Here is a 113,341-nt window from a genome sequence, read left to right as displayed (position 1 = left end):
TTTCGAATCTCTCCCTGCGTGTCTCTCGCGCAGGGTGCCCGCTAGAGGACTGGCATGACTGCAACTCCCGACCTTTCCGGCCGCATCGCTCTCGTGACCGGCGCCTCGCGCGGCATCGGCTACCAGATCGCCAAGCAGATGGCGGCCGCGGGCGCGCATGTGATTGCCGTGGCGCGCACGGTGGGCGGGCTTGAAGACCTCGACGATGAGATCAAGGCAGCCGGTGGCCAAGCCACGCTGGTCCCGCTCGACCTCACCGACATGGAAGGCATCGACCGTCTCGGCGGCGCTATCAACGACCGCTGGGGCAAGCTCGACATTCTGGTGGCCAATGCCGGCGTGCTGGGCGTCATCTCGCCGATCGGCCATGTCGAGGCCAAGGTGTTCGAGAAGGTCATGGCGATCAACGTCACCAGCACCTGGCGCCTGATCCGCTCGGTCGATCCGCTGCTGCGCAAGTCGGATGCGGGCCGCGCGATCCTGCTGTCCTCGGGCGCGGCGCATTCGGCCCGCGCATTCTGGGGTCCCTATGCCGCCTCCAAGGCCGCCGTCGAGGCGCTGGGTCGCTCCTGGGCCGACGAGACCCACAATATGCCGCTGCGCGTCAACAGCGTCGATCCCGGCGCCACGCGCACGGCTATGCGCGCGCAGGCCGTGCCCGGCGAAAACCCCGACACCCTGCCCACGCCGGCCGAGATCGCGGCCAAAATCGTGCCTCTCGCCAGCCCTACGCTGCGCGAGACCGGCATGATCTTCCAGGCGCGGCAGGAACGTTTTGTTGCCTACCGCAACCCGGAATAGGACTTTAGCTAGACCTTCGGCGCGGAGTGGCTCTCCGTCACCGATAGTTCCGGTCGCGCATTGAGCGTCTGGAATACCACGCAATAGCGTTCAGTCAGCTTCAGGAGCGTATCGATGCGCTCCTGCGGCTCGTCCGTATCGAGGTCAAACTTCAGCCTGATCGCGCGGAAGCCGACCGGCGCGTCCTTGGCCACGCCCAGTGTGCCACGGAAGTCGAGGTCCCCCTCGGCCTCCAGTCTCGCGTCAGTGAGACGAAATTCAAGCGCGGTCGCCACGGCTTTCAGCGTCACGCCTGCGCATGCGACGAGTGCCTCCAGCAACATGTCGCCGGAGCACAGTTCCAGCCCGCTGCCGCCTGTCGCAGGGTGCAGACCGGCAATAGCCAGCGCCCTCCCCGTCTCCACCTTGCAGGCGATCGACTGATCGTCGATCGAGCCCCTGGCCCGCAAGGTCACCAGCGCCTGTGAGGCGTCCTCCCGGTAACTGTCCTTAAGGGGCGTCTGCAAGCTCTTCAATTCCGTGGCGTCCATGCCGATCTCCCAGTGCGATCTTTTGCGTCAACCTATCATGCAGGCGGCGCCGCGTCCTGCCACAACCGGCTGAGCCAGCAAAACAGGTTGGTCCTAATGCTCCTGGCCGTCTGGCTTAGCCCGACTGCACGTCATGGTCGTATAGCTGTCCAGCGCCGCTGCGTGGGGCAGGCGCCGATTCCTCAGGACTGCCACATGGCCAATGCCGTCATTGTCGATACGCGCGAACGCATCTACGCGGGCATGTTCTTCACCGGTATCGCCTATTTTCTGTTTTCGGGACAGGACGCCTCGATCAAGCTGCTGGTCACCGGCATCAGCGTCTGGCAGATCCTGTTCTTCCGCAGCGCAACGATTCTTGCAGGCGCGCTCGCCGTCGGCGGCCGCAAGCTGATGGTCGAATCTTTTCGCTCGCCGGTCTTCGTGCCGATGCTGCTTCGCAGCTTCCTGATCCTCGTCGCCTGGCTCTGCTACTACAACGCGGCGAAATATCTGCAGCTGGCCGAGCTGACCACGATCTATTTCGGGGCCCCCGTCATCGTCACGCTGCTGTCGATCTTCGTGCTGGGCGAAAAAGTGCCGCTGGTGCGCTGGGTGGCGGTGCTCATCGGCTTCGTCGGCGTCTATGTCGCCTGCGATCCGGCAACGCTCGGCATCACCGCGCCGGTTGCCATGGTGCTGGCCGCCGCCAGCCTCTGGGCGCTCGCTATCGTGCTGATCCGCAAGATCGCACTGCATGAGAGCACGATGGTGCAGATCGTTCTCAACAACGCCTTCTTCCTCGTCATTGCCGGCGTGCCGCTGTTCTTCGTGTGGCAGACGCCAGTCCCCTATGAATGGTTCCTGCTGATCGGCATCGGCGCTGTCGGCGGCCTTGCCCAGTTTGCGCTGTTCGAAGGCATGAAGCGCGCGCCCGTCTCGGTCATCGCGCCGTTCGAATACACCTCGCTGATCTGGGCCTTCTTCTTCGGGTATGCGATCTGGGGCGATGTTCCGCGCCATGAGGTGTTCATGGGCGCAACGCTCATCTTCCTTGCCGGCGTGGTCATCATCCTTGGCGAGCGCTTCCGCAAGCAGGACTGATCATCCTGACAGCACCCTGTCATGTGCCCTTTCCTAGACTGGGAATAGTCGCATGCAACCGCCGGAAAAAACGATGGCAGCACAGATCGACCATTCGGCCGAACGCCTGCTCGGCATCGTGCTCGTCACGGCATCGGCAGCAGTGTTCGGGCTCGCCGGCATTCTCACCAAGTCGATCCGTGCCGAGCCGATGGTCATCGCCTGCTGGCGCGGGCTGGTCGGCGCGCTTCTGATCACGGCCTATGTATTCTGGCGCCGCGGCCGGGCAGGCTCGGCGCACTCCATGCGGCTCGGCTGGCGGGGCTGGCTGATGGCGGTCGTGGGAGCCGGCGCCAGTCTCGCCTTCGTGTCCGCCTTCAAGCACACCTATGTCGCCAACGTCGCGATCATCTACGCCACCGCGCCTTTCGTGGCGGCGCTGTTCGCCTGGCTGTTGATGCGCGAACGCGTGCGCGGCCAGACCATGCTGGCAGCCGTGCTTTCGCTCGCCGGCGTCGGCCTGATGGTGTTTGCCGGCGCGGGGACCGGCCGCCCCTTCGGCGACGGGCTGGCGCTGATCATGACAGCTACCAGCGCCCTCTACATGGTGTTGATCCGCGCATTCCGCGAAACGCCGGCAGTCTGGGCGGGTGCCGTCGCGGCATTTCTCGTGTTCGCGCTTGCCTGGTTCGTCGCCGATCCGCTGGCCGTATCCGCACACGACGCAGCGCTCCTCGGCGCCTTCGGCTTATCGTACGCGCTCGCCTCGATACTGTGGACCGAAGGCGCGCGGCTGATCCCCTCGGCCGAGGCCGGCCTGCTGGGTTCGGCCGAAGTGCCTTTCGCCATTGTATTCGGCTGGCTCGTTCTGGCCGAGATTCCTCCCACCACCAGCTTTGTCGGAGGCGCGGTGGTGCTGACGGCAGTGCTCGCTCATGCCGGGCGCGACTGGCTGCAGGCGCGTGCGCTGCGCGCGGCCTGAACACGGAGGAATTCAAGGCGATGGAACCATCGCCGTCGTGAAGCGTTGCCGAGATGGACGGGCTTCGTCCCCATGCCCAACCCCTCTGCCCGTCCCCCTTACTCAGCCGGCCAGCAGGCCGGCTTTTTCTTTGCCCGGCTGTCCGCAGTCAACAGCGGCCGCAGGGCGGATCTGCGGCGTTCCTTTCGACTCCGCAATTCAGCCGCGAAAACGAAGGCAACAAGCGCATTGACGTAGACACAGCATCGTCTACCTTTCTGATCGAAGCGGTCGGCAAGAACCGCGACAAGGACACGCTGGGAGGTGCGGCATGATCCTGACTGGAACAATTGCCCTATGCGTGCTCGCGGTCTACCTGGCCGGCGCGTTCTGGCAGACGGTGCGCCTTGGCATCACGGTCCATCAGGCGCTGCTTTACCTGCCGCTCAAGCTTGCCTACCGCATCGCCGACGGGAACATGCGTGCCGCGCGCAAGGTCAAGGCGCCGGTAGTCTATGTTGTCACCCACCAGTCGCGCCTCGATCCCGCGCTGATGCTGGCGCTTCTGCCGGAGGATACGCTGCACATCCTCGACGAAGCCTCTGCGCGCTCTGCCTGGCTGGAGCCGTGGCGGGAGCTGGCCCGCACCATCGCCTTCAATGCCGAGCACATCTTCGTCAGCCGTCGCCTTGTGCGGGTGCTGAGGGGCAAGGGCCGCCTGGCGGTCTACCTGCCCGATAATATCGAACCCGACGTGAAGTCGTTCCGGCTCTACCGGGCCGTGGCGCGGATCGCGCTGCGGGCCGACGCCAGGGTGGTACCGATCTTTGTGGGCGGAGCACGGCACCTGCCATTTTCGCTCGCACCGGCAGCGAAGGCGCCGCGAAAATGGTTTCCACGCCTGACCGTCAGCGCGTTAGAGCCGATGACCATCTCCGAGCTGATCGCGCGCAGCCCCAAGCAACCGGCGCCGGCATCAAACGCGCTGTTCGACCGCATTGCGGAAGCCCGCTTCGCCGCCACCGATCCCGGGCGCTCCCTGTTTCTGGTCGTTCGCGATGCCGCGTCACGCATCGGTGGCAGTCACACGATCATCGAAGATGCGACCAGCGGGGCTTTGACCTACCAGCGCCTGCTCATGGGTGCGCGCGTGCTCGGCCTGCGTTTCGCCTCGATCTCCGCTCCGGGTGAAGCGGTCGGCGTCATGTTGCCAAACACCAACGCCGTCGTGCTCTCGCTGCTTGGCCTGGCCTCGAGCGGGCGGGTGGCGGCGATGATCAACTTTTCGGCGGGTCCGGCAAACGTGACCGCGGCCGTGCGCACCGCCATTGTCCGCACCATCGTCTCGTCGCGGACCTTCGTGCAGAAGGCCGATCTTGCCCATATCGTCGAAGCTGCCGAAATGGGTGGCGCAAGGTTCATCTGGCTCGAGGATTTGCGCGATGGCGTTTCGACGGCCGACCGCATCGCGGCCGCGTGCTTCTGGCGACTTCCGATCCACGCCCAGGATTCCCAAAGCCCGGCGGTCATCCTGTTCACTTCCGGTTCCGAGGGAAGCCCGAAGGCCGTAGTGCTGTCTAGCCGCAACCTCATTGCCAACGCCATGCAGGCGGAGGCGCGCATCGCCTTCGGCCCTGACGACAAGCTTCTCAATGTGCTGCCGGCGTTCCATGCCTTCGGATTGACCGGCGGCATCGTCCTCCCGCTGATTACCGGCGTGAGGCTTTACCTCTACCCCTCGCCGGTGCAGTTCAAGCGGATTCCGGAGGTGGCGGCGAAGGTGCGCCCGACCGTGATGTTCGGCACCGACAGCTTCCTCGCCGCCTATGCCGCTGCCGCGGGAGATGGCGATTTCTCGAGCCTGCGGTTCGTTGTCGCCGGCGCGGAGGCGCTGAAGCCCGAGACGCGCAATGTATGGCGCCAGCGCTTCGGTGTGGAGATCATCGAGGGGTACGGCCTGACCGAAGCCTCGCCGGTGGTTTCGGTCAATACGGCGACGCATGGGCGCGATGGAACCGTCGGCCGACTGCTGCCCGCCATGCGGATGCGGCTCGAACCCGTGGAAGGTCTGGCCGATGGCGGTCGGCTCCAGATTCAAGGCCCGAACCTGATGCTCGGCTACATGACTGCCGAGAACCCCGGCGTGCTGCAACCGCGCGACGACGCCTGGCAGGACACGGGCGATATCGTGTCGGTCGACCGCGAAGGCTTCATCACCATTCGCGGCCGCGCCAAGCGCTTCGCCAAGATCTCTGGCGAGATGGTTTCGCTGGGAGCGGTGGAAATTCTGGTGCAGGATCTATGGCCGGAAGCACATCACGCCGTGGTGGCTGTGCCCGGCAAGCGCAGGAGCGAGCGGATCGTTCTCGTCACGACCGCCGCAGACGCCGATCCGGCGCAGCTACGCCAATTCGGCATGCTATCCGGTGCCAGCGGCATGATGATACCCGACGAAATCGTCAAGGTCGCCGACCTGCCGATCCTTGCCTCGGGCAAGATCGACTATGTCGCCGTTCGCCGGCTGGCGATCGAGCGGCGTGGCCGCGAAGCCGCAGCTTGAAGGAACGTTCAGTCAGCCGGCGGCTGCATGGCAGCAGCCGCAGCCTTTTGTTCCTCCAGCCTGGCGCGGCGGGAATAGGCCCGCGCGCTGAGCGGCAGGAAAATCAGGTAGCCGATGACGGAAAGCGACAGCGTCTGCCACGGATAGGTCACGAGCAGCATCACGAAAAGTGCAACGCCAAGGATCAGCGGCAACACCTTGTCGCCGGGGATCTTGATCGTCTTGCCGGTATAGACCGGCAGGCGGCTGACCAGCAGGAAGGCGACGAGGAGGGTGAACCCCGAACACACAAAGCCGAACACGCGGTCCGGCACGACCGCGCCGATGAACACCAGGTAGATCGGCAGCATGACCACCACCGCACCGGCAGGCGCCGGGACGCCGACGAAATATTCCGCCTGCCAGGCCGGACGGTCCTGGTCCTCGTCGAGCACGTTGAAACGCGCCAATCGTAGACCGCAGGCGATCGCGAACAGAAGTGCGGCAATCCATCCGGGCGAGCCGGCACGATCCAGCAGGAAGGCGTAGATGACGAGCGCGGGCGCGACACCGAAATTGACTATATCGGCCAGCGAATCCATCTGTGCGCCGAATTTCGACGTGGCCTTGAGCGCGCGGGCGATGCGGCCGTCGATGCCGTCGAGGAAGGCGGCGATCAGCACCATGACCACGGCGGTCTCGAAGCGCATCTCGAAGGCCAGCCTTATGCCCGACAACCCGGCGCAGATCGCCAGCACCGTGATCAGATTTGGCAGGATCATGCGCAAGGGGATTTCGCGGATGCGCGGGCCGCCGCGGCCGTGCGGTTCGAAGGGCTGGAAGGGCGTCGGCACGGGCTACGAAATCCGCACTAAGGGGGTCACTGCGCCGCCGCCGAACTCGGCAAGCACGGTCTCGCCCGCAACAGCCGTTTGCCCCACCGCGACGCGCGGCGTGGCGTCGAGCGGCAGAAACACGTCGACGCGCGATCCGAAGCGGATCAGGCCGAAACGCTCGCCGACGGCCGTATTGCTCTCGGTCTCGGCCCAGCAGACGATGCGTCGAGCCACAAGCCCGGCGATCTGGACGACTGCGATTGTACCGTTCGGGCTCTCGATGACCAAGCCGTTACGTTCGTTCTCGTTGCTGGCCTTGTCGAGCTCGGCATTGAGGAACTTTCCGGGGCGGTGCTCGATGCGCGTGATACGCCCGCGCACCGGCGAGCGGTTCACGTGGCAGGAAAAGACATTCATGAAAACCGAGATGCGCGTCATCTCGGTGGCGCCGAGCCCCAGTTCGCGGGGCGGCACGGCGGGGCCGACCGCCGAGACCACACCGTCGGCCGGGCTTATGACCAAACGGTCGTCGACCGGTGTGACGCGCTGCGGGTCACGGAAGAAGTAAGCGCACCAAGCCGTTAGGATCAGGCCGACCCAGAACAGGTTGATCGAGAAGAATCCCAGGATGAGCGTCGCGGCTGCGAACGCACCGATGAAGGGATAGCCTTCGCGGTGCACGGGTACGAAGACGTTCTTGATGGTTTCGACCAGACTCATCGGAAGGTGGCGTCTCCAGTGGAAATGCCGGCCTGCTTACCGGAAAGCTCAGCCCACCGCAACGCAACATTGCGAAAACAGCCGCGGCGGATCAGACTTCCTCGGTCTTGCGGCGTACAACGACGCCAAGTTCGTCTGCTTCCCGGGCGATCCGCAACCGCTCCTCCGCTTCAGTTGCCTCCCGCTGGCGGGCCCACATGGAAGCATACAGCCCCTGCTTGCGCAACAGGGAGGCGTGCGTGCCGCGCTCGGCGATCTGGCCGTCCTTGAGCACGATGATCTCATCGGCCGAGATCACGGTCGAAAGCCGGTGGGCGATCACGATGGTCGTGCGGCCGCGGCTGACCAGGTCGAGGGCAGCCTGGATCTCCTGCTCGGTGTGAGTGTCCAGCGCCGAGGTAGCCTCATCCAGCATCAGGATTGGCGGGGCCTTGAGGATGGTGCGGGCAATCGCCACGCGCTGCTTTTCGCCGCCCGAAAGCTTCAGCCCGCGCTCGCCAACCATGGCCTTGTAACCACCAGGCAGATGCTCGATGAAGCCACCGATCTGCGCCAGTTCCGCCGCCCGCTTCACCTCCTCGTCGGTGGCGTCGGGGCGGCCGTAGCGAATGTTGTAGGCGATGGTATCGTTGAACAGCACCGTATCCTGCGGCACCATGCCGATCACCGCACGCAAGCTTTCCTGGCTGACATCGCGAACATCCTGGCCGTCGATCAGGATGGAGCCACTCTGCACGTCATAGAAGCGGAACAGCAGTCGGGAGATGGTCGACTTGCCGGCGCCGGAAGGGCCGACGATGGCGACGGTGCGGCCGGCCGGAACCTCGAAGCTGATGCCCTTGAGGATGGGCCGGCTCGGATCATAGGCAAACTGGACGTCGCGAAATTCGACCTTGCCGTCAGTGACCACCAGCTTGTTCGCATCGGGCTTGTCGACGACCTCCTGCTTCACGTCGAGAAGGTCGAACATCTGCTCGATGTCGGTCAGGCCCTGGCGGATTTCGCGGTAGATGAAGCCGATGAAGTTGAGCGGCACCGAAAGCTGCATCAGCATCGCGTTGATGAAGACGAAGTCGCCGATGGTCTGCGTGCCGGCCATGACCTCGCGTGCCGACATCCACATGGCGATGGCCATGCCGACGCCGAAGATCGCGCCCTGGCCGAAGTTCAGCCAGCCGAGCGAGGTCCAGATGCGGGTCGCGGCGATCTCGTATCGCGCCATCGAGCGGTCGAAGCGCTCGGCTTCCATGCGCTCGTTGTTGAAATACTTGACGGTCTCGAAGTTCAGCAGCGAGTCGATCGCCTTGGTGTTGGCGTCCGTGTCCGAATTGTTCATGTCGCGGCGGATGCCGATGCGCCAGTCGCTCGCCCACACCGTGAACCAAGTGTAGATCGCCACCGTCACGGCCACCACCGCCACGTAGAGCCAGCCGTAGGCAATCGCGAAGATCGCCGCCGTCAAAGCAAATTCAAGCAGCGTCGGAACGGTGTTGAGAATGGTGAAGCGGACAATGGTCTCGATGCCCTTTGTGCCGCGCTCGATGACGCGAGACAGGCCGCCGGTGCGTCGCTCCAGATGGAAGCGCAGCGACAGATTGTGCATATGCACGAAGGTCTTGTAGGCCAACTGGCGCACCGCGTGCTGGCCGACGCGCGCGAACAGCGCATCGCGCAACTGGTTGAAACCGACCTGAACCAGCCGCACCACGTTGTAGGCAAGCACGAGCATGACAGGCGTCAGCAGAAAGTCCGGCAGCGGCGGCGTCGGTGCATGGTCGCCGGAAAGTGCGTTGGTCGCCCATTTGAAGAAATAAGGCACCAAAATGAGAACGAACTTTGCGACGAACAAATAGACCGTCGCCCAGACCACCCTCGCCTTCAGGTCGGCACGGTCCGCCGGCCACATGTAGGGCCAGAGGTTGAGCAGCGTCTTCAGTGTGGAGCCGGACTCGGCGGAAACTGTCTTGTCGGCCAAAATGTCATGCCTTTTGTTGTTCTTCGCTGCTTGAACAGCAGGTTTCGACCAGATCGGCGACCTGGCCTGAGAAAGTGGTCAAAGCCTCACGATCGATCTCGTAGCGTGAGCGCTGCTTCTCCGGCGAAAAGCGCACCAGCCCGGCCTCGACCAGGATCTTCAGGTGCTGCGAGACGGTCGATTGCGCGAGGTCGAGCCTTTCGACGACATCCTTGCAGCAGCAGGACTTGCTGCCGGCCAGATATCGCAGGATCTCGATGCGTGCCGGATGCGACAACGCAGCAAACCTTGCCGCCGCCTGTTTGGTGGCTGCGTTGCTGCAATTGGCCCAAGCGGAGTCAGCGTTAGCATTCATCGTACATCGTCGATAAACGATGAATGCCTTTTCGGCAACCTATCTATGAGGCCGAAAAGGCAGAAACAGGGCGTCTTGCGCCCTGTTTCGAAATTTTCATGCCAAGCTGTCGGTGAGAGAGCTTACTGCGGGACCGTGGTCGCCTGCTCTCCAACCGCCTTCATATTGGCGGCTTCGCCGTGCTGGGTCTTTTCCGGCACCTTGAAGACCTGCCCCGGCCAGATCCGGTTCGGATCGCGAATCTGATCCTGGTTGGCGAGATAGATCGTCGAGTAGCGCACGCCCAAGCCATAGACTCGGCGCGAGATGCGCCAGAGGGAATCGCCGCGCCGGATGATCACAGCGCCGTCGACGTTCTGAAGCTTCGGCGCGAGCACTTCCGGAGCCGCGGCTGCAACTTCGCCAGAGTTGGATTCTGGCTGGGCTGCCTGCGACGGAGAAGCCTCGCCCTCGGCCGGCTTTGCCTCGGCCACCGTTGGAGCAGTCTGGGCTGGTGCCGTTTCCGCCTCGGCAGCCGCAGGAGAAGACTGACCTGCCTCGGGTGCGACTGCAGACTGCGCCTCGCCCGCCTCGCGTTCGAACGGCACGGCTGCGCGGGCCACGACCTTTACGCCATCGGGCTCGAGCGCGTCGACGCGGATGATGTAGTCGCCCACCGGAAGGTCCCGCTCCGTCTCGATCAGGAAACGGCCGCCAGGAGAGGTAACGACCTCACCCAGCAGGATGTCGTTGGCATAGGCGCGCACCTTGCGGCCGGGATCGGCCACACCGGCGACGAACACCTTGCGCCCCTCGATCTCGACCGCCTCGACCTTGACGGTCGGCGTGTCGACCACCGTCGGGTTCTGGGCAGATGCGGAAGACGGGGTCGATTCCTGCGTTGCGGCAGCCTGCTGCTTGGGCTGCTGAGCGGCAGGTGCTGCCTCGGACGGCGCAACAGCGGCCGCATCGGTTGCGCTCGGCTCCGCCTCGCCAGCAGCCGTTGCCGACTGCTCGGACGTCGCCGACGCGGGCTCGGGTTCAGGCACGGAAATCAGCTTGCTCGGCGCGCCGGGCTGCTCGACCAGGGCAAGCACCTGGCCGTTCCGGTTCTCCGGAATGGAGACGATCGCGGTTTCCGGTGAAGTGGACACCACATTGTCGGGATTGGTCGAACGAAGCACGATCTGGTGGTCGCCCGGCTTCAACGGCTCGTCGATGACCACCGCAAAGTCGCCCTCCGCTCCGGCGGTGGCGTTGCCGATCACCTTAGCACCGACAACGATTTCGACCTTGGCCTGCGGCGCCGCCTTACCGGCGATGACGAGAGAGCCGTCAGCTTCGGCGCGCACCAGATCGAAGGACGGTGCAAGCACCTCGGCCGCGACCTCCGGCGTTTTCACGGGAGCGGCCGGAGCCTCGGCCGTCTCGGAAGCCTCCGGCTTCGCTTCTGCCGCTTGCTCGACCGGCTCAGCCGCTTGCCCGGCCGGCTCGGCAGCCGTTGCCGGCGCTTCCGGAGCGGGCAGCCGGTCCTCCTTCACGTCGGCCTGCTGCCCGGCCGCATCCGGCGACGATGTCACTGCGGGGGGCTGCGTGCCGAGATAGGGATCGAGCGCGCCGGCCATGTATGCCGTCACAGCCGCTGCGGCGACACCGCCGGCCAAAAACACCAACGCCCTGTTTATCGTGCTTGCCATGAACCCCTGCCCCTTAGCCGTCTAGCCCGTCTACCCTGTTTTCATGATGCCGACAAGAAAAAGCCCAGCAATGGTCTTGACCAGAGTTAAGCAGGCTATCACCAATCAACGACATGAATACGATTCGATCAATCTGCGTCTACTGCGGCTCTTCGCCGGGCCGTAGCGACGTCTACGTCAAGGCCGGCCACACGCTCGGACGGTCGCTTGCAGAAGCCGGCCTGCGCCTCATCTATGGCGGCGGCACCAAAGGCATCATGGGTGCCGTGGCCGAAAGCACGATGCGGGCAGGCGGCAAGGTCACCGGCATCATCCCGCGCTTCCTGATCAGCAAGGAAGCCACCGAGAATGCCCTCGGTCGGCTGGACGAACTGTTCGTCACCGAGAACATGCATGAGCGCAAGCACATGATGTTCGAGAAGTCGGACGCCTTCGTGGCGCTTCCCGGCGGCATCGGCACGGTCGAAGAGATCGTCGAGATCATGACCTGGGCGCAACTCGGCCATCATCGCAAGCCGATCGTCTTCGCCAATGTCGGCGGCTTCTGGGACCCCATGCTGGCCCTGCTCGACCACATGAAGGCGGAAGGCTTCGTCCACACCTCGCATCTGGTCAATCCGCTGGTGGTCGACCGTGTCGAGTCGGTGGTCGCGGCGATCCTGGCCGAAGGCGCCGTCGTGGACGCGCCCACAACCGGTGTGCAGACGCTGATCGACAAGCTCTGACCGGCAACTCACCAGCGTCCCTCGTCCTGCGCGGGACGCTGCAGCACAGCCGTGGCTATCAGGCAGGCTGTTCGACGCGCCGGAAGAACATCGACCAGGTGTAGATCGCCAGCGCCGTCCAGATGATGGCAAAGGCAATGAGACGCATCTGGCTGAACGGCTCGTCGAAGACGAACACCGCGATCACGAAGATGATCGACGGCGCGATGTACTGCATGATGCCGATGGTCGAATAACGCAGCAGCTTGGCACCGAACGCATAGAGCATCAGCGGCACGGCGGTGACCGGTCCGCAGCCCAGAAGCAATGCGACATCGTAGGGATCGGTGGCGATGAAGTGCCCCTCCCCGCGCATCTGCAGCCACACGATATAGGCAAGCGCCGGCACGCACAGGATCATCACTTCGAGGAAGAAGCCCTGGCTCGGGCCTATCGGCAGCGTCTTGCGCAGGAAACCGTAGATCGCAAAGGTCATGGCCAGGGCGAGCGACACCCACGGCACGCCGCCGGCATCGAAGGCAAGCACGATCACGGCCACAGCCGCAAGCGCTATGGCGGCAACCTGGAAACGGTTGAGCTTCTCGCCTAGAAGCGCCGCGCCCATCACCACGCTGACCAGCGGATTGATGTAATAGCCGAGCGCCGTTTCCACCGCCCTGTCAGCGGAGATCGCCCAGACATAGATACCCCAGTTGCAGGAGATGAAAGCGGCGGTAATGGCGGCCATCAGCAAGGTGCGCGGCGACCGCACGGCCGCCTTGACGTCGGCCGTGCGGCCGAGAAAGAGCAGCGTGGCGCCCGCGATGGGCACCGACCACAGAATGCGGTGCGCGACGACTTCCGCCGCCGGTATGTGCGCCACCGCCTTCATGAACAGCGGCAGCAGCCCCCAGAGGAGATAGGCGGAAAGCGCAAACAGGAAGCCACGGCTGGCCGCGTTGTCGGAAGCTTGGGTCTCGATCGTCATGCCACACCTATGCGCTCGCCCTACTGCGAGCACCATTTCAAACTTCTGATGGATGCTTGCGTTTCGCTGATGCCTGTCCGGCCGAACTATTCAGCCGCGACCTGGCCCGCCATTTCGCGGTTTTTCATCAGTTTGTAAACGATTGAATCCATCAGCGCCTGAAACGAGGCGTCGATGATATTGTCGGAAACCCCGACGGTCGACCAACGTGCGCCGGTGGAATCGAGAGACTCGATCAGCACCCGCGTGATCGCCTCGGTGCCGCCATTGAGGATACGCACCTTGTAGTCCGCAAGCTCCAGATCACTGATTTCGTTCTGGAATTTTCCGAGATCCTTGCGCAGGGCAATGTCGAGGGCGTTGACCGGGCCGTGCCCTTCGGCCACCGACATCTTCTCCTCCCCGTCAATGCTGACCTTCACGATCGCTTCCGACACGGTTTTCAGCGCGCCATTGGCGTCGTAGCGGCGCTCGACGATGCAGCGGAAGCTGATGACGCGGAAGAAATCCGGCACGGTATGCAGGAAGCGGCGAGCGAGCAGCTCGAAGCTGGCGTCGGCACCCTCATAGGCATAGCCTTGCGCCTCGCGCTCCTTGACCGCCGAGATCAGCGCGTCGAGACGGTTATCGTCCTTGGGCACGTCGATGCCACGCCGCTTGAGCTCGGCAATGAAGTTGGCCTTGCCGCCCTGGTCCGAAACCATGACCTTGCGGCGGTTGCCGACCGTTTCCGGCGGCACGTGCTCATACGTCTGCGGCTCCTTGATGAGCGCCGAAGCATGGATGCCGGCCTTGGTGGCAAAAGCCGAGGCGCCGACATAGGGCGCCTGGGCCTGCGGTGCGCGGTTCAGCAATTCGTCGAAGCTGCGCGACAGCCTCGAGATGCCCTCCAGCGCCTCCGGCGAAATGCCTGTCTCGAAACGCTCGGCAAAGGCCGGCTTCAGCACCAGCGTCGGGATGAGCGTGACAAGATTGGCGTTGCCGCAGCGCTCACCGATGCCGTTCAGCGTGCCCTGGATCTGGCGCACGCCTGCCTCCACGGCGGCAAGCGAGTTTGCCACCGCCTGCCCGGTGTCGTCATGAGCGTGGATGCCGAGGTTATCGCCGGGAATTCCCGCGGCGACGACCTTGCCGACGATGTCGCGCACTTCCGACGGCAGCGTGCCGCCATTGGTGTCGCACAGCACCACCCAGCGCGCACCGGCCTCGAGCGCCGTGCGCGCACAGGCCAGCGCGAAATCGGGATTGGCCTTGAAGCCGTCGAAGAAATGCTCGCAATCGACCATGGCTTCCCGGCCGGCAGCGCGTGCCGCCTCGACCGATGCGGTGATGGCGGCGAGGTTTTCCTCGTTGGTGCAGCCCAGCGCCACGCGCACATGATAGTCCCAGCTCTTGGCGACGAAGCAGACCGTGTCCGCCTTCGCCTGCAGAAGCGCCGCCAGCCCCGGGTCATTGGAGGCAGAGACGCCCGCCCGCTTGGTCATGCCGAATGCGGAGAATTTCGCGTGCGAGGTGCGTTTCTCCGTGAAGAAGGCGGTGTCGGTGGGATTGGCGCCCGGATAGCCGCCTTCGACATAGTCGAGGCCGAAAGCATCGAGCATGCCGGCAATCGCGATCTTGTCCTCGACGTTGAAGTCGATGCCCGGCGTCTGCTGGCCGTCGCGCAAGGTCGTGTCGTAGAGGTAGATGCGTTGTCTGGTCATGGGGAGTTCTATGCTTTCGTGTTCCGCCGAGGCGGAGGGGATAAAAAATCTCGGGTTCAGCGCTTTCCCGCGTAGGCGTCGGTCGCCCGGATCAGGCGGTCGAGGATGCCCGGTTCCGAATAGGCGTGGCCTGCACCCTCGATGAGATGATACTCCGCCTCCGGCCAGGCCTCGTGCAGTTCCCAGGCCGTCACCGGCGGGCAGGCCATGTCGTAGCGGCCCTGCACGATAACGCCCGGAATGCCTTTCAGCTTGCCAGCATCGCGGATGAGTTGGCCATCGTCCATCCAGCCGCCGTGGACGAAGTAGTGGTTCTCGATCCGGGCGAAGGCTAACGCGAATTCGTCCTCGCCGAACTTGTCGCTGGTCTCAGGCTCCGGCAGCAGGGTGATGGTCTCGCCCTCCCACACGCTCCATGCCTTGGCGGCGGCGATGCGGGTTGCCTTGTCGTCACTGGTCAGGCGGGCGCGGTAGGCGTGCACGAAATTGTCCCGCTCCTGCTCGGGAATCTGCGCAACGAAGCGCTCCCACTTTTCCGGGAACATCAGCGAGGCGCCGTGCTGGTAGTACCAATCGACCTCGCTGCGGCGCAGCGTGAAGATGCCGCGCAACACCAGTTCGCTGACGCGCTCGGGATGGGTCTCGGCATAGGCGAGCGCCAGCGTCGAGCCCCAGGAGCCGCCGAATACCAGCCATTTGTCGAAGCCGGCCATCTCACGCAGGCGCTCGATGTCGGCCACCAGATGCCAGGTGGTATTGGCTTCCAGCTCTGCATGCGGCGTGGAGCGGCCGCAGCCGCGCTGATCGAACAGGATGACGTCGTACAGCTTCGGATCGAACAACCGCCGGTGCTTTGGCGAAATGCCGCCCCCCGGCCCGCCGTGCAGGAACACCGCCGGCTTGGCGCCCTTGGTGCCCGAGCGCTCCCAATAAATCCGGTGACCGTCGCCGACATCAAGCATGCCGCTGTCGAACGGCTCGAGTTCGGGATAGAGCGTGCGGAGGTCGTCGGTCATTCCATTTGCCCTTTTTTCAGTGGCCAGGTTTCGGTGTCGTGGTCGGGGTGCTGGTAGGAGACCAGCGTCGAAAGAAATTCGGCTGCGCCCTCATCGGCCATGGTTTCCTCGCCGGGCAGATTAGGCACATTGTCGACATAAGGCAGCTTCGCCTCGATGCCCCACTGGATGACCGGTGCGATATCCTCCGGGTCATCGAAGGTTCCGATCATCAGGGCAACGCCGTCCGGCGCCTCGTAGGTGAGCGGCGTGCCGCAATTGCTACAAAAGCCGCGGGTGACAAAATTTGACGAGCGGAAGCGGCTCGGCTCGCCACGCGTCCATTCGAGTTTGGCGCTTCGTACAGAGATAAGCGGAGCGTAAAAACCGCCGCTCGCCTTCTGGCACATGCGGCAGTGGCAAACCGAGGCATCGCCCAACGCGCCCTCGACCCTGAACCTCACCGCGCCACACTGGCAGCCGCCTGTGTAGATGGGTTTGTTGTCGAGGCTCATCGCGTTCCTCCGGAGCCCTATTCGGGCGTATGGCAGACGGCTTCGACATTGTTGCCGTCAGGATCGAAGACGAAGGCGCCGTAGTAGTTCGGGTGGTAGTGCGGGCGCAGGCCCGGCGCACCATTATCCTTGCCGCCGGCTGCTATCGCCGCCTGGTAGAAAGCATCTACCTCGGCGCGCGAACGGGCGGTGAAGGCGATGTGGTGGTGATGGCCCGGCTTTTCGCCTTCACGCAGCCAGAAGGTCGGGCGGTCGCGGCCGTAGCCGCCAACCTTGACGCCGCCGGTATATTCGGTCGGCACCAACATCAGCAGCGAGGCGCCGAGCGGGGCCATCGCCTTGTCGTAAAATGCCTTCGACGCGTCGAAATTGCTTACGGTAATGCCAAGATGGTCAATCATCGCTTCACCTCCCATGTGGTCACACGTTCGCCGGTGGCGGGGTCCTTGCCGTCCTTCAGTTGCACACCTTGCTCCAAGAGCTCGGCGCGGATGCGATCGGCTGAAGCCCAGTCCTTCGCGGCGATCAGCGCTAGGCGTTCCGCTATGGCCTTGGCGATCGCCTCTTTGTCGACTTCCGCAACCTGAAGCTCAAAACCGAGGAATACCATAGCCGACTTGAGCGCCGCCGCTGCTTTCTCATCCTCGTCGCCGGCTGCCTGGCCGGCAAGATGCGACATGAGCTGGAAGGCCGCGCTGGTCGCCAGATCGTCGCACAGCGCCTCGACGATGCCCGCTGGAACCGGCTCCGCATCGACCGGGGCCATGTCGGCCGCGCGCTTCCACTTGCGCAGCGTGTTTTCGGCTTCTTCCAGCTTGCGCACGGAAAAATCGATCGGCTCGCGGTAATGCGTCATCAGCATGGCGAGCCTCAGAACGTCGCCCGGCCATTTGCGGCCGCCGAATTTTTCCGTCTCCAGCAGTTCGTTGATGGTGACGAAATTGCCCTCGCTCTTCGACATCTTGCGGCCTTCGACCTGCAGGAAGCCGTTGTGCATCCAGTAGTTGGCCATTACATCGGTGCCGTGGGCGCAGCGCGACTGGGCGATCTCGTTCTCGTGGTGCGGGAAGATGAGGTCGAGCCCGCCGCCATGGATGTCGAACACCTCGCCGAGATAGGCCGCGCTCATGGCCGAGCACTCGATGTGCCAGCCGGGGCGGCCCCTGCCCCACGGGCTGTCCCAGCCCGGCTCTTCGGGAGAAGAAAGCTTCCACAGAACGAAGTCGCCGGGGTTCTTCTTGTGCGCGTCCACTGCGATGCGCGCGCCGGCCTGCTGCTCGTCGAGATTGCGCTTGGAAAGCTGGCCGTAGTCGGGCATCGAGCCGGTGTCGAACAGGACTTCGCCTGCGGCTTCATAGGCATGGCCGCGTTCGATCAGGCGCTGAATCAGGCTGATCATGTCGGCCTTGCCGTCGGTGCGCGGCTGCACGAATTCGGTGGCGTGGGGCTCGAAAGTCGGCGGCAGGGTGCCGAGTTCCGCGACGTCCTTGTGGTACTGGTCGGCGGTCTTCTTGGTCACCTTGCCGATTGCCTCGTTGAGAGGCAGCTCGGGGAAGTCGCGCAGGGCGCGCGCGTTGATCTTGTCGTCAACGTCGGTGATGTTCCGCACATAGGTGACGTGGTCGGCCCCATAGAGCTGACGCAGCAACCGATAGAGCACGTCGAAGACGATCGCGGGCCGCGCATTGCCGATATGCGCGAAATCGTAAACGGTCGGTCCGCAGACATACATGCGCACATTGTCGGGATCGATCGGCACGAAGTCTTCCTTCGTGCGCGTCAGCGTGTTGTGGAGCCGCAAGTCCTTAGATCCGTTCGACATTCAAAATCCCAGTCCGTTCGGCAATCCGCCGCAAACCGGCAGACGCGATGAAGCTCCAGCCTGCTGGCCGGGGCGTTTGACCTGTCGAGAGAAAAGGCGAAAACGTCCAGACCAGCGCGTGCGCTAGCCAATAATGCAAATGCCACAAATGGCGAAAGACGTTTTCATAGGCTGCTTTATCGCCTTCGGCGCTATTGCCGTCAAGTCGCAACTTCGCAGCAAACATGTCGCCTTCCGGCCGTCAAATAGATCCGTAAGGTTTTATTAAACATAGAGTTACCGGAATTGCCAAGCAGGCTGAGCACCGGGTGGACGTCACGATTTCGTCCCAAAGCAAGAGCACCGTGGTTTTGGAAAGGCAATTGGGGAGCAGGACGAATGTCAGCTATGAAGAGCGAAGCAGAACGCATCCGAGCTCAATATGCGGCGCTGACCAGCCACTATCGCGCCATCGGACCGGCCGCGATCCTGGCTGCCGTGCTCGCAGCCAAGAAGCGCAAAGGAGCCTCAGCCGGCAACAAGCCGCGTTGACAGGCTGATTCCAATAGCGGTCATGACCAGGCCGATAAGGACGTCCAGCACGCGCCATGCCGAGGACTTGGCGAAGATCGGCTGAAGCAGACGCGCGCCATAGCCAAGCCCGAAGAACCATACGAACGACGCCAGCGCGGCGCCCAGGCCGTAGGCTACGCGATCCGGCCCGTCGAAGCGTCCGGACAGCGAGCCCAGCAGCACCACCGTGTCGAGATAGACATGCGGGTTGAGGAAGGTGAAGGCCAGGCAGGCTGCCACCGCCGCCTTCAGGCTGCCCTCGCCCGTGTTGGCTACCTGCAACACGCCGGGCTTGGCCGCGCGCCGAAAGGCGACGACCGCATACCACAGCAGGAACATCGCCCCGCCGACGGTGACGACGTTGATCAACATCGGCGATTGCGAGATCAGCGTGCCGAGGCCAGCAACGCCGGCCGCGATCAGCACCGCATCCGACAGCGCGCAGATCAGGCACAGCACGAAGACATGCTGCCTGAGCAGGCCCTGCCGCAGGATGAAGGCATTTTGCGCCCCAATCGCGATGATGAGCGAGGCACCGAGAAGGAAACCGGAAAGCGCGGCCGGAAGAAGGGCTGAAATCATGAAGGGCTTGGCCTGAAAGGGAGGGGCTAGAAAAGCGTCATCTGGGCGTGCGAAGCCGGCGCGGAGTTCTTGCGCTCCGGTTTCGGCGGCTCGGATTGGGGTTCGACCCGAGCCTGTATTTCCGGCCCCGTATTGGCGACCTTGTTCACGAGGTCGGAAACCGGGACAGGCTCGAAGAAGCCGGGCTCGGCCGGCCGCAGCAAATCGGCCACGTGGCGTGGCTCCTGGAAACGGCAGTCCAGCCAGCGCGAAAAATCCTGCTGCTGGATCACTACCGGCATGCGATCGTGGAGATGGACGATGTCGCTGCTGGCGCTGGTGGTCAGGATCGCGCCGGTGTCCATCTCGGAACCGCCCGGCTCGGCATAGGTTTCCATAAGACCGGCGAAGGCAATCACCCCGCCATGCCTGGGGCGAATCCAGTAGGCCTGCACCCGCTTGCCGCCGATCTGGCGCCACTCGTAGAAGCCGGAGGCAGGAATCAGCGCGCGGCGATGCCGCATGGCAGCGCGAAAGGAGCTCTTCTCGGCTGCTGTTTCCGAGCGCGCATTCAACAGCAAGGGAAAGTCGCGGGTATCCTTCACCCAGGCCGGAATCAGCCCCCAGCGGACGAGAAGCGAGATCCGATCCGGCAGGTTCGATCCCGGCGCGCGCGGCTCACCTGCCGTAACCATCAGGATCGGCTGCGTCGGCGCGATGTTGTAGCGGGGCGGGAACGCCTCCAGATCGGGCAGCGAAAATGTCGCGTCGACCTCTTTGGGGCTGGCAGTCAGCGCAAAACGTCCGCACATTCCTTGACGATACTCATTGATCTTGCGGCCAATGTGGCGGTGGAAATCCTGCGCAGCAACCTGTATCGGTTGAGCCATCCGGCCAATCCCCAGCCAAATCGGGCCGGCTCGAAAGTGGAGACCATGTCCTCACGACAGACGATCCCGGCAGTTTCGGTGGCCCTGATGCGCGGCGACCGCATCCTCTTGGTCAAGCGCGGGCAGCAGCCCTCGCGCGGACACTATGCCTTCCCCGGCGGCCGGGTGGAGCCTGGCGAAACCGAGGAAGAAGCGGCCCGCCGCGAACTCTTCGAGGAAACCGGGCTCGAGGCGGCGGAGATCACCCCGTTGGGCGCCTATCTGATCGATGCCGAACGCGACGGCCGCGAGATCACCTATCGACTGCAGGTTTTCTTGGGACAGCATTGTGGCGGCGAAGCGCGGGCCGACAGCGACGCCGACGAGGCCGGTTTCTTCACGCTGGCGGAAATGGACACTCTGCCCGTCACGCCCTCCGTGCTGGAGGTGTCGCGCAGCCTTTTGCAGCCTCATGCGCCGGACGATCCGGGTCGCAGCGGGGCCTAAAGAAGGCGTTCAATCCCTTCCCCGCAAATTGGCACGGTTTTCGCGACCCGGCAGCATGCTGGCAAAGCAAATAGCCGGGCATAGCGCTTCAGTCGCCTTGCGGCTGACAAATTGTTCCGCCACAAGGCGGCATGCGCCGAACAACGCCGGTCTTCATCGCGTTTCTTGTCGCTGCCTCGGCGGCGTCACCGTCCCGGGCGGAGGAAGCACCGTTCGAAGGAAGCCTGATGCGTCTGTCGGAGATTCTCGGCTCATTGCATTTCCTGCGCAATCTTTGCGGCGAAGACGGCAACAAATGGCGGGACGAGATGGAAAAGCTGCTCGACGCGGAAAAGCCGGACGCGGCGCGACGCGCCAAGTTCGTCGCGAGTTTCAACCGGGGATACCGATCTTTCGAGGGAACCTACGCCAAATGCACCGCTTCCGCGATCGAGGCGATAAACCGCTACATGAAAGAAGGCGAGACGCTGACCCGCGACGTGACGGGGCGCTATGGGAATTAAGTACGAGTCAACATTCTGGCGAACGGGGGCGCGCGGCATCGCCCCATGTGTTAGCTTGTTAATGGGACCTTAAGGGCAAAGCTCAAGTTGATCCGAATCTCGGGGGTCGCGACTTGAAAGGGTGGAAGATGGGTATCGAACACAGCACCGGCGATCTCGACGCGCTGGTCAGAGAAGAAAAACGCCTGACGGCCGTCGAGTGTCACAACGAAGCCTGGGCTGAAGGATTTTCCGCCGGCATCGAGACCGAGATTCTTGCTGAGGCCGCGCTGGCCACCGCTTTCGGCGAGATCCTGCGCACGCATGGCGAGGCCGCCGCTCTGGCCTTGCTCGACAATATGCGCGAGAAGGTTATCGCCGGTGAATTTGAACCCGTCCGCCTGCGACATTGACACGTCCCCAAGATCGCATTTTCACTGTAGAAAGTTGATCATCGGGCTCGATTCCGTTGCGACGCCCCGGAGAGGATGGGACATGCAGACACCGACGCGGAGCAGATCGCACCCCCGCAGGACCCAAGGCCTGGCCGTTGCCCTGTGGCTTGCCGCAGCCGGCATTGCCTTGCCAATGTTTTTCGCAGGCACACTGCCCGCGGCCGCGCTGAGCGAGATCAAACACGAGGAACTGCCCGCGCCGCCCGCGCAAACCCCAGCCGACAACAAAAGCAGTCCCCAGGACAAGGCGGCTCCGCAGTCCGAGGATGACCAGGGCAAGCCGTCGGAGGCGCCGGACCCTGACGAAGCCGAGCCCGACAATTCGCAGGCCCCCAACAGTTCTGCCCATTTCCCGGAAGACCCGAACGCGCCGCTGCCCGAGATCGTCTATGACATCGACAAGCTGCCCGAGCCGGTGAAGCGCCTGCGTCAGCAGATACTGGACGTCGCAACCAGCGGCGATATCGAGAAGCTGCGTCCTCTGCTTGGCAAGGGTGACGATGAAACTCAGCTGTCCGTCACGGGCATGGACCAGGACCCCATCGAGTTCCTCAAGGAACTGTCTGGCGACAAGGACGGCGAGGAGATCCTGGCCATCATCGAGAACATCCTCAACGCCAGCTACGTCCATCTCGATGCCGGAACCCCGGAGGAAATCTATGCGTGGCCCTATTTCTTCGCCATGCCTCTGGACAAACTAAACCCGCGCCAGCGCGTCGAGCTGTTCAAGATCGTGACGGCCGGCGATTATGAGGACATGAAGAGCTACGGCGCCTACAATTTCTATCGCCTCGGCATCACGCCGGAAGGCAAGTGGGCATTCTTCGTCGCCGGCGATTGAGCCGGCCACCAACCGCATCAAGCTGAATCAAAATCTCCCGCCAAGCATCTGTTTTGGCGGGCGATTTCATTTTCAGAAAGACTTCGCGAAGGCGATAGCGCCGTTGTTCGACGCCCGGCCTCGCCGATCCAGATCAGAGCGGCAATGCCTCGGAGAATTCAACCGGCTGGCCCTGCCCGGCCGAAACGATCTCGCCTTCCCACATCACGCGATTGCCGCGGATGACGGTGCCGACCGGCCAGCCCTTGACCTCCCGGCCGTTGTACGGCGTCCAGCCGGCCTTCGAGCCGGCCTGGGCGTTGGCGATGGTTTCGCGGCGCTTCATGTCCACAATCGTGAAATCGGCCTCATAGCCGGCCGCTATGCGCCCCTTGCGTGCCATGCCGAACAGGCGCTGCGGGCCGTGGCTCGTCAGGTCCACCAGACGTTCCAGCGTCAGCCGACCGGCATTGACGTGGTCGAGCATGATCGGAACGAGCGTCTGCACGCCGGGCATGCCCGACGGCGAAGCCGGGTAAGGCTTGGCCTTCTCCGAAAGCGTGTGGGGCGCATGATCCGAGCCCAGCACGTCAACGATGCCCTGGCTGACACCGCGCCAGACACCATCGCGATGACGTGCGTCGCGCACCGGCGGGTTCATCTGGATCAGCGTGCCGAGCGTCGCATAATCCTCCGACGACAAGGTTAGGTGATGCGGCGTAGCCTCGCAGCTCGCGACGTCCTTGTGCATCTCCAGGAAGTCGATCTCTTCCGCCGTCGAGATGTGCAGCACATGGATGCGCGCCCGTGCAGCCAGCGCGATGCGCACAAGACGCTCGGTGCAGCGCATCGCCGCGATCTCGTCGCGCCAGACGGGATGCGAGGACGGATCGCCCTCGACGCGCTCGCCAAGGCGTTCGCGCAGGCGGAATTCATCCTCCGAATGGAAGGCCGCGCGGCGACGCGTGTTCTTCAGGATCGCCAGCACGCCCTCATCGTCCTCGACCAGCAGGTCGCCGGTGGACGAACCCATGAACACCTTGATGCCGGCCGCGCCCGGCAGGCGCTCCAGTTCGCCCACGTCCTTGGCGTTCTCGCGCGTGCCGCCGACCCAGAAGGCGAAATCGCAATGCATGCGGTTCGTGGCCCGCGAAACCTTGTCGGCCAGCGCCTCGGCGCTGGTGGTCAGCGGATTGGTGTTGGGCATCTCGAACACTGCGGTGACGCCACCGAGCACGGCGGCACGCGAGCCCGTTTCCAGGTCTTCCTTGTATTCGAAGCCCGGCTCGCGGAAATGCACCTGGCTGTCGACCACGCCGGGCAGGATGTGCAGCCCCCGGCACTCGATGGTCTCGCCGGCGGAAGCATGGCGCAGGTCGCCGATCGCGGCGATGCGTCCGGCGCGCACGCCGATGTCGCGCAAGCCGCTGCCATCGTGATTGACGACCGTGCCGCCCTTGAAAATGAGGTCGAACGTCGCTGTCATTTGCCACCTTGCTCCTGCGATGCCTGCGGCTTACGTAATGGCCAACCGATTTGCAAGATCAGGTTCCGTCATGCCTTCAGCCCTGCTTTCCGACCGCACCCTCATTTCCGTCTCTGGCGCGGACGCGGAGCACTTTCTGCAGAACATCCTCACCACCGATCTCGACTCGCTCGCCGAAGGTGAAGCAAAGCCCGGTGCGCTGCTCACGCCGCAGGGCAAGATCCTGTTCGATTTCCTGGTCTCGCGAGACCGTGCCGGCGGCTTCCTGCTCGACTGCCGTGCCGAGACGGCTGATGATTTCATTCGCCGCCTGACGCTCTACAAACTCCGCGCGAAGGTTGAAATTTCAAAACAAGACCAAATACTTGTGGCTGCAGCTTGGGTTTCCGATTCACCTGCTTCGGCATCCGAGTCAACTTCGTCGCCCAATGCTTCGACGCGGCTGCGCGACACGCGGTTCCGGGAGCCGGCGGCTGCGTATCGTATCTATGGCGAGCCAGTCGCGGGTCCAGCCGATGCAAGCGGTTGGCATGCCTATCGCATCGCCCATGGCGTGGCCGAAAGCGGCAGCGACTATGCGCTTGGCGATGCTTTCCCGCACGACGTGCTGCTGGATGAGACGGGCGGTGTCGGCTTCGGCAAGGGCTGCTATGTCGGCCAGGAGGTCGTCTCGCGCATGCATCATCGCGGCACCGCCCGGCGTCGCGTGCTCCTGGTTTCCTCCGAAGCCCCCCTGCCCGAGCCCGGTACGGACATCGTCGTCAACGGCCGCAGCATTGGAGCGCTCGGCTCCGTCGCCGGCAACCGGGGCCTGGCGATTGTCCGCATCGATCGGGTGAAGGATGCACTGGACGGCGGCATGGCGGTCACCGCCGGCGATGTGCCGCTTTCACTTTCCATCCCGGCCTGGGCCAAGTTCACCTTTCCGCAGGTATCCGCCGGAGCGGAGGAGGCGTGATGGCCGATAAGGTCGGAGCGCCACCACGCGCCTGGCAGCGCATGCTCTCGGGCCGTCGGCTCGACCTGCTCGACCCCTCCCCGCTCGACGTCGAGATCTCCGACATCGCCCACGGTCTGGCGCGCGTGGCGCGCTGGAACGGACAGACCGGCGGCGACCATGCCTTTTCGGTGGCGCAGCATTCGCTGCTGGTGGAAGCGATCTTTTCTAGGCAGGCCAAAAACCCCTCACCCGACGACCAACTAGCGGCGCTGCTGCATGACGCGCCCGAATATGTGATCGGCGACATGATCTCGCCGTTCAAGTCTGTGGTGGGCGGCGGCTACAAGCAGGTCGAGCAGCGGCTGCAGCACGCCATACATGTCCGCTTCTCTCTCGCCCCTGAGATAGACGAAAAGCTGAAGAAGCAGATCAAGCGGGCCGACCATATCGCCGCTTATTTCGAAGCGACCACGCTCGCCGGCTTTTCGGTTCAGGAGGCGGCCAAGTTCTTCGGCAGGCCGCGCGGCATTACCACGGACGGCTTCGATCTCACCTGCCGCCCGGCAAAAGCCGTGCAAGGCGCCTTCCTGAAGCGCTTCGAGGCGATCGAGCGCCTGCGGGGCGTGAAGACCTGACGCTGCATCGATAGCTTGCAACTTTTCGGGATCATGCTCTAGCGCCCCGGCCGATCCAGCTTGTCCAGGAACCACTGGGTCAGGCGGGTCCAGACCTCGTCCTTCTCGCCTGAGTCCTCCAGCCCGTGATCAAGGTTGGGATTGTCGTTGACCTCGATGACGAAGACGCCGTCGCGCGTTTCCTTCAGGTCGACGCCGTAGAGCCCGTCGCCGATGCAGCGCGCGGCGCGCACCGCCGTTTCGATGACGTGCGCCGGAGCATGCTTCAGCGTGAAGGTCTTGATGCCCCCTTGGTCTGGCTTGCCGGCGCGGTTGTGATTGACGATCTGCCAGTGCTTCTTGGCCATCAGATAGTGCACCGCAAACAGCGGCTGGCCGCCGAGGACACCAACGCGCCAATCATATTCCGTCGGGATGAACTTCTGGGCGATCAGCAGATCGGAATCCTCCAGCCATTGCGTCGCCAGTTGCTTCAACTCGTCGAAGCTGGAGGCCTTCTTCACGCCGCGCGAAAACGAACTGTCGGGAATTTTCAGCACCAGCGGGAAACCGAGCGTCTGCGCCGCAAGTTCGAAGTCGGAGGGGCCTGCGATCATCACCGTCGGCGGCACCGGCACGCCGTTATGAGTCATCAATTCGTTGAGATAGACCTTGTTCGTGCAGCGGATCATCGACAGCGGATCGTCGATCACCGGCATGCCTTCCTGCTGCGCGCGCCGCGCGAAGCGATAGGTATGGTTGGAGATCGAGGTCGTCTCGCGGATGAACAGCGCGTCGTAATTGGCGAGCCTGGCAAGGTCCTTGCGCGTGATAGGCTCAACCTCCACTCCCATCTTCTCGGCGATTTTCGCCCAGTAGCGCAGCGAGGCGATCATGGACGGCGGCAATTCCTCGTGCGGATTGACGAGTGTGGCGAAGGTGTAGCGGGCCGGCGTGCGCGCCTTGCCGTCGCGCCACTCGCGGTTGGTGTAGGCAGCAAGGCACGCCAGGAAGCGAGGCTTTTCCTCCGCGCTCATGCGCCCCAACGGATGAAAGCCGATCTTGTGGATCGACGCCCATTCGTGCCCGTCCTTGATCGAAACCTCCAGTGCAGGCGCCCGGAACCAATCGAACAGCAGCTTCGCGAAACGGTCCCAACCCTTCGACGGCCCGATGCCGAAGAAGAAGGTCGCCTTGGCCGGAAAACTGCCTCCAAGGTCCTTTCGGCACTTGTTGAGTGCCAGCTCGAGCTCAGGCAGGGCGTTTTCGTAAAGCTTGTGCTCCGAAAGGTCGATCATGGTCTCGACCGTCGGGATGACCTTGTGCCCGCGCGAGCTGGCCAGCAGCGAGGCATAGTAGCCCCGGCTCTGGTAGCCGTAGTTGTTCGAGAGGTTGATGACCTTGGGACGCTGGCCATTGAACAGGGCGGGATGGGCGAGATAGTCGCGGTTGGTGATGATCTTATGCGGCGTCGCCACCTGATCGAGGTCGCTCTGCCTGCCTGTAAGGATGACCCAGCTCATTTTCGCTCGCGTTTCGGGATTTGATTTTCGGCGCTGCGCAGCGCCTTAGGATCGCGCCGGCCTGGGAAAATCTATTCGCGACGCGGAGGTTCCCAACGCAATTCATCATCCCTCTTCGCAGTCGGCAGCGATGCATCGAGCGTCTTTTCGTAGCGGAGAGCATTCATGCCGTCGGCGTAGTAGCCGAGCCACGTTCCGATCGGCCGATAGCCGTTACGTTCGTAGAGCGCGATGGCGCGCGGATTGTCCTGGCGCACCTCCAGCCGCACCGCCCGGCAGCCCCTGGCGCGGGCCGCGTCCTCGCAGACCGAAAGCAAGACGCGGCCCAGCCCTCCGCCGCTGGCAGGCGAGACTGCCAGCGAATAGAGCCGCGCCCTGGCGCTGCCTGCCCGGTAGAGCACGGCGCAGTAGCCGGCGACGCTGCCATGCGCGCCAGCGACGAGCAGCGAGGCGGTGGGGCTGGAAAGCAGGCGCCGGAAAGAGGCGCGGGAAAGGCGATCGGTCTTGAAGGCAATCTTTTCCAGCGCCGCAAGAGCATCGATATCGGAGGTTTGGGCGGGGCGAATCTCGGCGGACATGCGAACCGGTGAACCTCAATCGAAAAAGATCAACTCGAGGATAGGCGGAACGTCTCTGCCGCACTGTCTCGCACGGGCATCATCAGCGCTTTCGCACCTCCAATTGGGCCGAATTGTGACCGGTCCGGCGCGCCCCGGCCGCATGAAAAATCCGCCCCGAAACCCGCGTTTTCGATACGACTTCAGGGCGGTGAAACAAGGCTGCGGCCAGCCCTTCATCGCCTCGGAGAGGCTGCAAGCCGAATCAGCGTTGCTTATGGCGGCAATGCCAATTCCGGCCCGTCGCGAAATCAGGCGGCGCTGTCGCCGGGCACGCCGGACTTACCCGCATTATGCTTGCGGAGCGCGTTGAGGAAGCCAGTACGCGCGTCGGGAGGGTTGAGGCCACGCGGCTCGTAAACATGCCGCGTGAAAAAGAACTCGGTCAGGCGGAAAGCCTGCTCGATGGTCGCCATGTCGGCGCGCAACCCGGTCCCGCCGATCAGGAAGGCCGGCAGCGGCAGCATCTTGTCGTGCCAGGGCAGCCCGGCTTCCCGCGAAACGGCGCGGCCGGACTTCGGCGAGACATAGATTAGTTCTTCGCGCCGGCCAGTGGCGGCGCATTCGCTCAGGTCGAGCCCGAAGCCCAGCTCTTCCAGCACCATCAGCTCGAAACGCACGACGAGTTCGCCTGCGGCAGCAGCGTCGTCCAGATTGGAGATCAGTAGCCCCAGCATCTCATACAGGCCGAGATGTGGATCGCGCTCGGGCAGAAGGCGCAGATGTGCGGCCAGCGTCTGCAGCCCGTAGACCGCGCAGGCGCTTTCGAACAGCCGGGCAGCGTTGAGCTCCAGCGCCTCGACCTGGAACAGGCCCATATGCTCGTCCAGTCGCGCACGCCAGATCAAGTCGACGCGATTGCCCACCTGCAGCACCGGCTGCGCCTTGCGCGAACGGCCACCGCGCACCATGCCGAGATGACGCCCGTGCGCGCGCGTCATCACCTCAAGTATGACGCTGGTTTCGCCATGCTTGCGGGCGCCAAGGATAATGCCCTCGTCGTGCCATTCCATTTCTGGAGATTCGGCCGCTCAGTGCGGGAATTCAAGACCCATTTCGCGATAGCGCTCGGGATCGTCGCTCCAGTTCTCGCGCACCTTCACGAATAGGAACAGGTGCACCTTCTGCTCGAGAATTTCGCCGATGTCCTTGCGCGCCGCCTGGCCTATGGAACGGATCGTCTCGCCCTTGTGGCCGAGAACGATCTTCTTCTGGCTGTCGCGCTCGACATAGATGACCTGCTCGATGCGCACGGAACCGTCTGCCTTCTCTTCCCACCTTTCAGTTTCTACGTGGGACGAATAGGGCAGCTCCTGGTGCAGGCGCAGATAAAGCTTTTCGCGGGTGATCTCGGCGGCGAGCTGGCGCATCGGCAGGTCCGAAATCTGGTCCTCCGGATAGTACCAGGGGCCGGCGGGCAAAGCCTTGGCGAGATAGTCGAGGATAGCGCCGCAACCCGCGCCGGTCAGCGCCGAGACCATGAAGGTGCTGTCGAAGGCGACGCGCTTGTTGGCCTCTTCCGCCAATGTGAGCAGGGTTTCCGGCTTGACCCGGTCGATCTTGTTCAGCACCAGGATCTTTGGCTGCCGGACCTCGGCAAGATTGGTCAGGATCGTGTCCGCATCGCCCCTGATGCCGCGCTCGGCATCGATCAGCACCATGATCATGTCGGCATCCTTGGCACCGCCCCAGGCGGTGGACACCATGGCCTGATCAAGCCGCCGGCGAGGCTTGAAGATGCCGGGCGTGTCGACGAACACGATCTGTGCGTCATTGTGCGTGGCGATGCCGCGAACGATGGCGCGGGTGGTCTGCACCTTGTGGGTGACGATCGACACCTTCGCGCCGACGAGCTGGTTGACCAGCGTCGACTTCCCGGCGTTCGGCGCGCCGATCAGGGCGACAAAGCCCGAATGAGTGACGGGTTCGGCTTCGCTCACTACTCTTTTCCTTCCTGGCTCCAGACGCCCTCGCGCTGAAGCATGTTTGCGGCAGCGGTCTGCTCTGCCTCGCGCTTGGAACGTCCGGTCCCGAAGGCCGGCTCGAATGAACCGACACGCACGCTGACCGTGAATACCGGATCATGATCGGGGCCCTCGCGGCTTTCGATCTGATAGGCCGGCGTTGCCGCGGCGGCCTGGTGCGCCCATTCCTGAAGCGCGGTCTTGGCATCGCGGCGCGCTGCCCCGGTGACCTTCGAGCGCGGCTCCCAATAGCGCAGGATGAAGCGGCGGGCCACATCGAGGCCACCATCGAGATAGAGCGCGGCGATCAGGGATTCCAGCGCATCCGCGCGGATATTCACCCGCTTGCGCCCGGCCAGCGTCTTGACCTCGTTGCCGGCGCGGATCAACGCGGGGAGCCCGATCTCGTCGGCGATCTCGGCCAGCGTCTCGGCGTTGACGAGCGCGTTCAGGCGGACCGAAAGCTCGCCTTCGGCCGCGGCCGGGAAGGCGTTGAACAGCATATCGGCCACCACCAGCCCCAACACACGGTCGCCCAGGAATTCGAACCGCTCGTAGTCCGTTCCTGCCTTGACACCACGCGCACTGGCATGGGTGAGCGCGCGCTGAAGACGCTCCAAATCAGTGAATGCATGTCCGGTGCGCTCGCGCAAAGCATCCGCGAGCGCCTGCCCGGTTGGTCGTTTGAACGCCATTGTCCTAGTGGACAAACGTGAAGAGGCGCGAGGCGCGCAGCTCCGACGGCCACTTCCAGATTTCGAGCGGGCTAGCGCCTCCCGCAATCGAGAAGAAGACGATGTTGGCACGGCCGACGAGGTTCTCCGCCGGAACATAGCCGACCGAGAAGCGGCTGTCGGTGGAGTTGTCGCGGTTGTCGCCCATCATGAAGTAGTGGCCTTCCGGCACCAAGAACTCGCGCGTGTTGTCGCCAATCGAATTCGGCGTGAGGTCGAGCGTATCGTAGGAGACGCCATTCGGCAGCGTCTCGCGGTAGACGTCGACCGGGCGGTTGACTTCGGTGATATCCGGGTTGTCGATCTGGCCTACCTTCACGCGTGGAACGCCGACGTCGTTGATGAAGAGCTGGCCGTCGCGCATCTGGATGCGGTCGCCCGGCAGGCCGACCACGCGCTTGATGTAGTCCAGCGACGGGTTGGGCGGGAACTTGAAGACCACGACGTCACCGCGCTGCGGCTCGCTACCCCAGATGCGTCCCGAGAATAGGTCTGGCGAGAACGGCAGCGAATAGCGCGAATAGCCGTAAGCCCACTTGGTGACGAAGAGATAGTCACCCTCGAGAAGCGTCGGACGCATCGAGCCCGACGGGATCGAAAAGGGCTGGAACAGGAAAGTGCGGATAACCAGTGCGAGCAGCAACGCCTGGATGATGACGCTGACCGTTTCTCCAAGCCCGCCGGATTTCTTGTTAGGTTTCTCAGCCACGCTCATCTCTTCCTCGGTTTCTGCGTCGGGTATAAGGGCTCGGCGCGTTTGGAGCAATGTCTACCAATCGTCACGAGCGCCACGAAAATGGCCGTTATTCGACTTGTAACGCTTCAATGATCACAAAGGCTTGCGCCAGAGGAAAATCATCTGTGATGGTGAGGTGAATGACCGCGCGATGGCCGGCTGGCAGCATCCGCCCCAGCCGTTCGGCCGCCCCCCCGGTAAGCTCCATCGTCGGCTTGCCGCCTGGCAGGTTGACCACGCCCATGTCCCGCCAGAAAACGCCATGGGACATACCGGTTCCGAGCGCCTTGGCACACGCCTCCTTGGCGGCGAAGCGCTTGGCATAAGAGGCCGCACGCTCCTTGCGCCGCTCCGACTTCGCCTGCTCGATCTCGGTAAAGATCCGGGTCTTGAAGCGCTCGCCATAGCGCTCAAGCGACTTCTCTATGCGCCTGATGTCGATGAGATCGCTGCCGATACCGATGATCATCCGGCGCTGGTCCTCAGATGTTCCGACTGCCGGGCTTGACCGGCGGGATGGCCGCCAATTCCGGCGGAAGCTGGTCGGCCGGATAGGCCGGCACTTCATATTCGGCGAGCGCGATCAGCGGCACGCCGACATCGCTCTTGCCCGCGGAGCGGTCGATGATGCAGGCTGCAGCGACCACTTCGGCGCCCAGATCGCGCAGGCAGTCGATGGTCTCACGGATCGACAGCCCGGTGGTGACGATGTCCTCGACGATGACGACGCGCGCACCCTTCTCGATCTCGAAACGGCGTAGGCGGAAGACGCCGCCTTCGCGCTCGACCCAGATCGCCGGTACGGCAAGGTGGCGTGACGTTTCATAGGCCGGGATCAGTCCGCCTATGGCAGGGCCGACGACATAGTCGATCTGGCCCGGGACTTCGGCACGGATCTTCTCGGCCAAGGCGCGGCAAAGCTTCTCGGTCTTGTCGGCATGCATGAAGACCCGCGCCTTCTGGAGGAAGACCGGGCTGCGCAAGCCGGATGTCAGGATGAAGTGCCCTTCGAGGACTGCTCCGGCCTCGCGAAAAATGTCCAGCACCTGATCGGTATTCATGCCGCTCCCGCCATTCAGATGGTCAACCGTTGACGCGCTTGGCGTCGCTGACGCTCGAGTTTTCCTTGAGCTGCGAGAGCAGCCGGTTCAGATGCTTCAGATCCCAGACCTCAAGATCTATCAGCATTTCCGTGAAGTCCGGCGCGGTACGCACCATCGACAGCGTGTGGATATTGGCGTCGTTCTCAGCGATTACCTGGGCGATCTCGGCCAACGATCCGGGCGCGTTGATCGCCACCACGGAAATACGAGCCGGGAAACGTTCCTTGGTCTCCTCGTCGATGTCCCAGCGAACGTCGATCCAGCGTTCCGGCTGGTCGTCGAAGGCGGTGAGCGACGGCGACTGGATCGGATAGATGGTAATGCCGGCGCCTGGCTGCATGATGCCGATGATGCGGTCTCCTGGCACTGCACCCTCCGGCGCGAATCGCACCGGCAGATCGCCGCGCACGCCCCGGATGGGCACCGCTCCCCTTCCCTTGGCCGTGCTTTTGCCCTTGCGCGAAGAGCCGCGCCCCGGGATCTGGAACAGCATGCCAGCCGCATTGCGGATCTTGGACCAGCCTTCCTCGCGTTGCTTGGGCGCCTGCGTGACCCGCTCGTCCTTGAAGTCGGGGAAAACCGCCTTCATGACATCGGTCGACGACAATTCGCCCCGCCCCACCGAGGCCACGACATCCTCCACGTCCTTGCGGGCGAGCCGGTGCAGCACCGGCTTGAGGCTGTCCTTGGAGAAGGTTTTCCCGGCACGCTCGAAGGCCCGCTCCAGGATGCGCACGCCAAGGCCTGAATACTGCTTTCGGATCGCCGCCTTGGTGGCGCGGCGGATGGCCGAACGGGCCTTGCCGGTCACCACCACGGATTCCCAAGCGGCCGGCGGCACCTGCGCCTTGGAGCGGATGATCTCGACCTCGTCGCCATTCTTCAGCTCGGTCATCAGCGGCATGATGCGGCCGTTGATCTTGGCACCCACGCAAGTGTCGCCAACGTCGGTGTGGACCGCGTAGGCGAAGTCGATAGGCGTGGCCTTGCGCGGCAAAGCGATCAACATGCCCTTCGGCGTGAAGCAGAACACCTGATCCTGGAACAGCTCCAGCTTGGTGTTCTCCAAAAACTCTTCAGGGTTATCACCCTCGGACAGCTGCTCGATGGTGCGCCGCAGCCAGGCATAGGCGTTGGTTTCCTTGGAGATCGCATGGCTGGCATTTACCTTGCCGCCGGCGTCCTTGTAGAGCGCATGAGCCGCCACGCCGTATTCGGCGACCTTGTTCATCTCGCGCGTGCGGATCTGCAGCTCGATGCGCTGGCGCGACGGGCCGACGATCGTGGTGTGGATCGAGCGATAATCGTTCTGCTTCGGGGTCGAGATGTAATCCTTGAACCGACCCGGCACCATCGACCAAGTGGTATGAATCGCGCCAAGCGCAAGATAGCAATCTTCCACGCTGTCGACGACGACGCGGAAGCCGAAGATGTCGGACAGCTGCTCGAAGGACAGCGCCTTGGTCTCCATCTTGCGGAAAACCGACCAAGGCTTCTTCTGCCGGCTGGTGACGCTGGCCTTAAGCGAATACTTCTCGAACAGTGCGGAAAGCGAGTTTTCGATCTCTGCGATGACGCCCCGGTTACGCGCCGACACATCGGCCAGCCGTTCCGTCACGGTGCGGTAAGCTTCCGGATTGATGTAGCGGAAGGCGAGGTCTTCCAGCTCCTCGCGCATGCCCTGCATACCCATGCGCCCGGCCAGCGGTGCATAGATATCCATGGTCTCCTCGGCGATGCGCAGCCGCTTGTTCTCCGGCATATGGTCAAGCGTGCGCATGTTGTGGAGACGGTCGGCGAGCTTGACGAGCAGCACGCGCACGTCTTCCGAGATCGCCAGCAGCAGCTTGCGCAGGTTCTCCGCCTGCTCGGCCTTCTTCGAGACGAGGTCCAGCTTCTTGAGCTTGGTCAGCCCCTCGACCAGCTTGCCGAGGTCGGACCCGAACAGCTCGTCGATCTCCTGGCGGGTCGCGGAAGTGTCCTCGATCGTGTCATGCAGCAGTGCCACCGCGATGGTGGCCTCGTCCATATGCATGTCGGTGAGGATCGCCGCGACTTCGAGCGGATGGGAAAAAAAGGGATCGCCCGAAGCACGCCTCTGATGGCCGTGCTTCTGCATGGCGTAGACATAGGCTTTATTGAGAAGCGCCTCATTCACGTCGGGCTTGTAGCGCTGCACGCGCTCGACAAGCTCATACTGACGCATCATGGGCCAAATCTCACAGTCAAATACGAATCATGCGCCGGATCGCGCGACCCGACGCATGCCATAAATAAACACGATCCGGCCGGCAAGGAAGTGCCGGCGCGGTTACAATCGATCAGAAATCGTCGCTTTTCTCGGGTGCAACGAGGCCTTCGATGCCGGCGAGCAGATCTTCCTCGCTCATGCGGTCGAAGGCAATGTTCTCTTCCTCGCGGTCTTCCTCGGCGGAAACCACCGTTGCGTCGGTCTGATCGGCCAGTGCATGACCTTCGATCTCCGGCTCATCCACCTCGACATGCTTCTGCAGCGAGTGGATCAGATCTTCCTTGAGATCGCCCGGCGACAGCGTCTCGTCGGCGATTTCGCGCAGTGCCACGACCGGGTTCTTGTCGTTGTCGCGAGGCACGGTAATGGCCGCACCCTGGGAGATCTGCCGGGCACGATGGCCGGCCAGAAGCACCAGCTCAAAGCGGTTGTCGACCTTGTCGATGCAGTCTTCAACAGTTACGCGGGCCATGGATTGCCCCTTTCATACGCGGATGTAATGGAAAACAGGCGCGGTCCTTAACCCGAACGGCCAAAAAAAACAAGCACGAAAGCTCGCGAGCCACGCCACGGTAGACCCCACAGACGCACTCGCCGAGCGTCTGCTGCCTTAGCCGCATCACATTTTCTTGCATAATGTCACGAGACCCTTGGAATGCAGGCGCCCGGGCGATACTTCTTGGATCAGAATAATTTTACGCAACTGATTTTTGACATGCAACTCGGCAGCCGGGGTGCGCGTATTTAATGGAATTGCCTATTTCCCCAAAGGATACTTCACATGTTTGATCCTCGCGAAAAGATTGCACTTTTCATAGACGGCGCCAACCTCTACGCCACATCGCGATCGCTTGGCTTCGACATCGACTACCGCAAGTTGCTGTCGAGCTTCCAGAAACGCGGCTATCTGCTGCGCGCCTATTATTACACGGCGCTGGTGGAGGACCAGGAGTACTCCTCGATCCGTCCGCTCATCGACTGGCTGGATTACAATGGTTTCAAGGTGATAACGAAACCGGCCAAGGAGTTCACTGATTCCTCGGGGCGCCGCAAGATCAAGGGGAACATGGACATCGAGCTGACCGTCGACGCGCTGGAACTTTCCGATGTGATCGATCACTACGTGATCTTCTCGGGCGACGGCGATTTCCGCACGCTGGTTGAGGCGCTGCAGCGTCGCGGCAAGAAGGTGAGCGTGGTTTCAACGATGGCGTCCCAACCGCCGATGATTTCCGACGACCTGCGCCGCCAGGCGGATCATTTCATCGACCTGATGACGCTGAAGAGCGAAATCGGCCGCGATCCGTCCGAACGGCCGATGCGCAAGGCCGAACCTGCCGACAGCGACGACATCGACGATCTATGATGCAAGCAACAGTTGAACCTTCGCGCGACTGCGCTCTCTGCCCGCGCCTGCATGATTTTATCGCCAGTTGGCGCCAGCGTGAACCTCAGTGGTTCAACGCTCCGGTGCCCACATTCCTGCCGCCCGAGGGCGAAGACAGTGTCCGCCTGCTGATCGTTGGACTGGCGCCCGGCTTGCGCGGCGCCAATCGCACGGGCCGGCCCTTTACCGGCGACTATGCGGGCGATCTGCTTTACGACACGCTCATCCGCTTTGGCCTTGCCCGTGGCAGGTTCGAGGCACGGCCGGACGACAGCCTGGAACTGATCTCCACCGCAATCACCAATGCGGTGAAATGCGTACCGCCCGAAAACAAGCCGATCGGCTCCGAGATCAACACCTGCAGGACCTTCCTGACCGCGAATCTGGCTCGCTTCAGGAATCTCGAGGCGATTCTGACGCTTGGAACGATCGCCCACCAATCCACGGTGCGCGCGCTGGGGGGCCGCGTGGCCGCGCATCCGTTCAGCCACGGCGGGCATCAGAAAATCGGCAGACTGACCGTCTTTTCCAGCTATCACTGCTCGCGCTACAACACCAATACCGGCCGCCTGACCGAAGAGATGTTCGTAAGCGTTTTCCGTGAGATAGCGGAATTCCTGAACAAGTAGAACCGCCCGGCGGAGGAGTTCGTGGCCGAACCTCCCTCCGCCGGGATGGCGGCAGATCGGGTCAGCCGCGCTCCTTGAGCAGACGCCCCTTCTCGCGGTTCCAGTCGCGCTGCTTCTCGCTCTCGCGCTTGTCGTGCAGTTTCTTGCCGCGGGCGACGGCCAGGAGCAGCTTGGCGCGACCCTTGTCGTTGAAGTAGATCTTCAACGGCACCATGGTCATGCCTTCGCGCTCCACGGCCTGCTGCAGGCGCGCCATCTCCCGCTTGCTGAGCAGAAGCTTGCGGCGACGGCGCGGCTCGTGGTTGAAGCGGTTGCCTTGCAGATATTCCGGCACGTAGGAATTGATCAGCCAGATCTCGCCGCCTTCGGCGGAGGCGTAGGACTCCTGAATATTTGCCTGGCCCTGGCGCAGCGACTTGACCTCGGTGCCGGTCAGAACCAGACCGGCCTCGATCGTGTCGATCACCTCATAGGAAAACCGCGCCTTGCGGTTCTCGGCGGCAACCTTGTTGTTGGGGTCGGCTTTCTTATGGCTCATGGCTACGCAGCGCGACAAACCCGCGTCAATTGATCAGCCCGGCGTGCTTCATCGCCGCATCGATGCGCTCGGCTGTCGACGCCTCGACAGTCATCAGCGGCGAGCGCAGCACGTTTTCAACCTTGCCCAGGCGCGAGAGCGCGTATTTTGCGCCGGAAACACCCGGCTCGAGGAAGATCGCCTTGTGCAGCGGCATCAGGCGGTCCTGCAGCTCGAGCGCACGCTCCTTGCCGCCGTTAAGGGTCGCCTCCTGGAACTCGGCACAAAGCCGGGGCGCAACATTCGACGTCACCGAAATGCAGCCGACGCCGCCATGGGCGTTGAAGCCGAGCGCCGAGGCATCCTCGCCCGAAAGCTGGACAAAATCCTTGCCGCAGGTGAGCCGCTGTTCGGACACGCGCTCGACCTTGCCGGTGGCGTCCTTCACGCCCACGATGTTGGGGAAATCGTGCGCCAGACGGCCCATCGTCTCCGGCGTCATGTCGATCACCGAACGCGGCGGGATGTTGTAGATGATGATCGGCAGCTTCGTCGACCTGGCCACTGTGGCAAAATGCTCGTAGAGGCCACGCTGGGTCGGCTTGTTGTAGTAAGGCGTCACAACCAGCACCGCATCGGCGCCGACGCTCTCGGCGTGCTCGACCAAGCCGATGGCTTCGGCCGTGTTGTTGGAGCCGGCGCCGGCGATGACCGGGACACGTCCCTTGGCCACTTCGACACAAGCCTTCACGACCTGGCGATGCTCCTCATGCGAGAGCGTGGGCGATTCGCCCGTTGTTCCGACCGGAACCAGCCCCTGGGTGCCTTCTGCTATCTGCCATTCGACAAAGGCTCGAAAGGCTTTCTCGTCGAACCCACCATCCTTCTGGAATGGCGTTACGAGCGCAGTCATCGAGCCTCTGAGCATGTGGTCCAACTCTCTCTGCGACCTGTGGTTCGCAGTCCCTTTTTGATGTCGCGGCTTTCTATCCGAAAACGCGGCCGCGCACCATAGTCTTCGCATGGTGGCGCCGCAAAGATCGACTGTCCCAGATTGCGAACGCAACCAATCATGATAACCTTTCGTTAATCCGCTTTTCACCGGCGGCGACTAGGCTTTCGAGAACCCGCTTCCACTTGTACCGTGCAAGGGCAGGATTTGAGGAAAGCATGCGAGGTCAAGGGCAACACCTCATCGCGCTGCTCGGCGCTATCATCGCACTGACGCCTGTCGCCGCCTTCGGCGCAAGTGCCGACGTTCAAACGACTGCCGCAATCCCGGCAATGCCGGGTGGTTTCATCAATGCCGGGGCGACGGCCGTGGGCGATATCGCAGCCTTGAAGGCAGGACTCGATGCGCTGTCTGAAAGGGATATCCCGCGCGCACGCGCGGCTCGTGACAGCCTTCCGCAGAACTCGCTCGACCGCCACATCCTCGCCTGGGCCATAGCGCTACGCGGCGGCGACACCGTCCCGAGCGCCGAAATCGCCGCAACGGCGCTGGCATTGCCCGGCTGGCCAGGAATAGAAACCCTGCGGCGCAACTACGAGAGAGCCCTCTTCCGCGAAAACCCCGGGCCGGCCGCAGTGGTGAAGGCCTTCGGCGACACCGCACCGCAAACCGTCGAAGGCGTCACCCTCCTTGCCCGCTCTCAGGTCGCACTTGGCAATGGAGATGCCGCAAGGGCGACGCTGTCGCCATTTTGGCGGACACGGAAGCTGGAGCCCAGAGACGAGGCCGCGATCATCAAGGAATTCGGTGCGCTGATTCCTGCCGCCGACCACCGCATTCGCATGGAGCGGATGCTTTATGCCGATCGCGTGAATTCGGCTCAACGCGTTGCCAAGCTGGCCGGCGCCGAGGCCCTGGGCGACGCATGGAGTGCGGTGATCAAGGGCGACCGCAATGCCAAAAAGCTGCTCGACGCAGTGCCGGCGGCCCAGCGCTCCGCCGGCTATCTTTTTGCACAGGCGAAATTCCTTCGGCGCAGCAAGGACATCGAGCAGGCAGCGGCCGTGATGTTGCAGGCTCCGAAGGACGGCGCGTCGCTCGTCGACCCGGATACATGGTGGATCGAGCGCCGCGTGCTGTCGCGCGAGCTGATGGATCGCGGCGACATGAAGACAGCCTATCAAGTGGCGGCTGCCCACGCCGCCGAAAGCCCCACCAATGCCGCCGACGCCGAATTCCATGCAGGGTGGTACGCACTGCGCGGGCTGCAGGACGCCAAGACGAGCGCAGCGCATTTCGCCCGTATCGCGGAGCTTGCCGACGGCTCGATCTCGAAGTCGCGTGCCTACTATTGGCTCGGGCGTGCGGCAGAAGCCGGCGGTCCTGGTGACGCCAAAACCTATTTCGAACGTGCTGCCAGCTTCGGCACGACCTTCTACGGCCAGCTTGCGGCCGAACGCATCGGCCGCAGAGCAATCAAGATGGCCTACCCTGCACCGACGGACGCCGACCGGCGCAATTTCGACAGCCGGGAGGCCGTGCACGCCATAAAGCGACTGGAGGACGCCGATAATGCAAGCCTCGCCGACACGCTTTACCGGGACCTCGCCGCGCAGCTGGCCAGTCCCGGCGAACTGGCGTTGCTGGCAGTCATGGCCGAAAAACGCGGCAATCACTTCCTGGCCTTGAAGGTGGGCAAGATCGCCGCCGCGCGGGGCATCGAGATCGGCGCCCTCTCGCATCCGATCGGGGTTATTCCTGTCTCCGCCAATATTTCCAGCGCCGGCAAGGCGCTTGCCTATGCGATTGCGAGGCAGGAAAGCGAATTCAATGTCTCGGCCGTATCCGGCGCGGGGGCCCGCGGCCTGCTACAGCTGCTGCCGGGAACGGCCAAGGAAGTGGCCAGGAAGGCCGGCCTGCCCTTCGATCGGACCCGGCTTACCACCGACGCCGGTTACAACGCCGCACTCGGCGCGACCTTTCTCGGCGAGCAACTGAGCCGCTTCAACGGGTCCTACGTGCTGACCTTTGCCGGCTACAACGCCGGCCCGCGCCGTGCGAAGGAGTGGGTCAGCCGCTATGGCGACCCGCGCGGCAAGGACGTCGACACGGTGGTGGATTGGATCGAGCGCATTCCTTTTGCCGAGACGCGCAGCTACATCCAGCGAGTCATGGAGAATTACCAGGTCTACAAGATGCGCCTTTCGGGCAAGTTCGACATCATCGGCGACCTCGTGAACGGTCGCTGAGCTTCCTTTCCGGCGGTCGCAAAGTGCTTCGGGCGGTTTTCGAGTTCGGACACCCCAAGGCATCATCGAGTTTTGTCGAAAGCTGCCGCAGCCAGCCGGACAGTGCCAAGAGGAGCCTGAATGACCGTCAAAGCCCGATTTTCTGACTTCTTCTATACCGCGACGGACGGACTTCGCCTGCACGCCCGCGTCTACGGCGAGAATTCCACCGCAACCCCGGTCGTTTGCCTTCCCGGCCTGACCCGCAACGCCCGCGATTTTCACGGGTTCGCACTGTACCTGTCGCGCAGAAGGCGCAGGCGGCGCAAGGTCATTGCCTTCGACTATCGTGGGCGCGGGCAATCGGCCTACGACAGCCATTGGCAGAACTACAACCTGGCCGTCGAGGCAGACGATATTCTCGCTGGCCTCAGCGCACTGGAGATCGAGCACGCGGCCTTCATCGGAACATCACGTGGCGGGCTGATCATCCATCTGCTGGCCGCAATGCGACCGGCGCTGTTGAAGGCGGTTGTACTCAACGACATCGGCCCGGTGCTGGAGGGCGAAGGATTGGCGCATATCCGCGCCTATCTCGACGCCGCGCCCAGACCCAAGAACCTCGAGGAGGTTGTCGCCCTCCAGCGCGCGGTACATGGCCACGCCTTTTCAGCACTCACGGACGAGGACTGGCGGCGGTTCGTCAATGCGATCTATCGGGAGGACGGCGGGAGACCGGTCGCCGATTACGATCCGGCGCTCCTGAAAACCATGTCCGACCTGGATCTGGACAAACCGCTTCCGGATCTGTGGCCGCAATTCGAAGGGCTTTTCCGCGTGCCTCTTTTGGCCATTCGGGGCGAAAATTCGAAGCTGCTTTCCGCCGAAACGCTGCAGGAGATGGCCCGGCGCCACCCCGGGGCCAAGACGCTGACGGTTTCCGGTCAGGGGCACGCCCCCCTGCTGGAAACCGCCGGGCTGCCGAAAAGGATCGCAGCCTTCCTGGACAGCGCCGACGGCAGCGCTGCCTGACCGCCTTGCCGGACCGTTGGTGCCGGCCCACTTGCCTACCACGCAAAACAAAAAAACCCGGCGGTTGCCCGCCGGGTTTCTCCAGTCGACTGGTTAAGTCGATTAGAACGAGCGCTGGAAGCGCAGGAAGCCGCCCCAGAAGTGCCTGCGCTTGTGGTCGATGTCGTGATCCTCGTCCACACGACCCTCCGAGACACGCTCGGAGAAGTAGGTGACTTCCGGCGTGATCGCCAGGCCCGGAACAAGTTCGTACGACACGTCGGCAGCCAGACCGAAGTTCTTGGTCGAGTTAAACTTCTCTTCGTCACGGTGCTTGTTGCCCTCAGCATAGGACAGCTGCAGGTACGCCGTGAGCTTCGGGTTGAACTTGTAGGCGCCGCCACCCCAGACAGCCCACTTGCCGTTCCACGGCTTGTAGAAGCTGTTTATGATCGTGTCGTCGCGCTCCTCGTCGTGGTGCCTCTGGCTGCCCCAGCCGCCCATCACGAAGAGCGAGAGGGCGTCGGTGGCGTTCACGTCGAGGCGAAGCTTGCCGGCCCACTCCTTGAAGACATCGTCGTAACCGACAACGCCCGAGACGCCGCCCCAGCCCTGGGTCCAGGAAGCGCCGGCCACCACGTGCGGAGCATAGGAGTCGAGCGTGTAGATGCCGTTGCCTTCTTCAAGAGCGACGGCTGCCGAGAAGCCGTTGCCGCCCGTGTAGGTGTAGGCGATCTGGTGGGTGTCGAACGGACCGTACGGAATCAGGTCGTCGGCGATCACGCCACCGGCATAGCCCGTCAGCGTCGTGAACAGCGAGTCGGTCTTGCCGATACGGAAGCCGCCGAGTTCCATGTAGGCGTGGTTGATGCCGAAGCTGGCAGCGGTGTCGGTGAAGCCACCAATAATTACCGGCTCACCATCGGTGAAGGTGCCTTCCGGGTGACCAACGGTAATGGTATCCCAGTTGTAGTTGATGTGCATGTAGCCGCGCAGGGTGCCGAGTTCGGTTTCCGAACGGGCATCGAGCTGCAGGGCAGCGCGGGCACGCTTGAAGTAGGTATCGCGACGCCTGAAGTCGTCACGAAGGCGCTCGGTCTCCTTGCCCCTGTCGATGAGGACGTCGTCCCTGTCCTCGAAGAACTTCTTCTTGTCGATGACGTCAACCAGACCGCCGTAGGCGCCCTTGCCAACACCGATGTCGTAACGGATGTAGCCGCCGACGCGCAGGCAGGTCTCGGTGCCCGGGATGTAGTAGAAGCCGGCGCCGTAGACGTCGCAAATGCGAACGTATTCCATCGGTTCGGGCTCAGCGACGACAACCGCGTCGGCCGCACGAGCGCCGGAGACTGCGGCGAGAGCCGCAGCTGAGCCGAGTAGAAGGCTCTTGATATTCATTTCTGACCTCCAGTCAAAGTTGAAAAGCGGGTATGGGTACTTTTGCTGAAGGACAGCGTTTCCCTGCCCCATCCCCAATTTCGAAGAAGACTCGACTTCTCTCCTCTTCTTCTTGTTCGACATTACTTACGTCGCAGCAGTCTTCAACTAGGATTGCACGCCGACTATCGTCCCTGAGACGCTATCGGAGGCTGCTGTGGCGGAAATGCCACGATTTGGCATAACCCGGAAACGACTCTTTAACCTCTGAGGCCTCACTAGGACGCCCGCTCGACAAACGGAGAGTACAAGCATCGGGCGCAAGCCGGGTGTTTCAATTCCGGAATCCCGCGCTGCGCCAAGCGGCAAGGCCGGCGGAAATCGGCCGGCAGCCAGGGGCTGAAAGCCATTTTGCATTTTCACGCGCTTTTTTCGACAATTGTCGTCCGAGCTTATTGCTTGTGCGCGTCCTTTTCTTTATCCAGCGAAGCGCCGGAGAGGTGGCCGAGTGGTCGAAGGCGCTCCCCTGCTAAGGGAGTAGAGGTCAAAAGCTTCTCGTGGGTTCGAATCCCATCCTCTCCGCCAGCGCCCTTTCGCAACAGCCGAGCCCAGTTGCGATTTCCGGCGGGACGCTAAACACTCCCACATTGCTGGAGTGCTTGCGCGGGAATCGTCGCGCGGCCGCGTGGCCGGCGTGTATGGCTAGCTAAATGTCATAATAGAGTACGAACTCGTAGGGATGCGGTCGGATGCGTATCTCTTCGATCTCGTGCGAGCGCTTATAGCCTACATAAGTCTCCATGACGTCAGGTGTGAACACGTCGTCGGCGAGCAGGAACTTGCCGCCTGCCTGCAACGCGTCGAGCGCCTCATCGAGCGAACCAGGTGTCGACGGGATCTGGGCCCGTTCCATCGGCGGCAGATCGTAGAGATTCTTGTCGATCGGCTCTCCCGGATCGAGACGGCTGCGAACGCCGTCGAGGCCTGCCATCAGCATAGCCGCGAAAGCCAGATAGGGATTGCAAGACGGGTCCGGGCACCGGAACTCCACTCGCCTGGCCTTCGGATTCGGCGAATACATCGGAATCCGGCACGCGGCCGAACGGTTGCGCCGCGAATAGCCCAGATTGACCGGCGCCTCGAAGCCGGGCACGAGCCGCCGGTAGGAATTGACCGTCGGCGCGCAGATGCCGAGCAGGGCCGGCGCGTGCTTGAGCAGGCCGCCGATGTAGTAGCGCATCACTTCGCTGGAGCCGGCATAGCCGTCACCGGCAAAGATCGGGCGATCGTTCTGCCAGATGCTCTGGTGGACATGCATGCCCGAGCCGTTGTCGCCAAACAGAGGCTTCGGCATGAAGGTGGCGGTCATGCCTCGGCGACGCGCGACGTTCTTCACGACATACTTATAGATCATCACATTGTCGGCCATGCGGGTCAGCGTCGCAAAGCGCATGTCGATCTCGCCCTGGCCGCCGGTCGCGACCTCGTGGTGGTGCGCCTCGACGGGAATGCCGATCTGCTCGAGCAGCCTCACCATTTCGGTGCGGGCGTCCTGAAGCGTGTCGGCCGGCGGCACGGGGAAGTAGCCCTCCTTGGGGCGCAGCTTGTGCCCGAGGCCCAGCCCCGCGCGCCCGCTCCAGTTCGCCTCGACCGCATCGATGTCGTAATAGCCGTAATTGGTGCCCTGGTCGTAGTGGACTTCGTTGAAGACGAAGAACTCGAGCTCGGGACCGAAATAGGAGGTGTCGCCGATGCCTGTGGCCCTGAGATGGGTCTCGGCCTTCTGGGCGATGTAGCGGGCATCGCGGCTGTAGGGTTGGGCGTTGGTCGGATCCAGTATGTTGCAGATCAGGACCAGCGTCCTCGCCTCCGCGAACGGGTCCAGGAACGCCGTGGTCGGGTCCGGCACGACGAGCATGTCGCTTTCCTGAATTTCCTGGAAGCCGCGGATGGAAGAACCGTCGAAGCCGACGCCGTCGGTGAAACTCTCCGGCCCGATGGCTTGCGGCGGCACGGAAAAATGCTGCCACAGGCCGGGAAGGTCGACGAAACGCAGATCGACCATCTCGATCCCTTCGTCTTTTATGATTTTGAGAACGTCGTCCGGATTGGCGCAGTTGTAGGACATCGGTGTTTCCTTTCCCTATGTCGATCACTCGGACCGAGGTCGAGTTTCTTCCGCCAAATGCAGTGCTTCGTTCGCCCTTACCCTTGCTCCGCCTCGTTCTCGCAAATGCATATTTGCGCCGCATGATACGTCGAGGCCGTCCGCCTTACTATTGTTCTACTGTTCAATGACGAACGCCGCATGATCACGCGAAATCCATCGAGACCCGACGAAATCTGTTCTCATTTGAATCAAATGCCGCTGTGGATATTCAAATTCGGGTAAACGACTCGGTCCCCAATGCACTCATGAGCACAACAGACCGATACGACGTCATCCTGGACCCGACGGACACTTGGACCGTTTGGGACCTCATCAACAACGAACCGGCAGTCTTCGGCGACCATCTCCTCGCCGGACTGAGCGAAGTCGAGGCAAATGCGGCGCGGGACGTGATGAACGACGCCTGGCGCCGGCTGCGGGAAAGCGCCAAGCTGCAGATCGACGCGGCATAGCGGCAGGCCTTCTTCAGCCTGTCCGGTTTTCGCGACTGCGAACGAACAGGCTGCGTCGGCACCCTGCCGGACGTTTCAGCGCTTCACGCAGCGCTGCTAAGCGGCGCCGTTCCTGCAGTTACGCTTTGGCAGCAATGGTCGCCGCCAGCGAGGCCATGACCGCGTCCCGCTCGGCAGGGATCAGGACATCGACGTCGAAAAGTCTCAGGCTGCGCATGCCCTCGAGCGCGAGGTAGATGATGAGCGCATTGCTTTCGCTCTCGGAATTGGCCTTCATGCGGTCAAGCAGAGCGCGGTTGAAGCGCTTTACGGGAGCGAGAAAGTTCGGGTTCTCGGCCATTGCCGCCAAAACGCCCGAAGGCGGGGGCTGGCACTGCTCGAGCTCTGTGGAGAACAGTTCGAGGTAGGCGGCAAGCAGGCTGTTGGGCTGGTCTTGCCGCTCGCGCTCCTTGAGGCTCAACGCCGTGTCGAACTCGTGCACATGCTGTTCGACCAGGGCTTCCAGTAATTTCGCCTTATTCGGGAAGTGATAAAGCAGCCCGCCCTTGGAGACGCCCGCCCGATGGGCCACCGCATCCAGCGAAAGATGCGCCGGCCCCACGTCGCGCGCCACTTCAGAGGCCGAGGCAAGGATTTTTTGTCGGGCCGTGACCCTGCCGCTCGTCATAGGGTTCTCCGGATGACATTGACAATACCGTCCAGACGGTACAGTAAAAGCCCCTCAGTTTTCAACCGTCACGTTTTTCGTCAGCGAGGCGGGAACCAAATCGAACGTCTAGAGACCTCAAGCATTCTCAAAATTCGGTACCGCTCATGATCAAGCGCTTCGTAATCGCACTCATTCTCCTTGTCCTGGTGTGTGGCGGCATCATCGGCTTCAACAAGTTCCGCGACAACGCCATCAAGCAGTTCTTCGCCAACATGCCGGTGGCGACCCTCACCGTGTCTTCGCAGACGGTCGATCCGGTCACCTGGACTCCCAGCATCCAGGCGCTCGGCACCGTCAGCGCCTCGCAGGGCGTTGACCTGACCGTCGAAACCGCCGGCGTGGTCAAGGAAATCCGGTTCGAAGCCAACGACCAGGTGAAGGCGGGCGCCGTACTCATCCAGCTCGACGATGCAGTCCAGCAGGCGGATCTGGCCGCGGCAAAGACACAGGCGGCCCTCGATCAGACGGCGCTGGATCGCGCCTCCCAGCTGCAGAAGCGCGGCGTGGGCTCGGACGTCTCGGTCGATTCCGCGCGCGGGGCAGCCGACGCCTCGACCTCGCAGGTCGCCAAGCTCCAGGCCTTGCTCGATCAGAAGCAGCTCAGGGCGCCCTTCTCCGGCACCATCGGCATCCGCAAGGTGGACATCGGCCAGTACCTGGCGCCGGGCACGATTGTTGCCACGCTGCAGGACCTGGAGACCATGTATGTGGACTTTTCGGTCCCCGAGCAGCAGCTCCAGTTGCTGAAGATCGGCGGCCCGGTCCGCTTTGGGCAGACCGGCGACGGCATGCCGTTCAAGGGCAGCATCATCGGCATCGAGCCGAAGGTCGATCCGGTCTCGCGCCTGGTCAAGGTCCGCGCCGAGGTCAACAATGCCGACGGCAAGCTCAGCCCGGGCCAGTTTGTGCAGGCGCAGGTTCTTCTCCCGGAAGAGACGAACGTCGTCGCGCTCTCGCAGACGTCGGTCGTGACCAGCCTCTACGGCGACTACGTCTTCGTCATCCAGCCGGCCGACAAGCCGGAGGCTCCGGCCAATTCGGAAAAGCCGGCCGATCAAGGCAAGGCTCAGGTCGAGGCGGTGTCCGCCAAGGCCGAGCCGGAGAAGGAACAGCCGCTCGTCGCGCGCCAGGTCTTCGTCAAGACCGGCCGCCGCTCAAACGGCATCGTGGAGATCCTCAGCGGCGTCACGCCCGGTGACCGCGTGGTGACGGCCGGCCAGAACCGGCTCACCAACGGCTCGCCGGTCTCCATCGACAACACCATCAATCCTGCCGATCCGGCTCAACCGGAGGCTGCCGCGAAATGAGTTTCTCGGACATCTTCATCCGCCGCCCCGTCCTGTCGACGGTCGTGGCGCTCATGATCCTGCTGCTGGGCTTCCAGGGCATCTTCAAGCTTGCGGTACGCCAGTATCCGAAGGTTGAGGAAACGGTGATCACCATCACCACCGCCTATCCCGGCGCCAGCCCCGACCTGATCCAGGGTTTCATCACGGCTCCGATCGCCTCGGCCGTCTCCACAACCGAGAACGTCGACTACGTGACCTCGCAGAGCCGGCCTTCCGCCAGCGTCGTTACCGTGCAGATGAAGCTTGGCTCCAACCCGGACGTGGCGCTGACCGAAGTCATGTCGAAGGTCCAGCAGGTCAAGAGCAAGCTGCCGAGCGACGCCAAGGACCCGACCATCGTGAAGGGCACCGGCCAGCAATTCGCGATCATGTATCTGGCGATGCAGAATCCGAACATGACTTCGGAGGAGCTGACCGAATACATTGAGCGCGTCATCCGTCCGCGCGTCTCGACCATCCAGGGCGTGGCCGAAGTCCAGGTGCTGGGCGCGGCCAACTACTCGATGCGCGTCTGGATCGACCCGATCAAGCTGGCCGCGCGCGGCCTGACTGCGTCGGAGGTGCTGGCCGCGATCAATTCGTCGAACTTCCTGTCCGCACCGGGCAAGACCAAGAACGAATATGTCGCCTATTCGATCACGATGAAGTCGACCCTGCAGACGCCGGAAGCCTTCGGCGCCCTGCCCCTGCGCTCCGACAAGGGCGACGTGGTGCGGCTGCGTGACGTGGCAAAGGTCGAACTGGCCGCCGAGAGCACCGACACGGTTGTCAATTTTAACGGCAAGCCCGGCACCTTCATCGGCATCTTCCCGACGCCATCCGCAAATCCGCTCGACACGGCCTCGTCCGTGATCAAGGAACTGCCGGCGATCCAGTCCAGCCTGCCGGACGGCATGACGATCACGCTCGTCTACGATTCGACGGAGACGATCAGCGCCTCCATCCATGAGGTGTTCAAGACGATCGGCGAAGCCCTCGCCATCGTCATCGTCGTCATTTTGCTCTTCCTGGGCTCGTTCCGCTCGGTGCTGATGCCGGTGGTCACCATTCCGCTGTCGCTGATCGGTGTGTGCGCCATCCTTCTGGGGATGGGCTATTCCATCAATCTTCTGTCGCTGCTGGCCATGGTGCTGGCAATCGGCCTCGTCGTCGACGACGCCATCGTGGTGGTGGAGAACATCCATCGGCACATGGAAGAAGGCATGACGCCGATGCAGGCGGCTTTCAAGGGCATGCGGGAAATCTTCGCGCCAGTCGTGGCCATGACGATCACGCTGGCCGCCGTTTTCGCCCCCCTCGCCTTCACCGGCGGCTTGACCGGCTCGCTGTTCCGCGAGTTCGCCGTCACGCTGGCGGGTGCCGTGATCATCTCCGGCTTCGTCGCGGTGACGATCACCCCGACCATGGCGGCCCGCCTGCTGAAGCCCGGACACGGCCGTTTCCAGGGCTTTGTGGACCGGACATTCGACCGCATCGCGAATGCATATGAGCGACTCGTCTCGGGATCGCTGAAATATCGCCCCGTGACGCTGCTCGTCGTCGTGGCGCTGGTCAGCGTGACCGGGTTCATGTTCTTCAAGACGTCGAGCGAACTGGCGCCGGAAGAGGATTCAGGCGCGCTGTTCTCGCTCATCACCGCACCGCGCTATGCGACTTCGGAATATACCAGCCTCTATGCCCGCCAGATCCGCGACCTGACCAAGGACCTGCCGGAACTGCGTGCCAACTTCTCGATCGTCGGGATGGGCGGGCAGACCAACAGCGGCTTCTCGGTCTGGGCATTCAAGGACTGGGCCGACCGCTCGCGTTCTCAAAAGCAGATCCAGCAGGACATCCAGAACCGACTGAAGAACGTGGCGGGCGCGCAGGCGCTGGTCTTCGCGCCGCCTTCGCTGCCGGGCGCCGGCGGCGGGCTGCCGATATCCATGGTGATCCAGTCGACCGGCGACCCGAGCCAGGTGTTCGAGGTGGCCGAGGCGATCAAGCAGAAGGCACAAGCCTCCGGCCGCTTCATCATCGTGCAGAACTCGCTGTCCTTCGACGCCCCGCAGGTGACGGTGACGATCGACCGCGACCGGGCCGCCGCGCTCAACATATCCGTGCGCGACATCGGGACGACCCTCGGCCTCCTGGTCGGCGGCGGATCGGTGTCTCAGTTCGACCGCGATTCCAACAGCTATGACATCATCACCCAGGTGCCTGACCAGTTCCGCAACAATCCGGAAAAGCTCGGGCAGTTCTTCGTGCGCAGCGTGAACGGCGAGATGGTGCCGCTCTCGGCAGTGGTCGATATCAAGACCGATGCTTCGCCCGCCTCGATCGAGCAGTTCAACCAGCTGAACTCGGCGACGATCTCGGCGCTGCCGGTGCCCGGTGTTACCACCGGCGACGGCCTGGCCACCATCGAGGACATCGCCAAGCCGCTGCTGCCGTCGGGCTTCTTCGTCGACTATTCGGGCCAATCGCGGCTTGAGAAGGAGCAAGGCAACACCATCCTGATCGCGTTCGGGCTTGCCGTGGTCGTGATCTATCTGGTGCTGGCCGCGCAGTTCGAGAGCTTCCGCGATCCGCTCATCATCATGATGTCGGTACCGCTGTCGATCTTCGGCGCGATCATACCGCTCAACCTGGGACTGGGTACGCTCAACATTTACACCCAGGTCGGCCTGATCACGCTCATCGGCCTCATCACCAAGCACGGCATCTTGCTGGTCGAGTTCGCCAATCAGCAGCGCGAGGAACATGGCCTGTCGCGCGTCGAGGCAATCGTGGCTTCGGCCAAAGTGCGCCTGCGTCCGATCCTGATGACCACGGCCGCCATGGCGCTGGGCGTCGTTCCGCTGATCAAGGCGGCCGGCGCAGGCGCTGCGGCACGCTACTCGATGGGCCTCGTCATCTTCTCGGGCATCTTGGTCGGAACCATCTTCACCCTCTTCGTGGTGCCGATGTTCTACACGCTGATCTCCCGCAAGGAGCTTGTGCGCAAGGACGCCTTAGAAGCCGCTCCGGCGGCGGAAGAAGCCCCCGCGCATTGATGCACCTCCGACGCGCCCGGCCGACAAGTCCGGGCGCGTCGACCTTCGCGGCACTCTCTACCGCCCGCCAGCAGGCCCCTCACCCTTGGCACCCAAGAATTCTGCGGCCTGCCTCGCCGAATTTTGCTATTTGCTGGCCGATGCGACGACTCGCGAAAGCGTCGTCCCCTGAAATTCGAGAGCAATGAATGCCATGTCCAAGCGACCGCCCCTGACCCCGCTCATCGCAGCCCTGCCGGCAACGGTACCTTTCGTCGGCCCGGAAGCGCAGCAGCGCGTGAGTGGTCGCGCATTCCGAGCCCGCATGGGCGCGAACGAGAGCAGCTTCGGCCCCTCGCCCCGCGTGATTGCGACGATGCAGGACATCGCGAAGGACATGTGGATGTATTGCGATCCCGACAACCACGATCTGCGGGCCGCGCTCGCCGCCCATCTCGGGATCGGCTACGACAACGTCGTCGTCGGCGAGGGCATCGACGGCGTGCTGAGCCTCGCCGTGCGGATGCTGGTTTCTCCCGGTGATGCGGTCATCACCTCGCTCGGCGCCTATCCGACCTTCAACTTCCATGTTGCAGGCGTCGGCGGCAGGCTGGTCACCGTGCCTTACGAAAACGACCGTGAGAGCCTGGACGGGCTGCTCGCGGCGGTGAAGCGCGAGAATGCGCCGCTTGTGTATCTCTCCAACCCCGACAACCCGATGGGCACCTGGTGGGAGACGGACGAGCTCATCCGCTTCATGGACGCGCTGCCGGAAACCACCATGCTGATCCTGGACGAGGCCTATGGCGAGACGGGACCGGCATCGGCCCTGCCCCCGGTCGAGGTGGACCGGCTCAACGTGGTGCGCATGCGCACCTTCTCCAAGGCCTATGGCCTGGCCGGCATCCGCTGCGGCTATGCCTTCGGTGACGCCCAGCTGATTGCCGACTTCGAGAAGATCCGCAATCACTACGGCGTCAGCCGCATGGCGCAGATCGCCGGCCTGGAAGCGCTCGCGGACCAGGACTATCTCGCGACCGTCGTGGCCAAGGTAGCCGCCGGGCGCGACCGCATTTCGGCAATCGCGCGCGAGAACGGCCTCGCCCCGATACCGTCGGCGACGAACTTCGTGACCATCGACTGCGGTGCCGACGCCGACTTTGCGATGAAGGTGATGCAGAACCTGCTCGCCCGCGACGTGTTCATCCGCAAGCCGATGGCACCGGTGCTCAACCGCTGCATCCGCGTCAGCGTCGGGCTCGACCACGAGATCAACATCTTTGGCGAGGAACTGCCGCGCGCGCTGGCCGACGCTCGCGGCTGAATTTTCGGTCTGGGCGGACCGGGAACTCCGGTCCGCTCGCCGACTGCCAGGCAGGCCGAAGGGGGGCACTTGGCAGGCCTGCCTTTTTCGTAGCCTATGGCGCACGAAAGTCGCTCGGGCGGCGCTACTCGCCGCCTCCTGGCTCTCCCGCCCGATGACCGCCTCCTTTTTCCGGGAAGTTCAGCCCTTCCCTTTCTTCATCCGACACGACAGCTCAACCGAAGCGGTCCCCTGCAGCCTCTCTGGCAGTCCGGGCAACAGCCGCGCACCTGCCTTCGGCTCGATGACAGCCTGCCTTGAATTAATTGAACGTTCGTTTTATTCTTTTCCACAAGAGGAGAATTCATGGCACGCACCACGGGTTCCGACGGCGGCAGGACGGAAGCGGCAATCCGCGAGGCGGCGATCAATCTGATCGCGCGCTATGGCTATGAAGCTGTCTCCATGCGCCAGCTCGCCGCCGAAGTGGGCGTGCAGGCCGCTGCGCTCTATCGCTATTTTCCGACTAAGGAAGACCTGCTGTTCACGCTGATGCGCGAACACATGGAAGGCCTGCAGGCCGCATGGGAGATGGCCCGCCCAACTGCGGCCGATCCGCGTGGTCAGCTTGCCGCCTTCGTGCGCAACCACATTCGCTTCCACGTTGAGCGGCGGCACTCGACCCATGTTTCCAACATGGAGTTGCGCAGCCTTTCGCGCGATAATCTGACCCAGATTCTGCGGCTGCGCACAGCCTATGAAAAGGAGCTGCGGCAGATTCTGCGCGACGGCGCGGAGGCCGGAGTGTTCGTGAGCGACGATATCGGGCTGACGGCCATTGCCATCATCCAGATGATTACCGGCGTGATCGTCTGGTTTCGCCCAGACGAGCGGCTGTCCGTCGAGGAAGTGGCCGAAACCTATCTTGCAATGACGATGCGCCTCACCGGCGCCGAGATGCCCAGGGAGGCGCAGCATGTACACGCACACGCTTGATTTCGGGCATGGCGAAGACATCGATGCGCTACGCGACATGGTACGCCGTTTCGTGCAGGAGAAGATCGCGCCGCTTGCCGCAGAGATCGACCGCTCCAACCAGTTTCCGGCGCAGCTTTGGGCCGAAATGGGCGCACTCGGCCTGCTCGGCATCACCGCCGACCCGGATTTCGGCGGCAGCGGCATGGGCTATCTGGCGCATGTAGTGGCAATGGAGGAGATTTCGCGCGCCTCGGCCTCTGTCGGCCTCTCCTATGGCGCGCATTCCAATCTCTGCGTCAACCAGCTCAACCGCTGGGGCACGCCGGCGCAGAAGGAAAAATATCTTCCGGCGCTCTGCTCGGGCGAAAAGGTCGGGGCGCTCGCCATGTCGGAGCCGGGTTCTGGTTCGGATGTCGTGTCGATGCGCCTGCGGGCGGACAAGCGCAACGACCGTTTCGTGCTGAACGGCAACAAGATGTGGATCACGAACGGCCCCGACGCCGATACGTTGGTCGTATACGCCAAGACTGAACCCACGATGGGCTCGCGCGGCATTACCGCTTTCATCATCGAGAAGAACATGAAGGGCTTCTCCGTGGCGCAGAAGCTGGACAAGCTTGGCATGCGCGGCTCGAATACGGGCGAACTCGTTTTCGAGGACGTCGAGGTGCCGTTCGACAGTGTCCTTGGAGAGGAAGGACGCGGCGTCGAGGTGCTGATGTCGGGACTCGACTATGAACGAACCGTGCTTGCCGGCGGCCCGCTCGGCATCATGTCGGCATGTTTGGATGTCGTGGTGCCTTATGTGCAGACCCGGCGCCAGTTCGGCCAGGCCATCGGCGATTTCCAGCTCGTGCAGGGCAAGCTCGCCGACATGTACACGGCGATGAATGCCAGCCGCGCCTATGTCTACGCCGTGGCCTCGGCCTGCGACCGCGGCCAGACCACCCGCAAGGACGCCGCCGGCTGCATTCTCTACGCCGCGGAAAAGGCTACGCAGATGGCACTGGATGCGATCCAGCTTCTTGGTGGCAATGGCTATATCAACGACTATCCGACCGGGCGACTGCTGCGCGATGCCAAGCTCTACGAGATCGGCGCCGGGACCAGCGAAATCCGGCGCTGGCTGATCGGCCGCGAGATCATGGGGGAGAGCATCTGACATGCCTGTCATCCAGTCCCAACTTTCGACCTCAACTGATACATTCAAGGCCAATGCCGAGCATATGCGCGGGCTGATGGCTGACATTGCCGACAAGGCCGCAACCGTCGAGCGCGGTGGCTCCGAGGAAGCCCGCAAGCGTCACACTTCGCGCGGGAAACTGCTGCCGCGGCAGCGCCTCGGCCAGCTTCTTGATGCCGGATCGCCGTTCCTGGAGATCGGCCAGTTCGCAGCATGGGGCATGTATGGCGGGGACATTTCCTCGGCAGGCATGATCGCCGGGATCGGCCGTGTCGAGGGCCGCGAGGTGATGGTGGTGGTGAACGACGCCACGGTGAAAGGCGGCACCTATTATCCGGTGACGGTGAAGAAGCATCTGCGGGCGCAGGAAATCGCCATGCAGAACAACCTGCCCTGCGTCTATCTGGTCGATTCCGGCGGCGCGAACCTGCCCAACCAGGACGAGGTTTTCCCGGACCGCGAGCACTTCGGCCGCATCTTCTACAATCAGGCCAACATGTCGGCGGCCGGCATTCCGCAGATCGCCTGCGTGATGGGCTCCTGCACCGCGGGCGGCGCCTATGTGCCGGCGATGTCGGACGAGACGATCATGGTGCGCAACCAGGCCACCATCTTCCTCGGCGGACCACCGCTGGTGAAGGCCGCCACCGGCGAAGACGTAACGGCCGAAGAGCTTGGCGGCGCGGATGTCCACACACGGCTTTCGGGCGTCGCCGACCACTACGCAATGGACGATACGCATGCGCTCGCCATCACCCGACAGATCGTCAGAAACCTGAATCAGAAGAAGACGATAGGGCTCGATCTGAAAAAACCGATTCCGCCGCTTCACGCACCGGAAGAGATTTACGGCGTGGTGCCGACCGATACGCGCAAGCCCTACGACGTGCGCGAGATCATTGCCCGCATCGTCGACGGCTCAGAGTTCGACGAGTTCAAGCAGAACTATGGCACCACGCTGGTCACCGGCTTTGCGCATCTCCACGGCATGCCGGTGGGCATTCTCGGCAACAATGGCGTCTTGTTCTCCGAAAGCGCGCTGAAGGGCGCGCATTTCATCGAGCTGTGCTGCCAGCGCAAGATCCCGCTTATCTTCCTGCAAAACATCACCGGCTTCATGGTGGGCGCGAAATACGAGGCGGGCGGCATCGCCAAGGACGGCGCCAAGCTGGTGACGGCGGTGGCCACCGCGCAGGTGCCGAAGCTGACAGTCATCGTCGGCGGCTCGTTCGGCGCTGGCAACTACGGCATGTGCGGTCGTGCCTATTCGCCCCGCTTCCTCTGGATGTGGCCGAATGCGCGCATCTCGGTCATGGGCGGCGAGCAGGCGGCAACGGTGCTCGCCATGGTCAAGCGCGAAGGCATCGAACGCAAGGGCGGACACTGGAGCGCGGAGGAAGAAGCCGCCTTCCGCGCGCCGATCCTCGAAAAATACGAGCGCGAGGGTCACCCGCTTTATTCGTCGGCACGGCTCTGGGACGACGGCATCATCGATCCTGCGAAGACCCGTGATGTGCTGGCGCTAAGCCTTTCGGCTGCCCTCAATGCGCCGGTGCCGGACACGAAATTCGGCCTATTTAGGATGTAGTGCCGTGCGCTGCGGAGCACGGTCAACCGAGCACCCCAACGACGAAGGAGCCTGACATGCCTGCCAATCCGAGCAAATTTGTCTGGTACGAGCTGATGACCAGCGACGTCGATGCCGCGGAGAACTTCTACAAAACAGTCGTGGGCTGGAATTCCGAGGCCTGGGACGGAGGCGAAATGCACTACGTCATCATGAAGGCCGGCGACGCCAGCGTGGCCGGCGTGATGGCGATCCCCAAGGAAGCGGAGGGCATGAGACCGGCATGGCTCGGTTATCTTTATGCCGCAGATGTCGACGCGGCCACCGAGAGTGTTCGCAAGGCGGGCGGCAAGGTGTTCCGCGAACCGGCCGATATTCCAGACGTCGGGCGCTTCTCCGTCGTCGCCGACCCGCAGGGCGCGGTGTTCATGCTGTTCACGCCCAAGGGCGAAGGCAGCTCGCCGGCGGCGCCGATGACGCCCGGCCATATCGGCTGGCACGAATTGCTCGCCACGGACTGGCAGAGCGCCTTCGACTTCTACGCGTCCCAGTTCCGCTGGACCAAGGGCGACGCCATCGACATGGGACCGATGGGGACCTACCAGCTCTTCGAGGCCGGCGGCAACGCGATCGGCGGCATGATGACGAAGCCGCCGCAGATCCCCGCCCCTTACTGGCTATATTACTTCAATGTCAGCGACATCGACGCCGCGACCGAACGCGTGACCCAGAACAAGGGCCAGGTCGTGATGGGGCCGATGCAGGTGCCGGGCGGCGCGTGGATCACCCAATGCACCGACCCACAGGGCGCTCTGTTTGCGCTCGTGGGCACTCGCGCCTGACCAGCCTTCGCGTTGGCCGCTTCCTGGAGGATCGATGTTCAGCAAAATCCTGATCGCCAATCGCGGCGAGATCGCCGTCCGCGTCATCCGTACCGCACGGCGCATGGGCATTCGCACCGTCGCCATATATTCCGACGCTGACGCGAATGCGCTCCACGTCGCGATGGTTGATGAGGCGATGCACATTGGCCCCGCGCCCGTCGGCGAAAGCTACCTGCGCGGCGACCGGATCATCGAGGCTGCGAAAGCGACCGGCGCTGAAGCGATCCATCCAGGCTACGGCTTCCTCTCGGAAAACCCGGATTTCGTCGATCAGGTGGAGGCGGCCGGACTGGTCTTCATCGGCCCGTCCGCTGCCTCCATCCGCGCCATGGGCCTGAAGGATGCGGCCAAGCGCCTGATGGAGAGCGCCGGCGTGCCTGTGGTGCCGGGCTATCATGGCGAGACGCAGGACATCGTCGTCCTCGCCTCCAAGGCCCGCGAGATCGGCTATCCGGTGCTGATCAAGGCGCGCGCGGGCGGCGGCGGCAAGGGCATGCGCCGCGTCGATGACCCGGACAACTTTCCCGAGGCGCTTTCAGGTGCCCGCCGCGAGGCCAAGGCGGCTTTCGGCGACGACCGCGTTCTGGTGGAAAAATACGTCGAGAAGCCGCGCCATATCGAGGTGCAGGTGTTCGGCGACAATTTCGGCAACGCCGTCCACCTCTTCGAGCGCGATTGCTCGGCTCAACGGAGGCACCAGAAGGTGATCGAGGAGGCCCCCGCCCCCGGCATGACCGCCGAAATGCGCAAGGCCATGACCGACGCTGCGGTGAAAGCGGCGAAGGCTATTTCCTACTCGGGCGCCGGCACCATCGAATTCATCGTCGATGCCTCGGAGGGGCTCAGGCCCGACCGCTTCTGGTTCATGGAAATGAACACCCGCCTGCAGGTGGAGCATCCGGTGACGGAGATGATCACCGGCGTCGACCTCGTGGAATGGCAGCTGCGGGTCGCATCGGGCGAGAAGCTGCCGAAAAGCCAGGAACAGATCACGCTTGCGGGCCATGCCTTCGAGGCTCGTATCTATGCCGAAGATCCGGAGCGGGATTTCCTCCCTGCCATCGGCACGCTGCACCATCTGCGCTTTCCGCCAGACGCCCCGATAAACTCTACCATGCGCATCGAGACCGGCGTGCGCCAGGGCGATGCCATCTCGCCCTACTACGATCCGATGATCGCCAAGCTGGTGGTGCATGCCGGCGACCGGAGCGCGGCGCTCGACGCCTTGGCAACCGCGCTGAAGGACACACAGATCGCCGGCTCCGTTACGAATGTCGGATTTCTGGCCGCGCTGGCGCAGGACAAGGATTTCGCCGCCGGCGACGTCGACACCGGTCTGATCGAGCGCAAGCAGGCGGCACTCACGGCCAAGCGCCAGCCCGACAACGGTGTTATTGCCCGCGCGGCGCTGGCCGCCTCGGGCGCGAGACCAAGCGAAGGCCTGCCTGACGATCCGTGGGCGGCGCTGCCCGGCTACAGCCATTTCCATCCGATCGAGCGACAGGTCTCCCTTCATTTCGGCGGGAAGGAGTTCAAGGCCGGCGTAACGGCCCTGGCGAACGGCCGCTTTGCGGTTCGTTTCGATGGCATGCCGCCAATGGCGCAGTCGCAGGCCGATCTTGCCGGAACCGTCTGCTGGCCCGGCCATGTGACGGTCTTTGCCAAGGGGACATCCTTCACCTTCTCAGTGCCCGATCCCTTCGCCAGCGCGGCAGACGCGGAGGCCGGCGCTGTCAGCATGCGCGCGCCGATGCCCGGCCTGGTCAAGCTCGTCCGCGCCGACAAGGGCGATGCCGTGAAGAAGGGCCAGCCGCTGCTGATCCTTGAAGCGATGAAGATGGAGCACACCATCGCCGCCCAGCACGACGGCGTCATCGCCGAAATCGCGATCGAAGGCGCCCAGGTGACGGACGGGACAGTGCTGGTACGCTTCGTGGAAGAAGCGGGCACCTGAAAAGGCTGAAACGAAAATGGCCGGGACAAGCCCGGCCATCTCGTCAACTCGCCAGCGCGGCGACAGGCATTACTGCTCGATCGGAGCGTACTTGCCGTCGTGCCACTGGTTGATGTCGTAGGAGGCGTTCTTGAGGTCGCCCTTCTCGTCGAAGGTCACGTCGCCCACGACGGTGTGGATCGGCTCGCCGTTCTTCAGCGCTTCGGCGACCTTCATCGGATCGTCGGTGCCGGCGCGCTCGATGCCCTGAGCGAAGGCCTGGATCACGGCGTACGAGAACAGGGTGAAGCCTTCCGGCACGAAGCCGCCGGCCTTGATGTTCTCAACAGCTTCCTTCGCCTCAGGCTTGGCCTGTGGGTCCGACGGGAACACGAACATCGTGCCTTCGCCAGCCGGGCCGGCGACCTGCCAGAATTCCGGCGAGGCGATCGAGTCGGGCATGATCAGCTGGAACTTGAAGCCCTGCTCCGAAGCCTGACGCAGCATCAGGCCGGCTTCCGGGTGATAGCCACCGAAATAGACCACATCGGCCTTCAGTTCCTTCAGCTTGGTCACCAGAGCCGAATAGTCCTTCTCGCCGGCGTTGAGGCCTTCGTACATGACCTCCTTCAGGCCGCCGTCATTCATCGTCTTGCGGACAGCATCGGCCACGCCCTGACCGTATGCGCTCTTGTCGTGCAGGATGACGACGTTCTTGCCCGCATATTTCTTGGCGATCCACGGGCCCATGAAGGCGCCCTGGGCGTCGTCGCGCGTATAGAGGCGCATGATGGTCGGCCAGCCCTTCGCGGCGGCATCGTCCGTCATAACCGGGTTCGACGAGGCCGGGCTCATCATCAGGTAGCCGCTCTCGGCATAAACGGCCGAGGCCGGAATGCTCGAGCCGGAGCAGGCGTGGCCGTCGATGAACTTGATGCCATTGGCGACGATGCGGTTGGCGACCGACACGGCCTGCTTGGGATCGCAGACGTCGTCTTCGATCGACAGCTTGAGCTGGCGACCCATAACGCCGCCCTTCTCGTTGACGGCCTTGACCGCAGCTTCCGCGCCCTGCTTGAACTGGTCACCGATGGTTGCAAGCTGGCCGGTCATCGGCCCCGCAACAGCAATGGTGATGTCGTCGGCGCGCGCTGCCTGTGCCGCCAACACGAAGCCGACAAGAGCAGCTCCCAGAATCGTTTTCTTGATCACGTTATGTCCTCCGATATCGGCAAAACGCCGTGTGCCATAATTATTCCAGGCGCGGCGCAATTACCATCAGCCGTGGGAGCGATGCAACAATATCAAAGCAAGAAGGCCGCGACCGGCAAGATTATTGCCGATCGCGGCCTTCATGCTTGCGGCGTCGCGGGCGTCCCCCGCTCGCCGGCGTCAGTCGCCGTTGTGACATGCGCGGCCGGCCCGCCTCCAAGCTGCCGCGTTCTTTTGATGGGGCCCGGCCGTCTGCGCAGCCTGAACCCGGCATGTGTTCAATGGTCGAGCCGTCGGCTCAGTGCATCGTCATCCATTCGCGCGCCTCACGCAGGGCCTGCGCGATCTCGGGCTTCGACATAGATGCGGAAAGTTCGGCGCGCAGTTCGGCAGCGCGGGCCGAGCCCTTGATCGCGGCGATGTTGAGCCACTTGTGGGCAGCGACGACATCGACCTGACAGTCGCGGCCGGTTGCGTACATCATGCCAAGCTCGAAAAGAACGTCGGCCTGTGCGGAGTTGCCCATCGCGCCAAGGCCGGCCTCAAACATTTCAAAACGTGCCATCTCGAAGGTCCCTGTCCGTTGTGGAGAGCGCCTCTTTCTGTCGTCGCGGGCTGCCCTTCCGATGCTTCGAAGCATGAACCTGAGGCTTGAATTCGCCGTTAAACCGCGTGCTTAATCAGGCGCAAACAAAGTCCGAACAACTGGTAAATTACTGAATTCATTAATGATACGAATGCAGGAAGCGCCCGGGATTTCGGGAAAATTCGATGAAAATTCGACAGCCGGCGCGCAACCGTTTCGTAACCACGAATAGGTGCAACCCAATCGGAAGCCGGCAAGTTTCCCGCCACAGGCGCTCGCAAAATCCGTCCCAGCCTTCCGCTACGGCACCGCTTTCGTTTTCCAGGATGTTGGAATAGCTTACGTTTGCGTAAAGGGCGGAACGACGCGAGAACGCGAGGTCGACCGCCCGGCGCCTACAGGGAGGACACCGATGTTTCGCAAAATGAGCATGGCCGTTGCCGCAGTGATGCTGATGGCCGGCGCCGCATATGCCGACCCGATCGAAGGCAACTGGAAGACACAAAGCGGAGAGACCGCGGCCATCGGCTCTTGCGGCGACGGCGCGTTTTGCATCACGCTCAAGACCGGCAAGCATGCCGGCAAGCAGATCGGCAAGATGACGGCCAGCGGCGACGGCAACTACGCCGGCTCCATTACCGATCCGGCCGACGACAAGACCTACAAGGGCAAGGCCAAGCTCAACGGCGCCTCGATCAAGATGAGCGGCTGCGTGCTCGGCGGCCTGATCTGCAAGGGCCAGGACTGGACGAAGCTCTGAGGGCCAAGCGGAAGCCCGGACCCATGAACGGCCCGCGAGCGAGCGCTACGCGGGCCGTTCATTTTGCGGGGTGCGTCAGGCGCGGGCCCGCTGGCCGAACAGGACCTTCTGAGCCTCGGGATCATTGGCAAGGTTCTGGCGCTCGCGCTCTTCCTTGCCGATGTCGATGCCGCGGCGCACCGCGGGCCGTGACGTCATCGTCTCGAACCAGCGCTTGAGGTGCGGGAAGTCGTTGAGATCCTGGCCCTGCCGCTCGTAGCCCATGGTCCAGCCGATGCAGGCGATGTCGGCGATGGAGTATTCGCCGGCGAGGAAATCGCGGTCGGCCAAACGCTTATTCATGACGCCGTAGAGCCGGTTGACCTCATTGGTGTAGCGATCGATCGCATAGGGAACCTTTTCCGGCGCGTAGACGCGGAAATGGTTCGCCTGGCCGGCCATGGGGCCAAGACCACCCATCTGCCAGAACAGCCACTGGTCGACCTCGACGCGCTGGCGTTCGTCGGCCGGGTAGAACTTTCCGAACTTGCGGCCGAGATATTGGAGAATGGCTCCGGATTCGAAAATGAAGATCGGCGCCCCACCCGGCCCCTCCGGGTCGACAATGGCCGGCATGCGATTGTTCGGCGAGATCTTGAGGAATGACGGCTCGAACTGCTCACCACGACCGATGTTCACATATTTGATCGTGTAGGGAACGCCGAGTTCCTCCAGCATGATGGTGATCTTCCAGCCGTTCGGGGTCGGCCAATAGTAAAGCTCTATCGGCTTGGTCTGCGTCGTCATGAGGGATTTCTCCGTTCGGGAATGTCCCTTGCAGATAAGCAGGCGCTCCGGAAACGCAAGCGAGTGCAAGGCTCACGGCGATTAATAAAATTGAACCTAAGATGAACGGACTTCTCAGAGGCCGTTCAGTCGCGTTCAGGCATTCTCGCAGGCATTGGAAGGAGACCCGCCATGCTTGCCCGCCGGTTCACGATCGTCTGCCTGCTGACAGCCCTTTTCGGCATGTTCTTCTCGATGCTGGTGGCTCAGACGAGCCGTTCCGCCCACTCCTGGGAACACGGCACAGTTCGGGCCTGCTCCTATTACGACGGCGGATGGGCCTGCAATTATATTAGCCGCCACTTATAAGCCTCATTCCCTTGCGACAAGCGCCGCGACTATGAACAAGATCCACTCTTTCTCCATGAAAATTCTGCGCATACTGCCCCAGGCGGCACTGATCGCCGGCATGCTCGCCGCACCCATCCTGGCCATCCCGAAGGCTCGCGGCTCGACCGGTGCCACCATCGAAGCTCCCGCTCAGGAAAAAGTCGGCGCGGGCCTCGTTCTACTCCTCAGCCTGCAGCGGACCTGAAGATAAAATTTGGGCAGTGCTTTCGCCAGCCCCCTCCCAAGTGCGAAAGCAAGTCTCTATATTGGGTTATGGAAAAGAGAACCTACCCACAGCCCATCGAGACGATCTCCTGTCCGGAACCCTTCGGGCAGCAAAGCTTCACGAATGCCGGCGAGGCCGTCGCCGCTCTCAAGCAGCTCTACGAGCGCAACACCGCGTTCCTGCGCAACGCTTTCATGTCGCTGGCGGAGCAAGGCGATACGTACAAGCGCTATCGCGCCTGTTACCCCGAACTCAGGGTGACCACCAATTCCTACACGCAGATCGATTCCAGGCAGGCCTACGGGCACATGCCGCTGCCGGGGCGCTACTCCACCACGATCACCCGGCCCGATCTGTTCGAAAGCTATCTGATCGAGCAGCTGCGCCTGATCATGCGCAATCACGGCGTGCAGGTCACCGTCGCTGAATCGGCGACACCCATCCCGCTTCACTTCGCCTTTCTCGAAGGCACCCATGTCGACGGCTCCATCGCCGACCGCATCAAACGGCCGATCCGCGACCTCTTCGACGTTCCGGATCTGGATGGCACGGACGACCATATTGCCAATGGCACTCTCGAGACGCCACCGGGCGAACCGAAGCCACTGGCGCCCTTCACCGCGCAACGGGTCGACTATTCGCTGCATCGCCTGTCGCACTACACGGCGACCACGCCCAATCATTTCCAGAACTTCGTGCTGTTCACGAACTACCAGTTCTACATCGATGAGTTCTGCGCCTATGCCCGAGACCTGATGGCCAAGGGCGGTGGAGGCTATGACAGCTTCGTCGAGCCCGGCAATGTCGTGACGCGAGCAGGTGAAACGCGGCCCTCGGAGGGTGTCGCCCTGGCGCGTATTCCGCAAATGCCTGCCTATCACCTGCAGAAGGCCGGGCATGGCGGCATCACCATGATCAACATCGGCGTGGGTCCCTCCAACGCCAAGACCATCACCGACCACGTCGCCGTGCTGCGGCCTCACGCCTGGCTGATGCTCGGGCACTGCGCGGGTCTACGCAACACACAGGCCCTCGGCGACTACGTGCTGGCGCATGCCTATGTCCGCGAGGACCATGTGCTGGACGACGACCTGCCGGTCTGGATTCCCATTCCGCCGCTCGCCGAGATTCAGGTGGCGCTCCAGGAAGCCGTGGCGGAGGTCACCGGCCTTTCCGGCTACGAGCTCAAGCGCATCATGCGGACGGGCACCGTTGCCACCATCGACAACCGCAACTGGGAACTGCGTGACCAGCGCGGCCCGGTGCAGCGGCTCTCGCAATCGCGCGCCATCGCGCTCGACATGGAGTCCGCCACGATCGCGGCCAACGGATTCCGCTTCCGCGTCCCCTACGGCACGCTGCTGTGCGTCTCCGACAAACCCCTGCATGGCGAACTGAAGCTGCCGGGCATGGCGACGGAGTTCTACAAACGGCAGGTGGCACAGCATCTGAGCATCGGCATCCGCGCGGTGGAGAAGCTTGCCGAAATGCCGATGGAACGCCTGCACTCGCGCAAGTTGCGCAGCTTTTCAGAAACCGCGTTCCAGTAGCAGCCGCAATCGCCCACACGACATGCCAGCCGACGGACGACAACCGACGGCCGGGCCAAAGGCAGCCAGGTTACGACCATCTGGCATCTTGAAGGAGCCCTATTCATCCCGCTAAGGACGGGCATGAACAGGACATCCCTTCGCAAAAAGACAAGTGTGGTGGCCTTCGCCGCGACGCTCATATTGTCCACGCCGCTGGTAGCCGGCTTCTTCGGGACGCTGCATCCGGCGTTCGATTCCTTCGCGCATTTCCGCGTGCACCTCGCAGTGCTGATGGCGCTGGCGTCACTGCCGTTGCTGTTCGGGCGGTTCTGGAAGGAAGGCGCGATGGCCCTCGCCTTCGCGCTTGCCGCGCTGGCGACCACCTCCGTTTCGATGCCGGTTTTCGGGCTTGGCCCTGTGCACGCCGGGCTCGAGCCGAAGGATGAGGAGCAGCCGGTCTACCGGTTGCTGCAGCTCAACCTGCGCTATGACAATCCCGAGCCGAACAAGGTCCTCTCGCTCATCGGACGGCTGAGGCCCGACGTGGTGACGCTGGACGAAGTGTCGGGCATGTGGACCGAGAAGCTCGCGCTGCTGTCGTCGGCGTACCCGTATCGCATCATCTGCCCATTTCCCAACCAGGTTTTCGGCGTGGCGATCCTTTCGGCGAGGCCATTTGCCGAGGGACGAGAAGCCAGGTGCTACGAGCGAGGATCCCTTGCCGTGGCACCGTTGGATCTGGGCGGAAGATCGATCGAAGTGGCGGCCCTGCATCTCGGCTGGCCATGGCCGTTCGAACAGCCCTGGCAGATCAGGCAACTTGCTGAGCCGCTCTCTTCATTGGCCGAGACCGCCCTGCTTGCCGGCGACTTCAATGCCACGCCATGGAGTGCGACGGTGGCGCGGGTCGGCAAAATGGGTGGATTGACGCTGGTGCCCTCTGTCGGGCCCACCTGGCAGTGGCACGGGTTCCCCGACTTCCTGCGCTTCGCCGGCCTGCCGATCGATCAGGTCCTGCGGAAAGGAGACGTATTGGTGAACTCGGCCCGCGCGCTGGGCGAGGCCGGGTCCGATCATTTGCCGGTGCTGGTCGAGTTTTCGTTCAAGGCCCCGCCCCCAAGGCCTGAAGAAGAAGCGGAAACTTCGACTGCCGCGCTCGGCCCGGCGCTCCAGCCACGAGGCTGATGTCGAGCGCCGGAAACCGATGGTTGTAAATCCGCGCCCCCCTCTCCTACGCCGCGGATCCGAAAGGGCTTAGCCCCTCATGAAGTCGCCGACGAGCCTTTCGACGTTGCCGCCGGGGCGGTGCTCCTTGGCATCGAATCCACGCTGGCGGCCCTCATACTCGCTGTAGACACCCTTGACGCGACGCTGGACCTCGGCCTGCGACTTCGTGCAGTTCGGGTCGTTGTTGTTGGAGATGCCCGTCAGCGCCGACTGCGCGGCGTTGGCCATGTCCTGGGCGATCTTGCCGTGCACCTGCTCGTGGGTGCGGACGCCCACCATGAACCTGTCCCAGCGCTGCTTCAGATCAGGCGAAACGCGGCTGGCGAGCTTGGGGAAACGGTAGGTGAGGGACAGGGTCGGGGTCGCGCTGCGAAGGTGGCATGCTCCGCCAGACTTGTCCCAGTTCATGTTCCAGTGCACGTCATAACGGGTAGCCGCCATGGCACGGGCCTGGAGACCTTCCCTCGGGCCGCCACGATTCATGGACTGCATGATCGCGTTGCTGGTGGTTCCGCTGACCGGATAGGTTTCAGTTTTCACCAAAACCTTGCCTCCGGCGTGGGCGACATTCGCCACGCCACAGGCAAGCACCAGGACGGAAATTGCAATTGAACGCATGTGTTGTGCTCCAACTAGGGGGGGTAGGCCCGGCAAGAAAGCACAAGCTGGAGCTTATATCAACACTCACTTAATTAGAAATTTCACATATTGTGTGAAAAATTTCACATGTTCGGGTAGACAGGCCCCTCTCCGCCCTGCGGCGGCACCCAGTTGATGTTCTGATTGGGGTCCTTGATGTCGCAGGTTTTGCAGTGGACGCAGTTCTGCGCGTTGATGACGAATTTCGCATCGCCGCCTTCCTCGACCCACTCATAGACGCCCGCCGGACAGTACCGGCTTGACGGTCCTGCGAAGACATCGTGCTCGGAGCGCTTCTGCAAGCCCATGTCCTTGACCTGGAGGTGGACCGGCTGGTTTTCCTCGTGATTGGTGTTGGACAGGAAAACGGACGACAACCGGTCGAACGTTAGCACGCCGTCCGGCTTCGGGTAGTCGATCTTGTGATGCTTTGAAGCCGGCTCAAGAGAGGCAGCGTCGGTCTTGCGGTGCTTCAGCGTGCCGAAGGGCGAGAAGCCGAAAAGCGTGTTCAGCCACATGTCCAGCCCGCCCAGCCCGACGCCAACCAGCGTGCCGAAGCGCGACCAGAGCGGCTTGACGTTGCGCACCTTCTTCAGGTCCTTGCCGATATCGGTGCCGCGCCACTCGTTTTCATACGCCGTCAGTTCGTCGTGGCTGCGTCCGTCGGCGATGGCCTTGGCCACATGCTCGGCCGCCTGCATGCCCGACAGCACCGCATTGTGCGAGCCCTTGATGCGCGGCACGTTGACGAAGCCGGCCGAGCAGCCCATCAGCGCACCGCCCGGGAAGCTCAGCTTCGGTACCGACTGCCAGCCGCCCTCGGTGATGGCGCGCGCGCCGTAGGAGATGCGCTTGCCGCCCTCGAAAGTGTCGCGGATCGCCGGATGCGTCTTGAAGCGCTGAAACTCCTCGAAAGGCGAGAGATAGGGGTTCTTATAGTTGAGGTGGACGACAAAGCCCACGGCGACAAGATTGTCTTCGAGGTGGTAGAGGAAGGAGCCACCGCCGGTCTTCATGTCGAGCGGCCAGCCGAAGGAATGCTGAACGAGCCCCGGCTTGCTCTTTTCCGGCGCCACCTGCCAGAGTTCCTTCAGGCCGATACCGAACTTGCCCGGCTCGCGGCCGTCATCCAGCTTGTACTTGGCGATCAGCTTCTTGGCGAGCGAACCTCGCGCGCCCTCGCCGATCAGCACATATTTGCCGAGCAGCGCCATGCCGGGCGCAAAATTGGGGCCGTGCGAACCGTCGCGCTCGACGCCCATGTCGCCGGTCACGACGCCGGTGACGGCGCCTTCGTCATTGTAGATCAGGTCGGCTGCTGCAAAGCCCGGATAGATCTCGACGCCCAGCGCCTCGGCATGTCCGGCCAGCCAGCGGCAGACATTGCCAAGCGAGACGATGTAGTTTCCGTGATTGCTCATCAGCGGCGGCATCAGGATGTTCGGCAGGCGCACCGAGCCGGCAGGCCCGAGCACCAGGAAATGATCGTCCGTCACCGGGGTCTTGAACGGATGCTCGGAATCCTCGCGCCAGTTCGGCAGCAGCCGGTCGATGCCGATCGGGTCGACGACCGCGCCGGACAGGATGTGCGCGCCGACCTCGGCACCCTTTTCCAGAACGACGACGGAAAGTTCGGGATTGATTTGCTTCAATCGAATCGCGGCCGACAGGCCAGCCGGCCCAGCGCCGACGATGACCACGTCGAATTCCATGCTCTCGCGTTCAATCTCGCTCATCAATTCCTCCGCACTGACTTAGGGACCGTCAGGCCATCCTGCTGGCTTCCGCGCTCCATAGCGCATCCGAAAGCGACGTGAAACCACGCAACTGGCATATCGCGGAGTTTGCAACATCATATCATTTCCGGCCGCGCAAGCTAGACAGCGTTGACGTAAACGTCAATCAAGTGCGGTGTCGCAACCCGAATTTGGGAATTTTCGGCGGCCCGTTTCTCAGCCATACTGAGTCCATGCGTCACATCGAGCCTGCCCGGTCAGTATCGGTGCGTTCTGGCGCGGCGCGCCGCACTGCGGCTCCGCTGCTTCCGGTCATTCTTCTCCTCGCCGCAGCCCTTTCCTTTCTCCGCTCCGCCCATGCCGAGGATGCGGCTCATGGCACTCCCTGGCTTGCCGGCGCATATTCCTTTTCCGACGAACTGGGGGGCTTTCGCATCCGCTCCGTGACAGGTAGCGGTACGAAAGCAGACCCAGTCGTCATCGGCGAAGAACTCTATTCGGCAAGCCCGGTGACATTGGCGATCCGCGCCACCAAACCAGTCCGGGCCTTCGACTTCTCCGGAGACTACGCAAACGGCTTCGTCCATATGAGGCTGGAGGTGCTGAACGCCAGCGAGCGGGCATGGGTTGAGTTCGAGTTCGAGCTTCAGGAGATTTTGGACCTGCCGAGCACCTATGGCGACGGCCTGTCTTTTGACCAGGGCCGCAGCGATGCGAATGCGATCTCCTCGGACAGCTTTGCCGACTTTAGCCGTGACTTCGAGCCTTACGACCGGCTGCTGTTTCGCAACGGCAAAATCGACCCGCGACAAACCGACTCGTTCGGCTTCCTGATCACCGACTATACCCCGACAAACGTATTTTATCTGGTGCAGTACCCGCGCATCCCCTCGACCTGACTTGCATTCGCGGCGCGCGCGGAAGATTGTAGGACATGACCTTCAGCCCCCGACATGAGCAGCCGGACTTGCGCGAGCTGCTCGCCTTCTATGCCGAAGCCGGCGTCTACGACGCGCTGGCAGAGGATCCCGTTGACCGTTTCAGCGATCCCGGGCCGGCACAGAGCGCTCCGCAGATTTCCGCCGCATCCCCGGCAGGCAGGTCCCAGGACCGTGCCTCGCCCGCGCAGATGCGTGCTGCAGCGCCCGACCGAGCTGCCCCCCCGCCCCGGCCTGCCGCGCCCGCCGCCGTGCCCGACGAAGCGCAGGCCGCACTTGCGCGCGAGCTGGCGGCCAGCGCCAACACGCTCGATGAACTGCGCGAGAAGATGGCCGCCTTCGACGGCTGCAACCTGAAATTCACCGCCAAGAACCTGGTCTTTGCCGACGGCAATCCCGAAGGCGCGGTGATGCTGGTCGGCGAAGCCCCAGGGCGCGATGAGGATCTGGAAGGCCTGCCCTTCGTCGGCCGCTCGGGACAGCTGCTAGACCGCATGCTCGCGTCCATCGGGCTTGACCGCAACTCGGTCTACATCGCGAACGTCATTCCCTGGCGGCCGCCGGGCAACCGGACGCCCACGCCCCATGAGACCGAGATCTGCCGTCCGTTCATCGAGCGGCAGATCGAACTTGCCAATCCCAAGGTTCTGGTGACGCTCGGCGGGCCGTCGGCCAAGCTGCTGCTCGACACGACCGAGGGCATCCTGCGTCTTCGCGGCAACTGGCGCACGCATCAGACGAAGTCCGGCGAGGTTATTCCGGCGATGCCGACGCTGCACCCGGCCTATCTGCTGCGAAACCCCGCCCACAAGAAACTCGCCTGGCGGGATTTCCTAGAAGTGAAGGCAAAGCTCAAGGAGCTTGGCTAGGCCGAAGCTCCCTCTGGAGTCCGAGACCTCAGGAGTTGAATCCGACTGCCGGGCCAAGCGGTTGTTTCGGAATCGGAATTGCAAGCGTTGGCTACCGCTCAGACCTGCGAAGGGGCTGCCTTGCGGGCGGCTCTGCGCTCCAGACCGAGGCGTTGTTCACGCCAGATGATGAAGATGCCGGCGCCGACCACGATGATGCCGCCCACCAGCATGTGGATCGTCGGCACGTCACCGAAGGCGAAGTAGCCCACCCCTATGCCGAGGATCATCGACGTATACTCGAACGGCGCGACTGTGGAGGCTTCCGCGTAGCGATAGGCTTCGGTCATGAGGATCTGGCCAAGGCCGCCGCAACAACCGGCCAGGATGAGCAAGGCGGCCTGCGTGGTGGTCAATGATGCCCAGCCGAACGGATAGGTGATCAGCGACAACAGGGTCGCCGTGAGCGAGAACCACAGCACGATCGTCGAGGTCCGTTCCGTGTGCACCAGGCTACGCACCACGATCATGGCGATCGCCGACACGGCCGCGCCCACCAGTGCCGCGACGACGCCGAGCATTTCGTTATTGCCGATCCCGGCCTCGCCGCCGAACAGGGTGAGCTTGGGCCACGAAATGATGCAGACGCCGACAAGGCCGACGACGACGGCGCTCCAGCGGTAGACGCGGATGGACTCACCTAGAAAAATCGAGCTGAAGACGACCACCAGCAGCGGCTGGGCATAGTTCAGCGTGATCGCCTCAGGCAACGGCAGCCGCGTGAGCGCGAAGAAGCCGAGCCACATCGCCGTCACGCCGACCGTGCCGCGAAGGATGTGGTTCAGCGGACGCGCGGTGTGAAATGCGGTGAACAACTCCTTGTTGACCCCCAGGAAAACCAGGATCAGCGGAATCGCGAAGAAGGAACGGAAGAAGACGATCTGCCCGGACGGCAACGGCCCCGCCGCCTTGATCAGTGACGACATGGCTACGAAGACGGCGACGGATACGACCTTGAAGGCGATGCCGGTGAGCGGCTTGTTGACCCGCGAACTCTCGGATTTATTCACTTTGCTGCCACGGCGTCCCTGATCGTCTTCCATATGCGCGACGGCGTCGCCGGCATGTCGATATGCCGGATACCATAGGCGCGGTAAAGCGCGTCGGTAACGGCGTTCATGGTGGCCGGCGCCGCACCTATGGTACCCGCCTCGCCCGCCCCCTTCATGCCGAGGGCATTGGTGGTGGACGGCACGTTGCGGGTCTCGAAATGGAACCCCGGCACGCTGTCCGCACGCGGCACCGCGTAGTCCATGAAGCTCGCCGTCAGCATCTGCCCGTCCTCGCCATAGACGGTGCCTTCGCTCAAGGCCTGTCCGATGCCCTGGACGACGCCGCCATGAATCTGGCCGGCAAGCAGGATCGGATTCACGGTGACCCCGAAGTCGTCGACGATCGTATAGGCGAGGATTTCGACATGGCCGGTATCGGGGTCGATCTCGAGCTCGCAGATATGCGTGCCGTTGGGATAGGTGGCCTCGTGTTGGACGAAGTCACCGGCCGCCCTCAGGTCTTCCGGCTTCTTGGCGGCCTTGGCGATCTCGGCAAAGCCGATCGAACGGTCCGTGCCGACGATGCGCGCGCTGCCGTCGACCAGTTCGATGTCGGCCGGCGCCGCTTCCAGCTCGTCGGCCGCAATCCGGCGCAATTTCTCGGCCAAGGCCTCGCCCGCGCGGGATGCGGAAACCCCGCCCAGCGGGATGGACCGGGAGCCGCCGGTGCCACCGCCCGTCTCCAGGCGATCGGTATCGCCTTGCTGCACCTTCACCCTTGCGACATCGACGTTGAGCTTTTCCGCCACGAACTGCGCGTAGGCGGTGGCATGGCCTTGCCCGTTCGATTGGGTACCGATTGCCAGCGTCAGCGAACCGTCCGGATGGAGTTCCAGATAGGCGGGTTCGGAGCCGGGAAAGGCGCTCGCCTCTACATAGGTCGCCATGCCGATGCCACGGATCCTGCCGGCCGCCCTGGACTGCTCGAGGCGGCCCTCGAAACCGTCCCAACCAGCCCGCTCCATGGCGAGGTGCATGTGCGCTTCGAATTCGCCGACGTCATAAAGACGCCCAGACTGGGTGCGATAGGGAAACTGCCCCGGCCTGATGAAATTGCGGCGGCGGATCTCGTCTGGCCCCATGCCCAGGTCGCGGGCACAAACGTCGACCAGCTTTTCGATCATGAAGGCTGCTTCGGGACGCCCGGCACCGCGATAGGCATCGACAGGCGTAGTGTTGGTGTAGACGCCGGCGACGGTAACCGCCAAGGCCCCGATGTCGTAGACACCGGTCGACATGGTCGCGCCGATATAGGGAATGAACGGACCGTATTGAGAGCAATAGGCACCGACATTGGCCAGCGTGCGCACGCGCAGCCCCAGGAACCGGCCGTCATCGTCCATGGCCATCTCGGCGGTGACGGCATTGTCGCGCCCCTGCGCATCGGCCAGAAAATGTTCGGTGCGGTCACCAACCCATTTGACGGGCCGTCCAAGGCGGCGCGCAGCCTCGAGTACCAAGGCATGCTCGCGATAGACGAAGGCCTTGGTGCCGAAGCCGCCACCGACATCCGGCGTCACCACGCGCAGCTTCTGCGGCTCGATATTGAAGACCTGCCCGGCGAGGATGGAGCGCATGGAATGCACACCCTGCGAACCGGTCGTGAGCTGGTAGCGGCCCTCACCAGCATGCCACTCGCCGATCGCCGCGCGCGGTTCCATGAAATTGCTGACGAGGCGGTTGTTGACGAAGACGACACGCGAAACCCTGCTCGCCGAGGCAAAGGCCTTCTCGGTCTTGGCCACATCGCCGATCTCGTAGAGGAAAGCGCGGTTCGAACCGAGTTCGGGCCAGACCAGCGGCGTGCCAGGGTCAAGCGCGGTCGCAGTGTCGTTGGCCGCCGCCTCGGCATCGTATTCCACCTCGATCAGCTCGGCCGCGTCCTGCGCCTGGGCGCGGCTGTCTGCGACCACGAAGGCGACGGCATCGCCGACATGATGCACGCGGTCGCGGCAAAGGATGGGAATGTCGCGGGTCTGCGCGCGCGAGCCGTCCGGCTGCTTCTGCATGACGCTGGACTTGAGATCGCCGAGACCGGCAAGCTCGGCGCTGGTGAGAACGAGATGGACGCCGGGCGCATTTTTGGCCGCGTCAACGGAAACCATCCTTACGGTTGCCTTGGCCATCGGCGAACGCAGAACGAAACCATGCAGCATCCCCGGCAGGGAGATGTCGTCGGTGTAGCGACCTCGGCCAGTGATGAAAGCCGAATCTTCGACGCGCAAGACGGATGCGCCCACTCCGAATCTGGGCGTGACGACAGTCATGACATTCCCGCAAGGTTCGGTGGAGAGTGTGGGCGTGAATTAGGTCTCAGGCAAGTTTTGTCGAGGGGAGGTTTCGTGTAAATGGCAGTTCCGCCAACTTTTTGTGGGCCAGTTGCGAGCGGCCCGGCGACATGGCTCGCACCGACTGCAAGGCAACAACAGGAAAGTCGTGAAGATGCGTACAGATACCGGTCAGGTGTTCCGGCTCGAAGACTACCGGCCCAGCGATTACCTGATCCCCTCGACCGCACTTAGCTTCAAGCTCTCGCGGGAGAAGACCATCGTCGTTGCCGAACTGACGATCGAACGGCGTGACGGCGTCGCGGGCAACCCGCCATTGGTGCTGGACGGCGACGGGCTGACGCTGCGGCGCGTCGAGATCGACGGCAAGCCTCTCGATGCCTCAGCATACCGCGCAACGCCGGATGAGCTTGCAATCACCGCTCCGCCCAAGGCCGACCGCTTCCGGCTCCTCATCGAGACCGAGATCGACCCGTCGCGAAACCAGGCCCTGATGGGGCTCTACCGCTCCAATGGCGTCTATTGCACCCAGTGCGAGGCGGAGGGTTTTCGCCGCATCACCTACTTCCTCGACCGGCCGGACATTTTGTCGGTCTACACGGTGCGTATCGAGGCGCAGCGCGATGAAGCCCCGCTTCTCCTGTCGAACGGCAATCCGGGCGAGCGCGGCGATCTCGCCGACGGCTGGCACTATGCGGTCTGGCACGACCCGTTCCCGAAGCCGTCCTACCTGTTCGCGCTGGTGGCGGGCGATCTCGGCCGCGTCGGCGACAGCTTCGTGACGGCCTCAGGCCGCACGGTGGAACTCGGCATCTATGTCGAGCATGGCAAGGAGCGCCTTGCTGCCTATGCGATGGACGCCCTCAAGCGATCCATGAGCTGGGACGAGGAGGTGTTCGGCCGCGAATACGACCTGGACGTGTTCAACATCGTCGCCGTGTCCGACTTCAACATGGGCGCGATGGAGAACAAGGGCCTCAACATCTTCAACGACAAATACGTCCTGGCAGACGAGGAAACCGCGACCGACACCGATTTCGCCAATATCGAGGCGATCATCGCGCATGAATATTTCCACAATTGGACTGGAAACAGAATCACTTGCCGTGACTGGTTCCAGCTCTGCCTCAAGGAAGGCCTGACCGTCTTCCGCGACCATGAATTCTCCGCCGACCAGCGTTCGCGCGCGGTCAAGCGCATCGCGGAAGTGCGCACGCTGAGAGCCCATCAGTTCCCCGAGGATCAGGGCCCCCTCGCCCATCCCGTGCGGCCGCGGCGCTATCGCGAGATCAACAACTTCTACACGGCGACGGTCTACGAGAAGGGCTCGGAGGTCGTGCGGATGATCCGCACCATCTTGGGCGCCGATACCTTCCGCCGGGGCATGGACCTCTATTTCGAACGCCATGACGGCGAGGCCGCGACCATCGAGGACTTCGTGAAGGTGTTCGAGGAGGTGTCCGGGCGCGACCTGTCGCAGTTCGCGCTCTGGTACCATCAGGCCGGTACGCCGAACGTCACGGTGAGCGGTTCGCACAATGCGAGCGCCGGCGAATTCACGCTGGAGATCGAGCAGTCGGTTCCGCCGACGCCCTCGGAAAGCCGCAAGCGGCTGATGCACATCCCGCTCGCATTCGGCCTGGTCGGGCCGGACGGCAAGGACATCGACTATTCGGAGGTGGACGGCGCAAGCGTCGAGGACGGCGTCATCCATCTGCGCAAGCGCCGCCATGTCGTGCGGTTTTCAGGCGTCACGGAGCGGCCGGCCGTTTCCCTCAACAGAGGCTTTTCCGCCCCCATCACCCTTGCGATCGAACAAAGCGCCGGAGACCGGGCCTTCCTGGCCCGGCACGACAGCGACGCCTTCTCGCGCTGGCAGGCTTTCAACACCCTGCTCACCGAGACGCTTACAGCGGCCTTCCGCAGCATGCTCGGTGGCAGGAAGCCGGAATTCGCGACGGACCTCCTGCATCTCGCCGGAACCATTGCCGCCGATGAGACGCTGGAACCGGCGTATCGCGCTCTGGCGCTTTCCCTCCCGGGCGAGGCCGACATCGCCCGCGAAATCGGAACCAACATAGACCCGGATGCGGTTCATGCCGGCCGGGAAGCGCTGATTGCCGCGATCGCAGGAGCGAACCGGGAGCTTTTCACGGAACTGTATGGAAATCTTCAGGCATCCGGCCCCTTCAGCCCCGACGCGGCGAATGCCGGCCGGCGCACGCTGCGCAACATGCTGCTCGACTATCTGTCGGTACTGCCGGAAGGGGTAACGCTTGCGGCCGGCCATTTCGCAACCGCCACCAACATGACCGATCGCGCCGCAGGGCTCACCGCGCTCGTGCATCGTCACCGGACCTCGCCGGAAACGGTCGAGGCGCTCGCGGCATTCGAGGCCAGGTATCGCTCCGATGTCCTGGTGATGGACAAATGGTTCCAGATCCAGGCCTCCACTCCCGGCCCGGACGCCGTCGAAGTCGTGCGCGCGCTGATGGACCATCCGTCCTTCTCGATTGGCAATCCCAACCGCGTTCGCTCGCTGGTGGGCACCTTCGCCAGCGCCAACCAGACCGGATTCCACCGCGCCGATGGCGCCGGCTACCGCCTGTTCGTCGAGACGGTGCTGCAGGTTGAGAAGCGCAATCCGCAGGTTTCCGCCCGTCTGGCGACGGCCCTGCGCTCGTGGCGGTCGCTCGAGCCGGTGAGGCAGGCGAAGGCGCGCGAGGCGCTGCTGGAAATCCGCTCGGCGCACGGCCTTTCGGCAGACCTGCGCGACATTGTGGAGCGGACGCTCGCCTGACGCAGGGGCATTAGCAAGTTTTTAAAGGTTTTTTCGACCGGCCTCTGGACAACGCGAATCACCTTTGATTCCTTATGGATGATTCGGATGTGCGGTGTTGCCGGATCATCTTTTTAAGAGAAGGTTTCGGGGGCCTGGATATGGCGAAGGCGGACGCGTTGGGCGCGCCCGGTGAGAATGCTTTTGCCGAGCGCAGAAGCAGCACTTTGGCAGGAAACGCACGGATCATTGCCGAGCCGGCCTACCGCCGCCTGCTGGCTGCCGAGCCTGTTCTGCGCCGCTCCATTCCAAGCCTGATCATCCTCTTCCTGCTGGTCATCGGCGGGGCACGGGTCCTGTCGCTGATGGCGGGGCACGAAGAGGTCGAACGCAACGCCAAGACGATCCTCGGCCTTGCTGCCGCTGGACTGGCAAATTCCGTGACGATTGCCGCGGCCGACGGCGCGGCCGTTTCCGAGGCGAGCGGAAACCTGCTGGAACGCACAATACAGCAGGGCAACATTGGCAGCCGGCATGTGCTCGCCATCACCGACGAGGCCTTCAAGGTTCTGGCGGTGTCGCCGGAATCGACGCAGTGGGCCGGCAAGCGGCTCGACACAATCGTCACCGGCGGACAACCGCTGTTCCTGTTTGGCGACCGCGCCGGCGTCATGAACGTCCGCGTCGACGGCGAAGACTGGTACGCAGCGCTCAGCTTGACCAAGGAACGCAAGGTGGCCGCCGCGGCGCTGGTGTCGCGCGATGCCGTGTTCGCGGAATGGCGCAAGACGGTGTCGCTCAACGTCACGCTGTTCGTGGTGACCACCGGGGTGCTCATCATCGTGCTGTACGCCTATTTCAGTCAGGCGGCGCGCGCGCAGGCGGCGGATCGGCTCTATTTCCAAGCGCATCAGCGCATCGACATGGCGCTGGTTCGCGGCCGCTGCGGCCTGTGGGACTGGGACATGGTGCGCGGCAAGATGTACTGGTCGCGCTCCATGTACGAGATGCTGGGCTACGAGCCTTGCGATGCCATGCTGTCCTTCGGCGAGGTCGACGACATCATCCATGAGGAGGACGGCGACCTTTTCCAGCTCGCCAACCGTATCGTCTCGCGCGAGATCGACCATATCGACCAGGTCTTCCGCATGCGCCACGCAGACGGCCACTGGGTGTGGATGCGCGCGCGTGCGCAGGTCATCGACCCCGAGGCTCCGGAAATCCAGATGATCGGCATCGCCGTCGACGTCACCGAACAGCGGCATCTGCTGCTGCGCTCGGAAGCCGCCGACTTGCGCCTGCGCACGGCGATCGAGAACATCACCGAGTCCTTCGTGCTGTGGGACGCCCAGCAGCGTCTCGTGATGTGCAACACCAAATACCAGCAAGACAACGGCCTGTCGGACCGCGACGTCGTGCCGGGCACAGCGCGCCAGGCGATCGAAGAGCGCATGACCGCCTTCGCCGCGGAGCGTCGCCTGCCCAACGCGAACGGGTATCGCGGCGGCGTGACCTATGAGCGGCAGCTTGCGGATGGACGCTGGCTGCAGGTCAACGAATTGAAGACGCGCGACGGCGGCAAGGTGTCCGTCGGCTCCGACATCACGCAGATCAAGCAGCACCAGGAAAAGCTGGTCGACAGCGAACGGCGCCTGATGGCGACGATCCACGACCTCAGCCTGGCGCGCCGCGCCGAGCAGGAGCGCGCGCGCGAACTGGTCGAGCTCAACAAGAAATACATGAAGGAGACCGAGCGCGCGGAAGCCGCCAACCGGGCGAAGTCCGAATTCCTGGCGAACATGTCGCACGAGTTGCGCACGCCGCTGAACGCGATCATCGGCTTCTCGGAAGTGATGGAATCCGGCCTGTTCGGTCCGCTCGGCTGCGATCGCTACGAGGAATATGCCGGCGACATCCTCAGCAGCGGAAAGTATCTCCTCGGCGTCATCAACGACATCCTCGACATGTCGAAGATCGAGGCCGGCCAGTTCTCGATGGAAAGGGAGGAGATCGACCTCGGCCCGCTGATGAGCGAAACGGTGCGCGTGATCTCGCTGCAGGCCGCGCAGAAGTCGATCACGCTGGAGACCAATATCGCCGACTCGATCCAGCTCTACGCCGACCGCCGCGCGGTCAAGCAGATCGTCATCAACCTGCTCTCCAACGCGGTCAAGTTCACCGGTCAGGGCGGGCGCATTTCGCTGCGTGCGCGCAACGTGTCAGGCGCGCTGATGATCAGCATCGAGGATACCGGCTGCGGAATCCCGAAAGGGGCGCTGAGCAAGCTTGGCCGCCCGTTCGAACAGGTGCAGAACCAGTTCTCCAAGAACCACACCGGCTCGGGGCTCGGTCTCGCCATCTCGCGGTCGCTCGCCGAGCTTCATGGCGGCGCGCTCAAGATCCGCTCGACCGAAGGCGTGGGAACCATCGTCTCGGTGCGCATCCCTGCCCAAAAGGCACAGGCTGCAATCAAGGAAATCAAGGCAGCGGCATAACCACTGGCCCTATCAGGAGACGAAGGCGCCTGCTCGCTTCATCACCTGCGCGCGAACAGCGCTGGCGCCGCTTCCGAACGGTGGCAAATAGCCACGTTCAGTTTCGCTTGCCGCGCAACAGGCGATCGAAATTCGCCCTCACCTTTCGCTCGGTCTCCTTGAGATGCGCTGCCAGCACGCCGAAATCCGGAAGGTCGGTGACATCCAGCAAGAGGCCGGCGAGGCCGGGCGGCATGTCGTTGCGCTCGAAATGTCCCGTCAGGCAGAGCCGCGTCATCTGCGTCAGCGCCAGGTAGAACGCATAGGCGTCGCTCAATTCCTCTCTGGCTTGCGCATCGGCGAAGCCGGGTGCGAGGCGTGACAGAATTTCGGCCGTTCCGGTCAATCGCCGATCGCTCTCGACCCGGTGCGTCAAGATGGCGACCTGCGCGATGAACTCGAGATCGATCAGCCCGCCGGGGATCAGCTTGAGGTCCCACATGTCGCGGGCGGGCTTTTCGGTCCCGATCATCTTGCGCATGGCCGCCGCTTCCTTCGCCACCTTGGCGGGATTGCGCTCCATGGCGATGACGGCGGCCACCTCTGCCTCGACGGCCTCGCACAGCGTCGGCTCGCCGGCGACCGTGCGAGCGCGCGTCAGGGCCATGTGCTCCCAGGTCCAGGCTTCTTCGCGCTGGTACTTGCGGAAGGCGTCGATATGCGTGGCCACCGGCCCCTTGTTGCCCGAAGGCCGCAGCCGAAGGTCGAGCTCATAGAGAACGCCTTCGGCCGTGGGCGCGGAAACGGCCGAGATCAACCTTTGGGTCAGCCGGGCATAATAGTGCGACGGCGCCAGCGGCTTTTCGCCGTCGCTTTCGTCGACATCGGCGTTATGATCGTAGAGCAGGATGAGATCGATATCCGAGCCCGCGGTCAGTTCGCGGCTGCCCAGCTTGCCCATGCCAAGGATTGCGGCCCTGCCGCCTTTCACGCGGCCATGCCTCACGGCGAATTCGTCGATGACGGCTTCCAGCGCTGTGCCGACGGTGAGGTCCGCCAGGTCGGAGAAGGCTTTTCCTGCCTTGGGAGCGTCGATAGCCCCGGTCATCAGACGCACGCCGATCAGAAACTTCTGCTCGGCAGCGAATATGCGCAGGCGATCGAGAATGTCCTCATAGGTCTTGACAGCCTCCAGGAAGACCGTCAGCCGCGTCGCGAGATATTCCCTGTCCGGCAATTCCGATAACAGCCCCGGATCGAGGAGGCCGTCGAAGACATGCGGCCGGCGGGTGACGATGGCCGCGAGCCTGGGCGCGGCTCCCATGATCGTGGCAAGCAACCGCAGCAGCGCCGGGTTGGACTGCAGCAGCGAAAAGAGCTGGATTCCGGCCGGCAGCCCGGCCAGGAGCTCGTCGAAGCGCACCAAAGCCTCGTCGGCCCGGTGCGTCCTGCCGAATGCCTCGAGCAGCGCGGGCGTAAGCTCGGTGAGCCGCTCGCGCGCCTCGGCCGACTGGGTCGCGCGATAGCGCCCGAAATGCCAGGAGCGGATCACGCGGCAGATGTCGCTCGGCCGTTCGAAGCCGATTTTGTGCAGAGTCTGCAACGTGTCGGGGTCGTCGACATCGCCAGTGAAGACCAGATTGCCCACGCCCGACGAAAGCTCAGGCGCGGTCTCGAACAGCGCCGCATAGTGGCGCTCCACCTGCTGCAGCGACGCGCGGAATTCGGCCGCAAAAGCCTCGCGGTCGGCATAGCCCAGCATATGCGCGATGCGCTCGAGCCCCTCGTCGTCCTCGGGCAGCGTATGGAGCTGCTCGTCGGCAACCATCTGGATGGCGTGCTCGACCCGGCGCAGGAACCAGTACTGCCGCGTCAGCGCATCCCTGGCGTCGGTCGTGATCCAGCCACGCGCGGCAAGCTGAGCCAGCATGGGCACCGTTTCTCGCCCACGCAGCTCCGGGAACCGGCCGCCGGCGATGAGCTGCTGGGTCTGCACGAAAAACTCGATCTCGCGGATTCCGCCGCGCCCAAGCTTGACGTTGTGCCCCTTCACCGCGATCTGGCCGTGCCCCTTGTGTGCATGAATCTGGCGCTTGATGGAATGGACATCCGCGATTGCGGCGAAGTCCATGTATTTGCGCCAGACATAGGGCTGCAGTTCCTTGAGGAAGGCCACCCCCGCCTTCAGGTCGCCAGCCACCGGCCGCGCCTTGATCATGGCGGCGCGCTCCCAATTCTGGCCGCGCCCCTCATAGTAGAGCAGAGCCGCCTGGACCGGGATCGCCAAGGGCGTCGAGCCCGGGTCGGGGCGCAGGCGCAGATCGGTACGGAAGACATAGCCATGCTCGGTACGGTCCTGCAGGATGCGCACCAGGCGCCGCGTCAGCCGGGTGAACAGCTCGGTGGCGTCGAACGGGTCGATCACCGCCGGCGCCTCCGGGTCCAGGAAGACGACCAGATCGATGTCGGATGAGAAGTTCAGCTCATGCGCGCCAAGCTTGCCCATGCCCAGCAGAACCCATCCTGATCCTTCGGCGGGGTTCTCGGGGTCAGGCAGCTTGAGCTTGCCCTGGAAATGCGCGTCACGGAGCAGGAAGTCGACAGCGGCGCGTATGCACGCGTCTGCCAGGTCACTCAGTCGGCGCACCGTGGTAGCAGCATCCGCGTCGCCGGCGAGATCGGCCAGGGCGATGAGGAAATGCGCCTCGGACTTCAGCTCGCGAAGCGCCTGCATCAGCGTCTTTTCGGACACCTCGGTCGTGCGGGAAGCTGCCGCAATTGCTGCCTGGATGGAGAGCAGCCGCTCGCCGATCGTGTGATCGAACAAGGCGTCGAGGATTTCCGGGCGACGGCGCACGCAATCGCGCATGAAGATGGAAAGGTCGAAGACCGCTTCAAGAAACGCGGCCAGCTGGCACTTGCCGGTCAGCAGCGCTGCCAGCCTCGTCAGTTCCCGACTGGCGGCGGCTTCGGCGATCTCGGCGATCTCGCGCTGGGCCCGATCCCGATCCAGCGGCACAAGTTCGTGAGCCGGCTTTTCGAACCAGTCCCGGTTTTTCGATTTCGTGGCCACGCCTGCCGTCATTTGCTGGCCTCTTTCCTCGGGAACGCCATGGTTACAGATAGTCCCGGATCTGCGGAGGCAAGCTCGAGCCGACCGTGATGGAACTTCATGACCGCCTTGGTCAGGCTGAGACCCAGCCCCGAGCCAGGCTGCGACCGGCTCTTCTCCAGCCGCACGAAGCGCTCGGTGACCCTTTCGCGGTCTGCCTGATCAGGAATGCCCTGACCATTGTCGACCACGCGGAGCCGCACCTCGTTGCCGTGCTGCTCCAGCGTGACGCGGACCATCGGCTTTTCGGTCGAATCCAGCGAGTACTTGATGGCGTTGTCGACGATGTTCGACAGCGCCTGGCCGATGAGTTCACGGTTGCCGTCGATGACGACGGTGCCGGAGACAGGGGCCTCCAGCGCAACACCCTGTTCCTCGGCAACCGGTTCGTAGAGCTCGACCACGTCGTGTACTGCGGCTGAAAGGTCGACCTTTGTCACGATCTCGGAGGAATACCCGGCTTCCAGCCGCGAAATCATGAGGATCGCATTGAAGGTTTTGATCAGCTGGTCGGATTCGGCAATCGTGCTCTCCAGCGCGGCGCGATAATCAGCAACGCCGGACTCGCCTGCCAGCGCCGCCTCGGCGCGGTTCCTCAGGCGGGTCAGCGGCGTCTTCAGGTCGTGCGCTATGTTGTCGGAAACCTGCTTCAGTCCCTCGTTCAGATCGGCTATGCGCGCCAGCATCGCATTGAGGTTTTCGGACAGCCGGTCGAACTCGTCGCCAGCCCCGCTCACCGGCAAGCGGCCCGAAAGATCGCCGCCCATGATACGGCTGCTGGCTTCGGAAACGCTGTCGATGTGCTTGAGCGCCCTACGGCCGACGAAATACCAGATCAGCAGAGCGCCTAGTCCCATTATGCCCAGGGCCAACATCAGCGCACGACTGACGACGGCCCGGAGCCGCTCCGGCTCGCTGAGATCGCGGCCGACCAGCAGGATCATCTGATTGGGCAGACGAAGCACCACCGCGATGGCTTTATGGGTGTGCACCGTTTCCGCCTCGGCAGATCCCGGCGACGCGGATTCCGCACTTTGGCTCTCGGAACTGCTGTCGCCGAAGCGCTGATAGGTGAAGGGCCGTTCGGTCCAGCCGTCGCCGGACAGCACGCCTGGCTCGAGGCTCTTGACGTTGCCCGAAAGAATGCGGCCGTTGGCGTCGGCGATCAGATAAAGGTTGGCGCCAGGCTGGCGGGCCCGCCGCTCCATCGTGCGCACCAGGAACGGCAGCCCGCCGCGCTGGTAGGCCTGGCCCAGCCCTTGCACCTCTTCGTTGACCGTCTCCATCGTCTGCGCGGTCAGCATTCGCGCCGACAGCGACGTCATGTAGAAGACGAGCAGCACGGCGCAGAGCGTGAACAGCAGCAGGTAGAGGGCCGACAGCCGAGCCGCCGTCGTCTTCATCATGGTAGGCAATTGCAAGGCCATCGCTCAACTGGCCTTGAGCATGTAGCCTGCCCCACGGACCGTATGCAGGATGGGGCCGTCGAAGCCCTTTTCGATCTTGCCGCGCAGCCGGGAAACATGAACGTCGATGACGTTGGTCTGCGGGTCGAAGTGGTAGTCCCAGACATTTTCCAGGAGCATCGTGCGCGTCACCACCTGTCCCGCATGGCGCATGAGATACTCCAGCAGTCGGAATTCGCGCGGCTGCAGGGTGATGTCGCGCGAGGCGCGGCGAACAGTGTGCGAAAGGCGGTCGAGCTCGAGGTCGCCGATACGGTAGACCGTCTCGGCCTCCCGCGAGGTCCCTCGCCGGTTGAGTACCTCGATGCGCGCCAGAAGCTCAGAAAAGGCATAGGGCTTGGTCAAATAGTCGTCGCCGCCGGCCCGCAGACCGGTCACGCGGTCGTCGACCTCGCCGAGCGCCGAAAGGATCAGAACCGGGGTTGTGTTGCCGCGCGAGCGCAATCCAGCGATGACCGAAAGGCCGTCGCGGCGCGGCAGCATGCGATCGATGATCATGACGTCGTAGTCGCCTGAATCGGCGAGCGCGAAACCCGTTTCTCCATCCCTGGCGACATGGGCGGTATGGCCTGCCTCGGTCAGAGCCTTCTCCAGGTATTCCGCTGCCTCGCGGTCATCTTCGATAACGAGAATCTTCATCGGACCACTATACGCGATTTCGGCAGGTTCCAGGATACTTACGCTCATCGCCGATCTCCAACAAGACGCGGCAGCAGGTCTTGCAACCTACTGCCGCGGGGCTGGTGCGAACTGACAGAGCCGCGCCATCCCTGGATGCGCCCGAAACGGAGGGAGCGCATCGAAAAGTTCCGGCTGGTCAGCCCTTGTTGACGGGAAGCGTGACGAAACGGTTCGTATCCTCACGCGTAAGCTGAACAAGGACTGCCTTTCGGCCGGCTTTGGCGGCATCCGCCATCGCCTTGGTCACGTCGCCGGGGCCTTTCACTTCCACTGAGTTGACGGACATGATGACGTCGCCCGGCTGGATGCCACGGTCGGCGGCATCGCTATCGGGCTCCACGGCGGTCACGACGAGGCCCTTGCCGTCGTCGGCAGTGGTCACGGTCAAGCCGAGATTGGCCAGAGCGTCGGCCTGTGCCTGGGGCGATGACTGCTGCTCGGCGGAGGCCTGCTTGTCGGAGGCCGGAAGTGTGCCGAGATCGAGCTTCACGGTTTCCGACTTGCCGTTGCGCCACAGCGTCACGTCCACGGGCTGGCCCGGCGGGTTGGCGCCGATGATGCGCGCGAGTTCACGCGGCGAAGACACGTCCTTGCCATTAACCTGCGTAACGACATCGCCCGCGACGATACCAGCCTTCTTGGCCGGACCGTCGTCCTGCACGCTTGCGACCAGCGCACCCTTGGCGTTGTTACCCAGCCCCAGCGACTCGGCGATGTCGGGAGTGACCGGCTGGATCTGAACGCCGAGCCAGCCGCGCTGCACGCTGCCGCCCTTCATCAGGTCCTGCACGACCTGCTTGGCAGTGGATGCAGGAATGGCGAAGGCAATGCCGACACTGCCGCCCGACGGCGAGAAGATCGCGGTATTGACGCCGACGACCTGGCCGTTGAGGTTGAAAGCGGGACCGCCGGAATTGCCGTGGTTCACCGCCGCGTCGATCTGGATGAAGTCGTCATAGGGGCCGGCACCGATGTCGCGGCCGCGCGCCGAAACGATGCCTGCCGTAACGGTGCCGCCGAGGCCGAACGGATTTCCGACTGCGACCACCCAATCGCCGACGCGAACCTTGGAGTCGTCGGCAAACTCGACATAGGTAAACTTCTGGTCGCTATCGACCTTGAGCAAGGCGAGGTCTGTGCGCGAATCGGCGCCGACCAGCTTGGCATCCAGTTCCTTGCCGTCATTGGTCACGACCGTGAAGGACGAGCCTCCGTCCACTACGTGGTTGTTTGTGACCAGATAACCGTCATCGGAGATGAAGAAGCCCGAACCCTGGGCAACCGGTCGCGGCTGGCGGTCGCGATGCCAGCGCTTGCCATCCTGCTGCTGCTCCCCATAGCCGCGGAACTGGCGGAAGAAGCGCTTCATCGGGTGATCATCGGGAAGATTCTCAAAGCCGCGCGGGCCACTGAAAAAACCCTCTTCGTCGTCGGACACCGTCTTCGCCTTGACGCGGACGCTGACCACCGCTGGCGAAACATGTTCAACGACGTCGGCAAAGCCGGGCGCCTGCGGAGCATCCACGCGCACTGGATCCGCGAAAACCGGCGCGGTTCCCGAAGTGATCGCGCCAAGGCCGATCGCGCCCGCAACGGCGATTGAAGCGGCAGCGGCCAGAAGCCGGCTGCGGTTCTTCGAAACGGGATTGGGGGAAGTGGTCATGTGCTATCCTCTCGAATGGGGATGCAGACCGCATCCCGTCACAAGAGAGATAGACGGGGTCACATTACGGCGCTCTTTCCGCCAAATGAATCTTTCGTAATGTTGCCCCTGGAAGGCATCTAGCCTTCCTTCCGGAGGATGTCTTCCAGCGCCTGCTTTTCCTGGTCGCTCAGCGCCGGCACCTCGGTGTTGCGGCGCGTACGTGCGGCATAAAACATGGCAATGCCGCCGCAAAGCAGCAGTATCACCGGCGCGCCCCACAGCAGGGCGTTTCGCAGTTCGAAGCGGGGCTTTAGCAGAACGAACTCGCCATAGCGCGAGACGATGAAGTCCAGAACCTGGCTGTCGCTGTCGCCTGCCTTCAGGCGCTCGCGCACGAGCACGCGCAGGTCACGGGCGAGATCCGCGTCAGATTGGTCGATCGACTGGTTCTGGCAGACCATGCAGCGCAGCTCTTCAGACAGCGCCCGTGCACGGGCTTCCAATGCCGGGTTCTGCAGCACCTCGTCCGGCTGAACGGCATAGGCCACGCCGCCGAACATCAACGCGAAGGCCAGTGCCGCGAGAGCACTATGAAACTTCCGCTTCATGACGCGGCCACCTTGGGCTTGTCCGCGGCCCGACGAGCAGGCGCGCCGACGCGCAGACGCCGGTCCGTCAGCGATACGGCACCGCCGAACATCATCACAATGCCGCCGAGCCAGATCAGCGTGACCAGCGGCTTCCACCACATGCGAACAACGGCAGCCCCATCAGGCAGTTCGTCGCCAAGGGCGATGTAGAGCTGGCTGAAGCCCATCGTCCGGATACCTGTCTCAGTCGTCGGCATCCGCCGGGCCGGAAAGAACCGCTTCGAGGATACGACCTCGCCCTCTTCCTTGCCGTTGGCTCCTGTCAGCACGAAGCGGCCGCGATCCTCGGTGAAATTGGGACCCTGCGAGGGATGGATGCCGTCAAAGCGAACGATGCGCCCGGCGATCTCGACGGTCTCACCCGGCCTCATCGTCAGGATCCTCTCCTGCTCGAACGAAACGGCTCCGGCGATGCCGAGCACGGTCAGCCCTATACCGAGATGCGCCAGCGCAGTGCCGAACACCGAACGCGGCAGACCGACGAAGCGGCTGAACGCCGTTCGCGCCGGGACGTTGCCAAGCCCGGACTTCAGGGCCAGATCGGTTAGCGCGCCGAGCACGAGCCAGAAGGCGATACCGATGCCGACCGCGGCGAAGGCCGTGACGCCATCGACGAACAGCATCGCCGCCAGCACGGCAAAAAGCGTGCCGCCAAACGCCATCATGAGCCGTTGGGCCGCGCCGTAGATGTCCCCGCGCTTCCAGGCCAGCAGAGGCCCGAACGGCACCAGAACCAGGAGCGGCACCATCAGAGCGCCGAAGGTGAGGTTGAAGAACGGCGCTCCGACCGAGATCTTGTCGCCGGTCACCGCCTCAAGCACCAGCGGATAGAGCGTGCCGATAAGAACCGTGGCCGTAGCCGTGGTGAGGAACAGGTTGTTCAGCACCAGCGCACCCTCGCGCGAAATCGGCTGGAATATCCCGCCCGCGGTCAGGCTGCCCGCCCGCAACGCAAACAGCGACAGTGACCCGCCGATGAACAAGGTCAGGATGCACAGGATGAAGATGCCGCGGCTGGGATCGGTGGCGAAGGCATGGACCGAAGTCAGCACGCCCGAGCGGACCAAAAAGGTGCCAAGCAGCGAGAGCGAGAAGGTGAGGATCGCGAGCAGCAACGTCCAGATCTTCAGCGCCGAGCGCTTTTCCATCACGATCGCCGAGTGAAGCAGAGCCGTGCCCGCCAGCCAGGGCATGAAGGATGCGTTCTCGACCGGGTCCCAGAACCAGAAGCCGCCCCAGCCGAGTTCGTAATAGGCCCAGTACGAACCCATCGCGATGCCGCCGGTCAGGAATATCCAGGCAGCCAGCGTCCAGGGACGCACCCAGCGCGCCCAGGCCGCGTCGATCTTGCCGTCGATAAGCGCGGCAACGGCGAAGGAGAAACACACCGAGAAACCGACATAGCCGAGATAGAGAAGCGGCGGATGAATGGCCAGGCCGACGTCCTGCAGGATCGGGTTGAGATCGCGCCCTTCGATCGGCGCCGGCACCAGCCGCGCGAACGGGTTCGATGTCGTCAGGATAAACAGGAAGAAGGCGGCGCCGATCCAGCCCTGGACAGCCAGCACGTTGGCGCGAAGCGTCGCCGGAAGATTGGCGCCGAAGGCGGCGACGAGCGCTCCGAAGAAGGTCAGGATCAGGACCCAGAGCAGCATCGATCCTTCGTGATTGCCCCAGGTTCCGGTGAACTTGTAGAGCAGCGGCTGCAGGGAGTGCGAATTTTCCCAGACATTGACGACCGAGAAGTCGGATTGCACATAGGCCGTTGCTAGCGCGGCGAAGGAGAGCGCCGTCAGCGCAAAACCGGTAACAGCCACGGGCCCGCCAACCGCCATTAACCGCTCATTGCCGGTGCGCGCGCCGAATAGCGGCACCACCGACTGAACCAGCGCCAGCGCGAAGGCGAGGACGAGTGCGAAATGACCGATTTCAACCATGGTGTTGCGGACTGCCCATCACTCAGTTCTCCTGCCAGACGCCCTTGGCCTTCAAGCCATCGGCGACTTCCTTGGGCATATAGTTCTCGTCATGCTTGGCCAACACGCTGTCGGCCACGAAAACCCCGTCGGTGCCGAAGCTGCCCTCGGTGATGACGCCCTGCCCCTCGCGGAAAAGATCCGGCAGGATGCCATTATAGGTAACCTTCACCGATTTCTCGTGGTCCGTCACGCCGAAGCTGACATGGGTACCCTGCCCGCGGACGATCGAGCCATCTTCGACAAGCCCGCCAAGACGGATACGCTGGCCCGGCTGCAGCGTCGCTGCCTGCAGATCGGCAGGCATGTAGAAGTAGGAGGCTTTCTGTCCCAGAGCGTAGAATGTCAGCGCCATCGCGGCAACCAAGAAGCCTGCGCCTACGGCAATCACAGACAGTCTCTTCTGCTTGCGCGTCATGCGATTACTCCGTCGCCGACAGGCCTAGAGTCGCCGCAAATTCGGCGAATTTCCGGCCGTCCTCGGTGGTGGAACCCAATGCGGCCATGCCGCGAGAGAGTGCCGCGTGGGCTTCGTCGTTCTTGCCGAGCACCAGGTAAGACCGCAGCAGTCGCTGCCAGCCTTCGAGATCGTGCGGGTTCTGGCGCAGTTTCGCATCCAGGCCTGCAACCATCGATTCGATCATCGCCTTGCGGTCTTCCGGCGACATCGAGGCGGCGGTGTCCATATCCTGCTGAGTCGGGCCGGACGCTGGCTTCATGGGCCCCGAAGCGGCAAGACGGTTCCTGGCCTCGGCCAGCGCCTGCTCTGTGGGACCGCGCCACGGGGAATCAGCCGGCAGGTCGGCAAGCATTGCCTCCCACGCGCTGGCTGCTTCGGCCAGCTTCCCATCCTGGACAAGAGCGGACGCCAGGAAGAAGCGAGACTTGGGCTGGTCCTTTTCGAGCCTCAGCGCGCGCTCGAACGCCTGCTGCGCCTCAGCCGAAACCACGCCTCCACCAGCGCCGGTGAGGGCTTCGCCCAGCCCCGCTTCTCTCTCGGCCGTCGAACCTTGCAAGCGGATGGCGTTGCGATAGGCGGTCACGGCCTGGTCGAAGCGGCCCATGCGCATATAGACTGGCGCAAGCACGTCCCAGCCGCGGCCGTCCCCCGGATTGGCGGCGAGGTGGCCTTCCGCACGTGCGATCAGTTCGTCGACCGAACTCTCGGCCGGGCTTTGGGCAAGTCTTTCCTGCAAAGACTGCGAGGGAATATCGGGCGAGCCCAGCATGCCATAAAGGCCCCAGCTCACGAGCGGCACCGCAAGCACGGCCGCACCGCCGAGCACGCGCCCTGTAGTGGAGAAGCGCGGCGCCCGCGCGCTTGCCTCGTCGCTACCCGAGCGGATGATGCGGCGCGCGATCTCGGCGCGCGCCTGTTCGGCATCGGCAGGCTGGATGAGGCCGCGCGCGGCATCACGCTCCAGTTCGGCCAGTTGATCACGATAGACTTCGAGGTCGTGCTCACCGCCCGACGGCACGCCCTTTGAACGGCCAGCCAACGGCAGCAAAACCGTCAAACTGGCCCCAAGCGTCAGTAGGGCGGCAACGAACCAGAAAACCATGGACCCTTATTAGCGCCCCCCGGTTTGCGTGCCAACATGCGCCGCCTGCGGCGGATTGACGGCGCGCCCCATTTCAAGGGCAGCAAACGGGCGTCAGGTGAGAGGCGTCCAGCTGCCGTCCGGATTGCGGCAGGCGGTCCCGCGCGCGGTCTTGGCCTGTCCGGCGATATACACTGTCTGCGAGTATTGGCGGCAATCCTGCGACCCCACGCGATAGGGCTGAGCTGCAACCACCTGACCGGACCGGCCGGGGCGCTCGCTCTTCCACATGACCGGTTGACCGCTCTGGGTGTATTCAAGGGCCTGATATTCGGCCTCGAGCGCGCTGCGACGCTCGCGCTCGTCCAGGCCTGCGCCGATTGCACCGCCAATGAGCCCGCCGGCCATTGCACCGATGATTGTCGACGTGATCTTGCCGTTGCCTGTCCCCTGCTGACTTCCGACGAGGCCACCTACCACGGCACCGGTCGACGCGCCGACCTTGCTGTTCAGGCCAACCGTGCTGCAGCCTGAAATCGCAAGCAATCCGCCCACCAGCGCCGCGCCAATTCTCATGCTTGCCACCAATTCAAAATTCCCCTCGACAATCAACGGCTTGTGGGCTGCGATAGTTGCGATGTTTGACCGAAATTTGGCCAATGAAACCCCTTTGAGCAAGGTCTATTCGACTACTGCACACGACGAAGCTGCACAATCGCTTTAAGCCCCCTCATCGCCGAGCGCTCCAGAATCAGTTTACCGCCATATTCGTTGACGAGATCGGCGACGATCGCCAGTCCGAGACCGGTTCCAGGTTTCGTTTCATCCAGGCGCCTGCCCCGCTTCATGGCTTCGCGTGCCTTCTCCTCCGGGATGCCCGGCCCGTCGTCCTCGATCGTCAGCGCGAACTCGGTTGCCGACGCGCTTTGACCTGCGACAGGCGCGACAGAAACGCGGACCGACGCCTTGGCCCATTTCATCGCGTTCTCGAGCAGGTTCCCGACAATTTCCTCCAGGTCCTCCCGCTCGCCGCCGAAGACGATCTCCGCCGAAGGCGGAGCAAACGACAGATCGGTGTCAGGGTTCAGCTTCGCCATGACCCTGACCATCCTCTGGAGAATGGGAACGACCGGCGTGCGGTAGACGACGCTGTCGCGTTGCGCGGCCACCCTGGCGCGTCGCAGGTAATGTTCTACCTGGCTCTGCATGGCTGCGGCCTGGTCGGAAATCAGCTTGCCCTTCACACCGCCGATCGCCCGCCCTTCGTTGAGAAGCACGGCAAGCGGCGTTTTCAACGAGTGAGCCAGATTGCCCACCTGGGTGCGCGAACGTTCGATGATGCGGCGGTTGTTGTCGATCAGCGCGTTCGTCTCATTGGCCAGCGGCTCGATCTCGACCGGAAAACTCCCGTCCAGCCGCTGGGCACTGCCCTCGCGCACCATGGCGAGCGCCGCCCGGACCCGGCCGAGCGGACGCAGACCCAGCATGATTGCAATCGCATTGATGGCGATCATGCCCAGGCCGAAAAGCGAGAGGTAAGTAAGGAGCCGCTTGTCGAACGCTCCGATCTCGTGCTCGAGTTCGCTGCGGTTGCCCATGACGCGAAAGCGAGCGACCCTGTTCTTGGCGTCCAGCACGAATTCGCTCTCGAAAACCTCGATTTCCTCGCCCGCGATTCCCTGGGTGACGTAGTTGCGCTGAAAGCTCGCGTTGAAAGGCACCTCGGTGGTCGAAGGCGAAGGTATCGACTCGGTCATGGAAAGCGAGCGGAGGCTCCCGCTGAGGCCCGGGGAAACCGGCTCCACCGCCCAGTACCAGCCGGAATCCTGCTCGGAAAACCGCAGGTCGCCGAGGTCGGGACCACCGGTCAGGACGCCGGGTTCGGACACGCCCACGGAACCGATGAGATTGAAAAGGTGCGCAGACAGGAGGCTTTCGAAGCCTCGGTCGCTCGCCTGGCGATAGAGAGTCGCGATCACCGTATAGATGACGATCAGTGCCACCACCGCCCAGATGGTCGAAAAGGCGATGACGCGAAAGGCCAGCGAGCGGGGCCCTATCGTCATCCCTCGCACCTGTCTGCAGCTTTGGCGGCAAACAGCTTCACCGGGCGGGCTCGCGCATGCGGTACCCCATGCCGCGAACGGTTTCGATCATATCGACGCCCATCTTCTTGCGAAGACGGCCGACAAAGACCTCGATGGTGTTGGAATCGCGGTCGAAATCCTGATCGTAGAGATGCTCCACCAGTTCGGTGCGCGACACCACCTGGCCCATGTGATGCATCAGATAGGCAAGCAGCCGGAATTCATGGGATGTCAGCTTGAGCGGAACACCGCCGACATCCGCCTTCGAAGCCTTGGTATCCAGCCGAAGCGGCCCGCAGGACAGCTCGGAAGAGGCATGGCCGGCAGCACGCCGGATCAGCGCACGCACGCGCGCGAGCACTTCCTCTATGTGATACGGCTTGGTCACGTAGTCGTCGGCGCCGGCATCGATGCCAGCGACCTTGTCGCTCCAGCGGTCGCGCGCGGTCAGGATCAGGACCGGCACCTTGCGGCCGTCGCGGCGCCAGCGTTCGACAACGCTTATGCCGTCCATCTGCGGCAGGCCGATATCGAGAACGACCGCATCGTAAGGCTCGGTGTCCCCAAGAAAGTGGCCTTCCTCGCCGTCGAAGGCGCGGTCCACCACATAGCCGGCATCCACCAAGGCGTCCGACAACTGCCGGTTCAGTTCCTTGTCATCTTCAACGACCAATATGCGCATCTACTATCCGTCTGTTGCCGAAAACGGGGCAAGTAAAGGTCGATTCCGGCGAAATTAAAAAACTTGGCGTGTCAGGCTCAGTTCTGTGGCACCACGAATTCCGAGCGGCGCGGACGCTCCCCTTCCCTGCCCGGCACGAGTACGACGATCACACACACCGCCTGACCGCCTTGAGTGCCGGCGTTCGCCTTGGCCAAAGTGCCTCCATACTGGGCAGCGACATGTTGGCCGATCGCGTAGCAATCGGCAGACGCGACGACCGTCGGCTCCTCGTCGGTCTCGGCGGCCAGCAACCTGGGCGCGACCAGAACCGACAAGCAGAACGCAATGACAGCAGACCGGAAAATGGAGCGGGGCATCTTCATGATTTTCGTTATTATCCGACGACTGCTGAACGCGAAATGAACGTAGATCAGCAGCAATTCCCCCGTCCCGCAAGTCTTCGATCGCAAGTTCTCAGTGAAACGCGAAAAGCTCGCTGGATTGCGTCAACCGATCCTATTCTTCGCCGCAATCCGCCCGACGATGGCCACGATCCCGGCGATTGCGGCAACCGCCTGGAGCACCGCGTCGGCCAGCAGCGTCTGCTCCGCACCGTCAATGGAAACCCCGACGAGCCCTCCACCCGACGCGGCCACGACAATCAGCGCAGCCCAGATGGTGCGGGACAGATACCACGGTTTTTCGGAGCTCATGGCTGTTTCCTTTCGCGGGTTGGAGGGGTTTCGTTCAATGCACGACAAGCCGGCGGACGAGCGGAATGCCCCAGCCGGCCGCAACGCTGAACTGGCTGATCTTCACCTCGATCTCGGCCGGCCTCACCCCGAGATCGGCCGCGATCAAGGACGCCGGATAACGCCATGAAGGCTCGACGACGTTCGCCGTGCGGATCGGCCTGCCGTCGGCGGCAGCGATCTCGATTCGGTATTCCTCGCGTTCTTCGCCCAGCGGGATCTCGCCGACGCTCCAGTCGTCGGCATCGATTCGCCCGCGACGAACCCACGACAGGAGCAGATCGCCGTCGGCGCTCTTTCTCGCCCTGAGATGAACGGGCGAAAGCGGCCCGCGGGCACGCAGCCCTCCCACCCCGGTGACCGTGGCAAATCTGTCGCTCGAAAAATCGGCACCGAATGGCCCCACCCGCCAGTTGAGGGACAGGCCGATTTCCCGCGCCAACAGCCCCGCAGGTTGGACCGCGTCGTCAAGCACGACGAAACTTGCCCCCGCCGGCGCGCCGACTGCCATCGCATCGTCCGTGCCCAGTTGACCGCGCAGCAGATCATTCAGCCGCCACACATCCGGCGCGATCTCCTCGGCCTTCTGGAACTGCACGACCTCCCACGCGCCGTTGGCGGACCTGATCGCCGCCGCATTGGCGCCATTGAGCATCTGCAGGCGACTCGCGCTTGCCACTTCGGCGTCGAACAGCTCCACGAGGACGGAGCCGCTCCGGTCGATCCGCCCTTCGAAACCAGGCGACAGAGCCCCCGCCAGCCGGCCCACGCTGGCCGGCCTCGCAATCGACCCGCGCTGCACGAACCCTGTTTCTTCGGGCGATACGAACAGCGCCTGCCCCTTCCAGGGCTTTTGCCAGACGGCGATCCTGAATTGGTCCTCCGGTGCTCCGCCACCCGGCGCGGTCGGAAGGTCGAGCAGCTGCACAAAGGGTTGGCCGACTATCGGCGGTGCTGGAATGGACGGCACGATCTGCTGCGGCCGCCACATCGCGGGCGCGCCCTGAATGATCTGCCTGGCGGAAACCTTCCGAACCAAGCCATCCTCGATTTCCGTCACCAGGAAGCCAGAGCCGTTGCCTGTCCCCGCAAAGCGCACCACATTGCCAGGCACGACGTCCGCGTTGGGCGTCGCGACCGCGAAGGTGATACTCTCGCGCTCCGCCCAGATGCGGCGCATCCAATCGTCCAGTAGTGCCTGGCCTTCGCTGTTCTCCAGCACGCCCGGAAAGGAAATGACCTGCTGGCGGCTGCCAGCCGCGCCCTCGCGCACGGAGCGCACCGTGCCTGCCTGATATTCCATGAGCGGATCGCGAAAGGCGAGGATGCCCTCCACGGGCAGTTGATGATCCGGGATCCGAGCCGTTTCGATGATCGGGCCTTTACCGTCATAGACCAGTTCGGTGACCTCGACAGGTGCCTCGATCCGCGTCCCCCGACTTCGAAAAACCAGACGATCGGCCGCTTCGTGCACGGCGATGTCGAACAGTTCGACGATCGGCTCCAGTGCGGCGCGGGCTGCGCCTGGGTCGGCAATCACATAGCCTTGCACCGTGCCATCCGCGCCAGACGTGTCGGCCGGCGGTAGGCCGTGATCCTTGAGGATGCGGTCGATCAGCGCTGCCACCGACGGGTTGCCCAGCCGCCCGTTCAGCCAGTGGCCGCGGTTCCAGGTGCCTCCGTCGGACCAGATGTCCGTTCGCAAAGGAAAGGCCGGAAACGGTCGCGCGTCCCACGCCCAGAGATAGATACGCGAGGTGTCCACCATCCTGCCGCCGTAGAGCGACGAAAGCGGGTTGTTCTCTTCCCTGAAGGCGGCATCCTTCGGATTCCAGTGCCGCGCATGCGCTCCAAAGAATCGCTGCTGCGCAAGGTCGCTACGCCCGCCGTTGGAAAAATACGGGATCGCGTTCTCGACCGACTTCGGATCCGGGAAGACGTTGGGCTGGTTCGGCCCCTTGTCCACCGCCGGACAGCCCAGCTCGGTGAACCAGATAGGCTTGGAGCAAGGAACCCAGGCGGTGGGCGTCTGAGCCTCCTGCCCGCCTTTTCGGTCATAGTGCCGGTTGCTCCACCAACCGGCCAGATCCTTGTAGCGATAGACCCAGGGCTTGCCGTGGCTACCATCGGTGATCGGCGCGCGCTCCCGGCGCAGCCGGGCCTCGGAAGAGGGATAATACCAATCGTATCCCTCACCGCCGGCAATCGCCTCGCCCATTGCCGCCGCGTCGTAGGGGTCGCGAAATCCGTCCGGGTTGGGGCCCGAATAGTCCTCGTCGCGCCAGTCCGACAGCGGCATGTAGTTGTCTATGCCGACTGCATCGACGACCGGATGAGCCCACAGCGCATCGAGATGAAAATAGACGTCGCCGCTGCCACCGGCGGGCTGATGCCCGAAATACTCGCTCCAGTCCGCGCCATAGGTGATGGCCGTGCCGGCTCCAAGGATAGCGCGAACGTCGGCGGCGAGCGCGCACAGCGCCTCGACGAAGGGGAAGGCATCGTTCTGGTCGCGCAGCGTGGTTAGTCCGCGCAACTCGGTCCCGATCAGGAACGCGTCGACGCCGTCGGCGGCAGCCGCGAGATGCGCGAAATGCAGCAGGAAGCGCCGGTATCCCCAGTCGTCCGCCGCACCTGTGAACCGCACACCGCCAGCCGTTGCCTCGAACTGAGAGCGAACTGCGCCGCCACAAAAGGCCGACACCTGCGGCCGCGCGGCCGTCGTCCTGTCGGCGCTTCCCGGGCGCATCGGCGCGGGGTGGCTCGTGATCCGGCCACGCCAGGGATAGGCCGCCTGAGCCGCACCGCCGTAAGGATCGGGCAGCGTGTTGCCGGCTGCGATGTCCATCATCACGAACGGATAGAGCGTCACCTTCAGCCCGCGTGCCTTGATCTCGCGGATCGCGGCAATGATGCTCCGGTCGGAGGGCGTGCCGCCATAGGCAGGCCCGCCGTGCGACCATGACACGGCCGCCGCAGCATCCATGCTGACGCCCGACGAACTCCAGGCTTCCGAGAAGCCCGACGCCGTGCGGCTGGTCACCATCGGGCGTATCCTGCATTGCCCTGCCCGCAAATCATCGCCGAACCAGGTGGCGACGAGGGCGACATGCTCGAGGTTGGGGCAAAGCATCTGCAGTTCGTCGAGCGACGCCGCAAGATTAGTGCCTGCATAGAGAACGTGGCGGTTAGCGGCGCTGCTGTCGCCCGGCCGCTTCTGCTGGGTGACGAGACGCGGCGACAACCCATACTCCGTCGCCCCCGGAATGAGACACACCGCCCGCACCTGCCGCACGGTTTCGCCGACGGGCCTCAGCACCTCGAACTGGAACTGCGGAATGCGATTGCCGTAGTCGCCAAGCGCAAAGCGCTCGAACACCACATAGGCCAGGCCGCGATAGGCCGGCGCGTTGCCGCTGCCCTGCTTGGCCTCTATCAGCGGATCGACGGGCTGATCCTTGCTTCCGCGATAGATCCTGACCTCGAAGTCGTTGCGATCGATCTCCCTCCCATCCGCCCAGATGCGGCGAACTCCGGCAATCTCCCCTTCGCAGAGGGCGAAGGCGACATTGGCGAAGTAGGAATATTCGGTCACGCTCTGGCCGCCGCCCTTCGAACCCTGCCGTTGCGTGGTGCGCTTTTCCTCGAAACGGGTGGCCCAGATCAGCGTGCCCCCAATGCGCGCACTGCCATAGACGCGCGGGATCGAGGCGCCTTCCTCGGCGGTGAAAGGCCGAGCGCCGTTGAGGCGCGGGCCCTCGACATGGCGGGTGCTGTCGATCAGTGCGCGGTCGATGGCATAGCCGGCCAGCGCACCGACGGCCGAGCCGATCGCACTCCCGACAGGGCCGAGCACGCCGCCGAGCACCGCGCCGGCAGCCTGCAGCAAAATGGTAGCCATCGGGGCCTCCGGACGTCAGCGGGATTGCGGTTTCTCGGGAAAAGCGAATACGCCGGCAATGCGGCTTCGCCATTGCGGCACCAGCGCCGAAGCAACCACCTCATGCCCCTGATAGGCGTGGATGAATCGCTCCGGCGCGGTCATGATCGCTGCGTGCTTGGCAGGCAGATGCGGCCGCCAGCGAAACAGAACCAGGTCGCCGGCGGACAGTTGCCCGAACGGCTTTTCGGCGCAGTGGCGCCGCGCAGCCGCAAGCATCAGGTCCTGCCCACCCGCTTCCGCCCAGTCCGGCGCGTAATCCGCCGGCTGCTCGGGCTCGTTTCCATAGACCGCGCGCCAGACGCCGAGCACGAGGCCGAGGCAGTCGCACCCCACGCCCTTGCGCCTGCCCTGATGCCGATAGGGTGTGCCAAGCCACGACATGGCCTCCGCCACGATCAGCGACACCACGGAGATGTTGTCCGGCTGCTGCTCGCTCATGGCACGATCGGTTTCCCGTCGAACTGCCCACCCTCGACGACGTAGCTGTAGGCGACGTCGTTGCCCGGCAGGTGGGGAAAGCCTTGAAAATTCACCGCATTCGAAAACTTCGCCTTGCAAGTCGCAAAGCTCTTGTCGCAGCCCGCGGTAATCGAAAACGTGTCGCCGGCGCGGATTTCCGGTCCCGCCCCCGGCCTTAGAACCAGGGCGATGCCTCGCATGTCGCGGCGATGGTCGACGATGCGCTCGCTGCGTCCGGCGCGCGCGCCGGTCTTCCGGACCAGCACGCCGTGGCAAAACCAGCCTGGCTCGAACGCTTCAAGACCGGTGACCACGACGGTGCCATCCCCCTCGCGGGAGCTCACAACACCCGTCCCGGTAAAGCCCTGCTTGCTCAATGCGAAACGGCACCGCTGGTCGCCCAGCTCCGCGTCGCAGGCGCGGCCGACATAGCGTCCGTTGGGCTGCTCCAGCGCCCGGGTCAGGCTTTCCAATTCCGCGACGAACCGCTGGTCGCTGCGCGTGATCTTGCCGATGGTTGCCGTGCGCAGCAGCACGGACTGCTCCGGCCGGCGCCAATTGACCAGGAAGGTCTCGAGCTTCGCACCGTCATAGAGGCCGGCGGCAATGTCCTCGTCGCATATGTCCGCCGAAGACAGAGCACCCTCGACATCCACCGTGTCGACCGCCAACCCCAGCGTCTCGCGCGCCTCGCTCGCGCTAAAGCCCGTCTCGGGCTCGAAGGTCAAGCCGGCCACGGTCAGCGCTCGGTCGTGGTCGGTGTAGCCGCTCACCATGCCGTCCGCCCTGGTCAGTCGCCAGCAGTGGCAGACCGTGGTGACCTCCCGCGACAGATGATTGGCGAGAGCCTGAGGATAAGCGCTCAAAGCAGCACCTCCACCAGCGGGATCGACGGAATCTGCCCAGCCTTGAATGCCGTCAGGCTCATCGACATGCGCTCGGCGTCGAAGCGCACGGGCACATCGAACTCATAGCCGGCGGTGACTTCCGCTTCCAAAGCGGGAACCGCCCCCTCCTTGAACACGATCTCGCCGCTAGCCTCGAGCGAGAAAACGGCCGAGGCCACCTCCACGCCGCCGACGGCAACCTTCAGCGATGACGCCACCGGCTTCGGGATCAGCCGCACATAGGCATCCTTACTGGTCCCATAGCGCTTCACCAGCCTGAACCGACTGGTGGTCCCGTCTCCACGCCCGAGAAGCTGGTCCCGCAGCGAAGGCGTCTCCTCGGGTCGGCAAGACTTCATGTCGAAGGGATCGCGAAAGCGGAACGCGTGGAGCGACCCGCGCCGCGCCTCGAAGAAGACCAGCACGTCATGCAGGTCTTCCAGCGTTCTGACACCGGTTCCGGCATCGTAGTGGCGGCGCGATTGCGAAAACCGCGCATTGCGCTTCTCCCGGCCCGAGGTCAGGGAAACGATCTCGTTGCGCCGCTCCGGCCCGCCGGTCGCGCCGAAGGAGACCGCGAGCGGAAACCGCACATCGTGAAAGTTGGCAAGCTCCGACATGACGCCCCCTCAAAAAGTTCTGGTGCCGCGCGAAACCGCCCGTGCCAGCATGCCGGTGATCTGCGCCTCGGATTTGCGGAACGAGGCCGCGTCCGGCGTCGAGATGTTGAACACCACGTTGACCGGCGCGCTGCCGCCTGATGCGACGACGCCCAGCCGCCCGTCGGATGACCGCTGCAGAGGCAGGATCGCTTCCGGTCCCGCCTCGCCCATCAGGCCGAGGCTCCGTCCCATGGGAAAATAGCTCGGCGCGGAAACCACACCGCCGTCCGCGAACGGAACCACATGTCCGGGAACCCCGCCCTTGGCAAAAGGCAATATGCCGGAGAGCCCGCCGAGCAGGCCCGAAAACAGCGAACCCGTCAGCGACTGGAGCGGCTTCAGCCCCTCCTGCAGCGCCATGCCGGCCAGGTTGAGCCCGATGCGCCGCAGCACTTCGTCGAGTTCCCTGCCGCCCACGGCCGCGCTCTTCAGCGCTCCAGTGAGCTGCGCCCCGAAGCGGTCGGAGAGCTTCTCAAGGTCGCCCAGCGCGGCTTGAAAGGGCGCGATGTCGGCATTGATCGAGACCGTCACGTCTTCAACCATGCTCCCTCCTCTTATGGCTTGTCTGGAAACGCCTGCATCAGAGCAAGCATGTCCTCACGGCGCGGCGCTTCACCGGCCGCCCTTTTCAGCACGCTCGCCGCCCGTTCGAATTCGCGCGGCGTCATTGCCCAGAATGCGTGGGGTGAAAGCCGCAGCAGGCCGAAGCCCATGGCCATCACCTGATCCCACGGGAATTCGAGCGGCGCGCCTGCCGCGGCTTTCAAGGGTTTGGCGTGTTCCCCTGCGCAGGGGCGCCGAAAGTGGCCGTGAGCAGATCGGAAACGATCGCGGCGAAGCCTGTCGCACCGCCGCTCGCCTGCATGGAACGCACATCCTCGTCGGGAATGTCCTGGCCAGCGCCGCGCAACCCAGCCCCGATGATGCGTATCATGTCGAGCGCCGAGAGGCGCCCGCGCGAGAAGCGCTCCACCAACGCCCCGAGATCGTCGGCGGCATAGGCCGCCTCCAGTTCCGCCAGCGCACCGAGCGTCAGGCAAAACCGGTGGGTCTTACCGTCGAGTTCGGCCGCGATTTCACCGCGTCGTCTGTTTGCCGTCACGGCGTCACCGTGAAGCTGACAGGCCCCGCGGATTCCAGCGCCATATCGAAGGTCACTTCGCCATCATGGGTTCCGGTGTATTCCAGCGAGGTGATCTGGAACGGACCTTGGACCAATCCGAAATCCGGGATCGAAAACTGCCAGTCGCTGATCTCTCCGGCGAAGAACCGCGAGCGGATCGCCGCATCCGACTGCGCATCCTTGAAAATGCCCGTTCCGGTGATCGACGCCCGCTGGACCCCGCTGCCGGCAAGCAGCTCCCGCCAGCGCCCCGCCGAGTCCGAATTGGTGACGTCAACAGTTTCGCTGTTGAAGGCGATGCGCTTCGAACGCAGCCCCGCGACCGTCACGAAGCTTCCCGCTCCCGTGGAGTCGAGCTTAAGGAGAAGGTCCTTGCCCTTCTGAGCGACCATGTCCGGTCTCCTGATATTGGTTGGACGAAAAGCCGGGCCTCAGCCCGGACAGTCACGCCGCTTCTTCGATCACCGCCCGATAGCGGAGAAGGCCGTGATGGACCGAAAGGTCGTCGTCGTACCTGGCCTCGGCGAACTCCAGCCGCATGTTCACCAGGTGATGCGTGTCTAGCGTGAGGGAGCCGTTGTCCAAGCGCGCTCTGGCGGCCTCCATGATTTCCAGCGTTTCCTTCTTGCCCTTGGCCTTCGACCAGATATGAAGGGTGAAGAGGTGCTCGCTCCCGTTCTCGGTTCCGGTGCTCCAGTCATAGACGCTGGTGCGGCCGAAGGTGAGATATGGAAACGGCAGATTCGCCGGCGCGCGATCGTAGATCTTTTCGCCCCCGAGCAGTCCGGTCAGAACGGGGTCGTTCCCGAGCGTCGCGAAAATCGCTTGCTGCAGCTCAGCGGCCTGTGCGGTCATCGCCTTCCCCCATCCTTCGGGTTGCCATGCCACGCTGGTCTTGCGCGGCGCGCCGGACCCGCATTTCCGCACGGTAACCTCGTTCCGCTTCTTCCGCCAGATCATGCGCTTGCCAGCGCAACGCCCGCAGAAGCCCGTCGATCGTCAGCTTCATGGCAAGCTTCAAGGGCGCGCCTCCTTCACCCGGCAGACGAGATAGCGGCCGGTTTCGTCAGGATCGTGAACGGTGAGAATGTCGAAAATCCGTCCGGCCTTCTTCAGCCGCATCCCACTCGCCACGCCTTCGCGCCATCTCACGGTGACGCGATGGGTCACGGTTTCCAGCATCTGCCCCGCGCCGAAGACGGATTGCGCCGAAACCGGCTCGATCATCGCAAAGACGGACGCGACCTCGGACCAGGCCTGCTCGTGCCCTCCCAGTCCGTCGGGCGTCTCCGTGCACGCCTCCAGCGCCAGCTCCGTTCTCATTTGGCCTGGATCGATGAACTGCGCCCGCATCACAGCCTCCGCTCGCGGTAGCTTGCAAGCATCCGGTCAATTCCGGCCGGATAGGAGACCGGCTGGTCGCCCGGCCCGAATGCGGCGCGAAACTCGTACCAGTGCGCGGCCAGCAGCGTGACGGCACGTTTCAGAAGGTCCGGCACGTCCGTCCCCGCCTCGCCGAAGCCGGCTGAAAAATCGATCTCGATGCCGTTGGCGATGCGCAGCCTCTCCGGGCGCTGCTCGAAATGCAGCCGCGCCGGCCGCGACAGCGTGTCGGGCAGATAGGTGCCTGGGTCAAGCACCGCGGCTTCGCCCTCGCTTCCATAGACCGTTACCGACAGGATTTCACGCACCGGATGCCGCGCCAGCAGCACGCAGCCGCTACTCGGCCAGCAGTCGAGCACCAGCCGCCAGGCTTGGTTGATCATGGCCACGCCCGTGGTGCGCTCGACATCCTCACGCGCCGCCCGGATCAGACCTGATAGCAATTCGTCCTCGCTGTCGTGCGAGAGGCGCAGATGGCGCTTCATCTCGACCAGCGTCACCGGTTCGACGGCGGGGTCGACCGTTCGCAAGAGCGTCATGCGATTACCTTCGTTTCGGGGAGAAATGGAAGCGGCGGCCCCGGGGAGGACGGCCGGGGCCGCCAACGACGGCGCGGCAAGCGGAAGGGGTGCCCGCCTGCCTTTGCGTCGTCGAAGCGAAAGCCGCCGGTCAGGCGGTTGCGAACTTCAGCAGCTTGATCGCATCAAAGTCCTGGACGCCGCCGCCGACCCGCTTGGTGGTGTAGAACAGCACGTAAGGCTTCGCAGAGTACGGGTCGCGCAGCACCTTCACCCCGGTGCGATCGACCACGAGATAGCCCCGGCTGAAGTCGCCGAAGGCGATCGGCGTGGCATCGGCTGCCGCGTCCGGCATGTCCTCGGCCTCCACCAGCGGGAAGCCCATCAGCATGGCGCGCTGGCCGGGTGCCGCAGGCGGCTGCCACAGATAGTTGCCGTCGGCGTCCTTGAGCTTGCGCAGCGTGGCCTGCGTCTTGCGGTTCATCACCCAGTTGGCGTTCTGGCGATAGCCGGCCTTGAGGGCATAGACCGTGTCGATCAGCACGTCGGACGGGGCATCGTCGGGCAGGCCGCCCGCCTTGCCGGTCAGCGTGAGGCCGATCTTGCCCCAGGCCCAGTTCGCCTCCGCAATCTTGGGATAGCTGAGGAAGCCCTTGGGCTTGCTGGTGCCGTCGCCGGAAACGAAGGCCGCGCCCTCCTGCTCGGCGAAGGCCGCCTCCACCTCGCCGGAGATCCACTGGTCGAGATCGACCACCGCGTCCTCCAGCAGCGAGGCCGTCGCCGCCGGCATGGCATAGAGCTCCATCGTCGGAAACTGCAACTCGGCCAGCGTCGAGGCGGCGGTCTGTGGCCGCGCGGCGGTTTCGCCGACCCAGCCCACCGCCGGCCCGCTGATCGCGAAGGGCTTCTTCAGCACTGCCGCTGACACCTGCCGCACCGACGCTATCGAGCGGATCGGCGACAGAGCCGCGAGGCGCCTGCCGATCTCGGCTTCGGTTTCGTCAGGCACCAGATAGCCGCCATCCTGGCCGGAGCCGTAGGACATCGCCTTCGTGTCGAGCGAGCGCAGGAGCCTGTCGTCGCCGCTGCGCACATAGGCCTCGAAGGCGGCCTTGTGCTCGTTCCGCACATGCCGCGCACCGCCGCGACCGAGCGCCGGCCTGACGGCCTTCAGCGAGAGATCGTCGAGTGCGCGCTTCTGTTCGTCCAGCGCGCGCGAAATACGGTCGACCTTCTCGCTGGTCACCGCATCGGCGCCCCGCCTTTCGAGCTGCGCCAGGCGTTCGTCGTTGCTGTCCTTGAAGGCCTCGAAGGTCGACATGAAGTCGCTGAAGGCCTCGGAGAGGTCGAGGTGGCTGCCGGCAGCCGACTTGGTTTCCAGCACCCTGGAATTGGCTACAATCATGGAAGGGTTTTCCTTGTTTCGTTGACCATGCGAGTGGCCTGCCAGATCGTTTCCAGCAGTGCCGCTTCCGGTCCCGTTGCGGCGTCCCGCCCGCCCACGAGACTTGCGAAGCCCTTGGAGATGACCCTCCGGGCCTCGCTTCGCGTCAGCCCAGCATCCCGCGTGAGCCAGCATTCGAATTCACGGATCGTCGGCAGCCTGCGCGCCTTCACGGTGTCGATGCGCGCTTCCGGCAGCATCGGGAAGGTCACCACTGAAATCTCCCAGAGATCGGCCTCGAGGATCCGCCTCACCCCGCTTGCCGGATCGCGCTTGGCGCGCACCGCGTGGAAGCCGATGGAAAGCCCGTCGAGCGCGCCGCCGCGCATCAGGCTGAGCACGTCGCGCGCGCGGCCGACTTCCTTGGCGAGCCTTCCGCGCACGAACAGGCCGCGCGCGTCCTCGCGGATTTCCGTCCAGGCGCCGATCGGCTCGTTCGGATCGTGCTGGAACAGCATGCGGATGCCGGACGCGCCGCGCTTCTCGAGCGAGCGGGCAAAGGCACCGCGCTCGACCACGTCCTTGCCGAGATCGACCTTGCCGAACAGGCTGGCATATCCCGAAAAGGTGCCGTCCGTTTCTACGTCGCCCAGCACGAGATCCACGAATTTGCGCTCGCAGCGCCTCGCCATGGCGTCAGCCTTCATCGGCATTCTCCGTTTCCGATTTCTTTTGAAGCGATCGCCCGAAGCCGTTGCCCTGAAAGGCGCGCATTGCAAAGCCGAGCGCCCACCAAGCGCAGAGGCTGGCGGCGGCCGACCCCATCAGCACCAGCTCGCCCGGGCCGATCAGGCTCTCGATGCCGAATTCAGATGCGATCTTGAGGCCGGCCGTTCCGCCGAAAATCAGGCCGCACACCACGCCCACGGCAAAGCGCGCCGCCGCCTCACGGCGACCGTGAGGAAGGATGTAGGCCAGCGAAATGGCCGAACCGGCGACCGCGCCGGCCCCTTTGGCGAGCCAGATCCAGCCCGCCTGCGACATATCCGTCATGTTGGGAAACTCCTGGATGGCCGCCTGCCCGCTCAGGTCAGGTCGCGCGGCTGGTAGCCCACCGCCTCGCGTTTCTCGTCGTCAGTCAAGAAGCTCGCACCCTCCAGCCGCGCCCACAGCGCATCGCGCTCGCCCGACAGGCCCTCGACGCAGTCGGCGTCGTACCAGAGCCTGAGATCGGCGCCGAAGGCAGGCGCCAGCCAGGCCGACAGTTCCTTGGCCGTGCGCGCCACCAGCGGCAGGATGGTCAGCCGGTAGAAGGCGCGGTTGGCCTCCTGGTAGTTGGCATAGGTGTTGTCGCCGGGAATGCCGAGCAGCATGGGCGGCACGCCGAAGGCGAGCGCGATGTCGCGGCTTGCCGAATGCTTGGCCTCGATGAAATCCATGTCCTTCGGCGTCAGCCCCATCGCCTTCCAGTCGAGGCCGCCCTCCAGCAACAGTGGGCGTCCGGCACGCGTAGCGCCCGAATAGCCTTCCTCGAGTTCTGCCTTCAGGCGTTCGAACTGCTCGTCGGTCAGGTTGCCGCCTTCCTTGGGCGCATAGACCAGCGCGCCGGAAGGCCGGGCCGAATTGTCCAGCAGTGCCTTGTTCCAGCGTCCGGCAGCGTTGTGCGTATCCAGCGCCATCAACGCGGCCTCTAACGGCGGAAAGCCGTAGTGGTCGTCGAGCGGGTGAAACAGCGTCAGATGCAGCGCTCCGCCGCCGGGAAACGCGCCAATCGGCGTCTTGCGCTTTGCGGCCCCCTGCCGGTATTCGAGCGCCGACGGCCAGCCGCTGGCGTCTGTCAGCACGGCCACCCGGTCAGGGCGCAGCAGGTGCAATTCGCGTACATCTTCCCCGGCCTCGATCATCTCGACATAGGCGTTGCCGGCGAGCAGCAGGTGCCCGTACAGAGCCTCCAGAAACGTCGCGCCGGCCTGCCGCTGGTTCGGCCGCTCGAGCAGCCGCAGCAGGGGATGGTCGTCCAGTTCCGCCGCGCCCTCGTAGAGAAGCCAGGGAATCGCGGATGCCGTCTCGGCGATCAGCCGCACCGCGCGGTGCACCACGGGGTTGCGCATGAACCCCTCTCTGGCAAGCGCAGCGTAGTCGCGATGCGTCCAGCGTGCCTCGCCCTGGGCGTGTAGCGCGACGAAGCCTGCCGGCCCGACACCCTTGCGCTCGGGCCGCGCACCGTCGCTCCCCGCCATGCGAGGCCAAGGCCATTTCCAAGCCATGTGTCTATCCTGATTAGAGAAAATCGCGGATGCGCGGACGCCCCGAGCCGTCCGGCAGCAATTCGTTCACCGCCCAGACCAGCGCGTCGAGGCGGTCGGGCGAGCGGTTGTTCGACAGGCCGTTCGGCCCGAAGTCGCACATTTCGTCTTCCAGTTCGGGAAACCGGCCCGCATGGCGCACCCTGCCCTGCTGGTAGAGCATCGCGACAGGCTCGGCCCGCAGCCATTTTCCGCGCCGCGCCCGCACCGCCTTCACCGGGATCACCGGATCGACCGTGCGGATCACGGCCGTCACCATGTCGCCGCCTTGGTTGACCTCCGCCACCAGGCAATCCGCCTGCAAATGATGAAACAGCGAAACGGCGGCTCCGGCCCAGTCCTGCGGCCGCGCCGCCTTCACCGTCGCGTCGCCTAGAATGATGACCGTCCCTGCCGCATCCAACCCCGCCGCAACGATGCCGCAGGCGTCGGAGGTCTTGTGCGAACTCGCCGGCGGGTCGACCGCGACCACGACACGGCGAAGCTCCGGCACTTCGTCCAGCCGGGCACGCTCCACCGCCTCGCGCGACCACAGCGCATCCTCGCGATCTTCGATCAGTTCGCCTTCCAGTTCCTGCCGCCCCAGGCGCGTCCCGCCATAACGCTTCTCGACCGTGTGCAGGAAAGCCTCGGCGAGGTTGCCGGCATTGTCGGCCGTCCGCATCCGCGTCACCAGCACCGAAGGGTCCGCCAGCAGTCGTTTCAGCAGCGTGATTGGCCGGGGTGTGGTGGTGATGAGCTGTTTTGGCTGTTCGCCCAGCCTCAGGCCGAACTGCAGCATGTCGAAACAGGCCTCGACATTCTTCCATTTTCCGAGCTCGTCGCACCAGGCCGCCTCGAATTGCGGCCCGCGCAGGCTTTCCGGATCTTCCGACGAGAAGATCTGCGCAACCGCGCCGTTGCTCCACACCAGCCGCCGCCGGCTTGCCTCGAAGCGCGGCTTGTCGTGCCGCGAAATCGTGACGATGCCGGAAGGCCCGTCGATCATCACTTCGCGGACATCGCCCAACGTCTCGCCAATCAGGGCGATGTGCCGGTGCTTGTTCCTGGCGAAGGGCGAAAACCCGCGAACCAGGCTGTTCACCCATTCCGCGCCGAGGCGGGTCTTGCCTGCCCCGCGCCCGCCCACCACCAGCCAGGTCGAAGGCCAGGAATTCAGCGGATACTGTTTGATACGGGCGTTGAGGAACCACTCTCTGGCAATGTTGCCCAGCCCCTCATCCCCTAGGTTTTCGGCAGACCAGTTGCCTTGCGTAGCCCTCAGCCAGTTCGATAATTCGCTCGTCGATACGCTTGAGAAGTCCGGCCATGTCTGCATCGCGCTTTATGTCGTTCTCCTTCGTCCCCTCGTCGCTGCGTATGATTTCCCAGATCTTCTCGAGCGTGCGCGTCAGGGTCGAGATCGCTTCGATGCGGGCCTTGTCCAGGCCGACGGCACCCTCGCCGTTCCCAATGCCGAGCGCCTCGATCTCGCCGATCAGCCCATCCACCAGCTTCGCCAGCCTCCCGTTCTGGGTGCCCGCGTCGAGCAGGCTCCCGTCCCGCCAGCCCTCGCGGGCGGCGCGCGCTGCGGCGAGTTGCTCAAAGCTGGGTGCCGCGCCTTCGTAGAGGGCGCGCGTCGCCACCCAGCGGTCACTGGCCGGTGTCGTCATGGGGGCTCTCTGATTTGATGGAAATGTCCGAGGAAACTTCGAGGCGGGAATTTCCGGCCCTTCATTCGAGGCCGCCACCCACACTTTTCGGACGATAGCGAGACACTACCAAAGCAGCGTCACGGTGTCAAGAATATATTCCTATTTCCGGTCGATTTTTCCGCTGCGCTCCATGCGCCTTGGATTTCCGACGCGGCATCCGGTAATATTGGAACGGCAAGACGACGTCGGCATTTACCGTCTATAAATTGCCACATGGTTTTTCAGTAATACTGGGCGAAACAGCCGGGCGGCGGTGAAATGGACGACCCATCAGCAAATCGAAAGCCGAAAGCGCCCCGAGCCGGCATATTTCTGGCTATCGACGCCTGGATCGATTCCTCGCTTTACGAAGCCAGCTTCAAGGCGCGCGAATTCTGGGAGACGATGACGATCTTTTTCCGGCGCTTCCGCGTCCGCGGCTGGCGTCGAGGCGTCATCGAGGTTTTGAGCGAAGGCTTCACCATGGGCGCGGCCGGTTCGGTCGTCCTGCTGGCTCTCGCTCTGCCCGCCTTCGAGGAGACAGCAGGCAGCTGGCATCAGCAGGACGATTTCGCCGTCACCTTCCTGGATCGCTATGGCAACGAAATCGGCCAGCGCGGCGTCATCCAGCGGGACTCCGTTCCCGTCGACGAAATGCCTGACTATCTGATCAAGGCCGTGCTCGCTACCGAGGATCGCCGCTTCTTCGAACACTACGGCATCGACTTCATGGGCCTGTTCCGCGCCATGTCGGAAAATGTCCGCGCCAACTCCGTCGTCCAGGGCGGTTCGAGCATCACGCAGCAGCTCGCCAAGAACCTGTTCCTCAACAACGAACGCACCTTCGAGCGCAAGATCAAGGAAGCCTTCCTGTCGATCTGGCTGGAGCAGAACCTGTCGAAGAAACAGATCCTGCAGCTTTACCTGGACCGTGCCTATATGGGCGGCGGCACGTTCGGGATAGCGGCGGCGGCGGACTTCTACTTCGGCAAGCAGGTCAAGGATCTCACTTTGGCCGAATCCGCGATGCTGGCTGGCCTTTTCAAGGCGCCGACGAAATACGCGCCCCATATCAACCTTCCCGCGGCCCGCGCTCGCGCCAACGTCGTGTTGTCCAACCTCGTCCAAAGCGGCTTCATGACCGAGGGACAGGTGCTTTCGGCGCGGCTGCATCCGGCCACCGCGGTCGACCGGGGTGACCGCAAGAGCCCCGACTATTTCCTCGACTGGGCCTTCGACGAGGTCAAGCGCATCGCCGCCAAGTCGGGCGAACATTCGCTCGTCGCGCGAACCACCATCGATATGAACCTCCAGAAGGCTGCTGAGGAGGCGGTAGAGTACAATCTGCGCCAGCACGGCAAGGAATACCACGTCACCGAAGGTGCCGTGGTTGTCATCGAGCGCAATGGCGCGGTGCGGGCCATTGTCGGCGGTCGCGACTACGGCACCAGCCAGTTCAACCGCGCCACAAAGGCGCTGCGCCAGGCCGGCTCGTCATTCAAGCCTTACGTCTACGCCACCGCCATGGAGCATGGTTTCACCCCGGAATCGGTCATCTCCGACGGGCCGATCAGCTGGGGCAACTGGTCGCCCAAGAATTACGGCCGCAGCTTCGCCGGGCGCGTGACCCTGACCACGGCCTTGCTGAGGTCCATCAATACGGTGCCGGTGCGCCTGGCCAAGGACTATCTGACGACTGCGCCGATCAAGGCACTGGCGGAGGCCATGGGCGTCGAATCCCCCATCAGCTCTCACAAGACCATGGTGCTGGGCACCTCGGGCATGACCGTCATGGATCAAGCCACCGGCTTCAGCGTGTTCGCCAATGGCGGATTTGGCGGCGCCCGGCACGGCATCACGCAACTCGCCACCCATTCGGGAAAGGTCATCTACGACTATGAACGCGACGCCCCCAAGCCCAGGCGCGTGCTTTCCGAGAAAGCGGTGTCGGCCATGAATTCCATCATGGTGCAGAACCCCGAGGTTGGCACCGCACGCCGCGCTGCCCTGCCCTCCATCCGCTCGGCCGGCAAGACGGGCACCACGCAGTCCTATCGTGACGCCTGGTATGTGGGCTTCACCGGCAACTACACGGCGGCCGTGTGGCTGGGCAACGATAACTACTCGCCTACGCACAACATGACCGGCGGCTCGGTCCCGGCGATGGTTTGGCAGCGGCTGATGACCTATGCCCACCAGAACATCGACATCAAGCCGATCCCCGGCATCAAGAACCCCTATGTCGACCCCAAGGTCGCCGAGAAGGCCGCCGAAATGGAGCAGAAGAATGCCGATGCAGTCGACGTGGACATGGGTCGCCCGCCCATTCTCTCAAGCGCAACCACCCGCGTGCTGCGGGAGATGGGCGACGCTTTCCGCACCGCACCGCCTCTCGGCGTGCCGGCGGAACCCGAAACGCTTTCGGTCCTGTGATCGTCGCTGTCGAGAGACCCTTTCGAAACCGCAATCAAATATGCGGTTATCGTAGCCCTGTTTCGCACTGACTTGCCTTGATTGCCTGCCACCCGATATCCCGAACTGGCGTTTCACTTCGCTGCAGCTCATGTTCAAGAACACGTTCCTCGTAGCGCTGACCCTTGCCCTCGCCATCGGCGGCGGCACCGCGAGCGTCTGGTATGCCCTGGCGATGCAGGACGGGGTTGGAGCGGTCACGATCGGCGGGTGGACGGCCTTTCCCGATATAGGCACACCCGATGCCGATCCCTATTCGAAGGCGCGAGTGGCGCGCGAAGGCGTCCTGGCCCTCGGCCGGGCAGAAGGTCTGACTTTCGTCGCCGAGCACGACGATAGCGGTGCCGACCTTCAACGCGGCTGCAGCTACATCATCGACGGGGCCATTCCCCCGGCGCGCTTCTGGACTCTTTACGCTGCTGACGAGAAGATGACCGTCATAGATGGGCGCAATCGCCGTGCGCCCGCTCTCCACTCCTATGAGGTGCTGCGTCGGCCGGACAATTCCGTCGCTGTGTCCGTAAGCAGGCATCCCGCCGCAGGAAACTGGCTGGCCGTGGACGGCGCAGGCCGCATGTTCTTCGTGCTCACGCTTTACGACACCACGATCGCGAGCAGCACGGGAATTGCCAATGTCGAGCTGCCGAGCATCGTCAAGTCGGGGTGCGGCAATGCTTAGGCTCCTGCACGCCCTGCTGTTGGGGCTCCTCGGAGCTGGCATCGTGCATATCGTGGTGCTGTTGCTCGTGCCGGCCTATTCGGAGCGGGACGCCTGGTCCCAGCTCGCCGCGTCGACGGGCCTCTACCAGCCTGCGCGTCTCGACGCCGGACCGGGCGTGACGCCGATCGTGAAGTCGGTCGATCCGCTGTTCGACGCTGCCGCCTGCCGCTTCGATCTTTCCGACGGCATCCTTCACATAAACGCCAAGGGGCAGACGCCGTTCTGGTCGGTTTCGGTCTACAATCGCGCCGGGGAAAACATATACAGCTTCAACGACCATACCCTGCCGGACGGCAAGGTCGACTTCATCGTGTTGACTCCCGCGCAGATGATCGAGTTGCGCAAGGAAATCCCGGACGGCATAGAAAACATGATCTATGTGGAGTCGTCCGCCGAGCAAGGCATCGTCGTCCTGCGCAGCTTCGTGCCGGACGACAGCTGGAAAAAGTCGGTCTCCGACTTTCTCGGCAGCATCTCATGCAAGCCGCAGTGACGGCCACCTGCCGGCACCCCCTGTCCGCCTTCAGTTCAGGTCAGTGGCTTGGTTTAGGCTTCTTCGGACCCGTGTCCGCGTTCGCGACGGTCGTGTTGACGCCGGCTGCCTCTGTCAAAGCCCTTCGCTCGTAACGAACACCCGGGAAGATGATGACGGATGCAAGCGTCTCCACCGGCTGTACGGCTGGCCTGCGAACCGCCTTCCGCGGCACAAAAGACAATATGCTGCCCATGACACGCGCTTTCCCCCTGGGTATGACCGGAGCAACACGCAACGCCTCCTTCGCGGATAAGGCCAGCAGATGGTTAACGAACCGTTACCGATAAATTGAAATATTTATCGGCATTCCCAGAGCGCGTCTTTTTCCTGAATCCAAATATACTTTCACCGATTAACGACGTGAATTGCTCATACAAACCGAAGCAAACCCTGAGCAGAACCTCCAAAATTTGTGCTCAGGCATAAACCCCGTTCACCTCGACTTGCAGCCCGCTTGCCGAGCCATCCACATCGCCGTCCCCCTCGCTTCTAATATTTGCACGGACCCAAGGTGAACCGCCAACATGCTGTGCCCCAGCCGTTAACCCTTTGTCAGCACAGGTAAATCAAAAGGTGACAGTTAACGGAGCGCTAACGGATAGCCGCTAATTTTATCTTCACCCGAACAGTGCCGACCGCCGCTCCGGCGGCCTGCCCGGTCCGGGCTGTTCGTGCGTATCGTGTCAGCGTGGTTCTCGTGTCATCTTCAGATTTCAGGCGACTGGCCTTGAAAGGCGAAGCAGGAAGGAGTGAGCGGCTGTTTAGGGCCGCCGTATCGGCTTTCTGTTCGCTGACGCGCCCTACCCGCCGCGAAATCGCACAGCTTGAAGACCTTGCCTTGCCGCTTTTCGACGCCGTGTCGGTCGAGGCACGCCGCTTCGCGGCAGCCGCCCTTTCCGAATGCGAATACGCGCCCCGCGCGCTGGTCCAGCGGCTTTGCAACGACAGGGTCGATATCGCCGCCCCGCTCCTCATCCGCTCCAGGCTGGTCAAGGATGTCGACCTCATCGCGTTGATCGGTCGCCATGGCCTGCCGCACGCCCGCGCAATCGCACGCCGCCCCAACCTCAACCCGGCCATCGCCGATCTGATCAGGGCGCTCGACAACTCCGGGCCGGTCCGGCTGTCCGGAGACAGCCAGGGCAAAAACGAAAAGGCAACGCAGCCCGATTTCGCCAAGGACACCGAAAGCCGCGAGCACAACCCGGGCACTTTGGCTGAGGACGCACGCCAGCGCCTGCGCTCGATGATGCTGCCCTCACGCGAGGAAGAACTGCCAGCGGGCAATCTCTCCGGCAGTGTCTCGCCTTATGCGAAACTGCGCGATACGGCGCTGATGGGCAACTCCGCCCTTTTCCAGACCGTCCTGGCAGATGCAGCCGGAATCGATTTCCGGGCCGCGAAATCCATGGCCGAGATACCCGGCAATTCCATCCTGATGGCAGCGCTCAGGTCGTTCGAACTGAGCGAGGAGCGAGCCTTTCTCATATGCGCCGCGTTATTTCCCGGCAGCTTCGCCGATCCGACGCGGATTCGGCGTTTCCTCGAAGCCTACCGGGCGCTGGCCCCTGACGCAGCCCGCGAACGCGTAAAGGCCTGGGAAAGGGACATCGCCTCCGTTCCGTCCGCAACAAACCGCACACAGGACGCGGCCGCCAATCAGGCAGAGGCACGCCTCAAGGCGTCGTGACGGAAATAAGCTCCTCGACAGGTGTTTGACCGACCTCGATCTCCACCACCCAGATGTCGGGATCGAAACGCTTCTCCTTTTCCAGGCGCGCTTCGGCCTCCTCCAGGTCTTGGCAGGCAACCAAGGAAAAATAACGGTCGTCCGGCCGCGCGGAGTCGTAGCTGCTTTGCGGCGCGGGGCCCAAAAGCGACGTCTCGCCCAGACGGCTCCTCGACAGAATGAACACCGCACCCGCCTCTGCGGCCCCGCGCTTGATGACGGCGGCGAAACCGCCCGCCGCGAAAACGCGCCGCAGCAACACGGAAACCCAGAGATCGGTGGTGACACGCATCGCGTTGCCGGCCCTTGTTCTTCAGCGAGCATGCATTTCATGCCCCTGCCGTCGTTAGCGGATTCTACGCCGAGAGCCGATACATAATCCGAAAGCCGATTTTCTCCAGCCTCGTCTCGCGCCTGCCGGGTGTGAACCTCGCAGCAGGTTCGCTTCGTCGCCCTCCGCTACTGCGTCAGGCCGATGTCCTTCATCTTGGCATACACGGCTTCGTCCGGCTCGCCCGTTTCCGGAAGGCCGAACAGCGATTGGAATTCGCGTATGGCTGCCTTCGTGCGGCCGCCGACGATCCCATCGATGCTGATGTCCTCGTTGCCGAACGCCTTCAACCCCTGCTGGATCTTGGAGACGCGCTGGCCATTCGGTGCGGACGCAGGCTGCTCTGCCTCGGACGGCTGTACAGCCGCCGGCTTGCCTTGCGGCGATGCCGGGCGCGGCTGCGGCGCAGGCGCCGAAGGGATTGCCGACGTGGTCGGTGTCGCGCCAAGCTGGTTCAAGAGCTGGTCATCCACCCTGCCGGAAGCCGGCAACCCCATCTTGCGCTGGTAGTTCTCGATCGCCCGCGTCGTGGCGGGTCCGGTGAGCCCGTCCACCGCACCGTCATAGAAATTCAGGCTCTTCAGAATGTTCTGAACCTGCTCGACCACTGGATCGCCCGCCGGCCGCACTGGAACCTCTTCGGGGCGCTCGATGCGTATGGTCGTCTCCTGCGGACGCGCCGCCGCATCCTCGGCTTCGATCGGACGGCTGAACTCCCGCGTCGCAAAGAAGGCGCCGGAATGCGCATGCGGCTGGTACCACAAGGCGTTCGCCGAGACATAGAACAGCGAAACGGCGAACGCGGTCGAACCACCAACCAGAACCGGGTTGCGCGAGATCATTCCTCCGACGACCGCCACGCCGCCCTGGAGGGGGCTCGGCCTGCGAACAACCCTCTCCTCAGCTTGCCTTGCGGAGCGAGCCATGCCCATCCTCATTAGCCTTGCCACCGGCGCGTAGCGACACGAGGGCGCCCTTTTCACCCGCCTTCTCCGGCGTCGACGGGCCGGCGACCGGCAGGCTGATGGTCACGGTCGTGCCACCGCCCACGACGCTTTCGATCGACATCGTGCCTTCATGAAGCCCCACC

At 63.6% G+C, this 113,341-nt stretch carries 109 protein-coding genes and 1 tRNA gene (1 of these 110 running past the window's edge); 38 read left to right on the top strand and 72 right to left on the bottom strand.

What is annotated here, in order from left to right:
- The first annotated feature begins 54 nt into the window (after positions 1-54).
- Positions 55-801 (top strand): SDR family NAD(P)-dependent oxidoreductase, encoded by a 747-nt coding sequence (locus ABLE85_RS03240; RefSeq protein ID WP_348791232.1) that lies wholly within the window; start codon positions 55-57, stop codon positions 799-801.
- A gap of 8 nt (positions 802-809) precedes the next feature.
- Here the strand turns inward: ABLE85_RS03240 and ABLE85_RS03235 are convergent, their stop codons facing one another.
- On the bottom strand, positions 810-1,331 hold the full coding sequence (locus ABLE85_RS03235) for an OsmC family protein (RefSeq protein ID WP_348791231.1): 522 nt from the start codon (positions 1,329-1,331) through the stop codon (positions 810-812).
- 195 nt (positions 1,332-1,526) lie between these two features.
- On the opposite strand from ABLE85_RS03235, the gene ABLE85_RS03230 reads away from it, so the two are divergent.
- The 3 genes from ABLE85_RS03230 (at position 1,527) to ABLE85_RS03220 (ending at position 5,914) form a co-directional block, all read left to right on the top strand.
- Positions 1,527-2,414 (top strand): DMT family transporter, encoded by an 888-nt coding sequence (locus ABLE85_RS03230; protein ID WP_348791230.1) that lies wholly within the window; start codon positions 1,527-1,529, stop codon positions 2,412-2,414.
- A 73-nt stretch (positions 2,415-2,487) separates the two neighbouring features.
- Entirely contained in the window at positions 2,488-3,375 is an 888-nt protein-coding gene (locus ABLE85_RS03225; RefSeq protein WP_348791229.1) for a DMT family transporter, read from the top strand.
- A 310-nt stretch (positions 3,376-3,685) separates the two neighbouring features.
- A complete protein-coding gene (locus ABLE85_RS03220) occupies positions 3,686-5,914 on the top strand; it encodes an AMP-binding protein (RefSeq protein ID WP_348791228.1) in 2,229 nt (742 codons plus the stop codon).
- An 8-nt stretch (positions 5,915-5,922) separates the two neighbouring features.
- On the opposite strand, the gene ABLE85_RS03215 is transcribed toward ABLE85_RS03220, so the two are convergent.
- The 5 genes from ABLE85_RS03215 to ABLE85_RS03195 form a co-directional block, all read right to left on the bottom strand.
- Entirely contained in the window at positions 5,923-6,747 is an 825-nt protein-coding gene (locus tag ABLE85_RS03215) for a phosphatidylcholine/phosphatidylserine synthase (RefSeq protein ID WP_348791227.1), read from the bottom strand.
- A gap of 3 nt (positions 6,748-6,750) precedes the next feature.
- The gene (locus ABLE85_RS03210; RefSeq protein ID WP_348791226.1) at positions 6,751-7,449 is read right to left on the bottom strand and encodes a phosphatidylserine decarboxylase; all 699 of its coding nucleotides are present in this window, start codon (positions 7,447-7,449) and stop codon (positions 6,751-6,753) included.
- Positions 7,450-7,540: 91 nt separating this feature from the next.
- Positions 7,541-9,424 carry an ABC transporter ATP-binding protein/permease gene (locus ABLE85_RS03205; RefSeq protein ID WP_348791225.1) on the bottom strand — a complete coding sequence of 628 codons (1,884 nt, stop codon included), beginning with the start codon at positions 9,422-9,424 and terminating at the stop codon, positions 7,541-7,543.
- Between the two features lie 4 nt (positions 9,425-9,428).
- Positions 9,429-9,779 (bottom strand): metalloregulator ArsR/SmtB family transcription factor, encoded by a 351-nt coding sequence (locus ABLE85_RS03200; RefSeq protein ID WP_348791224.1) that lies wholly within the window; start codon positions 9,777-9,779, stop codon positions 9,429-9,431.
- A gap of 122 nt (positions 9,780-9,901) precedes the next feature.
- The gene (locus tag ABLE85_RS03195; RefSeq protein WP_348791223.1) at positions 9,902-11,455 is read right to left on the bottom strand and encodes a LysM peptidoglycan-binding domain-containing protein; all 1,554 of its coding nucleotides are present in this window, start codon (positions 11,453-11,455) and stop codon (positions 9,902-9,904) included.
- Positions 11,456-11,568: 113 nt separating this feature from the next.
- On the opposite strand from ABLE85_RS03195, the gene ABLE85_RS03190 reads away from it, so the two are divergent.
- Positions 11,569-12,180 (top strand): TIGR00730 family Rossman fold protein, encoded by a 612-nt coding sequence (locus tag ABLE85_RS03190; protein ID WP_348791222.1) that lies wholly within the window; start codon positions 11,569-11,571, stop codon positions 12,178-12,180.
- A 58-nt stretch (positions 12,181-12,238) separates the two neighbouring features.
- Here ABLE85_RS03190 and rarD read toward each other — a convergent pair whose 3' ends face one another.
- The 7 genes from rarD to ABLE85_RS03155 form a co-directional block, all read right to left on the bottom strand.
- Positions 12,239-13,147 carry an EamA family transporter RarD gene (gene rarD, locus ABLE85_RS03185; protein ID WP_348791221.1) on the bottom strand — a complete coding sequence of 303 codons (909 nt, stop codon included), beginning with the start codon at positions 13,145-13,147 and terminating at the stop codon, positions 12,239-12,241.
- A gap of 86 nt (positions 13,148-13,233) precedes the next feature.
- Positions 13,234-14,850 (bottom strand): citramalate synthase, encoded by a 1,617-nt coding sequence (cimA, locus tag ABLE85_RS03180; RefSeq protein WP_348791220.1) that lies wholly within the window; start codon positions 14,848-14,850, stop codon positions 13,234-13,236.
- 56 nt (positions 14,851-14,906) lie between these two features.
- Positions 14,907-15,866 carry a prolyl aminopeptidase gene (gene pip / locus ABLE85_RS03175; protein ID WP_348791219.1) on the bottom strand — a complete coding sequence of 320 codons (960 nt, stop codon included), beginning with the start codon at positions 15,864-15,866 and terminating at the stop codon, positions 14,907-14,909.
- Positions 15,863-16,360, bottom strand: coding sequence for a GFA family protein (locus tag ABLE85_RS03170; protein ID WP_348791218.1), 498 nt, complete (start codon positions 16,358-16,360; stop codon positions 15,863-15,865). The genes pip and ABLE85_RS03170 overlap by 4 nt, the downstream gene beginning before the upstream one ends.
- A 17-nt stretch (positions 16,361-16,377) precedes the next feature.
- Positions 16,378-16,761, bottom strand: a complete 384-nt coding sequence (locus ABLE85_RS03165; RefSeq protein ID WP_348791217.1) for a VOC family protein — start codon at positions 16,759-16,761, stop codon at positions 16,378-16,380.
- A complete protein-coding gene (gene cysS / locus ABLE85_RS03160; protein WP_348791216.1) occupies positions 16,758-18,182 on the bottom strand; it encodes a cysteine--tRNA ligase in 1,425 nt (474 codons plus the stop codon). Before cysS ends, ABLE85_RS03165 begins: the two co-directional genes overlap by 4 nt.
- On the bottom strand, positions 18,166-18,408 hold the full coding sequence (locus ABLE85_RS03155; RefSeq protein ID WP_348791215.1) for a hypothetical protein: 243 nt from the start codon (positions 18,406-18,408) through the stop codon (positions 18,166-18,168). Before ABLE85_RS03155 ends, cysS begins: the two co-directional genes overlap by 17 nt.
- Before the next feature lie 152 nt (positions 18,409-18,560).
- Between ABLE85_RS03155 and ABLE85_RS03150 the strand changes: the two genes are divergently transcribed.
- Complete coding sequence (locus tag ABLE85_RS03150; protein ID WP_348791214.1) at positions 18,561-18,713, top strand: transcriptional regulator; 153 nt, start codon at positions 18,561-18,563, stop codon at positions 18,711-18,713.
- Here the strand turns inward: ABLE85_RS03150 and ABLE85_RS03145 are convergent.
- Positions 18,690-19,316: a LysE/ArgO family amino acid transporter gene (locus tag ABLE85_RS03145; RefSeq protein ID WP_348791213.1), complete on the bottom strand. Its 627-nt coding sequence runs from the start codon at positions 19,314-19,316 to the stop codon at positions 18,690-18,692. The two genes, ABLE85_RS03150 and ABLE85_RS03145, sit on opposite strands and share 24 nt — an antisense overlap.
- Before the next feature lie 26 nt (positions 19,317-19,342).
- Positions 19,343-20,107, bottom strand: a complete 765-nt coding sequence (locus ABLE85_RS03140) for an SOS response-associated peptidase (RefSeq protein ID WP_348791212.1) — start codon at positions 20,105-20,107, stop codon at positions 19,343-19,345.
- A gap of 3 nt (positions 20,108-20,110) precedes the next feature.
- Between ABLE85_RS03140 and ABLE85_RS03135 the strand changes: the two genes are divergently transcribed.
- The 4 genes from ABLE85_RS03135 to ABLE85_RS03120 all read left to right on the top strand — a co-directional run bounded on the left by ABLE85_RS03135 (position 20,111) and on the right by ABLE85_RS03120 (position 22,449).
- On the top strand, positions 20,111-20,671 hold the full coding sequence (locus tag ABLE85_RS03135) for an NUDIX domain-containing protein (RefSeq protein WP_348791211.1): 561 nt from the start codon (positions 20,111-20,113) through the stop codon (positions 20,669-20,671).
- Positions 20,672-20,802: 131 nt separating this feature from the next.
- On the top strand, positions 20,803-21,174 hold the full coding sequence (locus ABLE85_RS03130; RefSeq protein ID WP_348791210.1) for a TIGR02301 family protein: 372 nt from the start codon (positions 20,803-20,805) through the stop codon (positions 21,172-21,174).
- 134 nt (positions 21,175-21,308) lie between these two features.
- On the top strand, positions 21,309-21,566 hold the full coding sequence (locus ABLE85_RS03125; RefSeq protein ID WP_348791453.1) for a hypothetical protein: 258 nt from the start codon (positions 21,309-21,311) through the stop codon (positions 21,564-21,566).
- A 175-nt stretch (positions 21,567-21,741) separates the two neighbouring features.
- Complete coding sequence (locus ABLE85_RS03120) at positions 21,742-22,449, top strand: hypothetical protein (protein ID WP_348791209.1); 708 nt, start codon at positions 21,742-21,744, stop codon at positions 22,447-22,449.
- Positions 22,450-22,582: 133 nt separating this feature from the next.
- On the opposite strand, the gene ABLE85_RS03115 is transcribed toward ABLE85_RS03120, so the two are convergent.
- Entirely contained in the window at positions 22,583-23,914 is a 1,332-nt protein-coding gene (locus tag ABLE85_RS03115) for a dihydroorotase (protein WP_348791208.1), read from the bottom strand.
- 70 nt (positions 23,915-23,984) lie between these two features.
- On the opposite strand from ABLE85_RS03115, the gene ABLE85_RS03110 reads away from it, so the two are divergent.
- Positions 23,985-24,872 (top strand): folate-binding protein YgfZ, encoded by an 888-nt coding sequence (locus ABLE85_RS03110; protein ID WP_348791207.1) that lies wholly within the window; start codon positions 23,985-23,987, stop codon positions 24,870-24,872.
- Positions 24,872-25,489: an HD family hydrolase gene (locus tag ABLE85_RS03105; protein WP_348791206.1), complete on the top strand. Its 618-nt coding sequence runs from the start codon at positions 24,872-24,874 to the stop codon at positions 25,487-25,489. The genes ABLE85_RS03110 and ABLE85_RS03105 overlap by 1 nt, the downstream gene beginning before the upstream one ends.
- Before the next feature lie 38 nt (positions 25,490-25,527).
- On the opposite strand, the gene ABLE85_RS03100 is transcribed toward ABLE85_RS03105, so the two are convergent.
- The 10 genes from ABLE85_RS03100 to rpoZ all read right to left on the bottom strand — a co-directional run bounded on the left by ABLE85_RS03100 (position 25,528) and on the right by rpoZ (position 34,868).
- Positions 25,528-26,991, bottom strand: coding sequence for a RimK family protein (locus tag ABLE85_RS03100; protein ID WP_348791205.1), 1,464 nt, complete (start codon positions 26,989-26,991; stop codon positions 25,528-25,530).
- Positions 26,992-27,062: 71 nt separating this feature from the next.
- Positions 27,063-27,569: a GNAT family N-acetyltransferase gene (locus ABLE85_RS03095; protein ID WP_348791204.1), complete on the bottom strand. Its 507-nt coding sequence runs from the start codon at positions 27,567-27,569 to the stop codon at positions 27,063-27,065.
- A 290-nt stretch (positions 27,570-27,859) separates the two neighbouring features.
- Complete coding sequence (gene recO, locus ABLE85_RS03090) at positions 27,860-28,621, bottom strand: DNA repair protein RecO (protein ID WP_348791203.1); 762 nt, start codon at positions 28,619-28,621, stop codon at positions 27,860-27,862.
- A gap of 18 nt (positions 28,622-28,639) precedes the next feature.
- Entirely contained in the window at positions 28,640-29,548 is a 909-nt protein-coding gene (era, locus tag ABLE85_RS03085) for a GTPase Era (RefSeq protein WP_348791202.1), read from the bottom strand.
- A complete protein-coding gene (gene rnc, locus ABLE85_RS03080) occupies positions 29,548-30,267 on the bottom strand; it encodes a ribonuclease III (RefSeq protein WP_348791201.1) in 720 nt (239 codons plus the stop codon). The genes era and rnc overlap by 1 nt, the downstream gene beginning before the upstream one ends.
- Positions 30,268-30,271: 4 nt before the next feature.
- Positions 30,272-31,021 carry a signal peptidase I gene (lepB, locus tag ABLE85_RS03075; RefSeq protein WP_348791200.1) on the bottom strand — a complete coding sequence of 250 codons (750 nt, stop codon included), beginning with the start codon at positions 31,019-31,021 and terminating at the stop codon, positions 30,272-30,274.
- A gap of 88 nt (positions 31,022-31,109) precedes the next feature.
- The gene (gene acpS / locus ABLE85_RS03070; protein ID WP_348791199.1) at positions 31,110-31,511 is read right to left on the bottom strand and encodes a holo-ACP synthase; all 402 of its coding nucleotides are present in this window, start codon (positions 31,509-31,511) and stop codon (positions 31,110-31,112) included.
- A 13-nt stretch (positions 31,512-31,524) separates the two neighbouring features.
- The gene (gene pyrE / locus ABLE85_RS03065) at positions 31,525-32,103 is read right to left on the bottom strand and encodes an orotate phosphoribosyltransferase (RefSeq protein WP_348791198.1); all 579 of its coding nucleotides are present in this window, start codon (positions 32,101-32,103) and stop codon (positions 31,525-31,527) included.
- 22 nt (positions 32,104-32,125) lie between these two features.
- Positions 32,126-34,354 carry a bifunctional (p)ppGpp synthetase/guanosine-3',5'-bis(diphosphate) 3'-pyrophosphohydrolase gene (locus ABLE85_RS03060; RefSeq protein ID WP_348791197.1) on the bottom strand — a complete coding sequence of 743 codons (2,229 nt, stop codon included), beginning with the start codon at positions 34,352-34,354 and terminating at the stop codon, positions 32,126-32,128.
- A 112-nt stretch (positions 34,355-34,466) separates the two neighbouring features.
- Positions 34,467-34,868, bottom strand: a complete 402-nt coding sequence (rpoZ, locus tag ABLE85_RS03055) for a DNA-directed RNA polymerase subunit omega (protein WP_348791196.1) — start codon at positions 34,866-34,868, stop codon at positions 34,467-34,469.
- Between the two features lie 309 nt (positions 34,869-35,177).
- On the opposite strand from rpoZ, the gene ABLE85_RS03050 reads away from it, so the two are divergent.
- Both ABLE85_RS03050 and ABLE85_RS03045 read left to right on the top strand, forming a co-directional pair.
- Positions 35,178-35,762, top strand: a complete 585-nt coding sequence (locus ABLE85_RS03050) for an NYN domain-containing protein (protein ID WP_348791195.1) — start codon at positions 35,178-35,180, stop codon at positions 35,760-35,762.
- Positions 35,762-36,412 (top strand): uracil-DNA glycosylase, encoded by a 651-nt coding sequence (locus ABLE85_RS03045; protein WP_348791194.1) that lies wholly within the window; start codon positions 35,762-35,764, stop codon positions 36,410-36,412. Before ABLE85_RS03050 ends, ABLE85_RS03045 begins: the two co-directional genes overlap by 1 nt.
- A gap of 61 nt (positions 36,413-36,473) precedes the next feature.
- On the opposite strand, the gene smpB is transcribed toward ABLE85_RS03045, so the two are convergent.
- Positions 36,474-36,950, bottom strand: a complete 477-nt coding sequence (gene smpB, locus ABLE85_RS03040) for an SsrA-binding protein SmpB (protein WP_348791193.1) — start codon at positions 36,948-36,950, stop codon at positions 36,474-36,476.
- 25 nt (positions 36,951-36,975) lie between these two features.
- Positions 36,976-37,857, bottom strand: a complete 882-nt coding sequence (gene dapA, locus ABLE85_RS03035; protein WP_348791192.1) for a 4-hydroxy-tetrahydrodipicolinate synthase — start codon at positions 37,855-37,857, stop codon at positions 36,976-36,978.
- 242 nt (positions 37,858-38,099) lie between these two features.
- Between dapA and ABLE85_RS03030 the strand changes: the two genes are divergently transcribed.
- Positions 38,100-40,130, top strand: coding sequence for a lytic transglycosylase domain-containing protein (locus tag ABLE85_RS03030; protein WP_348791191.1), 2,031 nt, complete (start codon positions 38,100-38,102; stop codon positions 40,128-40,130).
- A gap of 120 nt (positions 40,131-40,250) precedes the next feature.
- Positions 40,251-41,141, top strand: a complete 891-nt coding sequence (locus ABLE85_RS03025) for an alpha/beta hydrolase (RefSeq protein WP_348791190.1) — start codon at positions 40,251-40,253, stop codon at positions 41,139-41,141.
- Between the two features lie 102 nt (positions 41,142-41,243).
- Here the strand turns inward: ABLE85_RS03025 and ABLE85_RS03020 are convergent, their stop codons facing one another.
- Complete coding sequence (locus ABLE85_RS03020) at positions 41,244-42,518, bottom strand: porin (RefSeq protein ID WP_348791189.1); 1,275 nt, start codon at positions 42,516-42,518, stop codon at positions 41,244-41,246.
- Between the two features lie 473 nt (positions 42,519-42,991).
- On the opposite strand from ABLE85_RS03020, the gene ABLE85_RS03015 reads away from it, so the two are divergent.
- A tRNA-Ser gene (locus tag ABLE85_RS03015) sits at positions 42,992-43,082 on the top strand.
- Between the two features lie 121 nt (positions 43,083-43,203).
- Here ABLE85_RS03015 and glnA read toward each other — a convergent pair.
- On the bottom strand, positions 43,204-44,625 hold the full coding sequence (gene glnA / locus ABLE85_RS03010; protein ID WP_348791188.1) for a type I glutamate--ammonia ligase: 1,422 nt from the start codon (positions 44,623-44,625) through the stop codon (positions 43,204-43,206).
- Positions 44,626-44,912: 287 nt separating this feature from the next.
- On the opposite strand from glnA, the gene ABLE85_RS03005 reads away from it, so the two are divergent.
- Positions 44,913-45,119: a hypothetical protein gene (locus ABLE85_RS03005; RefSeq protein WP_348791187.1), complete on the top strand. Its 207-nt coding sequence runs from the start codon at positions 44,913-44,915 to the stop codon at positions 45,117-45,119.
- 118 nt (positions 45,120-45,237) lie between these two features.
- Here the strand turns inward: ABLE85_RS03005 and ABLE85_RS03000 are convergent, their stop codons facing one another.
- Entirely contained in the window at positions 45,238-45,786 is a 549-nt protein-coding gene (locus ABLE85_RS03000; RefSeq protein WP_348791186.1) for a TetR/AcrR family transcriptional regulator, read from the bottom strand.
- 146 nt (positions 45,787-45,932) lie between these two features.
- Between ABLE85_RS03000 and ABLE85_RS02995 the strand changes: the two genes are divergently transcribed.
- The 8 genes from ABLE85_RS02995 to ABLE85_RS02960 all read left to right on the top strand — a co-directional run bounded on the left by ABLE85_RS02995 (position 45,933) and on the right by ABLE85_RS02960 (position 58,060).
- Complete coding sequence (locus tag ABLE85_RS02995; protein WP_348791185.1) at positions 45,933-47,135, top strand: efflux RND transporter periplasmic adaptor subunit; 1,203 nt, start codon at positions 45,933-45,935, stop codon at positions 47,133-47,135.
- The gene (locus tag ABLE85_RS02990; protein ID WP_348791184.1) at positions 47,132-50,212 is read left to right on the top strand and encodes an efflux RND transporter permease subunit; all 3,081 of its coding nucleotides are present in this window, start codon (positions 47,132-47,134) and stop codon (positions 50,210-50,212) included. The genes ABLE85_RS02995 and ABLE85_RS02990 overlap by 4 nt, the downstream gene beginning before the upstream one ends.
- A gap of 193 nt (positions 50,213-50,405) precedes the next feature.
- The gene (locus ABLE85_RS02985) at positions 50,406-51,515 is read left to right on the top strand and encodes a pyridoxal phosphate-dependent aminotransferase (protein WP_348791183.1); all 1,110 of its coding nucleotides are present in this window, start codon (positions 50,406-50,408) and stop codon (positions 51,513-51,515) included.
- Positions 51,516-51,860: 345 nt separating this feature from the next.
- Positions 51,861-52,490: a TetR/AcrR family transcriptional regulator gene (locus tag ABLE85_RS02980; RefSeq protein WP_348791182.1), complete on the top strand. Its 630-nt coding sequence runs from the start codon at positions 51,861-51,863 to the stop codon at positions 52,488-52,490.
- Positions 52,471-53,634: an isovaleryl-CoA dehydrogenase gene (locus tag ABLE85_RS02975; RefSeq protein ID WP_348791181.1), complete on the top strand. Its 1,164-nt coding sequence runs from the start codon at positions 52,471-52,473 to the stop codon at positions 53,632-53,634. The genes ABLE85_RS02980 and ABLE85_RS02975 overlap by 20 nt, the downstream gene beginning before the upstream one ends.
- 1 nt (position 53,635) lies before the next feature.
- Positions 53,636-55,243: a carboxyl transferase domain-containing protein gene (locus ABLE85_RS02970; RefSeq protein WP_348791180.1), complete on the top strand. Its 1,608-nt coding sequence runs from the start codon at positions 53,636-53,638 to the stop codon at positions 55,241-55,243.
- A gap of 56 nt (positions 55,244-55,299) precedes the next feature.
- Positions 55,300-56,064 carry a VOC family protein gene (locus ABLE85_RS02965; protein ID WP_348791179.1) on the top strand — a complete coding sequence of 255 codons (765 nt, stop codon included), beginning with the start codon at positions 55,300-55,302 and terminating at the stop codon, positions 56,062-56,064.
- A gap of 34 nt (positions 56,065-56,098) precedes the next feature.
- Positions 56,099-58,060 (top strand): acetyl/propionyl/methylcrotonyl-CoA carboxylase subunit alpha, encoded by a 1,962-nt coding sequence (locus ABLE85_RS02960; protein WP_348791178.1) that lies wholly within the window; start codon positions 56,099-56,101, stop codon positions 58,058-58,060.
- A gap of 69 nt (positions 58,061-58,129) precedes the next feature.
- Here the strand turns inward: ABLE85_RS02960 and ABLE85_RS02955 are convergent, their stop codons facing one another.
- The gene (locus ABLE85_RS02955) at positions 58,130-59,251 is read right to left on the bottom strand and encodes an ABC transporter substrate-binding protein (RefSeq protein WP_348791177.1); all 1,122 of its coding nucleotides are present in this window, start codon (positions 59,249-59,251) and stop codon (positions 58,130-58,132) included.
- Between the two features lie 298 nt (positions 59,252-59,549).
- Positions 59,550-59,816 carry a sel1 repeat family protein gene (locus ABLE85_RS02950; RefSeq protein ID WP_348791176.1) on the bottom strand — a complete coding sequence of 89 codons (267 nt, stop codon included), beginning with the start codon at positions 59,814-59,816 and terminating at the stop codon, positions 59,550-59,552.
- A 433-nt stretch (positions 59,817-60,249) separates the two neighbouring features.
- On the opposite strand from ABLE85_RS02950, the gene ABLE85_RS02945 reads away from it, so the two are divergent.
- Positions 60,250-60,597 (top strand): DUF2147 domain-containing protein, encoded by a 348-nt coding sequence (locus ABLE85_RS02945; protein WP_348791175.1) that lies wholly within the window; start codon positions 60,250-60,252, stop codon positions 60,595-60,597.
- Positions 60,598-60,672: 75 nt separating this feature from the next.
- Here ABLE85_RS02945 and ABLE85_RS02940 read toward each other — a convergent pair whose 3' ends face one another.
- On the bottom strand, positions 60,673-61,383 hold the full coding sequence (locus tag ABLE85_RS02940; protein WP_348791174.1) for a glutathione S-transferase N-terminal domain-containing protein: 711 nt from the start codon (positions 61,381-61,383) through the stop codon (positions 60,673-60,675).
- Positions 61,384-61,762: 379 nt separating this feature from the next.
- On the opposite strand from ABLE85_RS02940, the gene ABLE85_RS02935 reads away from it, so the two are divergent.
- From ABLE85_RS02935 to ABLE85_RS02925, 3 genes are all read left to right on the top strand, one after another.
- Positions 61,763-61,957: a hypothetical protein gene (locus ABLE85_RS02935; protein WP_348791173.1), complete on the top strand. Its 195-nt coding sequence runs from the start codon at positions 61,763-61,765 to the stop codon at positions 61,955-61,957.
- A 68-nt stretch (positions 61,958-62,025) separates the two neighbouring features.
- A complete protein-coding gene (locus tag ABLE85_RS02930) occupies positions 62,026-63,528 on the top strand; it encodes an AMP nucleosidase (protein WP_348791172.1) in 1,503 nt (500 codons plus the stop codon).
- 123 nt (positions 63,529-63,651) lie between these two features.
- Positions 63,652-64,695, top strand: coding sequence for an endonuclease/exonuclease/phosphatase family protein (locus tag ABLE85_RS02925; protein WP_348791171.1), 1,044 nt, complete (start codon positions 63,652-63,654; stop codon positions 64,693-64,695).
- 69 nt (positions 64,696-64,764) lie between these two features.
- Here ABLE85_RS02925 and ABLE85_RS02920 read toward each other — a convergent pair whose 3' ends face one another.
- A complete protein-coding gene (locus tag ABLE85_RS02920) occupies positions 64,765-65,355 on the bottom strand; it encodes a DUF922 domain-containing protein (protein ID WP_348791170.1) in 591 nt (196 codons plus the stop codon).
- 104 nt (positions 65,356-65,459) lie between these two features.
- Positions 65,460-67,112: an electron transfer flavoprotein-ubiquinone oxidoreductase gene (locus tag ABLE85_RS02915; protein ID WP_348791169.1), complete on the bottom strand. Its 1,653-nt coding sequence runs from the start codon at positions 67,110-67,112 to the stop codon at positions 65,460-65,462.
- 233 nt (positions 67,113-67,345) lie between these two features.
- On the opposite strand from ABLE85_RS02915, the gene ABLE85_RS02910 reads away from it, so the two are divergent.
- Both ABLE85_RS02910 and ABLE85_RS02905 read left to right on the top strand, forming a co-directional pair.
- The gene (locus ABLE85_RS02910; RefSeq protein ID WP_348791452.1) at positions 67,346-68,011 is read left to right on the top strand and encodes a hypothetical protein; all 666 of its coding nucleotides are present in this window, start codon (positions 67,346-67,348) and stop codon (positions 68,009-68,011) included.
- A 35-nt stretch (positions 68,012-68,046) separates the two neighbouring features.
- Entirely contained in the window at positions 68,047-68,919 is an 873-nt protein-coding gene (locus ABLE85_RS02905; protein WP_348791168.1) for a uracil-DNA glycosylase, read from the top strand.
- Positions 68,920-69,017: 98 nt separating this feature from the next.
- On the opposite strand, the gene ABLE85_RS02900 is transcribed toward ABLE85_RS02905, so the two are convergent.
- The gene (locus ABLE85_RS02900; RefSeq protein ID WP_348791167.1) at positions 69,018-70,001 is read right to left on the bottom strand and encodes a DMT family transporter; all 984 of its coding nucleotides are present in this window, start codon (positions 69,999-70,001) and stop codon (positions 69,018-69,020) included.
- Positions 69,965-72,277, bottom strand: coding sequence for a xanthine dehydrogenase family protein molybdopterin-binding subunit (locus tag ABLE85_RS02895; protein WP_348791166.1), 2,313 nt, complete (start codon positions 72,275-72,277; stop codon positions 69,965-69,967). Before ABLE85_RS02895 ends, ABLE85_RS02900 begins: the two co-directional genes overlap by 37 nt.
- Positions 72,278-72,452: 175 nt before the next feature.
- Here ABLE85_RS02895 and pepN point away from each other — a divergent pair, with 175 nt between their 5' ends.
- Both pepN and ABLE85_RS02885 read left to right on the top strand, forming a co-directional pair.
- Positions 72,453-75,098, top strand: coding sequence for an aminopeptidase N (gene pepN / locus ABLE85_RS02890; protein ID WP_348791165.1), 2,646 nt, complete (start codon positions 72,453-72,455; stop codon positions 75,096-75,098).
- A gap of 140 nt (positions 75,099-75,238) precedes the next feature.
- The gene (locus tag ABLE85_RS02885; protein ID WP_348791164.1) at positions 75,239-77,572 is read left to right on the top strand and encodes an ATP-binding protein; all 2,334 of its coding nucleotides are present in this window, start codon (positions 75,239-75,241) and stop codon (positions 77,570-77,572) included.
- Positions 77,573-77,669: 97 nt separating this feature from the next.
- On the opposite strand, the gene ABLE85_RS02880 is transcribed toward ABLE85_RS02885, so the two are convergent.
- The 31 genes from ABLE85_RS02880 to ABLE85_RS02730 form a co-directional block, all read right to left on the bottom strand.
- Positions 77,670-80,636, bottom strand: coding sequence for a bifunctional [glutamine synthetase] adenylyltransferase/[glutamine synthetase]-adenylyl-L-tyrosine phosphorylase (locus ABLE85_RS02880; protein WP_348791163.1), 2,967 nt, complete (start codon positions 80,634-80,636; stop codon positions 77,670-77,672).
- Positions 80,633-82,090 (bottom strand): ATP-binding protein, encoded by a 1,458-nt coding sequence (locus tag ABLE85_RS02875; RefSeq protein WP_348791162.1) that lies wholly within the window; start codon positions 82,088-82,090, stop codon positions 80,633-80,635. The genes ABLE85_RS02880 and ABLE85_RS02875 overlap by 4 nt, the downstream gene beginning before the upstream one ends.
- A gap of 3 nt (positions 82,091-82,093) precedes the next feature.
- Positions 82,094-82,768: a response regulator transcription factor gene (locus ABLE85_RS02870; protein ID WP_348791451.1), complete on the bottom strand. Its 675-nt coding sequence runs from the start codon at positions 82,766-82,768 to the stop codon at positions 82,094-82,096.
- A 178-nt stretch (positions 82,769-82,946) separates the two neighbouring features.
- Positions 82,947-84,473, bottom strand: coding sequence for a Do family serine endopeptidase (locus ABLE85_RS02865; protein ID WP_348791161.1), 1,527 nt, complete (start codon positions 84,471-84,473; stop codon positions 82,947-82,949).
- A 119-nt stretch (positions 84,474-84,592) separates the two neighbouring features.
- A complete protein-coding gene (locus tag ABLE85_RS02860; RefSeq protein WP_348791160.1) occupies positions 84,593-85,063 on the bottom strand; it encodes a cytochrome c-type biogenesis protein in 471 nt (156 codons plus the stop codon).
- Complete coding sequence (locus ABLE85_RS02855) at positions 85,060-87,042, bottom strand: heme lyase CcmF/NrfE family subunit (protein WP_348791159.1); 1,983 nt, start codon at positions 87,040-87,042, stop codon at positions 85,060-85,062. The genes ABLE85_RS02860 and ABLE85_RS02855 overlap by 4 nt, the downstream gene beginning before the upstream one ends.
- A 22-nt stretch (positions 87,043-87,064) precedes the next feature.
- Positions 87,065-87,499 carry a cytochrome c maturation protein CcmE gene (ccmE, locus tag ABLE85_RS02850; protein WP_348791158.1) on the bottom strand — a complete coding sequence of 145 codons (435 nt, stop codon included), beginning with the start codon at positions 87,497-87,499 and terminating at the stop codon, positions 87,065-87,067.
- Between the two features lie 4 nt (positions 87,500-87,503).
- A complete protein-coding gene (gene ccmI, locus ABLE85_RS02845) occupies positions 87,504-88,643 on the bottom strand; it encodes a c-type cytochrome biogenesis protein CcmI (protein ID WP_348791157.1) in 1,140 nt (379 codons plus the stop codon).
- A 93-nt stretch (positions 88,644-88,736) separates the two neighbouring features.
- Positions 88,737-89,282 carry a glycine zipper 2TM domain-containing protein gene (locus ABLE85_RS02840; RefSeq protein WP_348791156.1) on the bottom strand — a complete coding sequence of 182 codons (546 nt, stop codon included), beginning with the start codon at positions 89,280-89,282 and terminating at the stop codon, positions 88,737-88,739.
- A gap of 29 nt (positions 89,283-89,311) precedes the next feature.
- Positions 89,312-90,688 (bottom strand): ATP-binding protein, encoded by a 1,377-nt coding sequence (locus tag ABLE85_RS02835; RefSeq protein WP_348791155.1) that lies wholly within the window; start codon positions 90,686-90,688, stop codon positions 89,312-89,314.
- 37 nt (positions 90,689-90,725) lie between these two features.
- On the bottom strand, positions 90,726-91,391 hold the full coding sequence (locus ABLE85_RS02830; protein ID WP_348791154.1) for a response regulator transcription factor: 666 nt from the start codon (positions 91,389-91,391) through the stop codon (positions 90,726-90,728).
- 77 nt (positions 91,392-91,468) lie between these two features.
- Positions 91,469-91,756 (bottom strand): hypothetical protein, encoded by a 288-nt coding sequence (locus ABLE85_RS02825; protein WP_348791450.1) that lies wholly within the window; start codon positions 91,754-91,756, stop codon positions 91,469-91,471.
- Between the two features lie 123 nt (positions 91,757-91,879).
- Entirely contained in the window at positions 91,880-92,086 is a 207-nt protein-coding gene (locus ABLE85_RS02820) for a hypothetical protein (RefSeq protein ID WP_348791153.1), read from the bottom strand.
- A gap of 34 nt (positions 92,087-92,120) precedes the next feature.
- On the bottom strand, positions 92,121-96,026 hold the full coding sequence (locus tag ABLE85_RS02815; RefSeq protein WP_348791152.1) for a glycoside hydrolase TIM-barrel-like domain-containing protein: 3,906 nt from the start codon (positions 96,024-96,026) through the stop codon (positions 92,121-92,123).
- Between the two features lie 15 nt (positions 96,027-96,041).
- A complete protein-coding gene (locus ABLE85_RS02810) occupies positions 96,042-96,506 on the bottom strand; it encodes an NlpC/P60 family protein (protein ID WP_348791151.1) in 465 nt (154 codons plus the stop codon).
- Positions 96,503-97,393, bottom strand: coding sequence for a DUF2163 domain-containing protein (locus ABLE85_RS02805; protein WP_348791150.1), 891 nt, complete (start codon positions 97,391-97,393; stop codon positions 96,503-96,505). The genes ABLE85_RS02810 and ABLE85_RS02805 overlap by 4 nt, the downstream gene beginning before the upstream one ends.
- Entirely contained in the window at positions 97,390-98,034 is a 645-nt protein-coding gene (locus ABLE85_RS02800) for a DUF2460 domain-containing protein (protein ID WP_348791149.1), read from the bottom strand. The genes ABLE85_RS02805 and ABLE85_RS02800 overlap by 4 nt, the downstream gene beginning before the upstream one ends.
- 9 nt (positions 98,035-98,043) lie before the next feature.
- Positions 98,044-98,619 carry a phage tail tape measure protein gene (locus tag ABLE85_RS02795; RefSeq protein WP_348791148.1) on the bottom strand — a complete coding sequence of 192 codons (576 nt, stop codon included), beginning with the start codon at positions 98,617-98,619 and terminating at the stop codon, positions 98,044-98,046.
- Between the two features lie 11 nt (positions 98,620-98,630).
- A complete protein-coding gene (locus ABLE85_RS02790) occupies positions 98,631-98,843 on the bottom strand; it encodes a rcc01693 family protein (protein WP_348791147.1) in 213 nt (70 codons plus the stop codon).
- On the bottom strand, positions 98,840-99,178 hold the full coding sequence (locus ABLE85_RS02785) for a gene transfer agent family protein (protein WP_348791146.1): 339 nt from the start codon (positions 99,176-99,178) through the stop codon (positions 98,840-98,842). The genes ABLE85_RS02790 and ABLE85_RS02785 overlap by 4 nt, the downstream gene beginning before the upstream one ends.
- Positions 99,175-99,591, bottom strand: a complete 417-nt coding sequence (locus tag ABLE85_RS02780) for a phage major tail protein, TP901-1 family (RefSeq protein ID WP_348791145.1) — start codon at positions 99,589-99,591, stop codon at positions 99,175-99,177. Before ABLE85_RS02780 ends, ABLE85_RS02785 begins: the two co-directional genes overlap by 4 nt.
- Positions 99,592-99,643: 52 nt before the next feature.
- Positions 99,644-100,054, bottom strand: a complete 411-nt coding sequence (locus tag ABLE85_RS02775) for a DUF3168 domain-containing protein (RefSeq protein WP_348791144.1) — start codon at positions 100,052-100,054, stop codon at positions 99,644-99,646.
- Complete coding sequence (locus ABLE85_RS02770; RefSeq protein WP_348791143.1) at positions 100,035-100,220, bottom strand: hypothetical protein; 186 nt, start codon at positions 100,218-100,220, stop codon at positions 100,035-100,037. Before ABLE85_RS02770 ends, ABLE85_RS02775 begins: the two co-directional genes overlap by 20 nt.
- Positions 100,217-100,552: a phage head closure protein gene (locus ABLE85_RS02765; protein ID WP_348791142.1), complete on the bottom strand. Its 336-nt coding sequence runs from the start codon at positions 100,550-100,552 to the stop codon at positions 100,217-100,219. The genes ABLE85_RS02770 and ABLE85_RS02765 overlap by 4 nt, the downstream gene beginning before the upstream one ends.
- On the bottom strand, positions 100,552-101,121 hold the full coding sequence (locus ABLE85_RS02760; protein ID WP_348791141.1) for a head-tail connector protein: 570 nt from the start codon (positions 101,119-101,121) through the stop codon (positions 100,552-100,554). The genes ABLE85_RS02765 and ABLE85_RS02760 overlap by 1 nt, the downstream gene beginning before the upstream one ends.
- Positions 101,122-101,251: 130 nt before the next feature.
- A complete protein-coding gene (locus ABLE85_RS02755) occupies positions 101,252-102,505 on the bottom strand; it encodes a phage major capsid protein (protein WP_348791140.1) in 1,254 nt (417 codons plus the stop codon).
- Complete coding sequence (locus tag ABLE85_RS02750) at positions 102,502-103,176, bottom strand: HK97 family phage prohead protease (protein ID WP_348791449.1); 675 nt, start codon at positions 103,174-103,176, stop codon at positions 102,502-102,504. The genes ABLE85_RS02755 and ABLE85_RS02750 overlap by 4 nt, the downstream gene beginning before the upstream one ends.
- Before the next feature lie 4 nt (positions 103,177-103,180).
- Positions 103,181-103,537 (bottom strand): DUF6107 family protein, encoded by a 357-nt coding sequence (locus ABLE85_RS02745; protein WP_348791139.1) that lies wholly within the window; start codon positions 103,535-103,537, stop codon positions 103,181-103,183.
- A gap of 32 nt (positions 103,538-103,569) precedes the next feature.
- On the bottom strand, positions 103,570-104,751 hold the full coding sequence (locus ABLE85_RS02740; RefSeq protein ID WP_348791138.1) for a phage portal protein: 1,182 nt from the start codon (positions 104,749-104,751) through the stop codon (positions 103,570-103,572).
- A 13-nt stretch (positions 104,752-104,764) separates the two neighbouring features.
- Positions 104,765-106,108 (bottom strand): terminase family protein, encoded by a 1,344-nt coding sequence (locus ABLE85_RS02735; RefSeq protein ID WP_348791137.1) that lies wholly within the window; start codon positions 106,106-106,108, stop codon positions 104,765-104,767.
- On the bottom strand, positions 106,008-106,442 hold the full coding sequence (locus tag ABLE85_RS02730) for a hypothetical protein (protein WP_348791136.1): 435 nt from the start codon (positions 106,440-106,442) through the stop codon (positions 106,008-106,010). The genes ABLE85_RS02735 and ABLE85_RS02730 overlap by 101 nt, the downstream gene beginning before the upstream one ends.
- Before the next feature lie 300 nt (positions 106,443-106,742).
- Here ABLE85_RS02730 and ABLE85_RS02725 point away from each other — a divergent pair, with 300 nt between their 5' ends.
- The 4 genes from ABLE85_RS02725 (at position 106,743) to ABLE85_RS02710 (ending at position 111,881) form a co-directional block, all read left to right on the top strand.
- On the top strand, positions 106,743-108,896 hold the full coding sequence (locus ABLE85_RS02725) for a PBP1A family penicillin-binding protein (protein ID WP_348791135.1): 2,154 nt from the start codon (positions 106,743-106,745) through the stop codon (positions 108,894-108,896).
- A 130-nt stretch (positions 108,897-109,026) separates the two neighbouring features.
- A complete protein-coding gene (locus ABLE85_RS02720) occupies positions 109,027-109,614 on the top strand; it encodes a DUF1214 domain-containing protein (RefSeq protein WP_348791134.1) in 588 nt (195 codons plus the stop codon).
- The gene (locus ABLE85_RS02715) at positions 109,607-110,149 is read left to right on the top strand and encodes a DUF1254 domain-containing protein (RefSeq protein WP_348791133.1); all 543 of its coding nucleotides are present in this window, start codon (positions 109,607-109,609) and stop codon (positions 110,147-110,149) included. The genes ABLE85_RS02720 and ABLE85_RS02715 overlap by 8 nt, the downstream gene beginning before the upstream one ends.
- An 880-nt stretch (positions 110,150-111,029) precedes the next feature.
- Complete coding sequence (locus tag ABLE85_RS02710; RefSeq protein ID WP_348791132.1) at positions 111,030-111,881, top strand: hypothetical protein; 852 nt, start codon at positions 111,030-111,032, stop codon at positions 111,879-111,881.
- Here the strand turns inward: ABLE85_RS02710 and ABLE85_RS02705 are convergent.
- The 3 genes from ABLE85_RS02705 to ABLE85_RS02695 all read right to left on the bottom strand — a co-directional run.
- Positions 111,868-112,212 (bottom strand): DUF1491 family protein, encoded by a 345-nt coding sequence (locus ABLE85_RS02705; RefSeq protein ID WP_348791131.1) that lies wholly within the window; start codon positions 112,210-112,212, stop codon positions 111,868-111,870. The genes ABLE85_RS02710 and ABLE85_RS02705 overlap by 14 nt on opposite strands.
- Before the next feature lie 167 nt (positions 112,213-112,379).
- On the bottom strand, positions 112,380-113,177 hold the full coding sequence (locus ABLE85_RS02700) for a peptidoglycan-binding protein (protein ID WP_348791130.1): 798 nt from the start codon (positions 113,175-113,177) through the stop codon (positions 112,380-112,382).
- Positions 113,152-113,341, bottom strand: partial view of a PAS domain-containing sensor histidine kinase gene (locus tag ABLE85_RS02695; RefSeq protein ID WP_348791448.1) — the 3' portion only. The gene runs 1,553 nt beyond the window's last position; the window shows 190 of its 1,743 coding nt (coding positions 1,554-1,743); the start codon falls outside the window, past its right edge; its stop codon occupies positions 113,152-113,154. Before ABLE85_RS02695 ends, ABLE85_RS02700 begins: the two co-directional genes overlap by 26 nt.

Origin of the sequence: Mesorhizobium sp. KR1-2, from assembly GCF_040045035.1 — a bacterium.
Taxonomy (GTDB): Bacteria; Pseudomonadota; Alphaproteobacteria; order Rhizobiales; family Rhizobiaceae; genus Pseudaminobacter.
This window is presented reverse-complemented; position numbering and strand designations above follow the sequence as displayed.

Coding starts and splice junctions, on each gene's coding strand:
- ABLE85_RS03240 (WP_348791232.1), top strand. CDS start 55: ATGACTGCAACTCCCGACCTTTCCGGCCGCATCGCTCTCGTGACCGGC.
- ABLE85_RS03235 (WP_348791231.1), bottom strand. CDS start 1,331: ATGGACGCCACGGAATTGAAGAGCTTGCAGACGCCCCTTAAGGACAGT.
- ABLE85_RS03230 (WP_348791230.1), top strand. CDS start 1,527: ATGGCCAATGCCGTCATTGTCGATACGCGCGAACGCATCTACGCGGGC.
- ABLE85_RS03225 (WP_348791229.1), top strand. CDS start 2,488: ATGGCAGCACAGATCGACCATTCGGCCGAACGCCTGCTCGGCATCGTG.
- ABLE85_RS03220 (WP_348791228.1), top strand. CDS start 3,686: ATGATCCTGACTGGAACAATTGCCCTATGCGTGCTCGCGGTCTACCTG.
- ABLE85_RS03210 (WP_348791226.1), bottom strand. CDS start 7,449: ATGAGTCTGGTCGAAACCATCAAGAACGTCTTCGTACCCGTGCACCGC.
- ABLE85_RS03200 (WP_348791224.1), bottom strand. CDS start 9,779: ATGAATGCTAACGCTGACTCCGCTTGGGCCAATTGCAGCAACGCAGCC.
- ABLE85_RS03195 (WP_348791223.1), bottom strand. CDS start 11,455: ATGGCAAGCACGATAAACAGGGCGTTGGTGTTTTTGGCCGGCGGTGTC.
- ABLE85_RS03190 (WP_348791222.1), top strand. CDS start 11,569: ATGAATACGATTCGATCAATCTGCGTCTACTGCGGCTCTTCGCCGGGC.
- rarD (WP_348791221.1), bottom strand. CDS start 13,147: ATGACGATCGAGACCCAAGCTTCCGACAACGCGGCCAGCCGTGGCTTC.
- cimA (WP_348791220.1), bottom strand. CDS start 14,850: ATGACCAGACAACGCATCTACCTCTACGACACGACCTTGCGCGACGGC.
- pip (WP_348791219.1), bottom strand. CDS start 15,866: ATGACCGACGACCTCCGCACGCTCTATCCCGAACTCGAGCCGTTCGAC.
- ABLE85_RS03170 (WP_348791218.1), bottom strand. CDS start 16,360: ATGAGCCTCGACAACAAACCCATCTACACAGGCGGCTGCCAGTGTGGC.
- ABLE85_RS03165 (WP_348791217.1), bottom strand. CDS start 16,761: ATGATTGACCATCTTGGCATTACCGTAAGCAATTTCGACGCGTCGAAG.
- cysS (WP_348791216.1), bottom strand. CDS start 18,182: ATGTCGAACGGATCTAAGGACTTGCGGCTCCACAACACGCTGACGCGC.
- ABLE85_RS03155 (WP_348791215.1), bottom strand. CDS start 18,408: ATGTTTGCTGCGAAGTTGCGACTTGACGGCAATAGCGCCGAAGGCGAT.
- ABLE85_RS03150 (WP_348791214.1), top strand. CDS start 18,561: ATGTCAGCTATGAAGAGCGAAGCAGAACGCATCCGAGCTCAATATGCG.
- ABLE85_RS03145 (WP_348791213.1), bottom strand. CDS start 19,316: ATGATTTCAGCCCTTCTTCCGGCCGCGCTTTCCGGTTTCCTTCTCGGT.
- ABLE85_RS03140 (WP_348791212.1), bottom strand. CDS start 20,107: ATGTGCGGACGTTTTGCGCTGACTGCCAGCCCCAAAGAGGTCGACGCG.
- ABLE85_RS03130 (WP_348791210.1), top strand. CDS start 20,803: ATGCGCCGAACAACGCCGGTCTTCATCGCGTTTCTTGTCGCTGCCTCG.
- ABLE85_RS03120 (WP_348791209.1), top strand. CDS start 21,742: ATGTTTTTCGCAGGCACACTGCCCGCGGCCGCGCTGAGCGAGATCAAA.
- ABLE85_RS03115 (WP_348791208.1), bottom strand. CDS start 23,914: ATGACAGCGACGTTCGACCTCATTTTCAAGGGCGGCACGGTCGTCAAT.
- ABLE85_RS03110 (WP_348791207.1), top strand. CDS start 23,985: ATGCCTTCAGCCCTGCTTTCCGACCGCACCCTCATTTCCGTCTCTGGC.
- ABLE85_RS03105 (WP_348791206.1), top strand. CDS start 24,872: ATGGCCGATAAGGTCGGAGCGCCACCACGCGCCTGGCAGCGCATGCTC.
- ABLE85_RS03100 (WP_348791205.1), bottom strand. CDS start 26,991: ATGAGCTGGGTCATCCTTACAGGCAGGCAGAGCGACCTCGATCAGGTG.
- ABLE85_RS03095 (WP_348791204.1), bottom strand. CDS start 27,569: ATGTCCGCCGAGATTCGCCCCGCCCAAACCTCCGATATCGATGCTCTT.
- recO (WP_348791203.1), bottom strand. CDS start 28,621: ATGGAATGGCACGACGAGGGCATTATCCTTGGCGCCCGCAAGCATGGC.
- rnc (WP_348791201.1), bottom strand. CDS start 30,267: ATGGCGTTCAAACGACCAACCGGGCAGGCGCTCGCGGATGCTTTGCGC.
- lepB (WP_348791200.1), bottom strand. CDS start 31,021: ATGAGCGTGGCTGAGAAACCTAACAAGAAATCCGGCGGGCTTGGAGAA.
- acpS (WP_348791199.1), bottom strand. CDS start 31,511: ATGATCATCGGTATCGGCAGCGATCTCATCGACATCAGGCGCATAGAG.
- pyrE (WP_348791198.1), bottom strand. CDS start 32,103: ATGAATACCGATCAGGTGCTGGACATTTTTCGCGAGGCCGGAGCAGTC.
- ABLE85_RS03060 (WP_348791197.1), bottom strand. CDS start 34,354: ATGATGCGTCAGTATGAGCTTGTCGAGCGCGTGCAGCGCTACAAGCCC.
- rpoZ (WP_348791196.1), bottom strand. CDS start 34,868: ATGGCCCGCGTAACTGTTGAAGACTGCATCGACAAGGTCGACAACCGC.
- ABLE85_RS03050 (WP_348791195.1), top strand. CDS start 35,178: ATGTTTGATCCTCGCGAAAAGATTGCACTTTTCATAGACGGCGCCAAC.
- ABLE85_RS03045 (WP_348791194.1), top strand. CDS start 35,762: ATGCAAGCAACAGTTGAACCTTCGCGCGACTGCGCTCTCTGCCCGCGC.
- smpB (WP_348791193.1), bottom strand. CDS start 36,950: ATGAGCCATAAGAAAGCCGACCCCAACAACAAGGTTGCCGCCGAGAAC.
- dapA (WP_348791192.1), bottom strand. CDS start 37,857: ATGCTCAGAGGCTCGATGACTGCGCTCGTAACGCCATTCCAGAAGGAT.
- ABLE85_RS03030 (WP_348791191.1), top strand. CDS start 38,100: ATGCGAGGTCAAGGGCAACACCTCATCGCGCTGCTCGGCGCTATCATC.
- ABLE85_RS03025 (WP_348791190.1), top strand. CDS start 40,251: ATGACCGTCAAAGCCCGATTTTCTGACTTCTTCTATACCGCGACGGAC.
- ABLE85_RS03020 (WP_348791189.1), bottom strand. CDS start 42,518: ATGAATATCAAGAGCCTTCTACTCGGCTCAGCTGCGGCTCTCGCCGCA.
- glnA (WP_348791188.1), bottom strand. CDS start 44,625: ATGTCCTACAACTGCGCCAATCCGGACGACGTTCTCAAAATCATAAAA.
- ABLE85_RS03005 (WP_348791187.1), top strand. CDS start 44,913: ATGAGCACAACAGACCGATACGACGTCATCCTGGACCCGACGGACACT.
- ABLE85_RS03000 (WP_348791186.1), bottom strand. CDS start 45,786: ATGACGAGCGGCAGGGTCACGGCCCGACAAAAAATCCTTGCCTCGGCC.
- ABLE85_RS02995 (WP_348791185.1), top strand. CDS start 45,933: ATGATCAAGCGCTTCGTAATCGCACTCATTCTCCTTGTCCTGGTGTGT.
- ABLE85_RS02990 (WP_348791184.1), top strand. CDS start 47,132: ATGAGTTTCTCGGACATCTTCATCCGCCGCCCCGTCCTGTCGACGGTC.
- ABLE85_RS02985 (WP_348791183.1), top strand. CDS start 50,406: ATGTCCAAGCGACCGCCCCTGACCCCGCTCATCGCAGCCCTGCCGGCA.
- ABLE85_RS02980 (WP_348791182.1), top strand. CDS start 51,861: ATGGCACGCACCACGGGTTCCGACGGCGGCAGGACGGAAGCGGCAATC.
- ABLE85_RS02975 (WP_348791181.1), top strand. CDS start 52,471: ATGTACACGCACACGCTTGATTTCGGGCATGGCGAAGACATCGATGCG.
- ABLE85_RS02970 (WP_348791180.1), top strand. CDS start 53,636: ATGCCTGTCATCCAGTCCCAACTTTCGACCTCAACTGATACATTCAAG.
- ABLE85_RS02965 (WP_348791179.1), top strand. CDS start 55,300: ATGCCTGCCAATCCGAGCAAATTTGTCTGGTACGAGCTGATGACCAGC.
- ABLE85_RS02960 (WP_348791178.1), top strand. CDS start 56,099: ATGTTCAGCAAAATCCTGATCGCCAATCGCGGCGAGATCGCCGTCCGC.
- ABLE85_RS02950 (WP_348791176.1), bottom strand. CDS start 59,816: ATGGCACGTTTTGAAATGTTTGAGGCCGGCCTTGGCGCGATGGGCAAC.
- ABLE85_RS02945 (WP_348791175.1), top strand. CDS start 60,250: ATGTTTCGCAAAATGAGCATGGCCGTTGCCGCAGTGATGCTGATGGCC.
- ABLE85_RS02940 (WP_348791174.1), bottom strand. CDS start 61,383: ATGACGACGCAGACCAAGCCGATAGAGCTTTACTATTGGCCGACCCCG.
- ABLE85_RS02935 (WP_348791173.1), top strand. CDS start 61,763: ATGAACAAGATCCACTCTTTCTCCATGAAAATTCTGCGCATACTGCCC.
- ABLE85_RS02930 (WP_348791172.1), top strand. CDS start 62,026: ATGGAAAAGAGAACCTACCCACAGCCCATCGAGACGATCTCCTGTCCG.
- ABLE85_RS02925 (WP_348791171.1), top strand. CDS start 63,652: ATGAACAGGACATCCCTTCGCAAAAAGACAAGTGTGGTGGCCTTCGCC.
- ABLE85_RS02920 (WP_348791170.1), bottom strand. CDS start 65,355: ATGCGTTCAATTGCAATTTCCGTCCTGGTGCTTGCCTGTGGCGTGGCG.
- ABLE85_RS02915 (WP_348791169.1), bottom strand. CDS start 67,112: ATGAGCGAGATTGAACGCGAGAGCATGGAATTCGACGTGGTCATCGTC.
- ABLE85_RS02910 (WP_348791452.1), top strand. CDS start 67,346: ATGCGTCACATCGAGCCTGCCCGGTCAGTATCGGTGCGTTCTGGCGCG.
- ABLE85_RS02905 (WP_348791168.1), top strand. CDS start 68,047: ATGACCTTCAGCCCCCGACATGAGCAGCCGGACTTGCGCGAGCTGCTC.
- ABLE85_RS02900 (WP_348791167.1), bottom strand. CDS start 70,001: ATGGAAGACGATCAGGGACGCCGTGGCAGCAAAGTGAATAAATCCGAG.
- ABLE85_RS02895 (WP_348791166.1), bottom strand. CDS start 72,277: ATGACTGTCGTCACGCCCAGATTCGGAGTGGGCGCATCCGTCTTGCGC.
- pepN (WP_348791165.1), top strand. CDS start 72,453: ATGCGTACAGATACCGGTCAGGTGTTCCGGCTCGAAGACTACCGGCCC.
- ABLE85_RS02885 (WP_348791164.1), top strand. CDS start 75,239: ATGGCGAAGGCGGACGCGTTGGGCGCGCCCGGTGAGAATGCTTTTGCC.
- ABLE85_RS02880 (WP_348791163.1), bottom strand. CDS start 80,636: ATGACGGCAGGCGTGGCCACGAAATCGAAAAACCGGGACTGGTTCGAA.
- ABLE85_RS02875 (WP_348791162.1), bottom strand. CDS start 82,090: ATGGCCTTGCAATTGCCTACCATGATGAAGACGACGGCGGCTCGGCTG.
- ABLE85_RS02870 (WP_348791451.1), bottom strand. CDS start 82,768: ATGAAGATTCTCGTTATCGAAGATGACCGCGAGGCAGCGGAATACCTG.
- ABLE85_RS02865 (WP_348791161.1), bottom strand. CDS start 84,473: ATGACCACTTCCCCCAATCCCGTTTCGAAGAACCGCAGCCGGCTTCTG.
- ABLE85_RS02860 (WP_348791160.1), bottom strand. CDS start 85,063: ATGAAGCGGAAGTTTCATAGTGCTCTCGCGGCACTGGCCTTCGCGTTG.
- ABLE85_RS02855 (WP_348791159.1), bottom strand. CDS start 87,042: ATGGTTGAAATCGGTCATTTCGCACTCGTCCTCGCCTTCGCGCTGGCG.
- ccmE (WP_348791158.1), bottom strand. CDS start 87,499: ATGACGCGCAAGCAGAAGAGACTGTCTGTGATTGCCGTAGGCGCAGGC.
- ccmI (WP_348791157.1), bottom strand. CDS start 88,643: ATGGTTTTCTGGTTCGTTGCCGCCCTACTGACGCTTGGGGCCAGTTTG.
- ABLE85_RS02835 (WP_348791155.1), bottom strand. CDS start 90,688: ATGACGATAGGGCCCCGCTCGCTGGCCTTTCGCGTCATCGCCTTTTCG.
- ABLE85_RS02830 (WP_348791154.1), bottom strand. CDS start 91,391: ATGCGCATATTGGTCGTTGAAGATGACAAGGAACTGAACCGGCAGTTG.
- ABLE85_RS02825 (WP_348791450.1), bottom strand. CDS start 91,756: ATGAAGATGCCCCGCTCCATTTTCCGGTCTGCTGTCATTGCGTTCTGC.
- ABLE85_RS02820 (WP_348791153.1), bottom strand. CDS start 92,086: ATGAGCTCCGAAAAACCGTGGTATCTGTCCCGCACCATCTGGGCTGCG.
- ABLE85_RS02815 (WP_348791152.1), bottom strand. CDS start 96,026: ATGGCTACCATTTTGCTGCAGGCTGCCGGCGCGGTGCTCGGCGGCGTG.
- ABLE85_RS02810 (WP_348791151.1), bottom strand. CDS start 96,506: ATGAGCGAGCAGCAGCCGGACAACATCTCCGTGGTGTCGCTGATCGTG.
- ABLE85_RS02800 (WP_348791149.1), bottom strand. CDS start 98,034: ATGTCGGAGCTTGCCAACTTTCACGATGTGCGGTTTCCGCTCGCGGTC.
- ABLE85_RS02795 (WP_348791148.1), bottom strand. CDS start 98,619: ATGGTTGAAGACGTGACGGTCTCGATCAATGCCGACATCGCGCCCTTT.
- ABLE85_RS02780 (WP_348791145.1), bottom strand. CDS start 99,591: ATGGTCGCTCAGAAGGGCAAGGACCTTCTCCTTAAGCTCGACTCCACG.
- ABLE85_RS02775 (WP_348791144.1), bottom strand. CDS start 100,054: ATGACCGCACAGGCCGCTGAGCTGCAGCAAGCGATTTTCGCGACGCTC.
- ABLE85_RS02765 (WP_348791142.1), bottom strand. CDS start 100,552: ATGCGGGCGCAGTTCATCGATCCAGGCCAAATGAGAACGGAGCTGGCG.
- ABLE85_RS02760 (WP_348791141.1), bottom strand. CDS start 101,121: ATGACGCTCTTGCGAACGGTCGACCCCGCCGTCGAACCGGTGACGCTG.
- ABLE85_RS02755 (WP_348791140.1), bottom strand. CDS start 102,505: ATGATTGTAGCCAATTCCAGGGTGCTGGAAACCAAGTCGGCTGCCGGC.
- ABLE85_RS02750 (WP_348791449.1), bottom strand. CDS start 103,176: ATGGCGAGGCGCTGCGAGCGCAAATTCGTGGATCTCGTGCTGGGCGAC.
- ABLE85_RS02745 (WP_348791139.1), bottom strand. CDS start 103,537: ATGACGGATATGTCGCAGGCGGGCTGGATCTGGCTCGCCAAAGGGGCC.
- ABLE85_RS02740 (WP_348791138.1), bottom strand. CDS start 104,751: ATGGCTTGGAAATGGCCTTGGCCTCGCATGGCGGGGAGCGACGGTGCG.
- ABLE85_RS02735 (WP_348791137.1), bottom strand. CDS start 106,108: ATGCAGACATGGCCGGACTTCTCAAGCGTATCGACGAGCGAATTATCG.
- ABLE85_RS02730 (WP_348791136.1), bottom strand. CDS start 106,442: ATGACGACACCGGCCAGTGACCGCTGGGTGGCGACGCGCGCCCTCTAC.
- ABLE85_RS02725 (WP_348791135.1), top strand. CDS start 106,743: ATGGACGACCCATCAGCAAATCGAAAGCCGAAAGCGCCCCGAGCCGGC.
- ABLE85_RS02720 (WP_348791134.1), top strand. CDS start 109,027: ATGTTCAAGAACACGTTCCTCGTAGCGCTGACCCTTGCCCTCGCCATC.
- ABLE85_RS02715 (WP_348791133.1), top strand. CDS start 109,607: ATGCTTAGGCTCCTGCACGCCCTGCTGTTGGGGCTCCTCGGAGCTGGC.
- ABLE85_RS02705 (WP_348791131.1), bottom strand. CDS start 112,212: ATGCGTGTCACCACCGATCTCTGGGTTTCCGTGTTGCTGCGGCGCGTT.
- ABLE85_RS02700 (WP_348791130.1), bottom strand. CDS start 113,177: ATGGCTCGCTCCGCAAGGCAAGCTGAGGAGAGGGTTGTTCGCAGGCCG.